The following is a 113,976-nucleotide window of genomic DNA, read 5'->3' as shown; positions in this document are numbered from 1 at the left end:
CGGGTCGCGTTGCGGGTCGTAACCTGGGTTCTGCGTCATGTGGCCGGCTCCTGATGTCGACTTAGGTGGGGCGGACGGGCGCGGGGGTCGCGGACCGGGTGCTGCAGGTTTCTGTGGCGCGGCACCGGCTGCAGTCGGTGATCGTCCCACATCGGGGTCGACCGAACCACTGGCCCGGAACTGGCCGGTGTGCAAAGTAGGGGACGGCTCGAAGCGAACCACGATCTCTCCGTACGTCTGCCAGCCCTGATCGCGTATGTAGTCGCCCAGGTGGCGGGAGAATGCCTTCATGGTCAGGTCCTGGTCCGCGGCCAGTTCCTCGTGATCGGAGCTGTTGATGGTGATCACATAGCTGTTGGGGGCGAGATAATGACCACCGTCGAGTGGTCGGACTCTGTCCGACGCCTCCTGCTGAAGTGCCGCCTCGACCTCTTGGGGAACGACACCGCCGCCGAACACTCGGGCGAAGACGTCGCCCACTGCGCCCTGGAGCTTTCGCTCGAAACGCTGGACAATGCCCATGGTGACCTCACTTCCCGGTCGTGCTTCGTTGGATTGCGCCTCAGACGCGTGTCGCCTACAGGTCGTCGTCTCAGCATGATATACGTTGCCGCTCGGAGCCTGTCGGTGCTGCAGTCGGCCGACGAACGGGCACGATTTTCATGCAGCGATATCTGCGTGTTAATGTTCACCGGTCGCCCGGGCGGGTGGCGGAATGGCAGACGCGCTGGCTTCAGGTGCCAGTGTCCTTCGGGACGTGGGGGTTCAAGTCCCCCTCCGCCCACAACACTGGCCGCAGCTGATTCACTCGCTGCGGCCAGTAGTCATTTTCGGGGTAGTGCGTCCAGGACGCGTCCGATCGGATCGAAATTTCCTCCGTGTAATTACCGGATCCTCTTCCAGTACCGCAGAACTCGCCGCGAACGCGGGCCGATGAGGGTATTTTTCGAGTTCGAACGATCATCGAGCGAGCCAGGGGGGCGCAATGCGGGGGTCAGGGAATTGTAAAAGCCCAGGTAGAGAGCCTGAATAGGCTTACCTTATTTGCAGGTTGGCCTAGGTGCTGACTTATCGTTTGTTGTTGGACCGACGTACCCAATTGTCGATCCGCCCGAAAGGCACCTTCGTTTCACCGTTTCGAGCGCACCCGCTCGACGTTATCCGAAGATCGCCTCCGGTGGTGCTGCTTCAACGGCGAACGGCACCGAATAGCCGTCCGCGACGGCCGGTTATCTGTGCCGCGCCGATCCGACGTACTTGAAGGCTGGACTTATCCGAAGGCTAGGTATGAAGCACACTCCGGGCCCCCAAGGCCTCTACGACCCCCGCAACGAACACGACTCCTGTGGTGTCGCGTTCGTGGTGGACATGCATGGTCGTCGTAGTCGAGACATCGTCGAGAAGGCCATCACCGCGCTGGTCAACCTCGAGCACCGGGGCGCCGCCGGCTCCGAACCCAACACCGGTGACGGCGCCGGAATCCTGATCCAGGTACCGGACGCGTTCTTCCGTGCCGTGGTCGATTTCGAGCTGCCCGCCGCTGGTTCGTACGCCACCGGAATCGCATTCCTGCCGCAGGGCAAGAAGGACGCCGCCCGCGCGAGCGACGACGTCGTCCGCATCGTCGAAGAAGAGGGCATGAAGGTCCTCGGATGGCGTGAAGTTCCCACCGACGACTCCTCCCTCGGGGCGCTCGCGCGTGACGCGATGCCGACGTTCCGTCAATTGTTCTTCGCCTCGCCGGCCGGCTCCGTTACCGATCTGGCTCTCGAGCGCGCCGCGTTCGTCATCCGTAAGCGCGTCGAGCACGAGCTCGGCGAAGAGGGTGCAGGCAAGGACGGGCCCGGCCGCGAGACCGTGTACTTCCCGTCGCTGTCCTCGCAGACCTTCGTCTACAAGGGCATGCTGACGACGCCTCAGCTCAAGGGCTTCTACCTCGACCTGCAGGACGAGCGCGTGGAAAGCGCTCTCGGCCTTGTGCATTCGCGCTTCTCCACCAACACGTTCCCGTCGTGGCCGCTGGCGCACCCGTTCCGCCGCGTCGCGCACAACGGTGAGATCAACACCGCCACCGGTAACGAGAACTGGATGCGCGCCCGCGAGGCACTGATCACCTCCGACGTGTTCGGTGGATCCGAGGCCCTCGAGAAGATCTTCCCGGTCGTTACCGAAGGCGCAAGCGACACTGCACGTTTCGACGAGGTGCTCGAGCTTCTGCACCTCGGCGGCCGCAGCCTTCCGCACGCCGTCCTCATGATGATCCCCGAAGCCTGGGAGCGTCACGAGTCGATGGACCCCGCTCGCCGGGCGTTCTACAAGTACCACTCCTCGCTGATGGAGCCGTGGGATGGACCGGCGTCGGTGTGCTTCACCGACGGCACCGTCATCGGCGCGGTCCTGGACCGAAACGGTCTGCGCCCCAGCCGACTCTGGGTCACCGACGACGGATTGGTCGTCATGGCCTCCGAGGTCGGCGTCCTGGACATCGATCCGGCGAAGGTGATCCGCAAGGTTCGTCTGCAGCCCGGCCGTATGTTCCTGGTGGACACCGCGCAGGGCCGCATCGTCTCCGACGACGAGATCAAGGACGAGCTCGCCGCCGAGCACCCGTACCAGCAGTGGCTCGACGAAGGTCTGACCTCGATCGACGACCTGCCGGACCGCCCGCACGTGCACATGCCGCACGACCGCGTTCTCATCCGTCAGCAGATCTTCGGCTACACCACCGAGGAGCTGAACGTTCTGGTCTCGCCGATGGCGAAGACCGGCGCCGAGGCCATCGGTTCGATGGGTACCGACACTCCGATCGCCGTGCTGTCGGTTCGTCCTCGGATGCTGTTCGACTACTTCTCGCAGCTGTTCGCCCAGGTCACCAACCCGCCGCTCGACGCGATCCGCGAGGAGATCGTCACCAGCCTCGGCGGAACGATCGGACCCGAGGGCGACCTGCTCAACCCCGGCCCCGACGCGTGCAAGCAGATCGTGCTCCCGCAGCCGATCCTGCACAACGACGACCTGGCCAAGCTCGTCCACATCAACGACGAGGGCACGCAGGAAGGCCTGCGCTCGGTCGTCGTGCGCGGCCTCTACCCCGTCGCCGAAGGTGGCGAAGGTCTGCAGAAGTCGTTGGAGGCCATCCGCGCTCAGGTGTCCGCCGCCATCTCCGGTGGCGCACGGATCATCGTGCTGTCGGACCGTGAGTCGAGCGAGAAGCTGGCCCCGATCCCGTCGCTGCTGCTGACCTCGGCGGTGCACCACCACCTCGTTCGCGAGAAGACGCGTACCAAGGTCGGCCTGATCGTGGAGTCCGGTGACGCCCGCGAGGTGCACCACATGGCTCTGCTCATCGGCTTCGGTGCCGCTGCGGTCAACCCGTACATGGCGTTCGAGTCCATCGAGGACATGATCGAGCGCGGCGCACTGACGGGCATCGAGTTCGACAAGGCCGTCTCCAATTACATCAAGGCCGCAGGCAAGGGCGTGCTGAAGGTGATGTCCAAGATGGGCATCTCCACCCTCGCCTCGTACACCGGCGCACAGCTGTTCCAGGTCATCGGCCTGTCGCAGGGCCTCGTCGACGAGTACTTCACCGGTTTGAACAGTCACCTCGGCGGTATCGAGCTCGAGCAGATCGCACAGGATGTGGCCACCCGCCACGGCATGGCGTACCTCGAGAACCGTCAGGAACGTGCACATCGTGAACTCGAGGTCGGCGGTGAGTACCAGTGGCGTCGTGAAGGGGAGTACCACCTCTTCAACCCCGACACCGTGTTCAAGCTGCAGCACTCGACTCGCACCGGTCAGTACGACATCTTCAAGGAATACACGAAGATGGTCGACGATCAGTCCGAGCGCCTCGCGTCGCTTCGCGGTCTGTTCCGCTTCAAGACCGAAGAGCGCCAGCCGATCTCGATCGACGAGGTGGAGCCCGCATCGGAGATCGTCAAGCGATTCTCGACGGGTGCGATGAGCTACGGATCCATCTCCGCCGAGGCTCACGAGACTCTCGCGATCGCCATGAACCGCCTCGGCGGACGCTCCAACTCCGGTGAGGGCGGCGAGAGCGTCGACCGCTTCGAGCCCGACGAGAACGGCGACTGGCGTCGAAGCGCGATCAAGCAGGTGGCGTCGGGACGTTTCGGCGTCACCTCGCACTACCTGACCAACTGCACCGACATCCAGATCAAGATGGCGCAGGGCGCCAAGCCCGGTGAGGGCGGCCAGCTTCCGGCGCACAAGGTGTACCCGTGGGTCGCCGAGGTTCGCCACTCGACGCCCGGTGTCGGCCTCATCTCGCCGCCGCCGCACCACGACATCTACTCGATCGAAGATCTCGCTCAGCTGATCCACGACCTGAAGAACGCCAACCCGCAGGCACGCATCCACGTGAAGCTGGTCTCCGAGGTCGGGGTCGGCACGGTCGCGGCCGGTGTCTCGAAGGCACACGCCGACGTGGTGCTCATCTCCGGCCACGACGGCGGTACCGGCGCAACGCCACTGACGTCGGTCAAGCACGCAGGTGGACCGTGGGAGCTCGGCCTCGCCGAGACCCAGCAGACGTTGCTGCTCAACGGTCTCCGTGACCGCATCGTCGTGCAGGTCGACGGCCAGCTCAAGACCGGCCGCGACGTCATGGTCGCCGCACTGCTCGGCGGCGAGGAGTTCGGATTCGCGACCGCGCCTCTCGTCGTGTCGGGCTGCATCATGATGCGCGTCTGCCACCTCGACACCTGCCCCGTCGGTGTCGCGACGCAGAACCCGGTGCTGCGCAAGCGTTTCGCAGGCAAGCCCGAGTTCGTCGAGAACTTCTTCATGTTCATCGCAGAAGAGGTTCGCGAGCTTCTGGCCGAGCTCGGCTTCCGCACGCTCAACGAAGCCGTCGGCCAGGTCGCTCTGTTGGACACCACCGCTGCGAAGGAAGCGTGGAAGGCGTCCAAGCTGGATCTGTCGCCCATCCTCGACGAGGTCGAGTCGGCGTTCATGAACCAGGACCTCTACAACACGGGCGTCCAGGATCACGGACTCGACAAGGCGCTGGACCAGCAGCTCATCGTGCAGAGCCGCGATGCTCTGGACAGGGGCGAGAAGGTCACGTTCGAGTCCAAGATCACCAACGTCAACCGCACCGTCGGCACCATGCTCGGACACGAGTTGACCAAGGCGTACGGCGGAGTCGGCTTGCCGGACAACACCATCGACATCACGTTCACCGGTTCGGCCGGTAACAGCTTCGGCGCGTTCGTGCCGTCGGGCATGACCCTGCGCCTCAACGGCGACGCCAACGACTTCGTCGGTAAGGGCCTGTCCGGCGGACGCATCATCGTGCGGCCGTCGCTGAATGCTCCTGCAGGATTCGTCGCCGAGGACAACATCATCGGTGGCAACGTCTTCCTGTTCGGCGCGACGCAGGGTGAGGCTCTCATCCGCGGTGTAGTCGGCGAGCGTTTCGCGGTCCGTAACTCCGGTGCCGTTGCCGTCGTCGAAGGCGTCGGTGACCACGGCTGCGAGTACATGACCGGTGGAAAGGTCGTCATCCTCGGCGAGACCGGCCGCAACTTCGGTGCCGGTATGTCCGGCGGCGTGGCGTTCGTCTTCGATCCGAACAAGACGTTCGAGGCGAACCTCAACACCGAGCTGGTCGACATCGAGAGCATCGAGGGCGACGAGTTCACCTGGCTCAAGGAAATCGTCACTCGTCACCACGAGGAAACGGGATCCGATGTCGCGGAGCGCATCCTGGCGGACTGGTCACAGCAGGTGAACCACTTCGTGAAGGTCATGCCTCGCGATTACAAGAAGGTACTGCTTGCCATCTCCGAGGCCGAGAAGAACGGCGCGGACGTGGACGAGGCGATCATGGAGGCAGCTCGTGGGTGACCCACAGGGATTTCTGAAGAACACCGTCCGCGAACTGCCGAAGCGTCGGCCGGTCGACCTGCGACTGATGGACTGGAAAGAGGTCTACGAAGACTTCCCGAAGGACACTCTGCAGACCCAGGCCAGCCGGTGCATGGACTGCGGAATTCCGTTCTGCCACAACGGCTGCCCGCTCGGGAACCTGATTCCCGAGTGGAACGACCTGGTCTTCAAGGACCGCTGGCGTGAGGGAATCGACCGTCTGCACGCCACCAACAACTTCCCGGAGTTCACCGGGCGGCTGTGCCCGGCGCCGTGCGAGGCGTCGTGCGTTCTGGGCATCAACCAGGATCCGGTGACGATCAAGCAGGTCGAGGTCGAGATCATCGACAAGGCCTTCGAGGAAGGCTGGGTCACCCCGGTCTACCCGACGCACCTGACCGGCAAGACGGTCGCCGTCGTCGGCTCCGGTCCTGCGGGTCTCGCTGCAGCGCAGCAGCTGACGCGTGCCGGCCACACCGTGACGGTGTTCGAGCGTGCCGACCGCATCGGCGGACTGCTGCGCTACGGCATCCCCGAGTTCAAGATGGAGAAGCGCCACATCGACCGCCGTCTGGCGCAGATGGAGGCCGAGGGCACGGTGTTCCGCACCGGCGTCAACGTCGGCGTCGACATCACGGCCGACGAACTGCGCGCGGAATTCGACGCTGTCGTTCTCTCCGGTGGCGCCACCGCGTGGCGCGACCTGCCGATCGAAGGCCGCGAGAACGAGGGCATCTACCAGGCCATGGAGTTCCTGCCCCACGCCAACCGCGTGCAGCAGGGCGACTTCGCCGAGCCTCCGGTCAGCGCCGAGGGCAAGAAGGTCGTCATCATCGGCGGCGGCGACACCGGTGCGGACTGCCTCGGTACCTCGCACCGTCAGGGCGCGGCAAGCGTTCACCAGTTCGAGATCATGGCGCGTCCGCCGGAAGAGCGTGCAACGTCCACTCCGTGGCCGCTGTACCCGCTGATGTTCCGCGTGGCGTCGGCGCACGAAGAGGGCGGCGAGCGCGTGTTCTCCGTCAACACCGAGCGTTTCCTCGGCAAGGACGGCAAGGTCACCGGACTCGAAGCTCACGAGGTCGAGTTCAAGGCAGGCAAGTTCGAGAAGGTCGAGGGCAGCGAGTTCACCCTCGAGGCCGATCTCGTCCTCCTCGCCATGGGCTTCGTCGGGCCGGAGAAGCCAGGCCTGCTCACCGATCTCGGTGTGGACCTGAACGAGCGCGGCAACGTCAAGCGCTCGAACGAGTGGGTCACCAACGTTCCCGGCGTCTTCGTCGCCGGTGACATGGGCCGCGGCCAGTCGCTCATCGTGTGGGCCATCGCCGAGGGTCGCTCCTGCGCAGCCGCTGTCGACACCTTCCTGCAGGGTGCCACCGCACTGCCCGCGCCGATCGTCCCGACCCAGGCGCCGCAGAGGTAGTTTCTTCTCGCTTCGGCATGAATGCGCCACCGCAACCGTCAGACGGCTGCGGTGGCGCATTCATGCGTTTGGGGGCCGGTCGAAAAGCACGTTTCACGCGCTGAAACCTCGTTTTCGTTCCCGTATGTGAACCTTCATGAATTTAGGTAACCTGCGTTTACCGATTGGGCATCGATTCGACATCAGGCACTGGAATTCTCACAGTGAGTAGTCGAATGTCCGCTGACGCAGTGAGGCCGCACCATGCGCGTGAAGAAGCTTGTCGCCACCATCGGATCCGTGTTGACGATCGCTGCCGGGTCGGCGGCGATGTCCACCGTCACTGCCAGCACGGCGTCGGCGGATCCGGCATCGTGCCCCAGCATGTACGTAGTCGCGATTCCGGGCACGTGGGAGACCAGTTCGGGCGCTGCGCCGCGGCCGGGGATGCTCACTGCCGTCACCGACCGCATCGCGAGCAGCGATATCCGAACCGACTACGTGTCCTACCCGGCGACGGCGTTTCCGTGGGAAGGCGGCATCTACGGCGAGTCGCGTGCAATCGCCACCGCCAACGCGGGCGGCATGCTGAAGTCCGTGGCCGACCGTTGTGGCGCAACGAAATTCGGCATCATCGGATACAGCCAGGGCGCGGATGCCGCAGGCGACCTCGCGGCGTCGATCGGTACCGGCCTCGGCGTGGTTCCGGCGGACAAGGTCGTCGCGGTGGGGCTGATCTCCGATCCCAAGCGGTCCGACGCCGATGCGCTGGTCGGGCCCGAGGTCGTCGGCACCGGTGTCGGTGGGCCTCGGGTGGGCGGGTTCGGATACGTCAGCCCGGTCGTCCGAACGTTCTGTGCGGTCGGTGACCTGTACTGCTCGACACCGAAGGACGACTACGTGGCGCGGCTCGCGGGTTTCCTTGCGGTGTCGTCGGATCCGAGCCCGGACGTCGCAGCGAAGGCACAGCAGGATGCACAGATCCTGCTCGGTGACATCGCGTCGGCCGGCGGGCTCCCGGTTCTGCAGGGGCAATTGTCGGACCAGGCGAACGAGCAGCGGCGCCGTGAGATCGAGGCGTTCTACCGCTCCGGAATTCACCAGGAATACGCGTCGTACGCGGTGGATTCGAGCGGTGTGAGCGTGACGACGTGGCTGGCGAACTACCTCGTGGGTGCGTCGGGCACGTGATCGGCCGCATACTCCAGTAGCGGCCTGGCCTGGGTGTGCAGCTCGTCCACCGAGCCGGTCCAGCCGAGTACCCGGACCGCTGCTTCCGCGACGACGCGGGCGTAGTCCTCTCCTGACGCGTCGCGGCCACTCTCGGCGTCGGCGCGACCGTTGACGACGGTCTCGACGAGCCGGAACGGCAACTCCTCGGTGCCGGGCAGTGCAGCCGTCGTTCGGTGGAGAACCTCGGCTGCTATCGAGGCGTAGCGGTCCATCAGTGCGTGCCGGTGTGCACGGAAGGTATCGAAGCGAGGTTCGCGGATCTCCGGGAGTAGATACAGCGCACCGAGGTTCCACCGGGATCGGCAGAGCTGGTCGGCGTCGAACAGTGCGAGCGCGTACATCTTGACCGCAGCGGCCGCGTCGGAATCGGCGATGCGCTGTGCGACGGCCAGTGGACCGTCGACGGTTCCGCTCAGCAACAGACTCAGCAACTCGTCCTTGTTGGCGAAGTGGTGGTACAGCGACGCCTGACGCATGCCCACGGCGTCGGCGATCATGCGCGTGGACGTGTTGGTGAAGCCGCGGGTGGTGAACAGCTCCGCCGCGGCGTCGAGGATTTCTTCGAGAGCCGTGTCTCCTGGCCGCTTCTTGGTACTGAGCCTCGGTCGGCCTGCGGTGGTCATGGGTCCATCCTGGCATCGACGACGCGGCAGTGAAGTTTCTGTCATTCGATAGAAACCTGCGAAACGTAGTTGTTTCATCGCTGTCACTCGTGGGGCACCTCGGGCCGGAAAACTATCGACTGACAGAAAAGCCCGCACCGGCAGCGCAGACGGGCGGTCAGGCACCTTCCCGCAGTCACTCTTTCTCTCGAGGAGACATCCATGAGCTCGACTACTCTGCCCGCACCCGAAGGGTCCTCGCCACCGCGCAGTGACCACTCCGATCTCGCGGAGCTCGGATACGAACAGCAACTGCACCGTTCGCTCGGTAAATTCGCCTCGTTCGCGGCGGGGTTCTCGTTCGTCTCGATTCTCACCACGATCTTCCAGCTGTTCGCACTCGGCTTCAGTTTCGGCGGCCCCGCGTTCTTCTTCACCTGGCCGCTGGTGTTCCTCGGCCAGTTCATGGTTGCGCTGAACTTCGCGGAACTCGCTGCCCGGTATCCCATTTCAGGCGCCATCTACCAGTGGGCGCGCAGGATGGGCGGTGAGATCGTCGGCTGGTTCGCCGGCTGGTTCATGATCATCGCGCAGATCGTCACGGCGTCGGCCGCGGCGATCGCGCTGCAGGTGGTTCTGCCGAGCATATGGAGCGGGTTCCAGATCGTCGGCGACGATCCGGCACTGACGTCCCCCAGCGGTGCCACCAACGCAGTGGTCCTCGGGTCCGTGTTGCTCGTCCTGACGACGACCATCAACTCGATCGGCGTGAACTGGATGTCACGCATCAACTCGATCGGTGTGACGTGCGAGATCGTCGGAGTCATCGCCCTGGTACTCGTGTTCTTCACCCACGCACAGCGCGGACCCCAGGTCGTCCTCGACACCGGTGCCGCGGGAGCCGAACCCGGTTACATCTGGGCGTGGATCGTCTCGGGACTCATGGCCGCCTACGTGATGGTCGGATTCGGTTCTGCCGGTGAGCTTGCCGAGGAAACCCACAACCCGCGTCGGGTCGCGCCGCGTACGATCAGGCTTGCGTTGTCCGCGTCGGCCCTCGGCGGTGGGCTGATGATCGTCGGCGCACTGATGGCGGCACCGTCGCTCACCGACGGCAATCTCGCGACGCTCGGCCTGCCTTACGTCATCGACTCCATCCTGACGTCGCCGTGGGGCACGGTCCTCCTGATCGACGTCGCCATCGCGGTGTTCATCTGCACGTTGGCCATCCAGACCGCTGCCTCGCGACTGATGTTCTCCATGGCCCGTGACGGACGACTGCCCGCGTCGGACATCCTGTCCAAGGTGAACTCCAAGACCGGAACGCCCATTGCCCCTTCGGTTCTCATCGGACTGGCCTGTGTCGCGGTCCTCGCGGTCAACGTCGGCAACGCCGCCCTGTTCACGACCCTCACCAGTGTCTGCATCGTCCTGATCTACCTCGCCTACATGATGGTCACCGTCCCACTGCTGGTCCAGCGACTGAAAGGCTGGCCCCGCGGCGGAGTGCAGGTGGATGCCGAAGGAAAGAAACTCTTCACCCTCGGCTGGCTCGGTATCCCTGTGAACATCGCAGCAGTTCTGTACGGCGGGCTGATGGTGGTCAACCTGTCCTGGCCGCGTGCCGAAATCTTCAATCCCACCGGGGAATACCCGATTCTGCAGTGGGCCGCCCCGCTGACCGTCCTGGCCGTCGTGGTGGTGGGCATCGCCTGCTTCCCCCGCGCCAAAGCACACCCACGACCCGTCACGATCGGAGCGTAGAACACATGAGCACAGCAACCACCCACGCCGCCAAGGAACATGCTCGCTCGCAGGCCGCTGAGGTCGACGCCCCCACCGGCCCCGACGGTGTGACGCTCACCTGGGCCGAGACGATTCCCGGCGGCCGGTATTCCACCAAGGTCCTGGCCCGCGGTACACGGCTGCGTTTGCGCGACGTCGACGGCGCCGCCTGCGCCCACCTGCTGCTCTACCGCGCCGATGCCCCGTGGGAGAGACTCAATGCGGCCGACACGGTGAAGGTCCCGTGGCAGGCGTACGTCACGACGGGACATCCGCTGCTGTCGGACCAGGGCAGAGTCCTCGCCACCGTCGTCGCGGACAGTTCGGGTCGTCACGACGCGCTGTGCGGAACCACCTCGGCAGCAACGAATGCGGCGAAGTACGGGACCGGGGCGCTGCATTCCTCGTCGCCGGCGGGCCGCGAGATGTTCACCGTCGGCGCTGCCAAGAACGGTCTGGAGCCGCGCGATCTGCCCCCGTCGATCTCGTTCTTCCACGGGGTACGCGTCGAGGCCGACGGCGCACTCACCAGCACCGGCTCGGCCGGCCCCGGCACCGAAGTCGATCTACTGATGCACCTGCCGGTCGTCGTGCTGCTCGCGAACACCGCGCACCCACTCGACCCCGCGGACACGTTCGGTACGACGGCGCTCGACGTCACCGCCTGGGATGCGTCGGAGGAGTTGCTCGCACTGGCGAACACCGAACCGGAGTACGAACGCGCGGTATGGAACACCGACAGCGCCTGGAACGCGCTGAACCCGAAAGGTGCATGATGACAACGACACTCGGATCAGTGGTACTGGACCAGGTCGCCGACGCCCGGGGCCCCTGGTCGGCCGTCGTGAAGGCAGGCGATGTCCTGACGATGATCGACCTGCACGGCAACCAGGCCGTGGACACGTTGCTCTATGCCGCCGACGATCACGCCGTCCGGTACTCCGCCGCGGCGACGGTCACCTCCCAGCGCAACCTGTTCCTCACCACCGGAACCGTGCTGCGCAGCGATGATTCGACACCGCTGATGACGATCGTCGCCGACGAGGTCGGTAACCACGACACCGTCGGCGGCGCCTGCTCGCAGGAGTCGAACACCCTGCGGTACGGCCACCACACTCGGCACCAGCACGCGTGCGTGGAGAATTTCCTGATCGAGGGCGCCAAGTGGGGACTCGGCAAGCGAGACATGGTGTCCAACATCAACTTCTTCATGAACGTTCCCGTCGACGCGGACGGCACGCTCGGCATCGTCGACGGTTTGTCCGCGCCCGGAAAGTCACTGTCCTTGCGCGCCGAGGTGGACACCCTGGTTCTGGTCTCGAACTGCCCGCAGATCAACAATCCGTGCAACGGGTTCGACCCGACGTCGGTTCGTCTGGTGGTGACCAGGCCATGAGCACCACCAAGATGACCGTCGTGCGGCCGGGCATGCTGACGACGGTGCAGGACTGGCCGGGACGCGTCGGCTACTGGAAGGTGGGGGTTCCTCCGTCCGGACCGATGGACGATCTGTCGTTCCGACTGGGCAATGTGGCCCTGGGCAATCCCGAGGGCGCCCCGGGTCTCGAGTCCGCGATGGCCGGCCCGGCGCTGACGTTCGACGCCGATACCTACGTGTGCGTCACCGGCGCGGACGCTCGTGTGCGGATCGACGGGACCGATGTGCCTCAGTGGCGGCCCGTCCTGGTCTCGGCCGGTGCGGTGCTGGACGTCGGACCCACCACCGGCGCAGGCCTGCGTGTGTACGTGACGGTGCAGGGAAGGATCGAGGTGGACGACTACCTCGGCAGCGCAGCCACATTCACGCTCGGCAAATTCGGGGGCCACCGCGGCGGCACCCTTGCCGAAGGAGACGTCCTCGAGGTCGCCGGGGGCGCCGGTCGAGACGGCATTCGATCCATTCCGATGGAACATCGGCCCGTCCTGACGACGACGTGGGACATCGCGGTGACCGAGGGGCCGCACGGCGCGCCCGAGTTCTTCACCCGCGCGGACATGGACACTCTGTACGCGACGCGGTACGAAGTCCACTTCAACTCCGACCGCACCGGTGTGCGCCTCATCGGTCCCAAACCGGAATGGGCGCGCGAGGACGGCGGTGAGGCCGGACTCCACCCGTCGAACATCCATGACAACGCGTACTCGGTAGGCGCGCTCGATTTCACCGGTGACACCCCGATCCTCCTGGGGCCCGACGGCCCGAGCCTCGGCGGCTTCGTCTGCCCGGTCACCGTGGTGGCTGCCGAGCGCTGGAAGCTCGGGCAGTTGAAGCCGGGGGACACCATCAGGTTCGTACCGGTGAAGGCAGCGCATGCCGCCGCGCTCGGCGCACTGGGACTCGAACGCAGGGCATCGCTTCCGGTTGTCTTCTCCGCCGGCGGAGACGGGGACGACGGCGTCATCGCGCGCCGCGACGGTGAGACCGCGGTGACGTATCGGCGCTCCGGCGACGACAACGTGCTCGTCGAGTACGGCGACATGAAGCTGGACCTGGCACTGCGCGCACGGGCACATGCGCTGCACCAGCGCATCGAGGCGATCGCCCCGAAGGGACTGCTGGACCTGACACCCGGAATCCGGTCTCTGCAGGTCAAGGTCGACCCGGACGTACTGCCGATCACGACGCTGATGGGGGTGCTCGACGAGGTCGAATCCGACCTCCCCGCCGCATCGGAGCTCGTCGTTCCGTCCCGGACGGTCCGCATGCCCTTGTCCTGGGACGACCCGTCGACCCGCGAAGCCATCGCCCGCTACATGCACGGCGTCCGGTCCGATGCACCGTGGTGCCCGTGGAACATCGAATTCATCCGGCGCATGAACGGATTGGATTCCGTCGCAGACGTGTTCGACACCGTCTTCGCAGCCGACTACATGGTCCTCGGCCTCGGTGACGTCTACCTCGGCGCACCCGTCGCCACCCCACTCGACCCGCGGCACAGGCTGGTCACCACCAAATACAATCCCGCACGTACCTGGACCCCGGAGAACGCTGTCGGAATCGGCGGGGCATACCTCTGCATCTACGGAATGGAAGGCCCCGGTGGTTACCAGTTCGTCGGCCGCACAACTCAGGTCTGGAACCACCGCTATTCTGCCGAAACAAAGTCCGCAGGCTCCGGTCCTGCCTCCCCAGGACAGTTCCAACCCGAAAGCCCCTGGCTGCTGAGGTTTTTCGACCGGATTTCGTGGTATCCGGTCGAGCCCGAGGAACTGATGGATCTGCGCGCGGACACGGCGGCCGGGAGGGGCAACGGCGGAGTGGAGATCACCGACGGTGAATTCTCGCTGGCGGAGCACGACGAGTTCCTCGCCGCCGAACACGAGTCGATCGAGCAGTTCCGCACGATTCAGGCGGCAGCGTTCGATGCCGAGCGTGCTGCATGGTCGGCAGCGGGCGAGTTCAGCAAGAAGGAGGGGTCCGATGCAGCTGCATGACAGGATTCGGCAGGCGTACGCGCGAATTGCCGAGGTCGATCGTCCCGAGGTGTGGATCACGCTGCGCAGTGAGGCCGACGTGCTTGCCGATGCGGACCTCGTCGACGCGTCGTTGCCCCTCGCGGGGATGCTCGTCGCGGTGAAGGACAACGTCGACGTAGCCGGGCTGCCGACGACGGCTGCGTGCCCCGAGTTCTCGTACGTGCCCGAGGTGTCCGCGACGGCGGTGGCCCGGCTCGTCGAGCAGGGTGCACTGATTCTCGGCAAGACCAACCTCGACCAGTTCGCCACCGGTCTCGTCGGGACGAGAAGCCCGTACGGGGCAGTGCGATGTGCGTGGGATCCCGAGCGAGTGTCGGGCGGTTCCAGTTCCGGATCGGCCGTGGCGGTCGCGCTGGGAATCGCGGATATCGGAATCGGCACGGACACTGCAGGTTCGGGACGCGTGCCGGCGTCGTTCCACGGTCTCGTCGGGATCAAGACGACTCTCGGGGTCGTTCCGACGACCGGTGTGGTCCCGGCGTGCGTCGACTACGACTGCGTGACGGTGATGGCCGCCGACCTCGACACGGCGACCCTCGCCACCCGCGTCATGGCCGGGTTCGACGAGGCCGATCCACGCAGCCGGTCGTGGCCGGTGGACGTGAGGCTCGCTGCGTCGCCGACGCCGAGGGTGGCGGTGCCCCGAGCCGAGGACCTCGCCGCACTGAGTCCCGAGTACCGCGATGCGTTCGACAGAACGGTGGCCGGCCTGCGGGTACGGGGGATCGAGTACGACACGGTGGACATCTCGCCACTTCTGGACATCGCGACGTTGCTGTACGACGGAGCGGTTGTCGCGCAAAGGTATTCGGCGGTGGGAGGGTTCCTGGCCTCGAGTCCTGCGTCAGCGGACCCTACGGTGGCGCGCATCGTCTCCGGGGCCGCCGAGCCGTCGGCGCACCGGTACGTCGACGATCTGTCGACGATTGCCGCAGGCAAGCGCATTGCCGTGGCCCTGCTGGACGGGTACGACGCGCTAGTGCTTCCGACGACGACCGAGCACCCGACGATCGCTGCGGTACAGGCGGATCCGCTTGCCGTCAATCGGCGAATGGGGACGTTCACCAACTTCTGCAACCTACTGGACATGGCGGCCGTCGCGGTTCCGGGAGAGCCGACCGGTGCCGGTGACCCGTTCGGGGTCATGGTCGTCGTACCGGGTTTCCACGATCAGGTCGCCGTGGACATCGCTGCTGCGCTCACCTCGGCCCCGGCACCTGTCCTCGTCGCCGAGGGCATCGATGTTCTCGTCGTGGGAGCGCATCTGAAGGGCTTTCCGGTGCACCACCAGCTGACCGATCGAGGTGCGCGCTTCCTCGGCGACGTCCTGACGTCCGACGCGTATCGCCTGGTCGATCTGGGGACGACGCCGCCGAAACCCGGTCTGGTGCGGCACGCCTCCGGCACCGGGGCTGCGATTGCCGGGGAGTTGTATCGGATGTCCGCGGCGGGTGTGGGCACGTTCCTGGCCGGTCTTCCGGTGCCGATGGGTCTGACGTCGGTGGAACTGTCCGACGGCCGGTGGGTCACGGGTTTCTGCTGCTCGTACGAGGCGGCCGACGCGGCTGTGGACATCACGAAGTTCGGTGGCTGGCGCGCGTACCGCGAGCGCACCCCCGCACCGGTATGAATCAGGTACGACGCAGGAGGCCGTAGACCACGACGGCGGAGACGGCCATGAGCCCTGCGCTCCACACGGCAGCCAGGTTCAAGCCGTCGACGAAGCTCTGTGCGGCGAGTTCGCGCAGCATGTCGTTCAGCGGGGGTGGCAGTAGCTCGGCCACTGCCATTCCGCCGCCGACGGTTTCGGTGGCGGGTCCGGCGATGTCCGCGGGGGTGTTCGGCGGTACCTGGGCGGAGACGCCGTTGCGGTAGACGGTGGATCCGATGGTGCCGAGGATGGCGATGCCGACGGCACCGCCGAGCTCGGCGCCGGTCTCGGAGAGTGCCGATGCGGCACCGGCCTTTTCGGGTGCGGCGGCGGTCAGGACGATGTCGGAGTTGAGGGTGGACGCGGCACCGACGCCGAGGGTGATCAGGGACATTCCGGTGATCAGAAGCGGGATGCCGGAGTTCGAGCCGACGAAGTGCAGCGCCAGCGAACCCACGGCGATGAGCACCAGTCCGCCGGCGATGATGGTGCCCGTCGGGACGATCTTGCTCAGAGTCGGGGAGAAGACGGCACCGACTGCCGCTGCCGCAGCGGGGATCAGCAACCACAGTCCGGCAGCCAACGGGCCGAGGCCGACGAGGAGTTGGAGGTACTGCGAGGCGAACAGGCTGAAGCCGGTCAGTGCGAAGATCACCAGGAACTGGACCAGGACGGCTGCGCTGAATGCGCGTTCGCCGAAGAGTGTCACGTCGATCAGCGGGTCCTTGGCCTTGCGTTGCCGGAGGACGAACAGGAATCCGAGTACCAGCCCGCCTGCCGCGGTGGAGACGGTGGCGACGTCGAAACCTTCCTGTGCACCGTGTTTGATCGCGTAGACGATGCCGAGCATCGCGACGATGGACAGGGCGACGCTGATGGGGTCGAACTTGCCGGGCTCGGGGTCCTTGAACTCGGGAACCAGCAGGGGCGCCGCGACCAGGATCACGATCATCACCGGAATGTTGACGAGGAAGACCGATCCCCACCAGAAATGCTCCAGTAGGAAACCGCCGATGACGGGTCCGATCGCGCCGCCGCCGGCGAAACCTGCCGTCCACAACCCGATTGCTTCCTTGCGTTGCGCGGGGTCGCGAAACATGTTGCGAATCAGAGACAGTGTGCTCGGCGCGATGGTGGCACCGCCGACACCGAGAAGAGCGCGGGCGATCAGGAGCATCTCCGGCGAGGTGGAGAACGCGGCCAGTACCGAGGCGGCACCGAACACGAGGGCGCCGACCATCAGCAGTCGCCGTCGGCCGATCCGGTCACCTACCGACCCCATCGTGATCAGAAGTCCGGCGAGGAAGAACCCGTAGAGGTCCAGAATCCAGAGGGTCTGGTTGCTGCTCGGCTCGAGGTCGGCGGTCACCGCGGGCAACGCGAGGTAGAGCACCGAGATGTCCATCGAGACGAGCAGAATGGGTACGACGAGGACAGCGAGCCCCAGCCAGTCCTTCCGCGTCGCCTTCTCGTGCACGTCGCTCACGATTCCCCTTTGATCTGTTTCAGCCGATGCGGATGCGCTCATGACGGTACCGTCGGACTCGGTGGTTGCCGTACACCCCACCACTGGCGAAAGGGAGAATTGTGCTCAGTGATCTGAAGGTCGTCGCAACGATCACCGCGAAACCCGAATCGGTGGACGTCGTTCGCGCAGGCTTGGCCGAACTCGCGGCGGAGTCACTGCACGAGGACGGCAACGTGTCCTACGAACTGTTCGAATCCGCCGCCGAACGGGGAACGTTCGTGACCATCGAGGTATGGCGGTCCGAGGACGATCTGGACGCGCACATGAAGACCCCGCACCTACAGAAGGCGCTGAGCGAATTCGGCGAGCACTTGGCAGCCCCGCCTGCCATTCACCCGCTACGCGTGGTTCGGTAGCTCCGCGGCTCTTCCCTCGGTTCGCGAGGACGTCCGGTACACGACTCCGGAGACGACGAGCAGCGCGGCGGTCAGCACCAACGCCAGCCAACCGGTCGACGTCATCGACGAGTAACCGATCTCGCGAGCACCCGCCGCGGTGTACGCCATCGGCATGAAGGCCGACAGGTGTCCCCAGATGGCCGCGCTACTGGCCGAGGCAGCGCCGCAGACGACGACCTGGACCACGAGAAGCACCACGTTCACCGCCTGTCCGACGGTCGATCCCAGTACCCGTTGGATGGCACCCGCGGCCGCGAGGTAGGCGCCTGCCGAGACGACGAGGAACGCTCCTGCTCCGATCAGGGCACCGATCGAGGCGTCGGGTGCGGTGAAGGCGAACGCGAGAGCTGCGCACGCTCCGACGGCTGCCACTGCGACGGCGGCGGCAACCCACCGCAGACGGGAGTCACGGCTCAGGACTCGTACGAGGCTGACGGCGCCGACCGCGCCGACGGCGACGAGTGCTGCGATGAGGTACGGGGCGACCGAGGTCGTGGAACCGGATGTGCCGGAGGCTGCTGCCACGTCGGTCGAATCGTCGGAGGCGGCAGCGTTCCCGCTGTTCAGTTGCTTGGCCGTTGGGAGGCCGGCTGTTGCTTCCTGGACGTTGGTCTGGATGCCGCTGACGATGCCGGAGACCGGTTCCACCGCGGTCACGAGTTGGTCGGTGCCGGCCCGCAGCTGGCCACCGCCGTCGTCGAGCTGTCCCAGCCCGTCCCGGAGCTGAACGGTGGCGTCGCCGATTTGGCTTGTGGCCGACAGGAATTGGCTCGACGGGTCGTTGAGTTCCCCGGAGAGCTGGCGGGCTCCCGCCTTGAGTGTCTGCAACTGATCCAGAGTGTCGGGGCCGAAGCCCTGGGTGTTCAGAGTGTCGATGACCCCGCGAATCTGGCCGGAGATACCGTCGGATCCGGGGTGGGGGAACGCGTCGACCTGCTGCGCCGCGGCTTCGAGCGATGCGGTGAACTGAGCCTGCTGGGCACCGAATCCGGCGAGGGTGTCCACGACCTCGTCGACGCCTCCGCTGATCTGCGACGCGCCGTCACCGAGTTGGCCGATGCCTGCGCGGTACTCCACGAACCCGTCGGCGAGTTGGACGGTGCCGTCGTGTGCCTGGGTGATGCCGTCGGTGAGCTGCACGACTCCGTCGTTGAGCTGGTTGCCGCCGTCGGTGAGTTGGCTGACGCCTGCAGACAGGAAGCTCACGGGCAGTCCGGCTTCCTGCAGGTTCTTCCGCGAGGTGGCCAGCGGATCACCGGTGGGGGTTTCGGTCGGAGCCTCGGCCGTGGACGCGACCGTGGTCGGCTGGGTGTCCGCAGTCAGGTCGACGCCGGCGCCGAGCGCGAACGAACCAGCAGCCACCAGCGGAAAAGCGATGGCGAGAAGTGCGACGGACGGCCGACGAGTGAGACTGAATTTACCCATAGTGATCCTGAGGCTAACTGCCTCTCGCGAGCCGGTTGACCAGCCGACGAGCGGAAACGGCGTCGAAACCGTCTCTGAACTGCCTGTTTAAGAGGTCTATGAGGATTCCAGCTCGCTACCGGTTGCGTGGAAGCAGGTCCCAGACGTGATGGGTTTCGTTGACCGACGACACGGATCTGGTGCCGTTGCGCGAGAACAGCACTCGGGTGATGGAGCAGTAGTCGATGGGGAAACCGAGAGCTTTCGGAGTGCCGAGGATGTCCTGGAGGAAGATGTTGATGACCCCGCCGTGCGCGAACAGGGCGACGGTGTCGGTGTGTTCGATTCCGTCGACCGCGGCCGCGATACCGCCGAGGACTCGGGCGCGGAAGGCGGCCTCGTCGACCTGCTCGGGCAGATGGCCAGCCTTGATGCGGTCGAACGCGTCGCGGAGTTCGGTGCGTGCATCTTCGATGGGGATGTAGCCGCCGAAGTCGCGGTCGTATTCGGTGATTCTGTCGTCGGTGCCCAGGTCGAGTCCCAGTTGGGCCGCCACCGGGGTGCCGGTCTGCACTGCCCGGAGCTGAGTGCTCGCGATCGTCCGGGTGATGGGGAAGCGGGACAGTGCGTCGGGGAGGCGACCGGCCTGCTCGTGTCCGAGTTCGGCGAGGGGCGGATCGGCGGATTCGTCGGATCGCAGGGGGAGCGCATGTCGAATCAGGATCAGCTGCACACGATCACCTAACCACGAGCGATCTGCCGCTGCGGATCACCATCGTCCGGAAAGCGTGCACCTGCCCGGCTGCCGTCCTGCCGGACCACACCATGCCGATTCTTCGTCGAGCCGCGGGATCGGAGATCTTCACCTCGACGACCTCGGGACCCAGGCCACGGGATCGAGGCAGGATCGAGATGCCCAGGCCCGCGCCGACCAGGCCCCGCACGGTGTGAATGTCTCGGCCTTCGAATTCGATGTCCGGTGCTATCCCGGCGTCGGCCCACAGGTCTTCGCAGATCGACCGCATCCCGTAACCGTGACCCATCGCGATGTAGCTGTCGCCTGCGGTGTCCCGGACGTGGACCGAACGCGCACGCGCCAGACGGTGGTCGGCGGGTACGACGAGGACGAGCCGCTCGTCGTAGAGCTGGAACGAGTTGGCCTCGGTGTGTTCGGCGCTGAGCGAGACGAAGGCGAGATCGGCCAGCCCGTCGTCGAGACGGTCCAGGCACCGTGCCCGCGCGCCTTGATCCAGGTCGAAAGTCACCGCCGGGTGGTCCCCGCGAAATTGCCGGATCAACGCCGGAACGATGTCCTCACCGAGGGTGTTCTGGAAGCTGATGGCGATGCGGCCCCGAGCGTTCGCATCGTGTTCCCCCGCGGCGTCGAGGCCGGCTTCGAGGTCGACGGCGACGCGTTGCAGGTACGGGACGAGTATTCGGCCCGCGGTGGTGAGCGCGATACCGCGTCCGCTCCGTTCGACGAGCTGTACCCCGAGGATGCTCGACGCCCGGGCGATCTGCCGGCTGACAGTCGGTTGGGGGACGCCGAGAAGCTCGGATGCTTCGGTCATGTGCTCGGTCTCCGCGACCGCGAGGATCGCCGGTATCAGAGGAAGTAGGTGACGGGCCTCGTCGCGCATGAGCAAATCATAACGCTGATGCATGAATTCGAACCCGATCATGCATTGGACCGTGATAGTTTCCCGGCCTAACGTTGTCGTCATGACTGCGACGACCGACGTGACACTGGAGTGGGAAGGCCACCCTCGTGGATCGCGCGAGTACAAGCGCCTGGTGGCGGCCCTGTTGTTCGCGGGTATCGCCACGTTCGCTCAGCTCTACTCGGTCCAGGGGATCCTGCCTCTGATCGCCTCCGGCCTCGAGATCACACCGTCCCAGTCCTCCCTGGCTGTGGGATTGGCCACCGTCGGTGTCGCGGTGTCGGTGCTGCCGTGGTCCGTCGTGGCCGACCGCATCGGTCGCGTCAAGGCCATGAGCATCTCGATCGTCGTCGCCACGATCCTCGGCCTGGTGGTGCCGTTGTCGTCGTCGCTGCCGGTGCTGCTGTCCATACGATTCTTCGAAGGTGCAGCGCTCGGTGGACTCCCGGCCATCGCGATCGCCTACTTGAGCGAGGAAGTCCATCGCAACCACACGGCACTCGCCGCCGCCACCTACGTCTCGGGCACGACACTCGGGGGTCTGCTCGGCCGCATCGTCGCCGGACCGGTCGCGGAGGTGACCAACTGGCGCATCGGCACCCTCACGGTGTCGATCCTCGCCGCCGTCGCCGCGACGTTGTTCCTGATCCTCGCACCGGCGCCCCGACGCTTTCGAGCCGGTGACTCGGCCGGTCCGTCGCTCGGCACCCGCCTGCGGGCCAACCTGAAAGAACCGGGAATGCTGGTGCTGTACGCGCAGGCGTTTCTGTTGATGGGCGGATTCGTCGCGATCTACAACTTCCTCGGATTCCGCCTGGAAGGATCCGGTTTCGGTCTGCCGCAGTCGCTGATCAGCCTGATCTTTCTCGCCTACCTCAGCGGCACGGTGTCCTCACGTGTCGCCGGTCAGCTTGCCGTTCGCCACGGTCGAGCCGGGGTTCTGGCCGGGTCCACGCTGCTGATGATCGCGGGCGTCGGCCTGACGATCAGCAGCAACCTGATCGTCATCCTCGTCGGCCTGGTGATCCTGACCGTCGGGTTCTTCGCGGCCCACGCCATCGCGTCGGGCTGGACCGGTCAACGCGCGACCGTCGGGCGTGCGCAGGCGACGTCGTTGTACAACCTCTTCTACTACGGCGGCTCGTCCGTCGTCGGTTGGCTCGGCGGCGTGGTGTACCAGCAGTTCGGGTGGACCGCGATGGCACTGTTCGTCATGGGCCTCGCGGTACTGGCCCTGATTGCGGCAGCCTCGCATCATGCGTTGACGAACAGGACCGCGATCCAGAAGAAGACGGCGATCACGACGAACAGAAGCACCACGCTGACGTAACCGAGGATCAGCCCGGCGAGCGCGATTCCGGCGCCGTCCTCGCCCGTCCGCTTGATCTGACTCCGAGCGATGTGGCCGAGAACGATGGCGACGAAGCCGACGAGCCCGGTGAACAACCCCACCACGCCGCAGATCAGTGCCGCGACAGCGGTGGAGTTGGTCCGGGGCGGGCCGGGGACAGGCCTTGCGTAGTGCCCGTACGGGGTGCCCTGCGGATAGGTCATGCCCGAGTGTTGCACTCTCGGACAAATCGGGCAATCGGCACCGGAAGCTAGGAACCGATCTTGCCCCAGCCGACGTAGGCGTCGACCTCGAGCAGCCCGGTGACGCGCTCCTTGTCCCGCACGGGGTACGGCTCACCGGTGTAATGCGTGGAGATCCGGTCGATGTCGACCTGACCCGGATCGTCCTGCAGCGTGATGGTGCCGTGAATGGTGACGTGGGTGTACCAACTCGCCTCGTCGAGCACCGAGATCGACACCTTCGGGTTCGCCCGAATGTGCTCGAGACGCTTGCGATCGGCCTGGAAGTTCAGAACGATCTTGTCGTCCTCCCAGAGGTACCACGTCGGCGCCGTGATGGGCGTTCCGTCGGCACGAACAACCGCCATGACAGCGGGATTGGGCTTCTTCAGAAGTTCGATGGCATCTGCAGGCAACGGTGGCTTCGGCATGACGCCCAGCCTAACCGCCGACGAGTCCGAGGTTGTGGACGAAAATCATCGGATTGTCGTCCACAACCTCGACCAGATCAGATCAAGTCAGAACCGGTTACAGCTTGGGGAGTTTGACGACCTGCCCGGCGTAGGAGAGGCCTGCACCGAATGCGAGCAGCAGCGCGGTGTCGCCTTCCTTGGCCTTGCCGGTGCGGAGTAGTTCCTCCATGGCCAGTGGGATCGACGCGGCCGACGTGTTGCCGGTCTCGGCGATGTCGTTGGCGACCGGGGTCTCCTCGTTCAGGTTCAGGCTCTTGGCGAGGAGTTCGGTGATGCGGCTGTTGGCCTGGTGCGGGACGAAGGCATGCAGTTCGTCGGCTTTGATGCCGGCGACGTCGAGGACCTTCTGTGCTGCCTTGCCCATCTCGAACGCGGCCCAACGGAACACGGAGATGCCGTTCATCTTGATCCACGGACGTTCGGCGTCCTCGCCGGTGATGTAGTCGTACCAGTCGATGGTCTGGACGATGGCGTCGGACTGCGATCCGTCCGATCCCCAGACGACGGGGCCGATCTCGGTCTCGTCGCTCTGTCCGACGACTACTGCGCCTGCGCCGTCGGCGAAGATGAAGCGAGTGGTGCGGTCGTACGGGTCGGTGGTCAGGCTGAGCTGCTCGGCACCGATGACGAGGACGTACTGTGCCGTTCCGGCCTTCACCAGGTCCGATGCGACAGCGAGCGCGTAGCAGAAGCCGGCGCAGCCTGCGCAGATGTCGAACGCGGCGGGGCCCTTGGTGCCGAGGCCGTGTGCGACCTTCGCGGCAGCCTGGGGCGTCAACTCGAGGTGCGTCGACGTCGCGACGATGACGGTGTCGATCTGCTCGGCGGCGATGCCGCTGGCTTCGAGCGCCTTCTTGCCTGCGGAGATCGACATCTGGACGACGTTCTCTTCGGGTTCTGCGAACCGGCGGTTCTTGATGCCCGATCGAGTCTGGATCCACTCGTCGCTCGAGTCGATGAACTCGCAGATCTCGTCGTTGGTCACCACCCGCTCGGGTCGGTGGACTCCCAAGCCGAGGAGCTTGGTCTGCCGGCCTTGCGTTGTGCTGATCGCACCCATCTTCAGTTCCTCTCGGTGGCTACCGTGCCATCGCCGGGCTTCGGCTCGGGTCTTGGGCAACGGGCTCGACAGAACACGTTACGTGTCGATGCTCCTGTGATGTGACACCAACCTCACGATGAGAGCGGAGACGTCCGCGGGTTGATCGATCATCGCGTGATGATGGGCGTGGTCCACCACGGCGAACTCGGCTCCCAGGTATCCGGCGAGCCGCGCCTGCTTGCGCAGCCACCAGCGACCCCACGGCGTTTGCCTGCCGGTGTGCGCGGCCGCGACGATCGCCGCGGTCTCGAATCGTGTTCGACGCCGGATTTCGTTCAACTCCGCGGCCATGTCCGGGTAGACGAAGTCCTCGATCAGGGCGGCTTTCAGATACGACCGTCTCCGGTAGATCCGCCGGGTCCAGTCCAGCGTCTCGAGCGGAATGCCGTCGGGTGGGATGGAGTGGTTCAGAATCCTGCGGACCGTCGGTCCCAGAAGGAACTGAAGACCGCTGCCCGACGCCACCGCCGCGAGCAGGTGGGCCCCGGCAACTCGCCACGGTTTCGGAAGAACGACCCACGGGTCGCGTTCGGCACTGGAGTCGAGCAGCAGCACACCGGCGGTCCGCTGCGGATACAGCCTCGCGAAGGCCTCGGCGTAGAAACCGGCGATCGAGTGCCCGACGATCACCGCCGGGCTCGTCAGCTCCAAGGAGTCGAGGACGGCGAGAATGCGGGCGGCCTCGTCGGCAACCGTCGGGACCCGGTCGTCGGGAAGCGGTTCGCTCAGCCCGAAGCCCGGCCGATCGAACACCACGACGGTGTGGAACGGGGACAGAATTCGGACGCAGTCGTCCCAGTCGAACCAATTGCTCGCGAGGCCGCCGCACAGCACCACCGTCGGCGCGGCACCGAATCCGTCCTCACCCTGCGCATGAGACAGGACGACGTGAGTTGTCAGGTCGTCGACGGTCACGAACTGCCCGGGCGCAAATTGTTTCACGTTGAACAATTACTGCCGGGGTTTGGCGAGCGGGAACGCGAGGGTCTCGCGGATGGAGCCACCGGTGATGAGCATGACGACACGGTCGACGCCCATGCCGAGTCCACCGGTGGGCGGCATGCCGTACTCGAGGGCCTGCAGAAAGTCCTCGTCGAGACTCATCGCCTCCTCGTCGCCGCCTGCTGCAAGCAACGACTGCTCGGTCAGACGCTGACGTTGATCGACCGGGTCGGTCAGTTCGCTGTACGCCGTACCCAACTCCACGCCCCAGGCGACGAGGTCCCACTTCTCCGCGACGCCCGGTATGGACCGGTGCGGCCGAGTCAGCGGCGACATCGATGTCGGGAAGTCCTTGTAGAACGTCGGGAACTCGGTGTAGTCCTCGACCAGGTGCTCGTACATTCCCTGCGCGACGGCCCCTGCGTCCCATTCCTTCTCGTAGGGAATGTCGTTCTCGTCGCAGAGTCGCTGCAGTTCCGCGAGCGGTGTACTGGGCGCGACGTCGACGCCGAGTTTCTCCGCGACGGCTCCGTGCAGTGTCTTGACGGGCCACTCCCCGGAGATGTCGATCTCGATCATCTCGCCGTTCGGTCCGTCGGGACGCAGGATGATCTCGCGCCCGTGTGCCGCGACGGCTGCTTTCTGAATCAGCTCGCGGCACAGCACCATTGCGCGCTCGTAGTCGCTGTGTGCCTCGTACGCCTCGAGGATCGTGAACTCCGGATTGTGCTTGAAGTCCGCGCCTTCGTTGCGGAAGACCCGACCGATTTCGAACACCTTGTCCATGCCGCCGACGCACAGACGCTTCAGGTACAGCTCCGGAGCGATACGGAGATAGAGGTCGAGGTTGTACGCGTTGATGTGAGTGATGAACGGCGCTGCGTTGGCACCTCCGTGCACCTGCTGCAGGATCGGAGTCTCGACTTCCATGTAGCCGCGGTCGGACAGTGAATCCCGCAGAGACTTCACGACGTTGCTGCGCGCGATCATCAGGTCACGGGCACTGCGGTTGATCGCGAGGTCGACGTAGCGCTGACGCACGCGGGACTCCGGGTCCTGCAGTCCTTTCCACTTGTCCGGCAGCGGGTGCAGGCACTTGGCGTTCATCCGCCACTCCGCGGCCAGCAGCGAGAGCTCACCCTTCTTGCTGCGGCCGATGGTGCCACTGACCTCGATGAGGTCGCCGAGGTCGAAGTCGGAGTCGAAACTGTCCAACCTGTCGCCGACGCGTTCCCGGTCGAACAGCACCTGGATGTCGTCCGTCCAGTCCCGCACGACCGCGAACGCGACGCCGCCGTAGTCGCGGTTGCGCAGGATACGGCCGGCGATGCGGACCGTCGTTCCCTGCGGGGCGGCCAGTGCTTCGGCGACGGAATGCGTCGGGGGATAGGCGACGGGATAACCCTCGGTGCCCTCGTCGTTCAACCGCTGGAGCTTCGCGAGCCGCACCCGCACCTGGTCGGGACGCTTGGGGCCCCGCTGGGGCTCGTCGTCCTCGTCGATCTGATCGGGGCCGCTGCCGTCGGCGTGGATGTCGGCGGTGTCCGCCAGGGCCGCCGGGACCGCCGTGTGAGAACCGGTGTGCTTGTGGGCGCGCCGGAAGCTCGGAAGCGTCAGGAACCCTTCGGCGATGGCCGACGCGATGCCGACCTTGGGAAGCTCACGGTTGTCCGCGAAGCACAGGTACCGGGGCTCCCAGTCCGGCAGGTACTTCAGGTTGGAGCGATACAGAGCCTCCAGCTGCCACCACCGGGAGAAGAACACCAGCACCGACCGCCAGATCCGCAGGACAGGGCCTGCGCCGATGCGGCTGCCCTCCTCGAAGACCGCACGGAACACCGCGAAGTTCAACGAGATCCTACTGATTCCGAATTGATCTCCGCCGGTTGCCAATTCGGTGACCAGAAGCTCGATCACACCGTTCGGTGCCTGCGGGTCGCGGCGCATCAGATCGAGCGACACTCCGGTGCGGCCCCACGGAGCGAGCGAGAGCACCGCGACGGTCTTCTCGCCCTCGCGGGCCTGAACCAGTAGGCAGTCACCGTCGAGAGGATCGCCGAGGCGGCCCAACGCCATCGAGAACCCACGCTCGGTCTCGGTGTCACGCCACTCGTCGGCGCACCGGATGATGTCGGCCATCTCTTGAGCCGGAATGTCGCGGTGGCGTCGTATCTGCACTGTGACGCCTGCCTTGCGGGCGCGGTTGACCGCCTGCCTGACCGGCCTCATCTCCCGGCCGGCGAGGTTGAACTTCTTGGTGTCGAGGATGGCCTCGTCGCCGAGTTCGAGAACGTTCAACCCCGCCCGCTTGAACGCCGTGGCGCCCGTCTCGCTCGCGCCCATGACCGCGGGCGTCCACCCGTACTTCTCCGCCAGGTCCAGCCAGGCATCGATTGCGTGCGGCCATGCCTCCGGGTTGCCGATGGGATCGCCGCTGGCGAGACACACCCCGATTTCGACACGGTAGGTGACGGCGGCTTTGCCACTCGGTGCGAACACGACGGCCTTGTCGCGGCGGGTCGCGAAGTATCCGAGCGAGTCGTCGGCGCCCCACTTGTCCAGCAGGCCGCGAAGCGCGGACTCGTCGCTACCGGTCAGTGCGTTGGACGAGCGCTGCGACCGGAACAACGTGACGACGGCCGCCAACAGTGCGAGCGCCCCGAACAAGCCCAAGAGCGTGTTGACGAAAACGTGTGTGCGGCCGTCGAACTGCTCGTTGTCGACGGTTGCGAGGGCGGTGACTCGGTTGAACGCCCACAGGAACGTCTGGTTCTCCGGGAGTGTGCCGGGGAACAGAGCGACCAGCGCCCAGCCGACCAGCGTTCCGACGACCGCGCCGAGGATCAGTACACCCAGAGCCTTCCACGCCGCACCGCGTCGAACACGGGTGTAGAACTCCTTGCGAGCGGCGATGAGCACACCGACGATCACGATGTGCACGCCCAGCGCGATCCACGCACTGATGTTGTTGCCGTCGATCACATCCGCCAGGTTGCTGACCGCGACGAGCACGAGATACAGCGTCAGGAACCACCAGGCGATGCGTTTGCGGCTCGCGAGGGCGGCTGCGGTGAGCCCGAGCACCAGAGCCCACGCGAGCGAAGTGTCCGGTGCGTCGATGTAGTAGTTGTCGATGTACTCGCGTGGCACACGGATGACGGCGCGCAGCGCCGGAGACAGGCTCCAGAGAAACACCAGTACCGCGAACACCCCGAGGACGAGCCCGGAGATGTGCGGCACCTCGCGCAGACGCCCGTGCTCCGGCGGCGTGAATGCCCGCGGAGTGCGGTGTTCTGGATTCTTCGTCGACTCCGATGTCACCGGTGTGCTCGTCACGATCCGCTCCTGCCCTCGGCGCTTGCCGTTCCCTTCGTCGGCTGCTTCGAAAACAGCCGAGGTAACGGTAGCGCCGAGGACCGACTTCGAGTGATCATTCGGCGCCTCGCGGCGCGGTAATCACCCGCCGCGGATCAGGCGGGATGGACCGGTGTGTGCTGCTTCAGCATTCCCAATGCAGTTTTCAGGCCGCGGCGCCGGCCCGTCGCCGGATCCACACCGAACACTTCCTTGATTCCACCGCGAATGCGGAACTTCAGCTCGGACGACGTTTCCGGCGCATTGTCCGAGGTCGCGGAGAGCAGTCGATTCGGCAAGGACAGTTTCAGAATGGTGCGCAGCGTCTGTCCGTACTGGTGCGCAAGCGAACCCGTCGTGTACGGAAGGTCGTACTTGTCGCACAACTGCCGAATTCTGGGAGCGATCTCCGCGTAGCGATTGCTCGGTAGGTCCGGAAACAGGTGATGCTCGATCTGATAGCAGAGGTTGCCGCTCATGAACGCCAACGTGTTGCCTGCCTCGAAATTGGCGCTCCCCAGCATCTGTCGCAGATACCATTCCGGCTGCGTCTCGGTCTCGTATTCCTCCAGCGTGAACTTCTCCGCGCCATCGGGAAAGTGACCGCAGAAAATGACCGCGTACGACCAGTAATTCCGAATGAGATTGGCGACGACATTCGCCGTGAGCGTCGACTTCCACGCAGGGCCGGTCAGCAACGGGAAAAGAACGTAATCCTTGCCCACCTGCTTTCCGATCTTGCGGACGACGTCGACCGCCATCTCCTTCTTGTCCTCCCACTTCACCTCGCCGGTCTTAAGCTTGTCGGTCTCCAGGTGATGCAGCGCCACGCCCCACTCGAAGAACGTCGCCAGCAACGCATTCACCAGCGGCTGCGCGACATACTTCGGATGCCACTCCTGATCGCGCGTGATGCGCAGAATGCCGTAACCGACATCGTTGTCCAAACCGACGATGTTGGTGTACTTGTGATGCGTGAAGTTGTGCGAATGCTTCCACCCCGACGACGGGCACGTGTTGTCCCACTCCCAGTTACTGGAATGGATCTCAGGATCGTTCATCCAATCCCACTGACCGTGAATGACGTTGTGCCCCAACTCCATGTTCTCGATGATCTTCCCCGCACCGAGCAACGCAGTACCGAGCAACCACGCAGGCCTCTTCTTGCTCGCGAACAACACCGCCCGGCCCGCAACCATCAACGACCGCTGAAACGTGATGGTTCGCTGGACATACCTGGCATCCCGCTCACCACGAGAATCCTCGACATCACGCCGGATCGCATCCAACTCCGCACCGAGCGCCTCGATATCCGCCTCGGTCAAATGGGCATATTCCTGAATATCCGATATCGCCATGATTCCCCTCCACATGCGAACCCGAGTGTCCCCGGTCACCACCTCGACCCTACGTACCCCCGGCCCCGCCGTCGACCGGTGTCCGCTACCCCCCCAGTTTCCGCCTGTTTCCGGCGGAGTTTGCCGCGGCGTTCCGGAGCGAACGTGGGGTTCGGTCAGTCTGACGGACTGGAGGGCACTTTCGCTCGGTTGGGTGCGGCCTCGTGCCTGTGTTCGTGCGCGTTCGTTTCGGAGCGAACGTGGGGTTGGTCAATCGGTGCTTCGGACACTTATCCACAGCGTCGGGCAGTTATCCACAGGCAGCCGGGATTACGGTGCAGAATGTCCGACCCTTCGTATTCGATGGCCAGCATGAAACGGGGCGAGTGGGCGGACGATCGGGAACTACTGATGCGTCATGCACGGAATGGTGTGATTCGTACGGCAGATTTGAGGAGGCTCGGAGTGGGGGCGCAAACGGTAGTAGACAGAACCGCCGGTGGGCCGTGGCAACGAATCTTGCCCGGACTGGTCCTTCTACACAATGGTCAGCCGACCAGGCAGCAAAGAAACACCGCGGCGGTCATGTACGGCGGACGAGGCTCCATGCTGTCCGGTCGTGCAGGCCTGGCGTTGCACGGGTTCGGGTCTTCGACGCAACCGACGGATTGCGTTCTTCTGATACCGAACGCTCGAAGCCGTCAAGCTACAGGGTTCGTCAGTGTCGAGCGTACGACGCGTCTGCCGCTCGCGATGAAGAAAGCAGGATTGCCCGTCGCGCCGGTCGATCGGTGTTTGCTCGATGCAGTCCGCCGGATGTCCGATCGCAAGCAATGCACAGCCCTCGTCGCCGAGGTCGTGCAGCGCGGCGCGGTTGACGTCGGCGCTTTGATGAACGAACTCGACGACGGGTCATCACGAGGAACTTCCATGCCGAGAAGGGTGCTGTACGAACTCGGCGACGGCGCGCATTCGGTGGCGGAAGTCGACGCTCAGGCACTCTGCAGAAGTAGTGGCCTGCCTCCGGTGGTGTCCAACCAGGTGCTCTTGACTGCCCACGGTGATTTCATTGCAATCGTCGACAACTGGTGGGACGAGGTAGGAATGGCACAGGAAATCGAATCCTTCAAACACCACTCTTCTCCTGAGGCGTTCGAGAAGACGCTGGAACGACGCGCATACATCGAAAGCCATGATGTCGTCCTCGTCGCGCATACTCCCAAAGCGATTCATTCTCAACCCAATACAGTAATCGACGACCTGCGACACGCTTACGACAGAGCCCGGAACCGCCCGCGGCCGAGGGTAGTTGCAATCCCACGATCGGAGTGGCGTCAGGACGCGTCGTAGATCCAGATCATTTGACGGCCGGTCTGATGCGACGTCGTGATCGGGTGATCGATCACGCGGTCGAGGCGGTATCCGAGGCGCTCGGGTACCGCCCGACTGCGGTCGTTCGCAGCATCGCAATGGATTTCGACGCGCACGATGCCGTCGAGCTCCGCGGCGAGGGCCGTCAGAGCTCGCGCGACACGAGTGACGATTCCTCGTCCTTCCGCATCTTCGGTGACCCAATAACCGATCGTCGCGTGATCCGGTCCCGCTAATCGAATCCCCGCTTTGCCGAGGAATTCATCGCCGGAACCGCCGGCGATCATGTAGTCGAACATCGAACCCGAATCCCATTGTGCAAGAGAGTCGGCAATTCGACTTTCCTGGGTTGCGACGGGTGTGGCGTCCTCGACGGCCCACTCCATCCACGGCGCAAGCCGCGGGATGTTCGACGCTATCGCCTCGGCCACCGGTGCAGCGTCGGCAAGCGTTTCCCGACGAAGTACGAAGTCGTCGAACTCGATCAGTTCTGGGGGGATCGGCCGCATTCGTGCAGTTTGCATCAGTTGCTGATTCAGTGCGAGTCATTTTTCGTCAACCCCTGAGCGAAAGTGCCGTTCGGTCAGTCAGACTGACCGAACGGCACTTTCGCTCCAGAAAGGGGGCAGAAAGGGGGCAGAAAGGGGGCAGAAAGGGGGAAGAAGGGGGCCGCTGAATTCTAGGACGCTTGCCAGGATCGCCAGGTGAGCTTGCTGATGACGATGACGGGGCCGTCGGGGGGTGTGGGGGTGTAGTGCTCGTATTTCTTCACCAGGGCGGCGATGGCGGTGCGGCCGCGATCGGTGTCGGCGTCGATGACTTCGGCCGAACCGCCGGCGCGGATCCACCAGAGGTCTTTCCAGTTCTCGGAGTAGTTGTCGACGATGAGGCTGACGGCCGGGTCGGCGCGGATGTTCTCGAGTCGTTTGAGTTTCTGGGTGCTTTTGGGTTTCCAGTCGATGGCGGTGACGAGGGTGTCGTCCACGCGGGCGAAGACGATCGGCACGAGGTGCGGGGTGCCGTCGGCGTTGACGCTGGAGAGGATGGCGCGTCGGGCTTCGCTGAAGCGTCCTATTTCGTCGTCGATCTTCACGGTGCGTCGTGTCCTCGTGTCAGGCCGACGCGCTGTGTGCGTCGTTCGGCAGCAGGATCGTTTCGAGCTGTGGTGCGGTCATGGGCTTGCCCAGTAGATGACCTTGCCCGAATGTGACGCCCATGTCGACGCAGCTGGCGAGTTGGTCTTTGGTCTCGATGCCTTCGACGACGGTGTCGCGTCCGAGATCGTGTGTGACGTCGACGACGGCCTTGCAGAGCGAGGTCATGGCTCGTCTGCGCTGTAGGTCGCGACTGTCGAGGTGTTGGGTGAGTGATTTGTCGATTTTGAGGATGTCGACGGGCAGGGTGGCGAGGCGTTCGAGGGAGGAGAAGCCGGAGCCGAAATCGTCAATGGCGATGAGGGATCCGTGGCGTCGGACATCCATCAGTTGGTAGTGCACTGCGTCGATGTCGTGCAGCGATTTCGACTCGGCGAGTTCGAGGACCAGCCGGCCCGGTTCGATTCCGAGGGAGTCGATGATGCTGTTGACGTCGGTGGCGAGTGTGCCTGCGGCGAAGTGGAGTGGGCTGACGTTGACGCCGACCTGAATGTTCAGGTCTTTGCACTGCCAGGCGGCGAGGGTGCGGCAGACCTGCGAGAGGATCCAGTTGCTGAGCGGAATGATCAGGTCTGCGTCTTCGGCGAGACCGATGAAGCTGTCCGGCATCAGCAGGCCCAGTTCAGGGTGGTTCCACCGGATCAGTGCTTCGGCGCCGATGACTGCGCCGGACGCGAGTTCGACGATGGGTTGGTAGACCATCTGCAGCTCGTGTTCGGCCATCGCGACTCCGCGGAGGCGTTCGACGAGTTCGAGGCGTGTGCGGTTGCTGTCGCGCAGATCCGCCGAGAACACCTGGTGGCTGCTGCGGCCGAGGTTCTTGGCTGCGTGCATGGCGGTGGTGGCGTCGTGGATGAGCTGGACCGGGTCGTCGGAATCCGGTCCCGAGGTGGCGACGCCGACGCTCGCGGTCACCGTCAGCTGACGGTCGTCGACGGTGAAGGACGGTTCGAGGACACTGGAGAAGCCGGCGGCGAGGGCTCGAGCAGCGATCGACTGGCAGCCTCGGGCGATGACGACGAACTCGTCGCCGGTGAGCCTGCCGAGGGTGTCGTTGGGCCGGGTGGAGGCGGCGATTCTTTCCGCGACCTGCTGGAGAAGTTCGTCGCCGTGTACGGGGCCGAGTGCGTCGTTGAATTCACGGAAGCCGTCGATGTCGACGAGCAGGATGCTCACTTCGTTCTCGTCGGAGCGCACCGCGAGTTCGGTGGCGAGGAGCGCTTCGATCTCGTCGCGGTTCGGCAGACCGGTCAGGGGATCCTGGCGGACGGGCGCCTCCGCGGCCTGCGCGGTGATGTCGGTGTGGGTGAGGTAGATGCCGCCGTCGGCGAGGCGGGTGGCTCGGATTCGGTAGACCACGGACCCGAATCTGTGGTTGGAGGAGAAGACCTGCCCGGATCCGGAGATCAGGGCGCGCAGGCCGTCGACCAGTGAGATTGCGGTGTCGTTCCCTCGGGCGATTGCCGGTGCCCACAGGTCGAAGTAATTGGTTCCGGGGAGGCACCCGTCGGTCTGTGGTCGATCCGCCCAGAACGTGGACCACACGCTGTTGACCAGGACGACCACCCCGTCGACGTCCAGGACGACGACGCCGGACGGAACGGCGTCGAGCATGGTGCGCGCGAGGTCGTCGGTCCATTCGACGCGGGTGTCTCCGAGCCGCTCGCTGGTGATGTCCGTTGCCCAGATCGCGTGCCCGGAACTGCCCTTGACGGTGCGGTAGGACAGCCATTTCTGCAGGGTGTACGAGAAGTCCTCGTACACTCCTGGGCCGTTGCAGGAGGAGACGAACGCGGTCCAGGCGGGATCGGTGAACCAGGCGTCGATGCATCGTCCGACAAGGGTGTCGATCGGCGCCGTGAGCAGCGCCGCGGCAGCGGGATTTGCGTAGGTGACGACGAAATCTCGATCGACCAGCACGAGGGGGTCGGACAGCAGGTCCAGCTCGGCCTGAGGAACGGCAAATGGATTCTCGACGGCAGGGCGGGGCATGGGTGTCTCTCGGTTCATACTTCCCCCCCGTGGCCGGTCGGCCGCGTTCACCATAACCCGAAGTTTGCTTATGCGCTACAAACAGGTCGTATTCCCCTTTTTGAGGCGACTACGAGTGTGAATTACCCGGTTAGTGGGGGCGCGCGGGTCTCGTCGAATTCCGGACCTGCACCGACCATGGGCTCTCGGGGATGCGGTCGAGGGAGCCGAGCACCCAGCGCGCTGCGTCGCAGCCCTGATCGAACAGTGATTGCGCGACGGTGGTCAGACCGGCGGCTCGGGCCGCATCGGAATCGTCCCAGCCGGTGATCGCAACGCCGTCGCAGCCGTCGAGCGGGCCGACGACATCGAGTGCCCCGAGCGCGAGGTCGTCACTGCAACACAGAAGTGCGTCGGCGTCGACGAGTCGCCGTGCCGCGTCGGCGCCTTCGGGGGACGCGTTCGATCCGGCGAAGGCGACGGGAGTGGACTCCCACTTGAAACCCGCGTCGACGACGGCTCGGCGGAAGCCGGCGAGGCGTGCGGCGGTGACCGGGAAGGTGGCGTCGGCCGGGTCGGGGCCGTGCACGATTTCGACGACGCGGTCGCGATTGCGCGGAAAGCTGATCACTGCAGGCTTTGTCGACTGTCGCAGTCCTACTTGCCCGACTGCGAGTGCTGCTGCCGAATCGTCGATCCCGATCATTGCTGCGCCCGGGACGACGGGTCCGCCCTGGATGCAGACCGGCTTGCCGGTGCCGATCACGACGTCCAGCATCGGGTCGTCGGACACCGTGGTCCACAACACGTACCCGTCGACCTGAGCGCCGCGTATGCGCTCCAGATCGGCCTTCGCCGGCGAATTCGGCTGAGACCGGCCTCCATTGGGCAGCAGGACGAGTCCGGAGTCGGTGTCGAGGCAGGCCTCGGCGATTCCGGTCAGGAACGCGCGGGCCTGGGGGTTCTCGAACGAATACGTCAGTTTCTCGCTGAGGACGACGCCCACGTTGTTGGTCTTGCCGCTGCGCAGCGATCGTGCGCCCGTGTGCGGGCCGGTGTATCCGAGGCGCTCCGCTGCAGCGAGGACTCGCGTCCTGGTGGCGTCGGAGACGCGTGTCGGTTGGTTGTAGGTGTAGGAGACGCTCATCGTGGACACGCCCGCGGCGGCGGCGACGTCGGCCATGGTCGGGCGGGGGTGCATGCGTTCACACTAGCGTTCCTCGTCGACATGTGTAACGATACACAACATGGGTGACGGTAGATCTCTCGCCAAGCTTCTCGTTCTTGCGGCCGCGGCCTTCGTCTACGTGACCGCCGAGGCGCTGCCCGTCGGGCTGCTGCCGGAGATCTCGTCGGACATGGGGGTCAGTGAATCGAGCGTCGGCCTGCTGTTGACGTTCTATGCCTACGGAGTCGCGGTGATGACGATGCCGCTCATGACGTTCGTGCGCAGGTGGCCGCGTCGAACAGTGGTCGTGGTGACCGTGGGCGCACTCGCGGTGTCGCAATTGCTGTCCGCGGTAGCCATCGGATATCCGATGCTGGTCGTCGCTCGAATGATCTGTGCTGCAACGCACGGCGTGTTCTGGGCAGTGGTCGCACCGGTCGCAGCATCGCTCGTCGCCCCGGAACGCAAAGGCAAGGCCATCGCGACGGTCTACGCCGGAACGTCGTTGGCGCTGGTGGCAGGCAATCCGGTGACCGCTGCCCTCGGCCAGTGGCTCGGCTGGCGCACAGCGGCCGTGTGCATCGGTGCCGTCGCGGGGATCATCGCGGTGACGCTGTTCGCGGTGCTGCCGACGATGAAGGTCGCCGACGCCGGCCCGGGCCCCGGATCACGGGCACGCGTCCTCGACCGATCGCTGGTGATGATCTGTGTTGCAACGTTTCTCGCAGTGCTCGGCCACTTCGTCGCGTACACGTACTTCTCGTTGATCGTGGACCGCGGCCTCGGGTCCGTCGGAACGACCCTGACCGCGATGCTGCTGCTGTACGGGCTGTGCGGAGTCGTCGGTATCTGGATCGTCGGCAGGACCTTCGATCGCTGGCCGAGGCGATCCACCATCGGTGCACTGTCCGTCGTTGTCGCCGCACTCACCCTGCTGTGGACGACCGTGCTCTCCGCCCCGGGTTCCCTTGCAGCACTGAGCGTCCTGGGCATCGGACTGTGGGGTCTGGCCTTCACCACCGTCCCGGTATGCCTGCAGTCGACCGTCCTGAACACCGCGCGCTCCGACCCCGACCGCGCCTCGGCCGTCTACGTCGTCGCATTCCAGCTCGCCATCGCCTCGGGCGCCCTCGTGGGCGGAATCGTCGTCGACAGGGCATCCATCGCCGACGTCATCGCCCTCGCCGGCCTACTCGTCATTGGAGCCCTCGTCACCGTCACCGCCGGGCGCAACACCTTCCCGGGCGCGCGTCCCACCGAACCGAACGTGACGTTCAGTCACTACAAGTGACCGAACGCCACGTTCGGTTCACGAACAGGGGCCACGTTCGGTCCATGAACAGGGGCGAGAGCTGAACGACCGGGTCGAGGGGAAACGTCAAGAGGGGTTAAAGTAAGCCCAGGATTACCGGTGTGGTGGTCTGTGTGATGGGCGAGGGAATCCGGTGTGAATCCGGGACTGACGCGCAACGGTGACCACGAGTGTGGGAGTCCGATCGCTTGCCTGTTGCAGCGTATGTCCCGCGGCTCCGCGAACAGGGCCCCTAGTAGGAAGTTTGCGCCACCTCATGGCTATTCGTGTTCCCTTCGGTGTTGCTGTGCTGTCAGCAGCTCTTGTTCTGTCTGCTTGTTCTTCCGGTTCCGAGTCGGAGGCGGTGCAGGAATCGTCCGGCAATTTTCCGTTGACTATCGAGAACTGTGGTCAGGAGGTGGTGATCGATGCGCCTCCGCAGCGAGCGGTGTCGCTGAATCAGGGGTCGACGGAGATTCTGTTGAGTCTCGGTTTGGCGGATCGGATGGTCGGGTCGGCGACGTGGACGGATCCGGTGCGGGAGAACCTGGCGGCGGACAACGAGCGTGTTCCGCGTTTGGCGGACAACAAGCCGTCGTTGGAGGTGGTGCTCGACGCCGAGCCGGATTTCGTGTCGGCGTCGTTCGGCGGGACCCTCGGGCCTGGCGGGGTGGCGGAGCGTGGTCAGCTCGAGCAGCTCGGTGTGCCCAACTACCTGTCGCCGACGGACTGCAACGGCAAGACCGACGAGAGCGTCAATTCGGACGGTGCTCGTACTCAGCCGTTGGAGATCGAGTCCGTCTACCAGGAGGTTCGTGATCTTGCGGCCATCTTCGACGTGTCCGAGCGCGGTGAGGAGTTCGTCGCCGAACTGCAGGAGCGGTTCGACAAGGCGTCGGGCACGGTGAATGCGTCGGGCACCTCGTTGGTCTACTGGTTCGCCGATACTGCGACGCCGTACATGGCGGGGTGCTGCGGGTCGTCGGGCATCATCACCAATTCGGTGGGCGCGGAGAACATCTACTCGGACACCACCGACGAGTGGCCGCAGGTCAGCTGGGAGTCGGTGGCGGACCGCAACCCGACGGCGTTCGTGCTGGCCGATCTGAGCCGCCGGTCGCTGGCCGGTGACGCGTTGGATTCCAAGATCGAGTTCCTGGAGAGCAATCCGGTGACTCAGCGCCTTCCTGCGGTGACCGACAAGCGCTACATCGTCGTGAACGGGGCGGATCTGAATCCGTCGATCAGGACCGTCGACGGCGTCGAGAAGGTCGCTGCTGCACTGCAGGGCTGGGGCCTGGCGAATTGACCGTGCCCCAGGCGGAGCCATCGGTGCGGAAGGCGGAGCCGTCGGTACGGAGCTTTCTGCTTCCGCTGCTGCTGATCGGCTCCGTCGTTCTGGTGCTGTCGATCGCAGTTGCGATCACGATCGGGCCGGCGGATCTGTCGGTGGCCGATGTCTACCGAATCACGTTCGAGCACATGGGGTTCGGAAGCTCCGGCGTGAGCCGGATCAAGGATGGGATCGTGTGGGAGCTTCGGCTTCCGCGAACGCTGCTGGCAGCGGTGTGCGGCGCCGGTCTGGCTCTGTGCGGCGCGATCATGCAGTCCCTGCTGCGTAACCCGTTGGCCGATCCGTTCGTGCTCGGCATCTCGTCCGGTGCGTCGACGGGCGCGGTGCTGGTCGCGGTCCTCGGGATCGGCAGCGGTATGTATTCGCTGTCGACGGGCGCGTTCGTCGGAGCGGTGTTCTCGTTTCTGCTGGTGATGTTGCTCGCCGCCGGTGCCGGGGGAGGCACCGATCGGGTAGTGCTCGCCGGAGTGGCTGGGACGCAGTTGTTCTCGGCGTTGACGTCGTTCATCGTCATCTCGTCGGCCGACGCAGAACAGACACGAGGGGTTCTGTTCTGGCTGCTCGGATCTCTCGGTGGCGCCGACTGGGGCGATGTGATGATGTGCGGAATCGTCTGTGCCGTCGGCATCGTCGTGTGCCTGCTGTATTCGTCGGCGCTCGACGCGTTCACCTTCGGTAACGACGCCGCGGCATCGCTGGGAGTGTCCGTCAAGTGGATTCGGATCGTGCTGTTGGTCATCACCGCGTTGATCACCGCGACGTTGGTCAGTGCTGCCGGAGCGATCGGATTCGTCGGGTTGGTTCTGCCGCACGCGGCGCGGTTCCTGGTCGGCGCCCGGCATCGTCGCCTGTTGCCGACGACGGTGCTCGTCGGCGCGATCTTCATGGTGTGGGTCGACGCGATCGCCCGCACGGTGTTCCAGCCACAGGAAATTCCGGTGGGCGTGGTGACCGCGCTGATCGGCGTGCCTGCGTTCGCGGTGATTCTCTTCAGGATGCGGAGGACGAGATGACGATCGAGGCCGCATCCGTGCGGTGGTCTCGCGGCCACAACCAGATCCTCGACGGAGTGGATTTCGATCCGCATCCGGGGGAGACCGTCGGGCTGATCGGACCGAACGGGTCCGGTAAGTCGTCGCTGTTGCGGATTCTGGCGGGAATCGTCTCGCCCGATTCCGGTGACGTCACGCTCGACGGCGCGCCGATGGCGTCGATGCGGCGCAAGCAGATCGCTCGACGCGTGGCGATGGTGGATCAGCATTCGGACACCGAGGTGGACATCGCGGTGCGCGACGTGGTTCGACTCGGTCGGATCCCGCACCACGGTTTGCTGGGCGGAGATTCGGCAGCCGACGACGTCGCCGTGGACAAGGCCCTGACGGACACGGGAATGACGTCGAAGGCGAATCGGCTGTGGCACACCCTGTCCGGCGGTGAGCGTCAGCGCACGCAGATCGCCCGTGCGTTGGCGCAGGAACCGACGGAACTGCTCCTCGACGAGCCCACCAACCACCTCGACATCCAGCACCAACTCGACATCCTGGCGTTGATTTCGGGCCTGCCGTTGACCAGTTTCATCGCATTGCACGATTTGAATCTGGCGTCGATGTTCTGCGATCGCATCGTGGTGTTGCAAGCGGGAAAAGTCGTGGCCGTGGGCAGGCCGTCGGACGTCATCACCCAGGATTTGGTGCAGGAGGTCTACCACGTGCGAGCGTCGGTGGAATTGGACGAGACGGGCACGTATCCGCAGGTCACCTACAAACCGTTGGTCTCGAGAGCTGTTCGCTGATCCCCGCCGTCAGGCGCCGTCGCCGCGAGCTTTACGACGCTGTTCCTCGGCGCGGGCACGGCACTGACGCAGAAATTCCTCGTCGGCCTCGGCCGTGGTTCCGGTTGCCCGGCCGGGCCGCGTGTCGTATTCCGGATACGCCGAGTTGCTGCGGCGGGCTGAACTTCCGCCGCCCGCTCCGCCCCAGATTCCGCCGTCGACGGGCCGTCCCACGAGGAGCCACACGATCGATCCGGCGAGCGGGATGAAGATGACCAACAGCAGCCACATCATCTTGGGAAGGTGCCGTACACCGCCTTCGTCGGCGGTGATGACGTCGATCAGGCAGAACACCCACAGGATCATGATGATCAGGCCGAGGTACGGCATCGAACTTCCCTCCAAGTAGAGACCGGTCGGTCTTTCGCGAAGGGAACTTTACTATCGGCTCAGATTTCTGCACAGCGGGAAGTGGTCGGTACTCCTGCGAACCGATCCTTGATCCAGTCGAGCCCGACGCCGAAGTCCGTCGCCGCGGGTGCGAGGTGGTTGACCCCGAGGCCTCCTGGGACGGGCGGGAGCTCGTTGACGTACAGCGATGCGTCGGCGCCGCGAGAGCACCATTCGGCGACGAGTCGGCGTGCTTGGTCCGTCGGGATGAAGTCGTCGGCCTGCGCGGTGTTGACCAGAACCGGAGCGCTCGGGGTTCCGTTTCCGATGCGCTGGTCGTCGAAGACCCGCTGCACGACGGGGTTGCCGCCGATCGAGTCCGCCAGTGTCTTTCCGTCCTTGGTCCATTGCGCCGTGGAGGTGCCACCGAACTCGCGCCGAGCTTCGATGAGGCATTGCGTCGACACGCGCCTCAGTACTTCCTTGCCTCGATCGTTCGACGCCTCGTCGACGACGGACTGCAGTTCCGGATAGCGGGCGACGAAACCGTTGATCGCAAAGCCGATTGCCGCAGTCAGTCCCGTCCCGTCGATGTGCCGCAGTACGGCGTCGAGGTCGGCGGGAGGCGCACTCGCGTAGGTGCCGGCCACGTTCAGTTCCGGCGCGTAGTCACCTACCAGTTCGGCCGCCGATGCCGCGGCACCGCCGCCCTGGGAGTGCCCCCAGAATGCGACGGGTCCCGCATGGTCATCGTCGCCCAGTGTCGTGGCGGCGCGGGCGGCGTCGATCATGGCGTGCCCTTCCTCGACGCGGTTGACGTAGGTGTGGATGCCCGGTGTGCCGAGGCCGATGTAGTCGGTGACGAACACGCGGATGCCCTGCGTCAAGAATGCGACGGCGAAGGCGCCTTCGTAGTTGATGGAGGTGCTCCCGGTCTTCGGGTCGTATTGGCCGCCGGTCGGGAATTGCCGCGACGGCGCACACTGGTCACCTTGGCCCTGCGTGCCCGGCCCGATGACGACGGTCGGCGTCGGGCCGGCCGGGTAGGGGGCCGACGGTTCGAGGTACGTGCCCGTCACCGCGACGGGCGTGCCGTCGGCGAGGGTGGAGGTGTACTTCACGCGCTGGGCGGGCGCACCTGTCTGCCCGACGAACGGGATCGGCTCGGTAGCGACAACGGTCCCCGGTTCCGAGGGGATCTCCGCCGGTTCGGCGTAGAAGTCCGGTGCAGCCTGGGCCGGTACAGCACCGGCTGCCAGTACAAGTCCCGCTGCCACTATCAACCGCGCTGCCAGTGCAAGCCGAATACGCATGTCCACCCCTACTTTTCGATCACTCGTGCCAGAAATTCGATCAGCATCGCGGCGCTCACGTCGCGGGGCAACTGTTCGACGCCTGCAAGTACCGACGCCATGTCCAGGTCCCCGCTCCCGGTCACGCCTGCCGCTTGGAGTGCGCCGTACACCTCGTCGGACGACAGTGCCGATGCCTGTTCGGAGGTGAGCACGCCGTCGCGGAACAGTCGGGCGAGCTCGGCCAGTGCGGGCGGCGGCTCCGCTGCGGCCTGACCACGCACGTCGTCGGCGGCAGCTACGAGAGCTGCGACCAACTCGCCCTGCACGGACACTGTCGCGGGTGTGACGGTCAGATGAGTGGTGCGCGGCAGCACCGTTCCGTCGGATTGCGTCAACGACGGCTGTGCCTGCAGCGAGAAACCACGCTTGCCGACGGCGCCGAGCCACACATGCGGATCGACGGCAGCCTGCGGCCCGTCTGCGGAATCCTTGGCCACTGCGAACAGCGGCCCGACGGGGTCGCCGACGACGCGTAGGCCGTCGATGGCGCGGATCGCGGCGACGAGTGCCGTTGTGGAATCGTGCATTCGGTCGGTGAGGTCGGCGAATCCGTCGACGCCGAGTGCGGTGACTATCGCCCATGCCGCCGTCATCGCCCCGACCGATCTGGAACCGAGCAACGTCGGGTTGACGACGGGATATCCTGGCCAGTCCGTGAGTCCGAAGTACTGGTGGCGGTGGCGATCTCGGCCGCGCACCAGCAACAGCGATGCGCCTTTGGGGGAGTAGCCGTACTTGTGCAGGTCCGCCGAGATGCTCGTGACGCCGGGCACTCCGAAGTCCCAGGCAGGCACGTCGCCCCACCAGGGCAGTGCCAGACCGCCGATACAGGCGTCGACGTGAACGGCCACCCCGCGCGTTGCCGCGACGGCAGCGATGTCCGCGACGGGGTCCATCGTCGCGAACGGGTAACTGGGAGCCGATGCGACGACGAGAATCGTGTCGTCGCGGATGGCGTCGGCGATGCGTCCTGGATCCGGCACGCCCGAGACCGGATCGACCGGTACGACAATGGATTCCACACCGAGTAGGTGCGCGGCCTTGCGGAAGGCGGCATGTGCCGTCGTCGGGTGGACGATGGAGCCGCCGTGCTTACCTGCCGCATCACGTGCTCCGAGGACCGCCAGGATGCAGCTTTCGGTGCCGCCGGTCGTGACGTTGCCGACGACGTCCTCGCCTCCGTGGAAGATCGAACGCCCGAAATCGACGAGTTCCCGCTCGATCGTGGCAACCGAGGGAAACACCGTCGGATCGAGGCCGTTGACGGATTGGACCTCACGCATGGCCGCAGCGGCGAGCTCGTCGAGTTCGGCGACACCACTGTCGTAGACGTAGGACAGGACACGGCCGCCGTGGGTAGGTGCGTCGGCGGTGCGCAGCTCCCGCAGGCGCGCCAGCACGGCCTTCATGTTCGACGCTCTCATGTGGTCCTTTCGTCGATTCGGCCACGACGCCGGCTCGGCTCGGATATTCGAAACTGCTTCAGCAGAACGACACTCAGTATCACCAACGTGGCAGGAACCATCGAGCATCCCACGACGATGCCGGGAACCACCGAATCCGGTTGGGACACGATGTCGTCCGTCGTGCTGGACCGGAACCCGACCGAGGCGAGGATCAGCAGGAACACCGCAGGACCGACGGCTCCCGCCCCTGTCTCGCAGGCAGTCCACACGCCGCTGAGTGCGCCTGCTCGTGATCGGCCGAAGCGGGCGGCGTCGTCCTCGATGGTGTCCGGCAGCAGGGAAAGTGGAAAGGCCTGCATCCCTGCGTATCCGATGCCGCAGGCGGCTGCCGACGCGAACACCCACGGGCCGGGCGTCCACAACGCGATGACGAACGACACGCTGCCGAGCGCGAAGAGGATCGACGCCGCAACGAATCCGACCGTCCTGCTGTACTTCAGACCGAAGCGATACCACACCGGCATCACCAGAAGAGCGGGTCCGACGACGGCAGCGAACAGCAGCGTCAGCGCGGCTTCGTCGCCCAGGACGTAGGTGGCGAGATACTGCACACCTGCGAGCAGGATTGCGACCGCAAGTGCCTGAACGACGAAGGTGATCAGCAAGATCCGAAACGACCGTGTGGAACGCACTGCGCCGAGGCCTTCGCGGTACTGCGCCCACACCGTCCCGTCCGACGGATCGGCCCGACTCACCGATTTCCCTCTCGTGCCCCACACCGTCAGCAGCATGCCGACGCCCATGACCGTCGCCGCCGCGATCGCCATGACGAGGTATCCGGTGGGGCCACCGCCCGCAGCATCGCGAACCGCGGGTCCTCCTCCGCCGACCAGAAGGATCGCGGCGGCGAGCACCGCGATGCGCACGGTGACGAGGCGGGTCCGATCTTTCGCGTCGGTGTACAGCTCGGTGGGCAGCGCAATGTACGGCACTTGGAAGAAGCTGTATGCCGTTGCGGCGAGCAGGAAGAACACGAACACCCACAGCGCAGCAGGGCCGATCGGAGGCGCGAACGTCAGCACGAACAGCACGGGCATGGCCAGCGCGCCGACAACCATTTCCGGCGTTCGAGATCCGGTGCGCGCCGAGCGTGTATCGCTGAGCGCTCCGACGAGTGGGCCGAGCAGCACATCCCAGATCTTCGGAATCAGGATGACGAGCGACGCGAGCCCGGCAGCCACGCCGAGGGTGTCCGTCAGGTAGTACGCCAACACGAGGCCCGGAAGAGCAGCGAACCCACCGGTGCCGATACTGCCTGCGCCGTACCCTGCAACAACACCCGCAGCAGCGCTGCCTGCAGGTACCGCACGATCGGTCACCCGGTCAGACTAGAGGTAGATCCGATGAATGCGAACGGTTTCGATCACCCTGACGTCAGGAGTGGAGCCGGCGGAATGACCCAGGTGTTCAGGAGTGGAGCGGGGGGTTCGGTTGGCGGTGATGGGGGTAGTGAAGTGGCGAGAAACGAATCGAGACGGAGGTCCACGTGGGGTTGAGTGAGCTCGAGGCGATGGTGAGACGCACCGTCACTGCAGGCCAGCCGTTCGAGTACGGCGCCGACGAGGCGGAGCTTGCCTATCTGAGTTCATTGGCGGCCGACGACGGCGTGGAGCTGATCTGCGAGATCGGCTTTAACGCAGGCTTTTCGACGTGGGCCTTTCTGTCCGCGTCGCCGACGGTCACGGTCGTGTCGTTCGATCTGGCCGAATACGAGTACAGCGATGCCGCCAAAGCTCACATCGACGAACTGTTCCCGGGCCGACACACCTTGATCCGGGGAGATTCGCACTCCACCGTCACCGAGTACGCCCGCACGAATCCCGACGTGCGCTTCGACGTCGTGTTCGTCGACGGTGACCATTCGCTGGACGGCGCGCGTGCGGACCTGGCGGACGCGCGCGCGTTCAGCACCACGGACACCGTCGTCGTCATGGACGACATCACCCCGTGGCTCTGGTTCGGTGAAGGCCCGACCGCTGCATGGCAGGATGCCGTCGACTCCGGCTTGATCGACCACCGGAGCTACTACCAGGACGGCAGGATCGTGGACGCCGTCGTACCCCCGGCCGACCGAGCCTGGGCCGTCGGCCGCTACGTGACCACCGGAACCTCGGCTGAAAGTACCGCTCCCATCTAGTTTCCGCGTTCCTGAAGCCGTGCCACACACCGCTCCACCGCGTCGAGTCCTCGGTCCAGGTCCGCTTCGCTGATCGTCAGTGCCGGCCGGAACCGAACCGAGCTTCCGCCACATCCGAGAGCAAGGACGTGCTCGGTCTCGCGGAGGTCGTCGATCAGACGATCCCGGGTGGTGGCGTCGGGGAGGGTGAAGGCGCACATCAGACCGCGGCCGCGTACCTCGGTCACCACGGCGTGCCGCGACGCGATGTCCCGCATCCGTCCCAGCACGCGTTCACCGAGCGCACCGGCGCGCTCGATCAGGTTCTCGGATTCGATCACTTCGAGAATGCGACGAGCCCGCACCATGTCGGTGAGATTGCCACCCCACGTGGAGTTGATGCGCGACGAGACCTCGAAGACGTTGTTCGGGACATCGTCGACGCGGCCGCCTGCCATGACTCCGCACACCTGGACCTTCTTCCCGAAGGCCACCACGTCGGGTACGACGCCGAGCTGCTGGAAAGCCCAGGCGGTTCCCGTCATTCCAGCGCCCGTTTGCACTTCGTCGACGACGAACAGCGCGTCGTGTTCGTGGCACAGCTGCCGCAGCTTCTGCAGGAACCGTGGCCGGAAGTGGTTGTCGCCGCCCTCGCCTTGAATGGGTTCGACGATGGCACAGGCAATATCGTGCGGGTTGGCTTCGAACGCGAGGCGTGCCGCGGCCAGGGCGTCGTCCTCCAGTGCGTCCATGTCCGCGCCGGTCCGAATGTACGGCGACGGGATGCGGGGCCAGTCGAACTTGGGGAAGCGGGACACCTTGTTGGGGTCGGTGTTCGTCAGCGACATCGTGTAGCCGGATCGTCCGTGGAATGCGTGCTCGAGGTGCAGTACCTGCGTACCCAGGCCGGCGTCCAACCCGTGCGCTTCGTTCCAGCGGCTCTTCCAGTCGAACGCGACCTTCAGCGCGTTCTCGACGGCGAGTGCACCACCTTCGACGAAGAACAGGTGAGGTAGCCGCGGATCGCCGAGCACCCGTGCGAACGTGTCGACAAACCGAGCCATCGGGATCGAGTAGATGTCGGAGTTGCTCGGCTTGTTCATCGCGGCCTCGAGCAAATCGGCTCGGAACTGCGCATCGCCTGTCAGCCTGGCGTGATTCATGCCGAGAGCATTGGATGCGAAGAAGGTGAACAGATCCAGGTACTCGGTGCCGTCCCGCGCGTCGACGAGGGTGGATCCGCGGGAAGCCGTCAGGTCCAGCACCATCGCGAAGCCGTCGGCGAGCATGTGGCGGCCGATCGTGTCGTGAACGTCCGATGCGTCGAAGGAACCGGAGGCATGTGGGGTGTGCAATACCTGCGTCATGATCGCCAACGTACCCGACAATATTCCGTAAAGAAACGGCTACGACCGTAAATTTTACGGCGTTGTGACCCGTCGGCTAGATTGAATGTTGCTGCCACGGCGACGAAAGGTGATTTTCGCGATGACTTCCCCGGTCAAGCACGACGAGCTGAGCGTCCGTACCCGCGCAATCCTGGGACGCCTGGGGGTGACCGCCGACCTCGACGTGCCCAGGTCGGAACTGCCGGTCGTCGCACGTTCACCGATCACCGGGGGCAATCTCGCGTCCCTCGCCGCGGCCACCGCTGCGGATGTCGACGCCGTCGTCACCGTGGCGAAATCTTCGTTCGCCGAGTGGTCCGCCGTTCCCGCTCCGGTTCGAGGTGGACTGATCCGCGAACTCGGCGAATTACTGCGTGAGTACAAGGCCGATCTGGGCGAGTTGGTCTCCATCGAAGCGGGCAAGATTCTGTCCGAGGGCCTGGGCGAGGTCCAGGAGATGATCGACATCTGCGACTTCGGCGTCGGGCTGTCCCGTCAGCTCTACGGCAACACCATCGCAACCGAGCGCCCGGGCCATCGCATGATGGAGCAGTGGCATCCGCTCGGCGTCGTCGGAGTCGTCACTGCCTTCAACTTTCCTGTCGCAGTCTGGTCGTGGAACACCGTCCTCGCCTTGGTCGCCGGCGACACCGTCGTGTGGAAGCCGTCGGAGAAGACGCCCCTGACCGCGCTCGCTGTTCAAGCGCTGTTCGAGCGTGCCGCCGCCAACGCGGACGTCGATCCCCTCGTTGCGCAGTTGGTCATCGGCGACCGAGTGGCCGGTGAGGCGCTCGTCGACGATTCCCGCGTGGCTCTCCTGTCCGCGACCGGGTCCACGCGCATGGGCCGAGCCGTGGCGCCCCGCGTCGCGGAGAGGTTCGGACGCGTACTGCTCGAACTCGGTGGCAACAACGCCGCCATCGTGACCCCGTCCGCCGATCTGGACCTGACGACCCGCGGGATCGTGTTCTCCGCGGCGGGTACTGCAGGGCAACGGTGTACGTCTCTGCGACGACTGATCGTGCATTCCTCCATCGCCGACGAGCTGGTCGGGCGGATTGCGAAGGCGTACGAATCGCTGGCCATCGGGTCGCCCCTGGACGCCGACACGCTCGTCGGGCCGCTGATCGACGCGCCGGCCTTCGCCGGCTTCCAGAAAGCGCTCGACGCTGCCGTCGGCGCTGGCGGTGTCGTGAAGGCAGGCGGTTCGCGCGTCGACATCTTCGGCGAGTACGCCTACTACGTCCAGCCGACGGTGGTGACGATGCCTGCGCAGACGGACATCGTGCGTCACGAGACGTTCGCGCCGATTCTGTACGTTCTCACCTACGAGACGCTCGACGAGGCCATCGCGCTGCACAACGATGTGCCACAGGGTCTTTCGTCGTCGATCTTCACGACGGATCTGCGTGAGGCCGAGCGGTTCCTGTCCGCCGCCGGATCCGACTGCGGCATCGCCAACGTCAACATCGGACCGTCGGGAGCGGAGATCGGCGGCGCGTTCGGCGGCGAGAAGGAAACCGGTGGCGGACGCGAATCCGGTTCGGACGCCTGGAAGTCCTACATGCGACGGGCAACCAACACTGTGAACTACTCCAACGAGCTGCCTCTCGCGCAGGGAGTCGAGTTCACCTGAGCAGGCCGTTCACCAAATCGTCGACGATGTCGTCGGTCGAGGTCTCCGGGTCGATCGGGTAGGTCAGTCGGTCGAACAGGAGACCGTCTATCGCGTAGTGGAACAACGCGATCTCCTTGGCGCCGCCGGGAAGTCCCGCGGCAAGGTTGAATTCGACGTCGCCGCGGAAGTTCGACCGTTGCCACGTGCCGAGAACGGCGCCGATCTCCGGCCGTCTCGACGCCTCGAGTCGCAGTTCGAACAACGCCAGCGTCACTTCTCGGTTGGTCAGGAGCCGCGCGACGATGTCGCGGGTGTACTCAGCGAACAGTTCCGCGCTCGGAGCTTTGGCGGCGAGCGGGGCATGCACGTCGGGATCCGGGGCGAGCCGTTCGCCGATGCGCTCGATCAATCCGGCGATGACATCTTCGCGCGTCTTGAAATAGTTCGACGTGGTGCCTTTCGGTACTCCTGCCTGCACATCGATGGCACGGTGGGTGAGTCCGCGTGCGCCTTCGGCGGCCAGGATCGAAATGCCGGCGTCGGCGAGATCGGATCTGCGTTGCGAATTGCGTGCCATGGAAAAAGACTAGCGCAACCACGACAGGTGTCGTACTCTCTGATTCGAACCACTACATCCGTCGTGATTGGAGATTCTCATGCGTGAACTGGTCTATTACGTAGCCGCCAGCCTCGACGGCTTCATCGCCGCCCCGGACGACACGTTCGATGCTTTCCCCCAGACGGGCGATCACATCGACATGATCCTGCGCGAGTACACCGACACGATCCCGACGCTCGGCCTTCGCGCCACCGGACTGACGCCGCCTCTGACGAGGTTCGACACGGTGATGATGGGATGGGGAACCTATGCGGCCGAGGGTGCACACCGGCGCGGCGGACCGTACGAGCATCTGAAGCAGTACGTGTTCTCTCGCAACCACACCGCCGACGATGCGGTGCCGGAGGTGACCGTGACGGACGAGGATCCGGTTGCCCTTGCGCGGGAGCTGAAGCAGCAGAGCGGATCGGACATCTGGTTGGCCGGTGGAGGGGTCTTCGCGTCCGCACTCGTCGACGAGATCGACCGGATCATCCTCAAGATCAACCCGATTCTGCTGGGATCGGGCAAGCGGCTCTTCGCCGACCGCGACTATTCGGTTGCGGACTTGAATCTCGTCGCCAGCACGCCGTATCGATCCGGGGTGGTCATCAACGAGTACACGCTCGACCGATCCTCGTAGGTCACACCAGGATGCTGTGCGCGCGCAGCCGTTCGACGATGTCCGGCGGTGGCCAGGCGGGAACGCGATAGCGAGCCGGGTCCAGGCCTGCCATCGGTTGGACACCACTGATGGACGCCACGTCGGCGAACTGGACGAAGAACGGCTCGACGCCCTCGCGGCAGAACGCCACGAGGTCGGTCTCCGGCAACGTGCAGTCCACCTCGTCGGCCCAGATGGTGACCGTACGGGGACCGAACGGAGTCGACTTGACGGTGACCGTGCCGATCTCGGAGTGCACACGATCCAGCTCGTACTGACGCTGTAGCCAGTCCGACTGTGCTGCATATTCTTTCGAGATGTGCACGCAACGGGCCCGTGCGCTGCCGGGATTGTCCGGCGCCGTGACGTCGAGCGTCACCACAGCACCCGAGTCGTCGACGGTGTACGCCTGCGGAGACAGGAACCGCGACGTGTGCAGATACTGCTCCTCGGCCAGACGGAAATGCTTGGCCAGCAGGTCATCGTCGTCGCTGGGCACGACGTAGAGCGTGTCCACCGTGGGGACGAACGCCACTGGTGCACAACCGAACCGCGACCTGTGCGACTCGAGCCACCCCGAATCCAACAGCCACGACGTGTAGTACTGCCCGCCGCGGTCGACCAACCGTTGAGTGGCGCGGCCCTTCGTGGGGTCGGCATACCGGGTGACGGTGGCCAGATTCGACCGGGCCGCAGCGAACACCGTCGACGGATCCACACCCCATGTCTCGATCGACTCCCACGACACGATCGAGCTGTGGAAGGGCATGTCCACCGCCACGAGCTCGTCGACCAACGGGAACACGCGCCGCGACAACAGCAAACCCGACGGTGCGCCCAACGTGTACGTCGACGGTTTCAACACCGGACGCAGCCTCGGCAGCGCCTCGTGCCAGTCACCGGGCCAGAAGTTCGAAGACATCTTCGTCGATACGAAATGCGCGACATGCGACTCCAGCGCCAGATCCGACGCTCCCGCCGTGTCGTGGAACAGGTGATCGAGCGGAAGGACCGACGACTCGTCGTACCTCACCGCGAACGCCGACGAATCCAGCCGAGCCCCAGCTCCACCCTCGACCGTGACACGTTCGATCACCAGACGCGCCAAACGCTGCCTCGGATCCTCGATCTCCCCCATCCCCGGAATGGTAACGCGGCATCGTCGTATTGGGGACACCCATCTGTCTGCGGGGGGATTCGCACGGGGATCGATGGTCGTGGCGCGACACTCCCAGCGCTCAGGCACGGGTTGCTGCGGGCATGGGTGTGAGCGGCACAGGTGGTGGTTGTGCCGCTCACGGGTGAGTGTTCGATTCGATGGTCCCGGGGGTCCGGGGCTATCCGGTCCGGGTCTCGGGGTCGGGATCGTCTGATGGGTAGAGGTATTCCTGTGGGTGGTGGTAGTGGTTGACGAGCCCTGTGCGTCGGGGGTCGACGGATTCTGGTGGATGCCAGGCGGTGCGGCCGGGTTGGGGATGATCGGGTCCGGTGGTGGTGGTCGCCCATTGATTCGGTCCGTCGCCGACGAGGGGGTGGTGGCAGTCGCACCCGAAGGTCAGGTCGTCGATGTCGGTGTTGCCGCCATCGGCCCATTCGTCGATGTGGTGGACCTGGCTCCAGGTGGCGGGGCGCGTGCAATTGGGGAAACTGCAGCCGCGGTCGCGTGCGATGAGGACGATCCGTTGATCGGCCGAGGCGAGCCGTTTCCCGCGCCCGAGGTAGAGGGCGCGTCCGTCGTCGTCGAAGACCGCGAGGTAATGGTGGGCGTGGGCGGCCATGCGGATGGCATCGCGAATCGAGACCAGCGATCCGGTGCCGGTGACGGCATGCCCGGACGCGGTGGCCAGATCGGAGGCGGACATCGAAATCACCGTGGTGACCGGAAGTCCGCGATGAGTTCCGAGGGTGCCGGCTGCGAGGGTCTGACGGAACACCGCTTTGACGGCATCGTGGTTGCGTTGGCCCTGGGTGCGCAGGTCCCGGCCGGCGCGTGCCTCCAACTCCGCGCGAGCAGCAGTCTCCTCGGGATCGAACAGCGTCAGCGGACCCGGCGACCCCGTAGAAGCAGTACCCGACCCAGCAGAAGCCGTACCCGACCTGGCAGCAGCAGTACCCGCCCCAGGATCACCTGATCCCGCCGTACCGAAACTCGTGGCGTCGCAATCCTGCTCGTCCGCGCCGTCACCGTCCGGGTTCGGTTCGTTCTGCCCATCACCGTCGGCGCTGTCGGCGCTGTCGGTGCTGTCGGGGGTGGTGCCGGGGTAGGCGGTGCTCAGGTCGGTGTCGTGGACGGGTTTGGGTTCGTCGGGGTTCAGCACTCCCTTGCGGGCGAGTTTGGCGAGAACCGGCTCCAGATAGGCACGGAACTCAGCGTCGATGACACCGGCCATCTTCGAGGTCCCGTCGACCTCCTGCGGCCCAAGCCGAACAAAGCATTTCCTCGCGATGTCCTTCTTGTCCCGCAGTTCCCCATCCGGATCCAACAACGCCGTCAACCGGTGCGCCGCGACCGTCAACTGCTCCGGCGAGACCTGTTTCGCCAAGTCCACCAACAAGATCTCCGACTGCACCAACGACTCGTGATCGATCCCGGCGGGCAGGGTGTCGAAGAACTTCTCGATCACCCGCACATGCGCAGCATCGAGATGACCCTCGCACTGCGCTCGCGCAGTCACCGGCAACAACGCATCGAGCTGCTCCCCGGTCAACGACCGCCGCCGCGCCAATTTCCCCGCGATCTTGATGCGTCTACCCGCGACTGCGGAATCGATCCGCAACAAACACGCCAACCGCGACGGATTCGACCGCTCCGGCAGCACCGCCAACCCGTCACCGTCCACCAACTCCGTCAACCATGTGTGCGACGTCCCGTACATCGCCCGCGACACCGACTCCATCCGCACCAACACCGCACGCCGATCCGCATCACCGACAACCCGACCATCCAACGACGCCTCCGCAACCGCACCCCACGCGGACTCCATCTCCTCCACCGCAGCACGCAACGCAGGGTCCTCGATCGGCAACACACCACGCGCAGTGTCGACCCGAAGGTCCCCGGCTACATCGTCGACGCTCTCCCCCAAAAGCATGACTCCACCATAACCCGAAAACCACAAATTGTTGAACATATGTTCGAACTACATCGTCGACCTACCCGCTCCGTGGAACTGGTGACCGCCCGACGGGTGCTCCACGATGCGAGCGGACGGCAACAACGCCGCGTTCGACGCCAGGTGCTCGAACGGGACCACCTCGTCGTCGCGGCAATGATGAAGCGCCAGAGAGGTAGTGGGCTCGGGTCCGTCGAACGCGTATTCGGGAACGTCCCACCCGCCGACCCCCCAATCCGGCATGGCCAGAAGGGTGGCCGGCTCACGGAAGCCCCACTCCCGCTTCGCGAGGACGCGTAGTAATACGGACGCACCGAACGAGTGCGCCACGAGGATGTCGGACGGGTCCAGCGATTCCAATCGAGCTCGCAGTGGACGCGCCCATGCTTCGAAAGACATGTCCTCGTCGGAGAACTCGGGCATGTCCACGTCGACACCCGACGCCCCCGCAAGGGCGTCGGCCATCGATCTGTCCTCCAGGAAACCACCGGCGCCGTGTACGAACAACAGTGTCGTCATGCGCTCGATTCTGCCCCGAAACCGGGCGTGCCGTCAGCTCCCCACGTAGGCAGCCAGGTGCTGCCCGGTGAGCGTCGAACCGTCGGCGACGAGATCAGCAGGCGTTCCCTCGAACACGACGCGGCCGCCGTCGTGGCCTGCACCGGGGCCGAGGTCGATGATCCAGTCGGCGTGGGCCATCACGGCCTGGTGATGTTCGATGACGATGACGGATTTACCGGACTCGACCAGGCGATCGAGCAGTCCGAGCAATTGCTCGACGTCGGCGAGGTGTAGTCCCGTGGTCGGCTCGTCGAGGACGTAGATTCCGCCCTTGTCGGCCATGTGGACGGCCAGCTTGAGGCGTTGGCGTTCACCGCCGGACAGGGTCGTCAGGGGCTGGCCGAGCTTGATGTAGCCCAGGCCGACGTCGGCGAGCCGGACCAGAATCTTGTGAGCAGCAAGCAGTTTCACCTCGTTGCCGAAGAAGTCCTCGGCCTGCGCCACGGACATGGCGAGCACTTCGCTGATGTTCTTACCGCCGAGGTGATATTCGAGCACCGACGCCTGGAACCGCTTTCCTTCGCACTCCTCGCACATCGTGGCGACGCCCGCCATCATCGCGAGATCCGAGTAGATGACGCCGTTACCGTTGCAGACCTGGCACGCACCCTCCGAATTGGCCGAGAACAGAGCAGGTTTGACGCCGTTCTCCTTCGCGAACGCTTTGCGGATCGGCTCGAGCAGGCCGGTGTACGTCGCAGGATTGCTACGACGGGACCCGCGGATGGCACCTTGGTCGACCGCGACGACGTCGTCGAGTTCGCCGAGCGAGCCGTGTATCAGTGAACTCTTGCCGGAGCCGGCTACGCCGGTCACGACGACGAGGATGCCCAGGGGCACGTCGACGTCGACGCTCTGCAAGTTGTGCGAGTCCGCACCGCGGATCTCGATGACCTCGGAGTACTCGCGTACCGAATCTTTCACCGCCGCACGGTCGTCGAAGTGGTGGCCGGTGACGGTGTCGCTCGTGCGGAGGTCGTCGACGGACCCCTCGAAGCAGATCTGACCGCCGTTGGTCCCGGCGCCGGGGCCGATGTCGACGATGTGGTCCGCGATGACGATGGTTTCCGGCTTGTGCTCGACGACCAGAACCGTGTTCCCCTTGTCTCGCAACTGCAGAAGGAGCTGGTTCATGTTCTCGATGTCGTGGGGGTGTAGGCCTGTCGTCGGTTCGTCGAACACGTAGGTGACGTCGGTGAGCGACGATCCGAGATGGCGAATCATCTTGGTGCGCTGGGCCTCGCCGCCGGACAGGGTTCCGGCGGGCCGTTCCAGGGACAGGTAGCCCAGCCCGATCTGCACGAACGACTCCAACGTTTCCCGCAGAGATTCGAGCAGCGGCGCCACCGACGGCTCCTTCAGACCGCTGACCCAGGCGGCGAGGTCGCTGATCTGCATGGAACAGGCGTCGGCGATGGAGATTCCCTTGATCTTCGAGGACCGAGCGCCCTCGTTCAGGCGGGTACCGTCGCATTCGGGACAAGTCTGGAACGTCACGGCGCGTTCGACGAAGGCACGAATGTGCGGCTGCATCGCGTCGACGTCCTTGGACAGCATGGATTTCTGCATTTGCGGGACCAGCCCGAGGTAGGTGATGTTGATGCCCTCGACCTTGATCTTCGTCGGCTCGCGGTACAGAAGGTCGTTCAGTTCCTTCTTGTTGTACTTGGCAATCGGCTTGTCCGGGTCGAAGTATCCACTGCCGCGAAAGATCCGGCCGTACCAGCCGTCCATGCTGTAGCCGGGGATGGTGATGGCGGACTCGTTGAGAGACTTGCTGTCGTCGTACAGAGCGGTCAGGTCGATGTCGCTGACCGATCCGCGCCCCTCGCAGCGCAGGCACATGCCGCCGGTGATCGAGAAGGTCCGCTTCTCGGTGGTCTGACGCCCGCCCTTCTCGACCTTCACCGCGCCCGCCCCGGACGCCGATGCGACGTTGAACGAAAATGCCTGAGCCGAACCGATGTAGGGCTTTCCGACGCGGCTGAACAGGATTCGCAGCATCGCATTCGCATCGGTGGCGGTGCCGACGGTCGAGTGCGGATTGGCACCCATTCGCTGCTGGTCGACGATGATGGCGGTGGTCAACCCGTCGAGCACGTCGACGTCCGGCCGCGCGAGCGACGGCATGAACCCCTGCACGAACGCGCTGTACGTCTCGTTGATCATCCGCTGGGATTCCGCGGCGATCGTGGAGAACACCAACGACGACTTGCCGGACCCCGAAACGCCGGTGAACACCGTCAACCGGCGCTTGGGGATCTCGACGCTGATGTCACGGAGGTTGTTCACCCTCGCGCCCTGCACACGGATCAGATCGTGGCTGTCGGCCTTGTGGACCTCGGTCGTCGAACTGGCGCGTCGGGCCATCAGGACATCTCCGTTTCTCGGGGGGACTGGCATCCAATCATGCGAATTCAAGCATGTTCGTCAGCTGCGGGCCTGTTGGATACGCAGCAGATTCCCTGCAGGGTCGCGGACGGCGCAATCGCGAAGACCGTACGGCTGATCGATGGGCTCCTGCACGATGTCGGCGCCCCCGGCCTGCAACGCGTCGAACGTGGCATCCAGGTCGGGCGTCGCCAACTGCAGGCCCGCGTATGTGCCCTTCGCCATCATCTCCAGGATGGTTTTCTTCTCGTCGTCGGTGATACCGGGATCGACCGCAGGTGGCGTCAGGACAATCGCCGTGTCCGGCTGTCCGACAGGCCCGACGGTGAGCCAGCGCATGCCGTCGTACCCGACATCCAGGCGCACCTCGAAACCGAGGAGATCGCGATAGAACCCCAGCGCCGCATCGGCATCGTCATGGGGAAGGAACGAGGAATGAATGGTGATGTTCATGTGGAAAGACGCTAGTAGGCCTCGGCGTCGGACACTTCTCGATTCCTGATCGGTCCGGACCTTTCCCGGACAGTTCCCTTGGAAGACCGAAAGCGCCGTTCGGTCAGTCAGACTGACCGAACGGCGCTTTCGCTCCGAATGGGAAAGGGAGTACGACTACCCAGCCGGTACGACGGTGGTGGTGGGGACGGCTGTGGTGGTCGGGGCTGCTGAGGTGGCAGCGGGTGGGGTGGTGACGACCGAGCCGTCGACGACTGCGCCTGCGGCGTCGGGAGCGGGTACGAGAGGTACTGCGGTCAGGTTCGGATCGACGGGAGCGGCCGGGTCGACGATCGGGGCGGGAACGCCAACCTCCGGGACCACAGGTGCGACGTAGGGGGCGACGACGGGAGCAGCTGTGGAGGTGCTCGTCGGCGCGGTCGTGGTGGGGGTCGCGGTGGCGGACAGAACGGTCAGGCGGGCCTGCTCCTGAACTTCCTTGGACTTGATGGGCTTGCCGGCCTGGGCGTCCTTGGCGAGCTGGGTCAGCCATGCGGCTGCGTATTCGGCCGAGGTCAGCGGCTTGCCGTTGGCGTTGTCGGCGTCACGCCAGTAGTCGAAGTGGTGTCCCGAGCCCGGTCCGAGGGTCTGACCGTACGGATCGTTCATCGCGACGGGGATGGTGTCGGTGTTGGATCCGATGAAGCCGATGATTTCCTTGGCGATCTTCGACGGCAGGTAGGCGAGGTTGACTGCGCTCTCGGCGGGCAGCGGTTCGCCGTTCTCGTCCGTTTCGGGCTTCGCGGCGACCTTGGTGGTCGGGTCGGCCGGCTTGTAGCCGGGCTCGGAGACCTTGATGAGCACGTCGAGGAATGTCTCGTCGCCGGCGAGCCAGTTGTCCTGGCTGGTGATGTCGGCGAAGGCGGCGACGGCGATCTTGCCGAGGACCATGGCGAGGTCGGCGCCGGTGGCGGGGGTCAGGGTGTTGTCGCGCTGGATGGCATCGACGTCGAGTTGGCGTCCGACGTTGGCGGCCAGGTGCAGCAGCGAGGTGTTCTTGGGCATCGCGCACGTCAGGTCGCCCTGCGAGCAGAACGAGGCGACGCGGCCCTCGAGTACACCGAAGCTGCCCTGCGTGGACGGTAGAGCGCCGGCGCCGGCGGGGCCGGAGCCGTTCTGGTACTTGGTGTCGAAGCCGTCGGGGTTGGTGCCCGACGCGGAACCGGGGAATGCGGTCTCGCCGTCCTTGCGGCCTGCATCGGCGAGAATGACGACACCGACCACGTTGCCCGGGTCGACAATGCCGAACTTGCCGTTGGTGTCGGCCTGCTGGTTGCCGATCTCCATCGCTGCGCGACGCGTGACGTCGGCGCCTTCGCTGTAGCCGACGATGGCGAAGCGGGTCTTGGGGCACGACGCGGCGATGGCGTTCATGACCGTCTTGGTGTTCGCGACGCCGGTCTCGACCGAGGATTCGTAGGTGGCCATGTTGGCCGGGTACTCGATGTAGACGGCTGCGTAGGAGCCGTCCTTCACCTGGCCGTTGGGAGCGCCGACCATCTGGTCGATCCAGTCGCTCTCGAAGTCACCGGCGAGCGCTGCGGGCAGTCGCGTTCCGGTGGGGGTTTCGAGCATCTTGGTCTTGCCGGCCTCGGGCGAGTCGCCTCGGCCACCGACGGCGATGCTGACCATGTCGTAGCAGGTGGCGGTCGATGCGAGCTCGACATCGGCGTCCGACGACGTCAGCTTGTCGGTGGTGAGGACGGCGGCACCGACGGCCAGGGCGCCCAGAGATACGAACGCAACGGCGCTGGTGACGAGCCGTCGACGATTCGCAGGTCTGCGATTCGAAACGCGTAGAGACATGGCTTCCCAATCAGTTGTTCCCCGAACCGATTACACCGCCGCTGCACTACGCGGTGGCTACACGGAAGTCGCCGCGGAGGTACCCCGCGTTACACCGTGACCGGATCGAGACCTCCCGATACCCTAGGGGGGTATGGTAGAACGGGTGAGACGAAAGAGGTGCTTCGCGTGAACACGACGATCAAACTGGCAGGCTTCGTACTCGGAATCACACTGGTGTTCTTTGCCGCATTCCTGATCGGCGGAGCGGTCGGCCCTGTCGGTGAGGCACCTACGAGTCACGAACACGCGCAGGTGGACCATGAGTGAGACGGAGTTGATTCTGGGCGGCATGACGTGCGCGTCGTGCGCCAACAGAATCGAGCGAAAACTCAACAAGCTCGACGGCGTGACCGCGACGGTGAACTACGCGACCGAGAAAGCGCGTGTTCGGTCCGACGGCGTGCCCGTCGAGGATCTGATCGGCGCTGTCGAGGCCGCGGGGTACACCGCGACACTCCCCGCTGCCGACCCGGACTCCACGCCCGAGACGGATCCGCTGAAGCAGCGTCTGATCGTCTCGGCGGTTCTGTCGGTGCCGGTGATCGCGATGGCGATGATTCCGGCTCTGCAGTTCACCAACTGGCAATGGTTGTCGCTGACGCTGGCGGCACCGGTCGTCGTGTGGGGTGCCTATCCCTTCCACAAGTCCGCGTGGACGAACCTGCGGCACGGCACATCGACCATGGACACCCTCGTGTCCATGGGAACGCTGGCTGCGCTGGGATGGTCGCTGTACGCACTGTTCTTCGGCGCCGCGGGCGTTCCCGGCATGAAGCACCCGTTCGAGCTCACCATCGACCGGATGGACGGCTCGGCCAACATCTATCTCGAGGTCGCAGCAGGCGTCACCACGTTCATTCTGGCCGGCCGGTACTTCGAGTCTCGGTCCAAGCGCCGGGCAGGTGCAGCGTTGCGCGCCCTGCTCGATCTCGGTGCCAAGGACGTGACGGTGCTGCGCGACGGCGTCGAGAAGCAGTTTCCCATCGACGATCTCGCGGTGGGCGACACGTTCGTGGTCCGGCCGGGCGAGAAGATCGCGACGGACGGAACCGTCGAATCCGGATCCTCCGCCGTCGACGCATCGATGGTGACCGGTGAGTCGGTTCCGGTGGAGGTGTCGCCGGGCGACACGGTCGTCGGTGCGACGGTGAACGTCGGCGGCCGGTTGGTCGTGACGGCCACCCGCGTCGGCTCGGACACCCAGCTGGCCCAGATGGCCAAGCTCGTCGAAGACGCGCAGACCGGGAAAGCGCAGGCGCAGAAGCTCGCCGACCGGATCTCGGGAATCTTCGTTCCGATCGTCATCGCGATCGCCGCCGGCACACTCGGATTCTGGCTCGGCACCGGCGGATCCGTCGCCGCGGCCTTCACGGCTACCGTCGCCGTTCTGATCATCGCGTGCCCGTGCGCGCTCGGCCTCGCGACGCCGACGGCACTGATGGTCGGGACCGGCCGCGCCGCACAGCTGGGCATCTTGATCAAGGGACCGGAAATCCTGGAGTCCACCAAACGCATCGACACCGTCGTACTCGACAAGACCGGCACCGTCACCACCGGCCAGATGTCCTTGCTCTCGGTGACTCCCGAGAACGACGAGCTGCTTCTCGTGGCCGGGGCTCTGGAGGCAGGCTCGGAGCATCCCATCGGCAAAGCCATCGCCGACGCCGCCCGCCGCAGCGGCTCGGTGCCGGACGTCGAGAACTTCGCGGCCGTGCCCGGCCTCGGCGTGACGGGAATCGTCGACGGTCGGGCCGTGGTTCTGGGGCGTGCCTCGTTGCTGGCGGAGTGGTCCATGACCCTTCCCGCGGAACTTGCCGCGGCCTTCGCCGACGCCGAACGCGACGGCCGCACCGCTGTCGCGGTCGGGTGGGACGGACAGGCGCGCGGAGTGCTCGTCGTCGCCGACTCGGTGAAGCCCACGTCGAAGCAGGCGGTCGCGGAACTGCGTGAACTCGGACTGACCCCGGTGATGCTGACCGGTGACAACGAGGCGGCCGCGAGGAAGATCGCGGCCGACGTCGGGATCGAGGAAGTCTTCGCCGGAGTGCTCCCGCAGGGAAAGGTCGACGTCGTCGCGCAGCTGCAGTCCGAGGGCCGGGTCGTGGCGATGGTCGGTGACGGCATCAACGACGCCGCCGCGTTGGCCACCGCCGACCTGGGGCTGTCCTTGGGTACCGGCACCGACGTCGCCATCGAGGCAAGCGACCTGACGCTGGTGCGCGGGGACCTCCGAGCCGTCGGCGACGCCATCAGGTTGTCGCGAAAGACTCTCGCGACGATCAAGGGCAACCTGTTCTGGGCGTTCGCGTACAACGTCGCGGCCATTCCGCTGGCGGCTGCGGGCCTGCTCAACCCCATGCTTGCGGGTGCGGCAATGGCCTTCTCTTCGGTGTTCGTGGTGACCAACAGTCTGCGATTGCGGCGCTTCGCTCCCGCATGAGTCAAGATGGGGGCATGGCTGATGCAGTGGACGTACCGATCAGAGACGAGTCGATTCGGCTCGGGCAATTCCTGAAGCTCGCGAACCTGATCGAATCCGGCGCCGAAGCGAAGAGCTTCATCGCCGACGGGGTGGTCAGCGTCAACGGTGAGGTGGATCTTCGTCGCGGCCGGCAGCTGCATCAGGGCGACATCGTCTCGATCGAGGGAGGCCCGTCTGCTCGGGTCGTCAACGGTGGTGGCTGGTGAGCGTAGGCCGACGGGGTCTGCCCCGTGACCAGGTACCCAGCGCGTTCGATCAGGACGCGAAATCGTACGACCGGCTCGTCGGAGCCAACCCCGGTTACCACGCGCATCTCGCGAAGTCGGCCGAGCGGCTGCGGCTTCCCGGGCTCGGCGCCGGTCTGCGTCTGCTCGACATAGGCTGCGGCACTGGTGCTTCCACAGCTGCGCTGCTGAAGGCCGCGCCTCATGCGGAGATCATCGCGGCCGATGCGTCGTCGGAGATGCTCGAGGTGGCGCGGAGCAAGCAGTGGCCATCGAACGTCACATTTGTTCACTCGCGGGTCGAGGACCTTGCCTCCCACGGCGTCGAAGGGCCCTTCGACGGGATTCTGGCGGCGTATCTGGTTCGGAACGTGGGTGATCCGGACGCCGTTCTCGGGTCGTTGCTGTCCCTGCTGAAGCCAGGATCGTCCATTGCGTTCCACGAGTACTCGGTCAAGGAGTCGCTGCGCGCGAAGATCGTCTGGACGCTGGTCTGCTGGGCCATCATCATCCCGCTCGGGTACGCCGCGACCCGCGACTTCACGCTCTACCGCCACCTGTGGCGCAGTGTCACCAGTTTCGACGGTGTCTCGGAATTCGCTCGACGCATGCAGCACGCAGGGTTCACCTCGCTCGACACCGAAACGATGACGGGGTGGCAGAACGGCATCGTGCACACCTTCCTGGGGGCGCGGCCACGTGATTGACAAGAAGAGCGTTCTGCATCCAGCGGCGCCGGGGTACGCGTCGGCGTCGTCGTTGGCGTCGGTTCCGCGCGTCGCGGTGGTCGGCGGCGGTATCGCCGGACTGTCGGCGGCAGCTGCTCTGGCGGAACGTGGTGTGTCCGTGGAGGTCTTCGAGAAGGAGAACTTCCTCGGCGGCCGCGTCGGCGGATGGTCCACCACGTTGGACGACGGTTCGACGGCCACCATGAGCAGAGGCTTCCACGCGTTCTTCCGGCAGTACTACAACCTCCGCAATGTGTTGAAGCGCACCGATCCGGGTCTGCAGCGCCTGCATGCCGTCGAGGACTACCCGCTGATCGACGCGGACGGCCGAATCGACGGATTCAAAGGCCTGCCGTCGACGCCGGGGCTGAACGCCGTCGCCTTCGTCGGGAAGAGTCCGACGTTCCGGTGGCGGGACCTCAAGGCGCTGAACGGTATTGCCGCGCTGCCGCTCATGACCGTGAGCGTTCCCGGGACGTACGAGCAGCTCGACGAGGTCCCGGCAGCAGAATTCCTGCGACGCATCAACTTCCCCGAGGCTGCACGGCACCTGGCCTTCGGAGTGTTCTCGCGGAGCTTCTTCGCCGATCCCGAGGAGATGTCGGCCGCCGAGCTGGCGATGATGTTCCACCTGTACTTCCTCGGCTCGTCCGAGGGGCTCGTGTTCGACGTGCCTACCGGCCCGTACCCGCAGACTCTGTGGGAACCGTTGGGCGAGTACCTGCGTGGGCTCGGAGTCGGTTTCCGGATGGGCACGTCGGTGTCGTCGATCGAACGCGGATTCTCCGTCGACGGCGAGAAGTTCGACGGTGTCGTCCTGGCTGCCGACATCAAGGGGCTGCAGAGTCTCGTCGGCTCACTCGGCACCGACGAATGGCGCGAGGATGTCGCAGCGTTGCAGAACACTCCGCCCTTCCTCGTACACCGAGTCTGGCTCGACAAGCCGGTCGACGCAGACCGTCCACCGTTCATCGGCACCGGTGGAATGCCGCCCATCGACAACATCAGCGTCCTCGAACGATTCGAGGACGAAGCAGCGGAGTGGGCCTCCCGCACCGGCGGATCCGTCGTCGAGTTGCACGCCTACGCAGCAACCGAATCCGAGGACGTCACGCGCGAACAGTTGATGGCGCGGATGCACGAGATCTATCCGGAAACCCGGGATGCCACCGTGATCGCGGCTCGGTCGGAATGGCGCAACGACTGTCCGTTGTTCGGCCTGGGTGATTTCGCCCGGAGGCCGACGGTGCGTACGCCCGAACCTGGACTCGTGCTGGCCGGCGACGGAATCCGCATCGACCTGCCGGTCGCCCTCATGGAACGCGCCGCAACCACCGGTCTGCACGCCGCCAACACCCTGCTGCAGAGCTGGGGCCTCGCCGGGCACGACATCTGGACCGTCCCGACCCGCGGGCGATACCGAGTTTTCGACAAAATCGCGCGCGTCGTCTGAGCGACGCTCAACGGCGAAGCGCCGCGACGTAGCGATCGGTGATCCGCTGCTGCGCCCAACGACCCACCGGACCGGCCAGCTGCGCGTACCAGGTCCCGGGCCGGGAGAAGGCTGTGATCACGACGTAGACATCGCCGGCGTCGAACTCGACCAGGAAAGACTCTTCGCCGCATTCGGGGTGGCCGCCCAAGGTTCCGTAGGCGAAGCCGATGCGGTCGGGCTCGTCCACAACGTAGACGACCTCACACCTGAACCCCGTGACCATCGACACCGTCGACCCGACTTCCACCCGACCACGAGACGGCCGCACCCGAGGCAACGATTGCCGGTGCATCTCCCAGGTCATCAGCGTGTCAGCTGCAGCGTCGAAGGCGGTGCGTCCCGAGCCGATCAGTTCACGTCGACGGACGTGGTGATAGCCGTCGGGCAAGATCCCGGAACGCGTGGCGCCGACCTCGTCGTAGTTCAGTCTTTCGTCAGAGCCCCTTCGACCGGAGCATGTAGCGACGCTCTGCGTAATCGAGGTCGTCTTTCCACAGCCTGGCGGCTGTCCAGCCCATCGGCGGACGCAACAACGGCGCCACGCGTCGGGCAATCCGGAAGCCCTTGCGGTCGGAACTGGCGACGGTGGCTTCGATGACGGCGGTGCGGGGCTTGCCGTCGGGGCCGGGGCCAATCGGGGTCGCGTGGGTTTCGACGACGCTGCCGGCGCCCTCGCCGTCGACGATGCGCATGACGATGGTGCGTGGGCCCGGGCAGACGAATTCGGCTGTCACCGGGACGCCGACGCCGCGGCTGACGCGGAAGGTGACGTCGACGAGGAAGCGGTCGTCCTCATCGGGGACGTCGATGTCGGTGGGGGCGTCGAGTACGCGGAGGCGGGCGAACGAGTACGGGTGGAACCACGCACCGTGCCACGGGTCGAGTCGGTTGGCGACGACGTCGTCGGGCTCGCAGATGCCGGTCAGGGTGATCACGGCGTCGACGCTCGTGGCGGCGGGCGGCCGGACGGGTACGAGGGGCGCATCCGTGGGTTCTTCACCGCCGAGGTCGTCGAGGCGAACCCAGACGAGGATGCCGTCGTCGAAGGCAGGGAAGGGGCGCCAGCCGGGGCGTCCCTTCGGTCCGAGTGGCATGCCGTGCCAGAGGCAGATGAGGGTGTCGCACTCGATCTTCGCCTTGTCGAGCGGCGCACCGAGGTGCGGGCAGGATCCGGGTGCGATGTGAATGCCGCGGTTCTCGTCGCGCCAGGCCACCAGCTCCATTCCGCCGACTGTCCTGCCGAAAGGTTCCTTGGTCCCGACATCGCGGCTCGCGGCGAAGACGAACCAGTTACCCGACGGCCGGGTCTTGGCTCGCTTCAACGCCGATTCGATGACTTGGGGATTGGCACCCTTCCACGTGGGCTCTTGTTTTGCCCATGATTCGGAGGGAAGCGGCTGCAGCGGGAGGCTCTTGGGCCAGCGAGCGCGGACGACCATGACTCCAGTATGCCCGTGTGTAGTTGCGTGTACCTGGAGACGGCGTCCCGCGGGCGCCGTTGACAGTGTCCTGTCATGGCCGTAGGTTGACAGGACACTGTCGATCACGGAGGTAGTCATGCCGAAGAACATCGTTCTCTACGCGACCGACACGATGGCGGACTGGGAGTATTCGTATCTCGTCGCCGGCATTGCCATGGCCAACGAGCAGGGCGACGAGCGCTACCGCCTGCGGGTCCTGTCCGACGGTGGCCGACAGGTCACCAGCCTCGGCGGAATCAGGATCCTGCCTGACGGTGACCTCGCGGATCTCGACACGGCGGATGTCGCGGCGTTGATTCTTCCCGGCGGTGCCACGTGGGGTGAAGGACACGACAAGGTTCTGGGCCTGGCCGTGGACTTGCTGGACCGCGGCGTCACCGTCGGCGGCATCTGCGGTGCGACGCTGGGGCTCGCACGGTTCGGCGTGTTGAACTCCCGGCCGCACACGAGCAATGCTCCGGAATTCCTCACGGCAGCACAGCAGTACACCGGCACCGATCGGTACCGCGACGAGCGCACCGTCGCCGACGGCACTCTGATCACTGCTCCGGGAACGGCGCCGCTCGAGTTCGCCAAGGCTGTGTTCGAAGCGTTGGAACTGTTCCCGCAGAGCATCATCGACGCCTGGTACGGGCTCTACACGACCGGCGAGAAGAGGTACTACGAGCAGTTGGCCGGGGCATGACCAGAACTCCCGCCGGTGATGCGTTGACGTCCATCGTGCTTCCCGCCTTCGAGCTGAACGGTGAATTCCTCGCTGCTGCACAGGACATCGCAGCACCCGCAGGTCTGACGCCTGCCTGGTGGCAGGTATTGGGCGCGACCCTCGACGAACCTCTCGCCGTAGCCGAGATCGCCCGTCGCGTCGGCCTGGGGTTGGCACGCCAGAGTGTGCAACGCACCGCGGACATCCTCGTCGACAAGGGATGGGCGGAATACGTCGACAATCCCCGGCATCGACGGGCGAAGCTGCTGCAGCCGACCGAGCGCGGGCGCGAGACGGTGGCCACGTTGCGAGACGATCAGCATGCCTGGGCGGACGCCGTCGGCGAGGAGGTCGGCGCCGACGAGATCGCACGCGTCGCCGACGGCATCGCCAGGATCATCGCTGCCTCGCGGCGCTACCGGGGAGTGAGCGACTCGTAGTACCCCTTCTGGGCGGGGTAGTACTCCTCGAATGTCGGTAGCTCGGCGCCTGTCCGTGATGCGATCAGCAGGTCGAGGTAGTACTCCCAGCCGGGCCCGATCTCACCGACTCCGTCGGTGCTCTCGCGATGGTGAATCAGGGTGACGGTGGTGATCGGACCATCCCCGGTCAGCACGAGTTCGAGCGTCCATCCGTCGGTGGTGGAGACCGCAAGTCGCCGCGGTGGCTCGCAGGCGTCGATGTTCATCTCCATCCACGGCTCGCCGTCTTCGAACACCATCTGGACGCGGATTCGATTGTCCGCGAGCCGCTCCCACGGTCCGAACCACAGGGCCGTCCGATCGGAAACGGTGGCGCTGCTCCACACGTCGTCGAGACTGGACGTGATCTCGCGGATGATCTCCACGTCGACGCCCGATGCGGTGGCGCGGAGGAGGCCGGTGGGGGTGGGATTCATGGCGCCCATTATCACGCAACTCCGAACCATCGGAGCGTTGCTGTCGTCGCGGCAGCAGCCACGACGATCGTCACGAACGATGCTGTGCGCCAAGCAAGGACCGCGGCGACAAGCACTCCGGCCGGGCAGGCGAACCCGGCGAACCCGTAGTCCACGATCAGTGCGGACGTCGCGATCAACGCCACGAAGATGACGGCCACCGCGATGGACACCAGTCGCTCGACGCGGGGCGAGATCGTCGTTCGGCTGCGGAGGTACGGTCCGACGAGCCGAAACGCCAGGGTTCCCGCCGCGAGCCCGACCATGGGAAGCACGTAATTCATGCCGTTGCCTTCGTTGCGACGAACGCGGGCACCACCGCTGCCAGCGCGAGCAACACCGGCAGGCCCGGCGGCAGAATCAACGCCGCGGCTACGGCGATCACCGCGCCGAGCAGAGCGGTGTTCCTCGTGAGTGGATCGCGGAGTGCTGGAGCAACGAGCGCGATGAGCACCGCCGGAAACGCTGCGTCCAGTCCGAGAGCAGCGGTGTCGGTGATCCTGCCACCGAGAAATGCCCCACCCAGCACGCCGATATTCCACGCGACGAACAGGCCGACGCCGCACAACCAGAACGTGGATCGTCGACGCTGGGGGTCGGGCTCGGCGGCCGCGAACGCCACGCTTTCGTCGGTCACGAGGTGCGCCCCCAGGATCTTGCGAGGCCAGGACACTTCGCCCAACGAATCTCCGACGGAGTACCCGAGCGGGATCAGCCGCGCGTTCACCAGTAGTGCGCCGGCCATCGCGGCGAGCGGATTTCCCCCTGCTGCGAGCACTCCGACGACGATGAACTGGGCCGCACCGGCGAAGACCAGTACCGACATCGCCAGGGGAACCCACATCGGAAGGCCTGCGCCGACGGCGATGGCTCCGAACGACGCACCGACGAGGCCGTCGGCGAGGCAGACGAGACCGATGTCGCGGCGGGTTCGCCAGATCGAACGCATGGACAGAATAATGAACCCTAGGTGTGGTGTTCGTCAAGATGGACGCTTGTACCGATAGAGTGAACAACTGTGTCCGCCCCGATCGCCGCTATCGCCGCGTCACTGCACCGCGAACGAACGAGGATGGGACTGTCGCTGGCCGAGCTCGCCCGACGCGCAGGAGTAGCCAAGTCGACCTTGTCCCAGCTCGAATCAGGAACAGGCAACCCCAGCGTGGAAACGCTGTGGGCGCTGAGCGTGGCACTGAACGTCCCGTTCGCTCGGCTGGTCGAGCCGGTGAAGCCACGCGTGCAGCTGATCCGAGCAGGTGACGGGCCGAAGTTCTCCTCCGACACAGCCGACTACGTAGCGACGCTGCTCGCCTCCTGCCCACCGAACGCACGCCGCGACATCTATTTCGTCAGCGCACAGATCGGCGAGCCTCGAAGGTCCGACCCACATTCACCCGGCGTCGTCGAGCACGTGATCCTGTCCGCCGGCCGAGCACTCGTGGGGCCCACCGACGAGCCCGTCGAGCTCCACCCGGGCGACTACATCAGCTACCCCGGCGACGCGCCCCACATCTTCGAAGCCATGAACGCCGACACCACAGCAGTTCTGGTGTCCGAGCACGTGTGAACAAAGAGCCGGCCGTCACAGCGTCTGCGACGGCCGACTCATGGGGGCGCGGGATCAGACGACGGCCGTCTCCGATTCGTCGTGCTTCTGCATCGTGCTGTCCACCAGACGCCTACGTACGACGAACAGCAGGGCGACGGACATCGCCATGAAGCCGCCGACGACCCACAGTCCCGCCTTCGAACTTCCGGTCGTGTCGAGGAGCCAACCGGTCATGTACGGGGCGGCCAGCCCTGCGGAAGCGCCGATGGTGTTCACCAGAGCGATGCCCGCGGCAGCTCCGGCGCCGGTCAGGAAGGTGGTCGGCAGGTACCAGAAGATCGGGAGGGCAGAGAAGATACCGACAGCGGTGATCGTGATGACGACCATCGTCAGGAACGGCGAATTCATGTACATGGCTACCGGAACGCTGACTGTCGCAAGCGCGGTCGGTGCGATGAGGTGCCACATACGTTCGCGCAGACGGTCGGAGCGACGAGTCCACAGAATCATCGATACCGAGGCAATCAGGAACGGCACGGCGACGATCAAGCCGTTCTCGGCGATGGAGAACGTCGTGTCGAACTGCTGCGCGAATCCAGCCACGATCGTGGGCAGGAAGAAGCTGATGGCGAACAGACCGTAGCCGATGCCGAAGTACGTCAGTCCGAGAAGCCAGACTGTCGAGTTGCGCAGAGATTCGCGTACCGAGACGTGGCCGGTGGTTGCGGTCTGCGACTGTTCCGTCTCGATACGGCGGTCCAGCCAGTTGCGCTCGTCCGCGGTCAACCATTTGGCGTCCCGCGGGCGATCGGTGAGGTAGAACCACGCGGCGATGCCGAGCAGCACCGTCGGGATTCCCTCGACGAGGAACATCACCCGCCAACCCTCCAGTCCGAACAGACCGTGCCAGTACTGGATGATCGCGCCGGAAATCGGAGCGCCGAGCGCGCTCGACAGCGGCAGGGCGACCATGAACACACCGACCAGTCGAACTCGAACTGCACGCGGGAACCAGAACGTCAGGTAGAGCATGATGCCGGGGAAGAAGCCGGCCTCGGCGATACCGAGGGCGACGCGAGCGATGTTGAGCCAGGTCGCATTGGGAACGAACGCCATGAGGGCCGCGATCAGACCCCACGAGACGAGGATGCGAGCGATCCAACGCCTGGCGCCGAACTTGTGCAGTGCCAAGTTGCTCGGAACCTCGAGGAGTATGTAGCCGACGAAGAAAAGACCGCTGGCCAAGCCGTACATCGTCTCGGTAAGGCCGAGGTCCTCGCTCATCGTCAGCTTCGCGAACGAGATGTTCGTACGGTCGATGTAGTTGAGGAAGTACGCGAGTCCGAGGAACGGGATCAGCCGCAGCGCAACCTTGCGCATGACGCGGTTGGCCATCTGATTCTCCGGCACCGACTCGTCGGGTAGGTGGGTGCGTGACGCCATTGCATCGCTCCAGTCTCGTTCTACGAAGCCCGTCGAATTGTGGCGGGCTCACACACCTTGCTCCCATAGTGACCTGTGTCACGACCGTTGCGTGACGAAGCTCGAGGGATCAGTTTCCTCTATTTGTCGAACCCTGGCACTCGGGGTTCGACGAAGTCGTGAGGGCTACGCTTTGCCCATGTCGCGAGACGCCGTTCAAGCAGTCGTCGACCGGTTCGCCGACGAGCTCGGCAGGTCGGTCGTGGTGAACGACCCGGAAGTCCGGATGCTGTTCGCGAGCCGCCACTTCGGCGACGAGGACCCGGTCCGAATCCGCGCGATGCTCAATCGGGACGCCGGGAGCGAGGCCATCGGGTTTCTACTGTCCAGCGGGATTGCCCAGTGGACTCGGCCAGGCCACGTCCCAGGGTCGGAGGCGCTCGGTCTGCACGCCCGTGTGGGAGTTCCGATTCGCTGGCGGGGTGAGATGCTCGGAATGATTCTGGTGATGGACGCCGGCAGCACCATCACCGACGAGGACCTCGGGCGCATTGCTGAGGTGGCTGCTGAAATCGCACCGCTGATGGTCGGTGATCGCACGCCCGAGGACTCGGCGCGCTCGGAAGCTCTCGTTGCTGATCTGCTCGGAACGGACGAGGCAGCCAGGGATGCGGCACTCGCCGAATCGACCGTCGCGGCCGGGTCTGTGCGGGTCGTCGCAATTTCGCTACGCAACGTCAAAGATGCCGAGCTGACGGCGATCGCCCTTCGTCACGCCCTGGTAGCCGCGCGTTCTCGAAGCCGTGGTGACGCGCTGCACAGCGTTGTCGGTGAGGTCGGTTACTTGGTGTACCTCTCGACGGCCGCGCGAGATCTGGAGACCGTTCTCGCCGAGACCAGGACGATGGCGCGCGACGCCGGGGACGTGGCGGGCAAGGGGGCGACAGTCCACGCTGGGGTCGGGGCTCCCGCTTCAGGACTGTCCGAAGCCTGGATTTCGGCGCGTCAGGCCGGACTGGCGGCGACGGTCGCGCGCCGCATCGGTGACGATCACGTCGTTGCATGGGAACGTGCAGGGGTCCTGGGAGTGCTCGCGAGGATTCCGTTCCCCGAACTCGACATCACAGCTGTACCGGACGAGCTGCGCCGTCTCGCAGAAGTCGATCGCTCGGGCCGGCTGATCGAGACGCTGCGCGCGTTTCTCGATCATGCGGGGTCCGGTCCGGGTGCGGCGGAGGCGCTGTTCATCCACCGCACGACGTTGTACTACCGTCTCGACCGGATCCGCGAGGCAGTCGGTGTCGACTTGGACGACGGAACGGTCAGGTTGCACCTACACCTCGGGTTGCGGGTGGCGGACTTGATGCGAGCCGAGGGAATCGACCCGTTCCCGGCGCTCACCGCGCGCTGAGTGCTCCTTCTGACAAGTGGCGGTGTGCCGGTACACCTTGCGGATAGAGAACCACCTTGCACGCGTTGCCAGTGAGCAATTCGATTGCGGTGTCCACCTCTTCGAGTTCCAGGCGGTGCGAGATCAGCGAGTCCAGATCGACTCCGCCAGAGGCGACCAAAGCGGTCAGCTCGGTCCAGGAATCCCAGATACGGCGCCCGAAACTGCCTTTGAGAGTGAGGCCGCGGCTGATGAGATGGCGAGTGGCGCTGACCTCCAGCGCCCGGTTCGTCAACCCGATGCTCATCACGGTGCCTTCTCGACGAGTCACCTCCAGTGCGGTCTCCAAGGCAGGCATTGCTCCTGAGCACTCGAGGACGAGGTCGACGCCCCCTGCCGCCCCGGTCAGATCCCGCACCCGATCGACGAGACCTTCGCCCGAGTTCACGAGTGTTGCGCCCAAGGACTCGGCCATCGCACCGCGGTGAGGATTGGGCTCGACCACCAACACCTCGGCGCCCTTCGCTCGCGCGATCTGAAGTGCGGCGAGCCCGATCGGCCCGGCTCCGCTGACCAGTACGTGCGCGCCGTCGAGGCTCATCCCACTGCGTTGGACGGCATGCATGGCACTGCCCGCGGGCTCGAGAAGTGCCGCCGCTTCGAGGCTCAGCTCGTCCGGTAGACGAAAGCAGGTCGACGCGGGCAGCACGACCTGTTCAGCGAACGCACCGTCGATCGTCAGACCCAGAAGGTCCATGCGGAGGCAGTTGTGCGCGTTTCCGCGAACACACTGGAAGCACTCCAAACACGCGACGTGAGTTTCGACGGCCACTCGGTCGCCGACCCTGAAACGTTGGACATCGGGAGCAACCTCGACGACGGTGCCTGCGCATTCGTGACCGGTGACGACGGGTAGACGAAGACCGAGATCTCTGACGGCTGGACCGTAGTCGAATGTTTCTCGGTCGGTACCGCATACCGATACCGCCCCCACCTCGATCCGTACCTGCCCTCGGCCGAGTTCGGGCTCGGGGTGGTCGGTCACCAGGTCGAAGCCTGGTGCAGGTTCGGTCTTGAGCACTGCGCGCACGTCATACCCCTCGTCGTGAATCGGTGTGGGCTCAGTGTGGGCGTGACGCCGATCACGGGGCATCGAGCGCGGAGTGAGGAATCGGGGCGCCGTTTCCTCCCGCTGTAGAAACGGCGAAATTCGACAACGGGAGGAATTCGGTGCTCGGCCTCTCGTCCGGCGGCGGTGCACCTGGCTCCGATTCGCGACGAACATGACAGGCATCGAGGACGTGACCTGCCTCACGCTCCGTACGCACCGCAACGAGAGGTTCCACCGTGACTGCACCGCACATCATCGGTTGGGCGCATACGCGCTTCGGAAAGAGTGAAAGTCCGGACGTCGAATCGCTGATCGCCGAGGTGTCCCTAGCCGCCATCCAGGACGCCGGTCTCGACGACGCGGATGTGGACATCGTCACGGTCGGAGTCTTCAACAACGGCTTCTCGCGTCAGGGATTCGAAGGAGCACTGGTCGGGGCAGGCCAACCCCGTCTCGCTCTCGTGCCGTCCACACATGTCGAAAATGCTTGTGCAACGGGGTCTTCGGCGCTGTACACGGCACTCGACAGCCTCCAGGCCGGTCGCGGACGGGTGGCACTCGTCGTCGGCGCGGAGAAGATGACCGCCACCGCGAACGACGCCGTCAACGACATCCTGCTGTCCGGTTCGCACCGGGCCACCGAGGAGCAAGCGGGCAGCTTCGCCGGAGTGTTCGCGGGCCTGGCCGACCAGTACGCCGACCGCTACGACGATCCGCGTGATGCAATGGCGCGGATCGCGGCCAAGAACCACCGCAACGGCGTCGACAACCCGTATGCGCACCTGCGACGCGACCTGGGATACGAGTTCTGCTCCACCGAGTCGACCAAGAACCCAGCCGTGGTCGGACGACTACGACGCACCGACTGCTCGCTCGTCAGCGACGGCGCAGCGGCAATGATCGTGGCACTGCCAGAGGTGGCTTCCGCTGCCCGGCGGTCGGTGCGCATCATCGGCCGTGCGCATGCCAACGATCATCTGGCCATTGCCCGGCGAGCGGATGCGCTGGCATTCGACGGCGCGGCGCGGGCGTTTCGCGGTGCACTGCTCGACGCGGGTGTCACTCTCGACGACCTGGATCTGTTGGAGACGCACGACTGCTTCACCATCGCCGAGCTTCTCCAATACGAGGCGTTCGGGTTAGCTGCACCGGGCAAGGGCGCCGAGGTGTTGGCCGAGGGCCGTACCGAACGCGACGGGATACTGCCGGTCAATCGATCCGGCGGGCTGAAGGCGAAAGGCCACCCGCTCGGCGCCACCGGCGTGTCGCAGCACGTCATGGCAGCGATGCAATTGGTCGGAGAAGCAGGCGACATGCAGTTGCCGTCACCGCAGCGCGCAGCGGTCTTCAACATGGGCGGCGCAGCCGTCGCCAACTACGCAACAGTATTGGAGACGGTCGGATGAGATCCCTACGTAGAGCAGCGAACCTGGCCGAAGTCCTCCGTCAGACCGCGCGACGGTTGCCGGACGGCATCGCCCTTGTCCACGGAGACGTCCGCTGGACGTGGCACGACCTGGACCGGCGTGTCGACTCATTGGCCGCTGAACTGGAGCGCCGAGGCGTCGGCAAGGGCGACGTCGTCATGCTCGACAGCCCGAACCATCCCGAGTTCGTCCAAGCGATGTATGCGACGTGGCGAATCGGAGCTGTTCTCGCGCCGGTCAATTCGCGCCTACACGACGACGATGTCGCGGTCATCGCCGGGGTCTGTCGTCCCAGTGCAATCGTCGCCCACAGCTCGACAGCATCACATGTCGACGCCGTGCGTGCGTGTGGTGGGCTGAGCGCGGGTGTGTTGTGGATCGAGGGTAGCGACGCCGATGCGGTTGCAGCCGTCGACGAATCGACGCCAGCCGCGCCAGTGGCAACCTACGAGGGCGAACCGGCTTGGTACTTCTTCACTTCGGGTACCAGCGGGACACCGAAGGCCGCGATCCTCACGCATGATCAGCTGGGCTTCGTCGTCAACAATCATCTGGCCGACTTGATGCCCACCACAGATCGTCACTGCGTCTCCCTGGTCGTGGCACCGCTCTCCCACGGTGCGGGTGTACACATGCTGCCGCAGGTGGCCCGCGGTGCGGCGACGGTGCTACCTCCGTCGGGGAGTCTCGTGCCCGCGGAGGTGTGGGGCCTCGTCGAGTCCGAACGAGTGACCAACATGTTCACCGTGCCGACGATCCTGAAGGTGCTCGTCGATCATCCGTCGGTGCACCAGCACGATCACTCGTCGTTGCGACACGTCATCTACGCGGGCGCGCCGATGTACGCACCCGATCAGAAGAAAGCTCGGGAGACCCTGGGAGAGGTTCTCGTGCAGTACTACGGGCTCGCCGAGGTGACGGGGAACATCACCGTACTGCCCAGTGCCGAACACGGTCGCCCAGTGCCGGAGGGGCTTTCGGCAGGAACGTGCGGCTATCCACGGACGGGGATGCTGGTGAGTGTGCAGGACGACACGGGCTCAGAACTTGGGCCAGGAGAAATCGGCGAGCTGTGCGTCGCCGGGCCCGCAGTGTTCGCCGGCTACCTCGACAACGACAAGGCGAACGCAGAGGCGTTCCGCGACGGATGGTTCCGCACAGGCGATCTGGGTGTCGTCGACGAAGACGGTTTCGTGTACGTCACCGGCCGATCCTCCGACATGTACATCTCGGGCGGTTCCAACATCCATCCGCGGGATATCGAGGAGAAGATCCTGACGCACGACGCGGTCGACGAAGTTGCAGTCCTCGGTGTGCCGGACCCCAAATGGGGTGAAGTCGGCGTCGCGATCTGTGTGCTGCGAGAGGGTGCAGATCTCACCGCCGAGCAGCTCTCCGACTGGCTCGGCGAGCGTATGGCCCGGTACAAACTCCCACGCCACATCTTGTTCCGTGATTCTCTCCCGAAGTCGGGTTACGGCAAGATCGTCAAGCGCACCATTCGAGACGAGCTCGCCGCGCAGGGGTGGGGGCCGTACGCGCAGACGTTGGTGAGCGCGTCGTGACCACCTCGACTGTCCTTGTACCCCTGGTCCACCCAGGTCCCGTTGCCGACCACCGGCTCGAATCCGTGTCCAGCGCAGTACTCGTGAAGCGGGCATCGCTTCCGCCGGGAAGCAGGCTCGTCGACGCCATCGACGGCGAACTGGCCGAGCTCGGTGTCGATTCTGCGCAGGTGGAGATACTCGGTGGACCGCTCGCACGGGTGTCCTACTGCGTCCCTGCTCTGTGTACCGACGGCTCTCGCGCGGCGTGGTACAGCGACACGATCGAGGCGACTGCGCCTGCCACCATCGTCGCAGGAAGCGCAACCGTCGGTCGCCGCGAGGGCGAGCGTTTCATGCACTGCCACGCCGCCTGGTACGACGCTCACGGTTCGCTGCGAGGTGGCCACTTGTGGCCGGACACGGTTGTAGGTGCGACTCCTGTCGAGGTGGTGATACGCGGATTCGCCTCCTGCGAGCTACGCAGCAAGCAAGACGACGAAACACTCATGCCGGTGTTCACGCCGTCAGCTGGTGACGGTTCGAGTACCGGGTCGGCGCGAGCGGTGATGACCCGCGTCCGCCCGGGAGTCGAGATTCACGATGCTGTACGAGAAGTGATGTCTCGAAACGGGTTCCGCCGTGCATCGGTCCGCGGCAGCCTCGGAAGTCTGGTCGGTGCGACCCTGCGGCGCGATGACGACATCGCCGTGGCGCCCGGCCCGGCCACCGAGGTGACGATGTCGGGTCATGTCGTCTGTGAGGGTGGCCGGCTCGTGGAGGTTCACCTCCCCACCTTCGTCGTCGACCGCTACGGGAAGGTTCACATGGGCGAGCTTGTCGAGGACGGAAATCTTGTCGCCGTGACGTTCGAGCTGTTGTTGGAAGAGCTCTTGTGAGCGGGCGGTTGGAAGGCAAGATCGCGCTGGTGTTCGGCGCAGGATCCAGTGGTGCCGCGGTCAGCAACGGTCGCGCCGCCGCGCTGACCTACGCGCGCGAAGGGGCCCTGGTGGCGGCGATCGATCGCAATGGCGACGAGGCCGAGCTGACAGCCGAGGAGATCGTCGGCGAGGGCGGAATCGCGGTCGCCTTGGTCGCTGACGTCACCGACGAAGAGCAGGTCCAAGAGGCAGTCGCGCTGGCCACCGACAGATTCGGGCCGCCGGATGTGCTGCACAACAACGTCGGAGCGGCCGCCGTCGGCGATATCACCGAGATGGACCGAGGCAGCTGGGACACGGCGATGGCGGTGAACGCGACGGGTGTTTTCCTCACCTGCAAACACACGCTTCCCGCGATGCTCGCGCGCAGGAGCGGATCTGTCGTGAACGTCTCGTCCACCGCGGGCATGCGGTACACCGGTTTCGACTACCCGAGCTACAGTGCGTCGAAGGGCGCGGTGAACCAGTTGACGGTTGCGCTGGCGCTGCAGTACGCGGCGCAAGGCATCCGGGTCAACGCGGTAGTGCCGGGACTGATCGACACCCCGCTCGTGTCGAGTCAGTTGGTCACCGATCCCGAGGTGTTGGCGGCGCGCCACGCGAGTAGTCCCACCGGACGCATGGGAACTCCGTGGGACGTCGCGAACGCTGCGGCGTTCCTCGCATCGGACGATGCGGCGTACATCAACGGGGTGTGCTTGCCCGTCGACGGTGGATTGGCGATGAGGGTTCTGTGACCATGCTCGTGCAGTCGATGATCGACACGTTGCCCGCGGACATCGTCGTCGACGACCCGGACATCGTCGCGGCGTACGCCCGTGATCAATCCAAGTTCACCGACGGCGGAATGCCCTTCGCCGTTCTGGTTCCGCGTACCACCGCCGAAGTCTCGGTGTGCATGGCCGCCGCGCATCGACACCGTGTCGCAGTGGTCCCACGTGGAGCAGGAAGCGGCCTGAGCGGGGCAGCGAACGCCACTGCGGGATCGGTAGTGCTGAGTCTGCATCGGATGAACACCATCCGTGAGATCGACGTAGCCAATCGACTGGCAGTGATCGAACCGGGAGTGATCACAGCAGACCTCCGTGCACGTGTCTCCGAAGCCGGATTGTTCTATCCCCCCGACCCCGGCAGCGTGGAGTTCAGCACGGTGGGGGGAAACGTCGCTACGAACGCCGGCGGAATGTGCTGCGTCAAATACGGAGTGACGGGTGACTTCGTACTGGGTCTCGAGGTGGTGCTGGCGGACGGCCGTGTGTTGCGCACAGGAAGAAGGACCGTGAAAGGTGTTGCCGGGTACGACCTCACGCATCTCCTGGTCGGGTCGGAAGGCACCCTCGGTGTCATCACCGAGATCACCGTCGAACTACTTGCTGCACCTCGCCCGGCGCAGACTCTGGTGGCATCGTTCCCGACGCTGGACGGCGCAGGTCGTGCGGTCGCGGAGATCACGTCGTCGGATCGCACGCCGTCGATGCTCGAAATCCTGGATCGCACCACTGTTCTCGCGGTGGACCGAATGTCGAAGATGGGTATCGAGCCGGGAACGGCTGCATTGTTGCTTGTCCAAAGCGACGACGTCGACGCCGAGGTTGTGCTCGCCTCGATCGAGACGATGTGCTCGCAGCACGGTGCGGTGGACGTGGTGGTCAGTGCGGACCAGGGGGAGGCCGCTTTGTTGTTGGAGGCGCGCAGGTTGGCGCTTCCAGCGCTCGAGCTCCTCGGCGACTGGCTCCTCGACGATGTGGCAGTTCCGCGTTCACGTGTCACCGATCTGATTGCCTCCATCGAGACGATCGCAGAGGAGGCCGGTCTGACGATCGGTGTTTTCGGCCACGCAGGTGACGGCAACCTGCATCCGACGATCATCTACGACGATGCCGACGCCGACAGCCGCGCGGCGGCGATGTCGGCGTTCGACGCGATCACGCGACGCGCGCTCGAGCTGGGTGGCACTATCACCGGTGAACACGGTGTCGGGAGGCTCAAGACCGGGTGGCTGACAATCGAGCACGACGAGACGTCGATGGCAGTGCAGCGGTCGGTGAAGGACGCCCTGGATCCTTCCGGAATTCTCAATCCCGGAGCGGTATTGCGATAGCTCTTCATCTGGCACAGTGGAGATCATGCAGCGGTGCACGGGCGAGAGTCGGTCCGCTGGGCCGATCTCAGGGGTAACCCCTGGGCGAGACAGAAGAACTGGTCACTGCGTCCGACGCCGGTCCGCACGCTCCGCGTGCTCGGCGGCGCCGAGTACACAAGATTCAGGTCGCCCGGCGCCGCTGCATGTACACCGGGTGCCTCGATGAGCCGTCAATTCAGCCCGCAGATGGCGGCGTGGCTCGCGTCGCTCGCTGCGGATGCTCTGTGGACGCGTAGTGGTCTGGAAGAGGCGTTCCTGCCGATTCTGGGTGAGAAGGCGCCGCGTCTGGCGGATCGTCTGATCGACCTGTCGCCGGTCGCGCCGTACGATCCGGAATCGCTCCGCGGACTCATCACCGGACTCCCACTGCTACCCGAGCCTGCCACCGTCGAACCATCGCGTCGCACAGATGGTTTCAAGCCGTGGTTGTTCGAAGTCCCCCGGTACGCGAGTACCGGAGACCTGGCAGAATCGCTCGATCTGACGATCAGCGAAATCGAGTGGTTCACCGACGCACAGTCCCGGCTCCGGACGGCCGCGACGCCGCTTCGGCATTACCGCGTCACGCCCGTACCCAAGCGAGTCGGATTCCGAATTCTCGAAATACCCAAACCGCGGTTGCGTGAAATCCAGCGAAAGATACTGCGACGCATACTCGACAACGTTCCAGCTCACAGTGCAGCGCACGGATTCGTCACAGGTCGAAGCCCACGCACGTTCGGAATTCCACATGCGGGACACACCGTCGTGGTCTCGGTGGATCTGAAGGACTACTTTCCCTCGATCGGAATCGAGCGTGTCGTCGCGGTGTTCGATGCGCTCGGCTATCCGAAATCCGTGGCATGGAGCCTCGCCTACCTCTGTACGACGGCAACGCCCGCGGAACAGCTCGGCGGATTCCCCTACGCCACTGCATCGTTGCTGCGCACACGCCACCTGCCGCAAGGCGCGCCGACGTCCCCTGCGCTTGCCAACCTGGTCTCGCGGCGGCTCGACATTCGGCTGACCGCGCTGGCGAAGTCCCTGGGCGCGAGGTACACCCGGTACGCCGACGACCTGGCATTCTCCGGTGACATCGACGCGGACAAGATCATCTGGAGCGCGAGCAAGATCATCGCCGACGAAGGATTCGCGGTCCATCCGTACAAGACCCGCGTGCGTCGTGCACACAAGCGCCAGCAGCTCACCGGCCTGGTGGTGAACGACTGGCCGTCGGTGCCGCGGAAAGAGTACGACGCACTGCGCGCAATCCTGCACAACTGCGCCGTCACGGGGCCGGATCCGCAGAACCTGTCCGCGATCCCCGATTTCCGTGCGCACCTCTACGGGCGGATCGCACGAATCGGCGCGACGAGCGCAGTGAGGCGTCGGAAACTGCTCGAGTTGGCGGAACGAATCGACTGGGAGTGACCGCTGCGCTCTCGTCCCGTCAACCGCCGGTGCGTCGAGGCGTCTCCGGCGACACGGGCAGGCATGCGAACACCAGGCAACCAGGTGGGGCGTCGGACAGTGGCGGCGCTACCGGCCCGGTCGGAACGGCGGCGTCAGGGCCGAGCCCGAGAGTGCCGAGGAGAATGTCGGGGTCGAAGAAGCTGCTGACGTCGATGTCGCGGTTGAACGTCGGCTCGTAGGGGATCGACGGAAGGTCCTCGTCGGGCAGCGCTTCCCCGAGTGCACGAAAGAAGTTGGTGTAGAGCTCGCTGTTGGTGCTGGCGCTCAGAATGGTCGACAGGTCCGGAGAGACGTCACCGAGGACCCCGTTCCAGGTCACCTGGATGCCCAGGCTCGGAATGATGAAATTGTTCTGCTGCAGGAAGCCCACCATGGCATAGGCGTCGTCGGGCATGCCTGCGAGCATCGGTGTGTTCAGCGTCTGTTGCGACGGGAAACTCGGACCGATGCACGGAGTGTTGTTCAGCCAGAACAAGTATCCGTAACACTGGTTGGCTTCTGACGGAGTCCGCAACTGCCGGATGTACTCACTGCCGATGATGCGCCGTCCGTTCCACGCGCCGTCGTTCGCCATGAGCATGCCCAGCCGTGCGAAATCGTTGGGCGGCAGGAACATCAGTGCAAAACCGTACGTGTGGCCCGTGCGATCGCGAGCCCAGTAGTAATCCTGCGGAGCAATGCCGATGGGATCGAACAGCTCTCGCTGCGCGAACGCCTGAAGATCCTCACCGACGGCATTCTCGACCACGTAGGCGAGCAGGTCAGGGCCTAGCTGTGAGTACTGGAACCGGCCCGGCTGCGAGATCGGCAGTGTCAGCGCCTGCGCTGGTGCGTCGACGCCGAATCCGAGGCCAGGAACGATGCCCTCGGCGACTATCCCTTGATCCATACCCGAACTCTGGGTGAGCAGCGCACGTACGGTGATCGCGCGGTGTGCGTCGTCGCCCTCGCCGGCGGGGAGGTACCGACCGATGGGTGAGTCCACGTCCAGCCGCCTCTGAGTGACAGCGACGCCGGCGAGCATCGAGACGATGCTCTTGGTCGAGCTCCACAGATGCCAGGGGGTGTTGCCGGTGACGTCGTTGAGCGGACCCGATCCGACGAGGCAGTTGTTTCTGAAGATCTGGATGTTCGTTCGCAACCTCGACGACGCGAAGTCGACCGCCCGCTGCACCGCGGCCGCATCCATGCCGACCTCCGCTGCCGAGGCACGCTCGAAACCATCGGCCGCGGCCTCGGGCGCAGAGCACGACCGTTTATCCGGCGGCGCTGCCTGACCCGGAACGGTCGTGCCGATTGCAAGCAGTGCCGTCGACACCGTCGTGACCAGTAGAAGTCGGAAGGCACGTCGCACCGAAACCCCCTGTGAGCCGAATCACTGTCGATCAGGTCTAGCACACAGCGCACGCGCGTACGGGCAGGATCGGCTTACGACGCCTCGGCCAGTTCGATCACGCCGACGCACTGGCATCCGCCGGTGATCTCCTCGCAGTCCAGCACCAGGAAATGACGGACGTACTCCATGTCCACGCAGTCCGGCTCCGTGCACTCGGCGTCGCCGACTGCGTGGATGACGAGCGTTCCTTCACAACGATCTTCGACGGTTCGCATCGACACTCCCTTCTCTTGCACGTCTTGGCCTGTAGCTCCATTGGTATCACCGGAGTCCGACAAGTTCGGGAGAAGGAAGGCGTGTTCGACGCCCGGAGCGATCAGTAACGCGCCCCCGCCGGGTCCGGGAGGTCGTCGAGAGTCTGCAGCTGAGAGGGGGTCAGGCGTACCGACGCGGCGCCTGCGTTCTCGTCCAGGCGTGACGAGCGCCGCGTACCGGGAATGGGGACGACGTGCTCACCCTGCGCCAGTACCCACGCCAGAGCAACCTGCGCAGGGGTGGCTCCCACCTCGTGACCGACGGCTGCGACGGCGTCGACGATGACGAGGTTCGCATCCAGGTTCTCCTGCTTGAACCTGGGTAGTTGTGCACGGAAGTCGTCTGCGGCAGGGGCCGTTCCACGGAAATTTCCGGTGAGAAAACCGCGACCGAGGGGTGAGAACGGGACGAAGGCGGCGCCGTTTCGTTCGGTCCACGCCAGCGACGTCGCGAGATGATCCCGCGTCCACAACGACAGTTCCGACTGCACCGCTGAAATGGGATGTACCGACTGCGCCCGATCCAGCTGTTCGACGGTGAACTCCGAAACGCCCAGTGCGCGAACCTTGCCGGCCTGCACCATTTCCGACATCGCGCCGATGCTGTCCTCGACGGGCACCGCCGGATCGGGGCGATGCAGGTAATAGAGGTCCACGTGGTCAACCCCGAGTCGCCTGAGTGAGTCGTCGACGGCCGAACGGAGGTGGTCCGGGTGACCGTTGGGGCCCGAAATGACCGGTTCCCCAGCGTCGCCGACGTGTGATTCGAGCCCGCCTTTGGTTGCCAGGGTCACCTCGTCGCGACGGGAGCCGATGGCTGCACCCACTACTTCCTCGTTGGTGAACGGTCCGTAGACGTCGGCGGTGTCGATGAAGTTCACCCCGAGATCGAGTGCGTGGCCGATGACGCGGTCGGGACTCTCGGAGTGCTCGTCCGCTTTGTATGCCCAGGTCATACCCATGCAGCCGAGGCCGATTGCGCCGACGCTCGGGCCGTTCTTCCACAGTGTTCGGGTGGGGACCATGACTACAGACCCTACGCCCGATATTCGGTGTCGCCCGTGCTGCGGCTGCCGATACCATCGCCGCATGGCTACTCCTCACGGCAAAGTGTTCTTCGGAAACGGCATCGTCGATGCCCGCGACGCGAAGCTGGGGGTCGCCACTTCCGCAGTCCTGTACGGGCTCAGCGTGTACACGGTGTTCCCGGTGTACGTATCGGCGCAGACGCGCACGGCGTTCAGGCTGCAGGACCACTTTCAGCGACTTCTGGAGTCCTGCAGAATAATCGGGATCGACACGTTTGCGCAGCAGTGGACGTACGAGCGGTTCACCCAGGTCGTGCGTGAGGTCGTTCAGGCCAACGACCCTCAGCGCGAGGTGTACGTCAGAGCGACCGTCCACGTGGACGAGTCCATTCCGGGGACACGAGTCCGTGGTTTGAGCACCACGGTGTCCATCTTCCTGTACGACGCGGTGCCCATCGTCCCGCAAGACGGAATGCGCCTCAAAACCAGTGTGTGGCGCCGAATCCCGGACAACGCCATCCCATCGAGAGCCAAGGTCAACGGCGCGTACGTCAACTCCGTGCTCGCCAAGCAGGACGCCATCGACAGCGGGTTCGACGACTGCATCTTCCTCGATATCAACGGCCACGTCTGCGAGCTCAGTGCCGCGAACATCTTCCTGGTCAGAAACGGTGTCCTGATTACTCCCGACGTCACGAGCGACATCCTCGACGGCATCAACCGCCGGACCATCCTCACGCTGGCCCGCGAGGAAGGACTCGAAGTGCGGGAACGCGTCGTCGACCTCACCGAGCTGTACATCGCCGACGAGGTGTTCGTGTGCGGCACGTCGGCAGGGGTGGCGCCTGTTTTCCAGATCGACGGCCGAGCCGTCGGATCCGCTCCCGTGCTCGGCCCGGTCTCGTCGACACTGCGCACGCGCCATCAGGACGCGTTGACCGGAGACCAGGCGCACGGCTGGGTCACCGTTCTCTGACGTTCACGCCGGGCAGGTGGCGGCGAGCCCGGCCACGAGACCGTTCAGGGCGGGTTGCTCCAACGGATCCGTCGCCGGGTCGATGGCCGACGCCGTCCATCCGAGAGTGACCTGCCTGCTGCCGTCGGGACTCGAGAACGACAGTGTGCGGTACCCGAAACCGTTACCGCGCTGACCGAACACCACCTCGGCCGCCCCCGGATTGCACGCGTCACCGCCGACGAGCAACCCCAGGCCGTACCCCGACGGGGTCACCTGCTGCATCTGGTCGACGAGCGTTCGCGGTAGCAGGGTCTCGTCGAAGAGAGCGCGAAAGAACGTGTTGACGTCGCCGACGGTGGAGACGACAGCTGCGCTTGCCGACCAGATCGACGGATCGACATCGCTGATGTCGACGAGGGTGTCACCCTCGAGGATGTACCCGTGCAGTCCGTCCTCCGGAATGGCGGCGACGCTCGGATAAGACGTCGACGTCATCTGTAGGGGTTCGAACACCCGCTCGTGCAGCGAATCTGCGATGCTCCTGCCGTCGAGCTGAGCAACGACCTTGCCGAGTACGACGTAGTTGGTGTTGGAGTAGGAGAATTGGGCACCGGGAGCCGCGGGCCACGGCTGTGCCAGCGCGAGCGCGATCAGTTCGTCGTCGGAATAGGTATCGTCGGCGGCCGCGACGAGCCCCGCCACGTCGGACGGCACGAGAGTCTCGAGATAGTTCGGCAGACCGCTGGTGTGATCGAGCAGCTGACGGACGGTCACCGGCTTGGGCAGAAGACCGGGAAGCACGTCGTCGACGGTTGTCTCCAGGGTCAATTTCCCCTCGTCGACCAACTGCAGAACAACGGCCGCCACCATGGATTTGGTGATACTGGCGATTCTCAGAGGATCCGCGGCGGACGCGGCCTCGTCGGACCCGCGTTCGACGACGCCTGCCGCGCCTTCCCATTCACTGTCGCCGTCCCGAAGGGCGATGACCGCGGCCGGCGCTCCAGCGCTCACCAACTGGTCGACGACGGCCTGGGCGTCGGCAGTGCGAATGGTTCCTGGATCGGTGGGTGCAGGCGAGCTCTGCTCAGCAGAACACGAGACAAGCACAAGGGCAGCTGCAAGGGGGAGTACTGCCGAGCGAAGGTTCACACTTCGGACATTACCGGCGGACTTCGTCAGACACGGAAAAATGCGAGCGCAGAGGTCACCAGGTCGGAGTTTCCGGTGGCAGGAGAGCCGTCGGGCATGGTCAGGGTGTCTTCCAGGCCGATGCGAGTGGCCAATCCCTGTGCGACGGCCGATCGTAGTGTGGCCCAACATGTGTCGTCCTGGCCGTGCAGCAGCAGCGGGACTCCGCTCGTGTCGGTGAGTGTGATCAGTTCGTCGGCGACGTCCGGGCTATCTCCCGGCTGGACTTCCAGTAAGGCCCGTATGCAGTCTCCGGTGAGGCCGGAGGCCAGCCATGCGCGTGCGGATGCGGCGGTCCACAGACCCGCCTCGACGCCGACGCCTCGGCGCATCAGCAGTCTTGCCAGATCCGCTGCGCCCTCCTCGTGCCAGTTGACCGACGCGAAATCGGGCAGGGTGGTCCAGGATTCGACTGCGGCCAGCCGGGATACGGCGTCGGGTGTGCTCCACGCTCCGGTAGTCACGCCGACCGGAACTCCGGCTGCGCGGGCAGCGCGAACTGCGGCGGCCACGTGTTCTGCGGCAAGCGAATCGGTGCCGTCCGGAGTCTTCGGATGTACGTGAATTGCCTCGGCGCCTGCGTTCACTGCGGCGATGGATTCTGCCCTGATCTGGTCCGGGGTGATCGGAATTGCGCTGTGCTCGGCCGGTGTTCGAGGGCCGTTGATGCACGCCTTCAGTCTCATCGGCCCAGACGCGCTCATTGGCCCAGACGCGCTCATCGGCCCAGACGCGCTCATCGGCTGGCCGCGTCGAGCAGGACCGTCGCGGCTCGCTTTGCCGCGACGGCGGACTCGGGAGATTCCGAGATGGCTGCGGTGGTCTGCGCGCCCTCGGCAAGTAATGCGATCTGAAGGCCGAGATCCTGCGGGCATCCTGCCTCGACGGCCAGATCGGTCACGTACTCGACGAATTCGCGTTTGTGCCGGTGTGCGGCGTCGGCGACGGCCGGCATGGTTGCACCGAGCTCGCCGAACGAGTTGATGAAAGCGCAGCCGCGGAAGTTGTCTTCACGAAACCAGGCGTCCAGGAAGTCGAAGATGGAAAGGACCTTGTCTCGCGGCGAATCGTGCTTGGAGGCCTCCATCAGGATGCGCTCGTTCCACACCGCGGTCCGGCCGGCGAGTACCGCGGCGACGATGTCCGACTTGGACGGGAACAGCGAGTACATGCGTTTGAGCGAGATCCCGGCGGCGGTCCGCAGTTCGTCCATGCCCACTGCTTGAACGCCACGTGTGTAGAAGAGCTCGTCAGCGGCTACCAAGACGGCCGATCGTGCGTCGCTCGTTTCCACTGCCACCACCTCCTTGCGCAGAGAACCATCGTTCTCTACCGTAGTCCATGACGGGAGAACGACCGTTCTCCCACCGGAAGATCCCGAGGGAAAGGCAACAACATGGCTTTCGTCAATGTGGGCACGGAAAACAGCACACCTGTGGACGTCTACTACGAGGATCACGGCAGCGGGCAGGCAGTGGTGCTCATTCACGGCTACCCGCTCGACGGCAACTCCTGGGAGCGCCAGAGCCGGGAGCTTCTGAAAGCCGGCTACCGGGTCATCACGTACGACCGTCGCGGATTCGGCAAGTCCAGCAAGCCCGTGACCGGCTACGACTACGACATCTTCGCCGCCGACCTGAACGCGGTCCTCACCGAACTCGACCTGACCGACGTCATCCTCGTCGGCTTCTCGATGGGCACCGGGGAACTGGCACGCTACGCCGCCAAGTACGGCACGGACCGCGTCGCGAAGTTCGCGTTCCTCGCATCGCTCGAGCCGTTCCTGCTGCAGACCGACGACAACCCGGCAGGCGTCCCGCAGTCCGTGTTCGACGGAATCGACGCAGCCGCTCGCGAAGACCGCTTCGCGTGGTTCGACAACTTCTACAAGGACTTCTACAACCTCGACGAGAACCTGGGCAGCCGCATCAGCGAAGCAACCGTGCGCGCCAACTTCGCCACCGCGGCAGGAAGCGCACCGGTAGCCGCCTACGCCGTGGTCCCGACGTGGCTCGAGGACTTCCGCGCAGACGTGCAGAAGGTGCGCGAATCCGGCAAGCCCACTCTGATCCTGCACGGCACCAAGGACAACATCCTTCCCATCGACTCGACGGGACGCGAATTCACCAAGGCATTCCCCGAAGCTCGGTACGTCGAGGTCGACGGTGCCCCGCACGGACTTCTGTGGACCCACTACCAGGAAGTCAACGAGGCTCTGCTGAACTTCGTCAAGTAACCAATATGAGTGGAAATGTAGGCCAGAGCCTACATTTCCACTCACGAAGCGGGGTAGCATCCGGCCGTGCCGGAAGACACTGCACAGCCGGTCGTGACGTCGGAGTCCGTGCGACTCGGCGTCCTTCTGGCGGCAGTCGGCGGGTTCGTCGACGTCTACACCTTCATGACGCGCGACGGCGTGTTCGCGAACGCTCAGACCGCCAACGTGGTCCTCTTCGGTATCGATGCCGCAGGGGGCCATTGGCGGTCCGCGGCGGGATACCTCCCGCCCTTGGTGGCATTCGTTTTCGGTGTCTTCGTCGCCGAGTCCCTGTCCAGCCCCGGCTTGACGCGGGTCGTTCGTCGGCCGATCCGTGCCGTCCTCGTGATCGAGATCCTGGTGCTGTTCGTCGTGGGCTTCGTCCCGGAGTCGGCACCGAATGCCGTTGTCACGGTGTCCATTTCCTTCGTTGCCGCTCTGCAGGTGACGACATTCAGGGTGCTCGTCGACCAGGCCTTCAGCACGACGATGACCACCGGCAACCTTCGTAGCTTCTCTCAGGCGATCTACCACCGACTGTCCGACGGTGACACCGCCGCCGGACTGCGTGCCGTCAACTTCGGATCGGTCATCGCGGGGTTCCTCGCCGGTGCCGTGCTCGGCGCCTTCGCGGTACGAGTCCTCGGCGTGGGCGCGGCCTGGGTCGCGTCGGGAATGCTCGTCGTCGCGCTCGCCCTGTTCCTGTTCGACGAATGGCGTGGGGTTCCGCGGGTGCGCCGCTGATTGACGCCGTCCACACGTCGGTCTACTCTACTGAACATGTTCACTGAACGTGTTCAGTCACGGAATCATCAGAAGGAAGCGACACGTCAGAGGGTTCTGACCGCGGCGGACGCGCTGTTTCGGGAGATCGGTTTCGACGCAACCACCATCCGGTCCATCGCCGCATCCGCGCAGGTCAGTGTCGGCACCGTGATGGCCGTTGGCGACAAGAACGCCATTCTGGTCGCTGTCTACGACGAATGGATTGCCGACGTCCACCGACAACGCAGCGTCGCCGGACGGGCCGATGTCTCTGCTCAGGACAATGCTCCCGCCGAGGTGCTGGGGCTGTTCCTGCCGTTCCTGGAACACTTCGCGCGCGACACCGCCCTCTCTCGGGTGTACGCGTCGATCATCGTCGGAGGGCGCGTCGACTCAGAAATCTTCAGATCGTTGGGCCTCGCTCTGACCGACGAAATCGAGCAGACGCTTCGGCGTGCGGGTCACGATTCCACCCGTGCAGTCCAGGGCGCCCAGGTCATCTATTTCGCGTACCTCGGAATGCTTATGTCCGTCGGAGTAGGCGACGACCTGAATCGACTCAAAGGAGTCATTGACTTCGTGACCAACCAATCCGATGGGGGAGAAAGATGATCGACTACTGGTGGCTCACAGCGCTTCTCGCGATGGTACTGCTGATCGACGCGCTGATGTCCATACGGCCGCCGATGTTCATCGTGAAATGCCTCGACGGGGTCGGGTTTCCGCGTGACTGGTGGTGGACGCTGATAGTAATCAAGCTCGCCGCAGCCGCCGGCCTCGCCGTCGGACTCGCACACCCCGGTGTCGCGTCGGCCGCGAACGCCGGAGTGATCGTCTATTTCCTCTGTGCAGCCTACGCACACTACCGCGCACGGTTCATGAAACAAGAGTTCTGGATCAATTGCCTTGGCATGCTGGGGTTCTCGATCGTCGTTCTGGTTCTGTCCAACGTATGACCGATCCGAAGCGGAATCCACCCACCTGTTGTGCGTTCCGAGGGCTGACGGACGCACAACAGGAGGGTGAATGTTCGGCAAATTACACGACGACCACGCCGTCGGAGTCGCTGTAGACGATCTCGCCCGGATTGAACGTGACACCGCCGATTTCGACCGGAACGTTCTTCTCCCCGGAGCCCGTCTGGGTGCTCTTGCGGGGATTGGTGCCGAGTGCCTTCACGCCGATGTCGAGAGTCCGCAGAATCGCCGAGTCCCGGATGGCACCGTTGACGATGACCCCGGCCCAGCCGTTGGAGACTCCCTTGCCTGCGATGATGTCGCCGACGAGCGCGGTGTGAACGCTCGCATCGCCATCCACCACCAGGACTCCACCGTTACCCGGCTCACCGAGAGTCTGCTTGACGAGCAGGTTGTCCTGGAAGCACTTGATCGTCGTGATCGGTCCGGCGAACTCGGTGTTCTTGCCGAACTGAATGAATTGTGCATCGCAGCTGCGGATTTCAGGCCCGATCTCGTCGGCCAGGTCAGCAGTTGCCTTGAATTCGACGGAAGTCATACCGGACAGCATAAGTGCGTCGTTCCTGCAGGCTCCACTCCTGCCCATCGAAGTCGTTTCTGCGGGCTCCACTCCTGCCCATCGGAGTCGTTCCTGCGGGCTCCACTCCTGCTTAGTCCAGCCTTCCGTGACGCCTCTCGTAGTCGTCCCGGGTGCGATCCAACTTCGCCTGGGTGCTGGCACCCAGCAGCTGCGGATCCAGGTCGTGCACCAGGAGGCGGTGGCGTCTGTATACGTTCATGAGCGCGATCGCGAAGTAGACCAGCGGAATGAACAGCAGCGCCATCATCGCCAACCCGATCCACAACGGTCCGGGAACCAACAGGAACAGGCACAGGAATGGGATCACCGGCAGCGTGAAGCGGATCAGGTAGCGAGCCTGGGCACCGTGACCGACCAGATCCTCGCGAACCCAATCCTGCATCGACGGCGGCAGCACTCGGCCGAACTGGTAGCCCAGGTACTGCCAGAAGTTCGGTTTCACGTCACGGACCTTACGCTCCGATTTCCTTCAGAACGACCGCACCGATCGACAGCGCGACGACGTCCTCCACCAGCGCGGCGGCGACAGGCGGAACCCGCTTCGACGCCCATGCGCGGTATGCGTGGCCGGCGTAGGAACCGGCGACGGCCGACACGCCCCCGACTACGGCCGCCGGGATCGGATGGTCGCCCGAGCGTCGGGCGATCGCGTAGGCCGCCCCGGCGCCGGCCACGATACGGCCACCCAGGGGCGCCGGATCGAGACGTGACGGCGTCGACGGCAACTTGTCCCCGACGAGTTCTCCCGCCGTGGCCACGGCTGATCCACCGATCGCCCAACGCTCGTACTTCGACCCTCGGAACCAGGTCAGCAGCCCGACGCTGATTCCCACGGAACTGCGAAACCCACTTGCCTTACCGACAGCGGCGGACAGAACGGCCGAGCGAATCGTCAGGTTCATGTCCACGAGTATCCACCCAGGGTTGTCGCTCCGGCGTGTTAGCGTGTGCCGACTTCGGGGGGAGTGAACATGGGGCTGAAGAAGCAGCTGCTGCGCACGGCGCTGGTTCTGGCGTTGCTGTATGCCGCTGTCGCGCTGCTGCCCAGATTGGGGCCGCAGGCACCGGGCAGGTTCGAAGGCGTCGCGGCACCGCCTACCTCCCGTCCTTCGTCGACGGCGGCACCGGCACCGGCACCTACCGCGACCCTGCCACCGGGCTTCCCGTCGATGGAATTCGCGCCGCCGGAAATCGAGGTGCCCGAGGGTGACCCGATCCCCATCGACACCAAATACGGACTCAGCTACACAGTGCCGGGGGATTGGAGGAATGCCTCAGGTGGAGTAGCGGGCTGGGAGGGAACACGAGGGTCGGTTACATACGGCGCGATCGCAATGTACGGGTACGACTACTGTCCGGAACATCGAGACGGGGCGCGGAAAGCTGTTTCAGGAATGACGGGCCGCAACGGTGTCGACGTTCCCACAGCAGCCTTCGAGGCAAGCCGCCAGGCCGAGATCATCTTTCGGGATGCTCCCGATGACGCCGTGACACTCGACTACTCGGAGCCGATCCAATTCGACATTGGTGGAGCTCCCGCCGTCAGATACTCGGTGAAAGCATCGAATCTCGCCCAGGATTTCGATTGCGATCCAACGGAAGCAACATTCGACGTGGTTGCGACGGAGGGTTATTCGAATGCGACCGTCGCTGTATTCATGATTCAAACCGACCAGCAGATCGACGAGTCCTTGCCGCCGGATGTCGTAGACCGGATTGTGTCGACGCTCCGCCGAACCGAATAAGACAGGTGCCTGGACATGAGTGAAACATTTTTCGCGGACCCAAGGCAGGTCGCCGGGCTCGGCCGGCTTACGGCCGAGATCGGACAGCAGACGCTGACGTCCTATCGGTATTTCAATGACCACGGACAATTGACAGGGGTCGACAACGGGGAATTGTTCGGTTCGTTGGCCGTCACGTTCGATGCTCTCCGCGATGTGTGGCGTGATCGGCATGTCCATTTGGCAACGAACTGCGCCGGATTGGGTGACGAACTCAATACCGCGGCCTGGCTTTACGCGGATCAGGAAAAGAAGAACTACGAGGCGCTCAACGCACACACGGACCTGGTACCGGTGCCGTACCCGGACCCGGGTGACGCAGATCGACCGGCGCGGGGGAATGCCGAACCTTACAGCGACTGTGCACATTACGGGTCTCCGGAGGGTATGGATTACCCGGCTCCCGCACACTTCCCCGACGACGTAGCCGACGTCGTCGCCGATGCAGCAGGGTGGCTGGGGGACCTCGATTACGCGATCGAGGAGCTTATCGGGCACAGTCCGCTTCGCGAACTCATCGATCCGATAGGCGGAAACTGGAACGATCTGAGACGTCTCGGTGCGGCATACCGGATTGCAGGGGAGGCTATGTCCGCCGGCGGTGATTCTCTCGCCGAAGGGACTTCGCGCGTCGACGAGTTCTGGGACGGGTTGGCTGCCGTCGCGTACAAAGACTACGCCGCACGGCAGATCGCAGCGATGCGCTGGGAGGGTTCGTGCGGTCGCGTCATCGAAGCTGTCGCGGACAGAGCCGCCGACGAAATTCGCAAGTCGGTGTTCACACTCGTGACTACGATGAGAGAACGTCTCGAAGCGCAAGTCGATGTGTCCAGCCCCGCCAAGGTTGCCGAGTTCTTGTCGAAAAAGGTATCGCCGCTGGGGAGCCTTTACCAGATATACAAGATCGCCGACATCTTGTACTCGGGATACACCCTCGCCAAGAAGCTGCTCGATGACATTCGGATGGTCACCGACGCGTTCAACGAATTCCTTTCGCTCGTTGCCAGTCCCAGCGGCTACTTGAACGAGCAGTTCCAGCAGAAACTCGAACCGATCACCAAGGGAATCCACAACGCTCGACTGGTGAAGGACGTGTACGACACCGCGTCCGCCGAGCCCGTCTACAACGTTCCGAAGGATTCTTTCTCGGTCGGAACAGGTAGACAACCATGGGAAGACGCATGAACGCACCGGACGACCCGATCCTGCGCCGCGCGGTACAGAAGATGACCGATGCCTTCGACCGTATGGCACAGACGCGGGCCGTGGTCGAACGGACCCCGCTCTCGTCCATCGACGAACCGCGAAACGTCGACAGTGCTCTGATGTTCGCCATCGCGTCGCTGGCGAGTGCGTCACCCGAACTGAGGGCGTACGCCGGGCGCGTAGCGGCTGGAGAGTGCTCATGGGACGAGATCGAAACCCTGTCCAGGCCTGTACCGCCCGAAATCGGCGAGCTGAAACGAGACCCAGCGCTGATTTGGTTCCCGGCCAAGCAGACTCCACCACCGGACGACGAAGAGCCCTACAGGATTCCGTGGCAATGACCGGCGATCTACCCCCCGATTGTGCGTTCCCGAGGCTCGAGAACGCACAACTGGGGGGTAAATTGCCTACTTGCCCGCAGCATTCGCGACGATGGCGTCGCGAATGTACTGCGCAAGCCCGGGCGTGATGTCGTCGTAGTGCTTGGTGAAGCGCTCGTCGGCGATGTACATCTCGCCGATACAGACCTGCATGTCGTATCCGCAGTCGTAGAAATTCTCGATGCCGGCGCGGTGACGTTCGGCCAAAGCCGCCGCCTGTGGTGAGTCGGTAGCCACTCCCGAGGCCAACGCCGTAGCGAAATCTGCTTCCAGCGCATCGGTTTCGGACTTGATGCGCTTCCAGTCGTCCTTCGTGAACGACGCCGTACGCGCCTGGGACTGCTTCCACTCGTCGGTCTGGCCCCAACGCTGTTCTGCCTCATCGGCGTACTGTTCGCCGGTCCAGTTCTCCCCGAACACTTCGCGTTGCTCTTCGGGACTCAACTGAATTCCCATCTTCTTTGCCTCCATCATCTTGTCCACGGCCGCAGCCATCTGATGCAAGCGATCGATCCGTGCGTCGAGTAGCTCCCGCTGACGCTGCAGATGCGCCATCGCGTCGACCGACGGGTCGTCCAGCAGGGCGGCGATGTCGTCCAGCGCGAAACCGAGTTCGCGGTAGGTCAACACCTGATGCAACCGTTCGACGTCTACTGCCGAATAACTGCGGTAGCCCTTCGCCGTGCGTCCGGACGGCACCACCAGCGAAATCTCGTCGTAGTGGTGCAACGTCCGCACGCTGATTCCGACGAGGCGGGCCACTTCGCCCACCAACATCGTTTCCGAATCGCTCACAGAGGACACTGTGCAGCCTCCCGTGGCGTGAGGGTCAAGAGTTACCGGACCACTCTCTCGCATCCTCCGGTGGGAACGCCGGCCAGACGCTGAGAAAGCCACTCGAACGCGCCCGGCCTACCGCCGCCCTCGGCCACCGTGTGGTCTCCGGGGATCTCTTCCAGATGGACCGACGCACCGGCCGCACACCACTGATCCTGGACGGCCTCGGCGCCTTCCTTCGGGATCAGGAAGTCCTGCAGGCCCTGGTAGATGTAGATCGGTGCCTCGGGCGCGATCTGACCCATCCGGTTCTCCTCGACCACCGCGCGGGTGATCGGATGGTTGAACACGTCGGGCACGTTGGACAGGTTCTGCTGGTCGAACAGTGCGAGTCCGCTGTAGGACAAGACGTCCACACACTGATCCTTCTGCACCAGAGCGAGCCGCTTACCGTTGTCGTTGGCCAGCGACCGCATCTCCGGGTACTCGCGGCTCAGACCGATTGTCGCGGCGGTGAACAGCCCGGAGCCGATACCGCCGTTCAGCGAACGCTGCAGGATCTTGTAGTCGGTAGGAGGCCCGCCGAAGGCCACTCCGACGATGTTCAACTCGGGCGCATACGACGGCGCCAACTGCGCCGCCCATCCCGACGCGATCGCACCGCCCGAGTATCCGGTGATCGCGACGGGGGCGTCCGGTGCGATGCCGACTGCCCGGGACGCTCGCAGCCCGTCGAGCACGGTGTGACCGGAGACCAGACCGGCGGAGTACGCCTGGCGGGGACCTTGATAGTCGGTGACGACGACGGAATACCCGCGAGCCAGCAACTCCTGCATCCGGTCGAGTTCCTTGTTGGTGCCGCGCGGCAGCGTCGACGACGGCGCACACGCGTTGCCCAAGGAATCCGTTGCCTCGTTGTAGGCGACGACGGGCCTGGGGCCTCCGCCGGTCCACGGCGCGTCGGGAACCAGGATCGTCGTCGCGGCCGCAATGGGATTGTTCTTCGAGTCCGTCGAACGGAACAGCAACTGCGTCGAGGTAGCGCCGGGTTGTACCGCAACACTTCTCGTGTTCAGAACGGTCCCGGGTTCACTGCTCTCGAAACCCGCCGGAGGGGTGAACCAGGGGTCACCCAAGGGAGTGGGTAGGTAGGCGTCGGGATTGGCGGGAGGGGCGACGAGGTCACCCACTGGATCTGCCTGCGCCGACGGTGCCATCGCGAGCGCTACAGCTGCTGCGCAGGCGACGACGAGTCCCCTGCGTGTGGTCGTTCTCATGAGATTGCCCCACCCTGCTTCGTCTCCAGTGCGCCCCGACGCCTAGGAAAGACCACCGCCCATGGTGCCACACGTCGACGGGTGCCGACCAGGGCAGCGGAATCGGCACTGTGATCCCAGCCACCGACGATGTAGGTTATGTGTAACTCCAAGAACTACTCACCAGTAGGGGTACCGAAATGCCAGCTCCGAGCGCTGCGACCTTCTCGCGGCTCGCCGACTTGATCGCCATTCCCGACGCCGACGCACGGCCGACGAAATCCATCACGGAGGTGTTCACCGGCAAGGAGCTCGCGACCATTCCCGTCGGGACCGCCGAGGACGTCGTCGGTGCCATCGCTCGTGCTCGGGTCGCGCAGAAGGCATGGGCCAAGCGCCCGGTGTCCGAGCGCGCCGAGATCTTCCACCGGTACCGCGACCTGGTGCTCGCTCATCGCGAGGAACTGATGGACATGGCGCAGGCGGAGACCGGCAAGTCCCGCGCCGCCGCGCAGGAAGAAGTGCTCGACATCGCGATGACGTCGCGTCACTACGCCCGCACCGCAGCCAAGCTGCTGTCACCCAAGCGGGTGGCCGGCATGCTCCCCGTGCTGACGAAGACGACGGTGCGGTACCAGCCCAAGGGCGTCGTCGGGGTCATCTCGCCGTGGAACTACCCGATGACTCTCGCGGTGTCCGACGCCATCGCCGCGCTGCTCGCCGGCAACGGAGTGGTGCTCAAGCCGGATTCGCAGACTCCGTACTGTGCGCTGGCCGTCGTAGAACTCCTCTACAAAGCAGGTCTGCCGCGTGATCTGTTCGCCGTGGTGCCCGGCCCCGGCTCGGTCGTCGGCACCGCCATCGTCGAGAACACCGAATACCTCATGTTCACCGGTTCCACCGCAACGGGCCAGCTCCTCGCCGAGCAGGCCGGGCGTCGGCTCATCGGTTTCTCGGCCGAGCTCGGCGGCAAGAACGCGATGATCGTCGCGCGCGGGGCGAACCTCAGGGAAGTGTCCGACGCCGCCGTGCGCGCGTGCTTCTCCAACTCGGGCCAGCTGTGCATTTCCATCGAGCGCATCTACGTCGAACAGTCCATCGCCGACGAGTTCACCGCGAAATTCGGTCAGCGGGTGCGGGACATGACCCTCGGTGCGGACTACGAGTTCGGCATCGAAATGGGCAGCCTCATCTCCGAGGACCAAGTCAAGACCGTCTCCGCGCACGTAGACGACGCAAAGGTCAAGGGCGCCAAGGTCATCGCGGGAGGAAACGCACGCCCCGACATCGGCCCGCTCTTCTACGAGCCGACCGTCCTGACGAACGTGCCCGCCGACGCGGAGTGTGCCGCGAGCGAGACCTTCGGGCCGCTCGTGTCGATCTACCCGGTGGCCGACGTCGACGAAGCCATCGCGAGGGCCAACGACACCGAATACGGACTCAACGCCAGCGTCTGGGCGAAGACGAAGGCTCAGGGCGAAGCCATTGCAGCTCAGCTGCATTCGGGAACGGTCAACGTCGACGAAGGGTACGCACCCGCTTGGGGCACCACCGGCGCACCGATGGGCGGAATGGGCGTTTCGGGAATGGGCCGACGCCACGGACCCGACGGCCTGCTCAAGTACACCGAATCGCAGACCATCGCCACGACGCGTCTGCTGAACCTCGGCGGCCCCCGCGGATTGCCTCCGAAGTTGTGGGCGAAGATCATGCCTCCCTTCGTGAAGGCACTGAAGTACCTTCCGGGGCGGTAGCCCGGCCCTCTTCGCGCACCGAACGTATCGTTCGGTCACTCCAAGTGACCGAACGTCACGTTCGGTCCGGAAAGGCGGGGAGTGCTCCGACACCGAAAGAGCCCGCACACCGGGGGGTGTGCGGGCTCTTTCGTGTTGCCGAACTAGTTGACGCTGTGGCCGTTCAGTCCGGAGTTGACGTAGTGCTGATGAGGATCAGGTACGTGTGCGTCGCCGAGTACTCGGGCGATTTGATCTTCGCTGAGTCCGAGGCGACGGAGTCGCTCGCAGACGGCGTCGAAGTCGAGCATTTTCGCGTCGAGTTCCTGCTGCAGTGCGACGACTTCGGCGCGGATGGCCTCGGCTTCGTCGAGTGCTTCGAGGGTGTCCTTGGGTTCGGGGAGCAGGAGGTTCAGCAGTCGATCACGTGCATCGGTGCTGAGGCCCTCGAACGGTGCCGAGCCTGCTGGTGCTTCGTGGCGCCCGGTTCCGTCGAGCTCTGCTGCGACGTACTCGCGGGTGTCACCGAAGGACGGGACCTCGATGGTCTCTTCGCCTTCGACAGGTGCCTGGGCGAAGTCGATCGTCTTACGCAGCGGGCGGTTCGGGATCATGATGACCGCGAGCAGCGTGACGATGGCGACGAATCCGGCGATCATGAAGATCCGTCCGGTGGCATCGCCGTAGGCGGTGCGGACGACGGCGAGGATCGGTGCGGGCAGCGAGCTCAGGTCGAGTGATCCTCCGCCTGCGCTTCCGGAGCTGTCCACGCCCAGCTGGGCGAGGCCGGCTGCGGACTTCTCGGCGACGCGGGTCGCGAGGAGCGATCCGAGAACCGAGACGCCGATCGCGCCACCGAAGGTGCGGAAGAACGCGACGGTCGACGACGCTGCGCCGATGTTGTGGACGCTGACCGTGTTCTGGACTGCCAGAACGAGGTTCTGCATCAACATGCCGGTTCCGAGTCCGACGATGGTGATGAAGACGCCGACGGTCCACAGGCTGGTTGCGTGGTCGATGGTTCCAAGAAGCAGGAATCCGATGACCAGCAGTACCGATCCGGTGACGATGAACGGCTTCCACTTTCCGAACTTGGTGATGAGCTGGCCGGATCCGACGGAGGCGACGAGCATTCCGAACACCAGTGGGATGGAAAGCAGTCCGGCTTCGGTGGGGGTGTAGCCGCGTGCGGTCTGGAAGTACTGGCCGAGGAAGGTGGTGGCGCCGAACAGGCCGACACCGACTGCGATGGAGGCGATGATGGCGAGGCCGGTGGTGCGCTCGGTGACGATCTTCAGCGGGATGATCGGCGACTTGGCCTTGGCTTCGACGATGACGGTCAGGACGAGCAGCAGAACTCCGCCGCCGACGAGGTAGGCGGTCTCACGGGAGATCCATGCGTAGTAGTCCGCCTTGCCTGCGAACGAAACCCAGACCAGCAGGACCGAGACGCCCGCGGTGAGCAGGAGCGCGCCGAGCCAGTCGATGGAGACGTTCTCCTTGCGTTCGGTCTTGATGTGGAGCGTCTTCTGGAGCAGTCCGAGGGCGATGACGGCCAGCGGAACGCAGACGAAGAAGCACCAGCGCCAGCCGAGGGGGCTGTCGACGATCACGCCGCCGAGGATCGGTCCGCCGGACATGGACACAGCCATGACAGCGCCGGTGTAACCGGAGTAACGGCCGCGGTCACGCGGGGAGACGATGGTGCCGATGATGGCGATGACGAGTGCCGTCAGACCACCCATGCCGATGCCCTGGATGACACGGGCGACGAGCAGCAGTGGCACGTTGTGTGCAAAGCCTGCGATGAGCGAACCAGCGACGAAGATGACGATCGCGCTCTGGACCAGGACCTTCTTGTTGAACAGGTCGGCGAGCTTGCCCCAGATGGGCGTCGATGCTGCGTTGGCGAGCAGAGCGGTGGTGATGACCCAGGAGTACGCGGTCTGCGAACCCTGTAGGTCACCGATGATGGTGGGCAGTGCCGTCGAGACGATGGTGGTGCTCAGCAGTGCGGTGAACAGCGCGGCGAGCAGTCCGGTGAGGGCCTCGAGGATCTGCCGGTGGGACATGGCGTCGGGATCGGCCTGTTGAATATTGGGCGGAGCTTCGGTGGTTGACATTGTTCTATCTCGCAATCAGTTTCAAGTGCGCTGTGTCCTGCGCGTCTTCGTTGAATGTGTTGTTGAGTTTCTGAATCGAATCGAGGGCGGCCAGCGCCTCCGTTTCGCTCCAGTCGCTCAACATCTCGCGCAGTCGATTCGCGCGACGGTCCCAGATGACCTTGAGCTTCTCGCCGCCGTCGGACGAGACACGCACGCGTGATGCGCGTTTGTCGTCGGGATCGGGCGTTCGGTCGATGTATCCGAGATCCACCAGGTCTGCGATCTGCCGGCTGAGGGCGGACTGGCTGACGCAGAGCCTGTTGGCGAGGTCGGTCTGTCTGCATTCACCCTCCGTCGCGAGGATGGCCAGAACTCCGGTCAGTGCCTGCGGCAGGGGTGACTCCTCATCTCCGGTGGTCACGGCCCGCTTCAGCGCACGACCGAAGAGAAATACCTCTTCGACCAACGCTTCCGCGGTGGTAGTTCTTACTGCCATGAGGGCTCCAACGGTTCGAGTCAATTACTTGCTGTCCGCAACCATATAGATAAATAGATGAGGTAAACAACTATTTTACCTATCTCGTGGGTCACACCGACGGCGAGAACGGACAATCCGATCGACACCGCGTGCGACGGTAGGGACTATCCCGAAGTTGGCGTGAACATTCCGCGCTCGATGGTCATGATGACGCCGTCGCCCACTGCGGGGCGCGGACCGCGCACCGAGCAGCGGAAATCGACCCCGTGCGAGTCGACGACGACGTCGCTTGCCTCTCGGCCGAAGAGAGACGACGTGATCACGCCTGCGCCACAGTCGTGAGGTGAACCTGGACCGAGGACGATGTCCGACGGCATGACGGTCAACGTTCCACGGCCCTGCCTAGCGCTTTCGACGACGTCGAGCACTACTTCCAACGGGTGATCGTCGGCGTGGAATCTGCCGCCGTCGACGACGCCGGTGATGATGTTGGCGTCGGACAGGAACCGTGCGACGAACGCCGAGGAAGGCTGCTGCACCAGTTCCTCCGGGGTGCCGATCTGCGCGATCGAACCACCGTCGAGCACCGCGACACGGTCGGCCAGCGCCAAGGCTTCGTTCCGGTCGTGCGTGACATGGATGACGGTCAGTCCGGCGGCGCGCGTCAGCGAGCGAAGTTCCAGTCTGAGTCGGTCGCGCAGAGGCTCGTCGAGCGCGGAGAGCGCCTCGTCCAGCAACAGTGCCCGCGGCGTCCTCGCCAGAGCCCGCGCCAAGGCAACTCGCTGCCGTTGACCTCCGGACAACGTCGAAGGATCTCTCGATTCGAGACCGGGTAGGCCGACGAGTTCGAGGACTTCGCTCACACGCCGCTTGCGATCCGAGCGCGACATCCCGGCGAGCTCCAACGGATAGGAGACGTTCTTCCCGACGGTGCGGTGCGGCCACAGAGCGTGCTGCTGGAACACCATGCCCAGTCCGCGATGCTCGGGTGCGATCGGGCGCCGCCCACCTGCGACGACGTCGCCGCCGATGGTGATGGTGCCCGACGTCGGCGTCAGAAATCCCGCAACCGTGCGCAGCAGGGTCGTCTTACCGGAGCCGGACGGACCGACCAAGGCGAGGAATTCGCCGTCGGCGATGCGGAGGTCGATGCCGCGCAGACCGACGGCGCCACCGGGATATTCGAGGTCGACGGCATCGAGGGAGATGGCGGACATCAGGCATTCTTCTTTCGGTCGGAGACACCCGCGACGAGGCCGAGTCCGGCGATCCCGACCAGGGCGACGAGAAGGGACAGGGCCGATGCCGCGTTGTAATCGCCCGCCTGCTGCAGGTTGAAGATCGACACTCCGAGGGTCTGCGTGCCGGGGGCGACCAGGAGAACCGACATGGTGAGCTCGCGCACCGCCGTCAAGCCCACCAGAACGGCACCGGAGGTGGCAGCGGGAATCGTCATCTTCCACGAGACGTCGTACAAGGCTCGTGCGGGTGAGGCGCCGGAGGAGCGGGCGACCTCTTCGAGTTGGAGCGGCGTCGAGAGCAGCGGCGCTCGGACGGCCTGCACGACGATCGCGAGGAACGCCATGACGTAAGCGCACAGGATCACCCAGCGGGTGTCGAACAGGCCGGTCCAACGTCCGACGATCAGCCATCCGACTGCGATGACCAGGCCCGGTATGGCTTGCGGGAGCATCGCGACGAGGTCGAGGCCGGTATTGTCCCGTGAGCGGGTGCGCGTCGTGACGACACCCAGAGTCAGGCCGACCACTCCGCAGATCACCGCGGCGCCGATCGCCAGCATCAGCGAATTCTGGATACCGACAACCGTTCCAGGTGCAGTGACGGCTGCGACGATGGAATCGAGAGTGAGGTTGGCCCACGTCAGGGGAACACCGGGCGCGGGCAGCAATGCCTGGGTGGCGAGCGCGAAGATCGGCAGGGCCGTGATGCTCAGTGCGAGAAGCCAGGTGGCGACGCCCACCGCCGACCGGGTCCGCCCCAACGCGAGCCGAGTCGGGGGAGTGACCGGTCCGTCGAGAGCTGCACTGCCGCGGCTGAGTCCTCGGTCCACCGCTACCGCGACCACCGCCAGCAGCAACAGGACGATGCCGATGGCCGAGACCACCTCCAACGGCTGTGCGACGGTTCCCGATTGGATGAACCGGTACACCATCGTCGACAACGTCACGTACCGGTCCGGCAGTCCTACGAGGGCGGGAATCCCGAAATCCGCCAGATTCGACACCGCAACCAACGTGAACGACGCGACCGCGGCCGGCCGAAGCAACGGCAATGTCACGTACGTCAATGCACGCAGCGGGCGTGCCCCGGACATCCGCGCAGCCTCTTCGAGGTCACCGGGAATGCGGCGCAGTGCTGCTGCGACGATCAAGTACGCAATGGGATAGGAGTGGATGGTCAGGAGGAAGACCACGCCGTCTCCGCCGTAGACGTTCCACAGTGGTCCGCCGAACCGTTCGGCCCAGAACTTGTTGATCATCCCGCTCGGCCCGAGCAGGCCGGTCCACGCGATCGCCCCGACGAACGGCGGAATCAGCAACGGCGACAGCAGGACGAGCCGCAGCACCGAGCGACCGGGAAGATCCGTCCGGTCGAGCAGCAGGGCCATCGCGACGGCGATCGCCACGGCGAACAATGCCGACAGTCCCGCCGACACGACGCTGTTCACGGCGGCGTCGACGATCCCGCCGTCGATCAGTTCACGAACATGGTTGCCGCCCAGCCCGATCGATACCACGGCAGCAATGGGCGCCAGGATCGACACCGACACCACGACCCACAGGAGCAGTCTGAGGGACACCAGACCACTCACATAGGGGTTACCCGACAAGTTCGTTGAACCTCTCGACCGCCTCGGGCTGAGATGCCGTGATCTCGGCGAGATCGGGGTTCAGCAGGTTCAGATCGTCGAGAGCCGGTGCGCCGTCGGGGGTTCCGACGTCACCGCGCACGGGAAGGTACTGTTGCTCGACCGCGAGTTCCTGGCCTTGCTTGCTGACGAGGAAGTCGACGTACTTCTTCGCCGCGTCCTGATTCTTCGAATCGGCGAAGATGCCCGCAGGCTGGGAGATGTACGGAACACCGTCCGTCGGGTACTCGAGCGCGATGGGTGAACCCTTCTCCGCCAGTTCGCGAACCAGATAGTCGACGACGATCCCGATCGGCTGAGTGCCGGCCGCAACGGACTGTCCGACGGGACCGTTGCTCTCGGCGACGATCGGTTCGTTCGCGGCCAGGCCTTCGAGCCACGGCTGACCGAGCGACTCCTCGTTCAACCACACCGCCGTGTTGAATGCCGCCGCACCGGAGACATCCGGATTGGGAAGAGTGATCTGCCCCTTGTACTTCGGGTCGGCGAGTTGCTGCCACGACGTCGGTGGCTCCGACACGGCACCCGTGTTGTAGGCGATCACCGTAGGGATGATGCGGGTTCCGACGTAATATCCGTCCGGATCGACGATTTCCTGGTTCAACGCGGACACGTCCGCGGGGGTGTACTGGAGCAGCAGGTTCTCGTCCTTGTACCCCTCGAACGTCGGTGCGTCCGCAGCCAGGAGCACATCCGCGCCGATCGAACCCGTCTCACGCTCGGAAGCGATGCGCGCATTGAGATCTCCGGTGCCGGCGCGGTAGACCTGCACCTCGATGTCCGGATTCGCAGCAGTGAACTCCGCGTTGAGTGCGTCGATCTTCGCCTGCGGTTCGGAGGTGTACACCGTGAGGGTCCCGCCGCTGGACTCCGTGCTGTCGACAGTCGGGTCGGCAGGCTCGGAGCACGCGGACAGCGCAGCTATCGAGGCAATCGAAACGAGGACGCCCACGACCGGGCGGCGAAAAGGTATCACGTGACAAGCTCCTGACGAACGACGAAGCTGACATCGTGACCGTCCCGAACGACGCGAGTCGGTCGCCGCGGGAAACGCGAAGTGGACGGGGCGTGAAGGACTACGCCGTCGTTGCCAGAGCCGCAGCCAAACCGAACGCGACAGCAAGCACGCAGACGTGGAGAGCAGCACGCACGGTCGACTCGTCGGCTTTCGTGCGATGCGCGGCCACCGACACCAGCCAGGTCGCGCGCAACCGTCGGGCAAGCACCACGAGGACGACGAGAAGAACGGTCTTGCCGAGGACGATACGGCCGTATCCGGTGTCGAACAGGGCAGGCAGACCACCGAGTTTCACAGCAGCGTTGACGGTTCCGCTCACGGCGAGAGTCCACACCGACCACCACGCCAGGCGCGAATACACGGGCAACACTGCGGCCCAGGCGCCCCGGGCACGCAAGGTCAGGGCCATCGCGGCCAGAACGCCGATCCACACCGACGCCGCCACGGTGTGCACGGACACGAACAACGCGCCGAGGACCTGCTGCGACATGTGCCCGGTGACGGGACGCGCCACGAGCGCGACGACGATGAGGACGACGACGGGTACCGGGGACAGATCGCGCCGACGCCGCTGCATCGGCGCCGAAGGTGGCGCCGTCCGATACGCGAACAGCGAATACGCCACTGCCGCGGCGGTACAGAGGATCGTCACCACACCCAACTGCCCGACGGTGATGTCGGTCAGGAACGTCGCGAAGTTCGACACCGACAATCTTGCGATACCGCCCCCGAACGACTCGGTTGCTGCCGTCGCCAGCAGTGCCGTTTCCACCGCGGTCCACGTCCCGCCGACGACGACGGCGGTACGCCACACCGAAGGCTTCGATCGATCCGGAAACAGGTCCGTGCGCAGCAGCGCGAGTCCGAGCATCGTCGCGCCGAGGCAGTCCGCGACGACACGGAGCACCGACGACGGGTCGGGGCCGTCGGGGTGGGCGAGCAACCATGCCAGCCCCACCCCGACGATGCCCGCCGCCCCCGCGGCGAGCACCCACCACCGGCGGAACGCGTTCAGCTACTTGTCCTTCGGCTTGCGCAACGCGTAGGCGAGTCCGCCTGCGAAGACGAGGACACCCGCGACGAGGAAGATCCAGACGGGAATTCCCCCGCCGCTGCCGTCGTCGGACTCACCCTCCGTGGCGGCGGATGCGGCGGCGCCCGGCGTGCCGGATCCTTCCGCGGTCAACGTGAATCCCAGTGTCCCACTGATGGGGTGACCGTCGGCCGACGTCACGCGATAGGCGATCGTGTACTCGCCGACCGGTCCGAGTTCGCCGACGTCGACGACGATGCTCTGTCCCTCGATGCGCGGGTCGCCATTGGACCACAGGTTGCCGTCGGGTCCGACGACGTTCAAGGTCGCGAACTGCGACTGCGGAACCTCGTTGAACGAGATCGACACCTGCGCCGGGCCGGACGCGATCTCGGATCCGTCGGCCGGGTTCGATCCGGTGACCACCGAGTGGGCGGATGCTGTGGGTGCGCCGATCAGCAGTGCCGAGATCGCGAGCACCGCGACGATCAGTTTCCTCATGACCGGCGTCCTCGCACAGTCGCGCCGATGCCGAGTGCGGCACCGAGAGCCCCGAGTACCAAGGCTCCGCCGGCGAGCCATCGGGCGGTCGTGTCGGAATCGGAACTCTGTGCTGTCTCCGTCGAATCCGACGCCGCGGCGGAATCGACGGAGTGACCGCCGTGTCCGTCGGAACCGGCGGCTGCGAGTGTCAGCGACGGGGCCGGGTACTCGGGCTCGCTACCGTCGGCGGCCGGTTCCTCGGTCCACTCGACGACCTCGCCGTCGTTGTAGGTCTGAACGGCCGGGAAGCTGACAGTGTCTTCCTCGGGCAGAGGACCCGCGGACAGCAGGAACTGCTGGAATTGGCCGGGAAGCACCTCGGCGCCCGGGCCCGCAGTCCACGTGACCGCGGTGGCGAGGCCCTCGGCGTTCTTGTCCACGACCGAGGTCCACCCCGGAATCGGCTGAGTACGTGCGGAGTTGAGGCCCGGTAGTTCGACCCGGACCGACGACGTCGCGGCGGTGTCGGATTCGGTGGGGACGCGGAAGGTCAGGACGGCGTAGCCGCCCTGCGCAGCGTCGGGCGCGGCGACCGTCACGTGTGCGGAGGCTGCACCCGCTCCGACGACGAGGGCGAGTGACACGGTGCCTGCGATGATCGAGGCACGACGAACGAAGCTGTTCATGGCATGGGTACTTTCTCGAAAGACGATGTGGCAGAGATGATCGGAGAGTCACGCCGGCGTCGGCGGGCCACGTCTCGAGATGGATGTCGTGAACTCGAATGGTGCACGGGGTACTGGGCTCGAGATCTCGACGGCCAGCCCGGGTGGAACGGCGAGGCGTTGCGGCGGGTCCAGTACCGATCGGACGACGGCGGTGATGGGCCCGTACAGCCGCTCGGCCGCGCACACCAACTCCGCAGCCAGCGCCGATGCGGCAACGTGGAATGCAGCCATGGCCGGGCTCGGCAGAATGGTATGGCCGTGCATCATCGCGTGCGGGTCGCCGACGACCAGGGCGACGTGCGACGCGAACTGGCCGAGCACCATCCCCGCGAGAAGCAGGGGCACGGTCGCGCGGCCGGACCGCGGCACAGCGGACACGGCGCCGATCCCGAGGCCCACGATCAGTACCAGCACAGCCGCGGAGCCCGACGGATACCCGCCGTCGGCCCACCCGTGCGCTGCCACGGACAGCGACACCGTCGTCGCGCCGACAGCTCCGCCGCGAAGCGAAGCAGCGGGCGACCTCATGGAACCGGAGGTACTACCGAACGCCGAGACGAGCCAGAAGGTCGGCTTCGATGCCGTCCAGCTCGGCCGAGATGGCGTTGTGCGCAGCCTTGCGACGTGCGGGAGGCATCTGTTCCGACGTCCGCACCGCGGTACCCAGATCCGTGAGGCGCTGGGAGATCGCGTCGGAGAACTTGCGGGTCTCGGCGTCGGAGCTGTTGGCCGTGACCTGGGCAAGCGACTTCTCCGAACCGGCGATACGTGCGCTCAGCTTCGCGCCGTAGCCGCTGTACTCGCTCAGCTCGGCGGGGTTGACGCCCAGCTTGCCTGCCTTGCGCTCGTCCAGACGGTTCCGAAGGACCGCAGCGCCGCGGTAGACGATGGGCGTCAGAACGGGGATCAACACCCGTGCAATCGAGATGTACTTGCGCACCTGAGCCGCGTTGAACGACCCCTGCAGCGCTGCCTTCTGCTGCGCCTGAAGTGTCCTGATCTGCGCCTTCTCGACGTTCTTCTGCGACTTGGCCTCGACCGCGCTCAGCTTGTTCTGTGCCTTCGCGATGGACTTCAGTTGCTTGCGCTCGTTCTTCGCTCCGAGCTTGGCCTCGAGTGTTGCCTTGTGCTTGAGCGCCTTGGCCTCGGCCTTACGAGTGGCACGACCCTTGCGCTTGCGGAACAACCCCATCGACAAGGCCCCTAACGTCAGCTTCGGTACGGTTCGGGCGCGGTATTCGCGCTGGCTGACACACAGCCTATCGCTGACGCAGCGGTGGGTCGCATGGGGCGTGTCGGTGGGGGGACATAGGCTCATCAACTGTGAACAGCCAGCCTGTCGCGGCGACACGGTCAGCCGGAATGCGGTCGTCGGTACTCATCGACGCCGGGTCCCTGACGCGGTGCCGTCACCGGCTGTACCTGGACACGGCCTACTCCGCGCTGCAGCGCTACGAACCGGAGAATCCCGGCGTCCGGCAACGGCGTGAGGCCGCGGCGGCCCACCGGGAGGCCACCCGTGCCGCCTTCGCAGCCACCGAATCCGGGTGGACGGAGATCGACGCCCCCGACGCCAGGTCGGCGTCGGAGATGACGATGGCGGCGTGCAGGCGCAAGGCCCGCTGGATCTGGAACGCCGTGCTTCCCCTCGATCACGAGCACGGTCGACGCGGCCGCAGCGAGATGCTGATGCTCGATCCGTCCGGTGCCGGATACATCCCGGTCATCGTCGTCAACCACAAGGTCACCGACCCCGGCCGGGGAGCGACCACCACTCCGTTCGACCGATGGACACCGAGCGTCGACGAGACCCGCAAGGTTCGCAGTCAGCTGCGGGACCAACTGCGCCTCGCGCATCTCTACCGAATGCTCGAACGTGAAGGCCTCGCCTCTCCCACTGCAATCGGCGGTGCAATCGGATATCGCGCCGAGTGCATCCTCGTTCACGACCTCGAGACCGTGTTCGCAGAATACGATTCACGATTCGCGGACCGTCTCGCCGTCGCGCGGGGTGAGAGCTTCACCGTGCCCTCCCAGGTGAGCGAGTGTCGGTCGTGCTCATGGTGGTCGGACTGCAAACCGCAGCTCACCGCCAACCGCGACGTGTCGCTGGTGGCGTCGGGGATGCGTGCGGAGGTGTTGCGCGAGCACGGCGTCTTCACCATCGACGACCTCGCCGACTGGACCGGACCGGAACCGGAGGACTGGCCGTTCGGCAGCTTCGACGACGCCGTTGCCGCAGCGACGGCGTGGCGCGCGGATGTTCCGCTTCTGCGCCGGACCGAGAGAACGACGGTCTACCGCGCTGACGTCGAGGTCGACGTGGACATGGAGAGCTACCAGGAGCACGGCGCCTACCTGTGGGGCACGCTGCTCACCGAGCAGGGAGGGCAGCCCCCGGTCTACCGAGGATTCGTCACGTGGGATCCGCTGCCGACCGTCGACGAGGGGCGATCGTTCGCGGAATTCTGGGGCTGGCTGATGGGCAAGCGCCGTGACGCCGCCGAACGCGGTAAAACCTTTGCTGCGTACTGCTATTCGCGCCAGGCCGAGGACAAGTGGCTTCTTGATTCTGCCCGACGCTTCGGCGCCGTTCCCGGCGTTCCCACCGAGGCCGAGATCCGCGAATTCATCGACAGCGAACAATGGGTGGACATCTACCAGGCAGTCAGCGACCAATTCATCTGCCCCGGCGGCAAAGGGCTGAAGAAAATCGCCCCCGTCGCCGGCTTCACCTGGCGTGACGACGAAGCCGGCGGCGAGGCGTCCATGGGCTGGTACCGCGACGCCGTCGGCTACGACGGAGAACCCGACCTCAGTCAGCGCGAACGGTTACTCGTCTACAACGAAGACGACGTCCAAGCCACGAAAGTCCTGCGCGAGTGGATGACCGACCGCGCGGACCTCGAAATCCCCACCCTCGAATCCTTGCGCAACGGAGCCTGAAATCGCGGCTGCCGAAACCCGGATGCGCTTACCGCGGCGCCATGCGGATTGCGCCGTCCATGCGGATGGTTTCGCCGTTGAGGTAGTCGTGCTCGGCGAGCATCTGCACGAGCTGTGCGTACTCCGCCGGCTGTGCGAGGCGCGAGGGGAACGGGACGCTGGCTTCGAGGCCCTTGCGGTATTCCTCGGTGACGCCGGCGAGCATCGGGGTGTCGACGATTCCGGGGGCGATGGTGTTGACGCGGATGCCGACCTGGGCGAGGTCGCGGGCCGCGGTGATGGTCATCGCGTGCACGCCGCCCTTCGATGCCGTGTACGCGATCTGGCCGATCTGGCCTTCGAAGGCGGCGACGGAGGCGGTGTTGACGATGATGCCGCGCTGCCCTGCGTCGTCGACCGTCGGGAGTGACTGAATTCGGTTGGCGGCAAGGCGCATCACGTTGAACGTGCCCAGCAGGTTGATGGTGATGACGGTGCGGAAGAGCTCGAGCTCGTGCGGGCCCTTCTTCGACAGGATGCGTCCCGCCCAGCCGACACCGGCGCAGTTGACGACGATGCGCAGGGGCACCCCGGACGCGGTGATGGTGTCGAGGGCTGCCTCGACGTCGGCTTCGCTGGTGACGTCGGCGGCGATGAGCGTGACACCGTCGGGCACGCTGTCGCCCGCCCGCTCGATCGACTGCGCCAGGTCGAGGCCGAACACCGTCACCCCGGCGTCGGCGAGGCGCTTGGCCGTTGCCGCACCGAGGCCGGACGCCCCGCCTGTGACCAACGCTGCTGTTCCCGAAATCTCCACGTGCACATCTCCTCGACTAGAGCGGTGGACGATCGGCGCAAACGATCAGCGCTGACCGTGATTGTCTCGTTCTGCACCATAACCGGACAGCAGTGAGCCGCAGCCGGCGGAGTGACAGAAGTGCAGTGGATCACACTCGGTGTCAGTGGCTGATTTCGCGAGCCCGACCGTCGTGCTCGTACTCGATTCGGTAGGTCCGTTCGGAATCGACCAGCATCGTGGCGAGGGCGGGCCGCCCTGCCGGGAGCAGTCGCACAGTGGCCGATCCGCTCGCCATCCCGTCGATGTGCTCCGCTGCGGAGTCGACGACGAGGTCGCGCACCGCGGGGTCGAGTTCGACGTCGGCGCGGTCGTCGAGGAGTACGACGCTGACGCCGCGGTCGCGTGCCGTCCGCACCGACGTACGTAGTCGATCGGTGACAAGAGCGCGCGCTCGCAACGAATCCCGCAACTCGGCTTCGAGCAGGGTGTACGACGCGATCTCCTCGGGAGCCAGGTCGGGGCCGTGGACGGTCCGTTCGAGGAGTGGGCGAGCGAGTTCGTCGAGCCGACGCAGTTGCGAGTCACGCTCTTCGAGCACGGCTGCGGCGGCCGCCTCGGATGCGACTCGCGACGTCGACTGGTCACGCAGCGCGAAAACGGAGCGAGCGAGGGGCCGGAGCGTGAACGCGAAGAACGTCGACATCAGCAGTGGGGCAGCGTTGATGACGCCGAAGGCGATGCCGTAGGCGGCGCCCTGCCCGGTCTGGACGGACCAGAAGATCGTCACGGCAACCGTCGTCCCCAGTCCGGCCCACGCTGCCGACGTTCGTCCTCGCACGCACAGGGCCGTGAACAGTGCGACGCTCGTGCCCAGCGGCCAGGTCTGCAGTGGGCTGCTGACCGGAACGGGAATCACGCTGTAGGTCAACGCGCAGCTGACGGGGCCGAGGGCAGCGATGAATACGGTGTACCGCCACGGCAGTGGATCTCCTGGTGCGGTGATCATCGTGACTGCACCGATCGAGCACAACCCAGCGGAGACGAAGATCGGCCACGGGGAGCTCACTCCCTCCAACGTTGCTGCGGCGCAGAGAAAACACGTGAAGATGTAGAGGGCGACCAGTCCCGTCGCGAATCGCGACCGCAGTCCGATGAGGTCGCGAATATCCTGACCCGAGCCGTCCTGACACGCGTCGTGCGTGCTCCGGGTGCCGATCACGACGGTGCCGACCAGTGCAGTGCCACCGTCGTTCCACCGTCGTTCTTGTCCGACTCGACGCGCGCCGAGCCACCGGGCAGGCTGCGCATGCGTCCGACGATGCTCACCGCGATCCCCATGCGATGCGGCGCGACCGAGGTGGGGTCGAACCCGGACCCGTCGTCGGACAGCACGATGGAGATGTCGTCCCTCGTCAGCGACAACGTTGCGACCCGCGTCGCGTCGGAACCTGCGTGCGTGACGCTGTTGCGAACTGCCTCGGCCAAGGCGGCACTGGCCGTGCGGATGACCTCGGCGGGATACAGAGCGTCGGTGCGTGATTCGACGGCGATTTCGATCTCCTCGTCGACATTCGTTGCGGCCGAACGTAACCGGGCGAGCGCCTCGTCGACATCGAACGTCGTGGCGGACGAGTGGTTTCGCAGCGAGTCCAGCTGAGCGAGAGTGTGCTCGGTCTGTCGGATCACGCCCTCGGTGCGTCCGAGGCGAGCCACCGCGAGAAGGGAGGACAACACGCCGTCGTGGATGAGGGCGTCGAAACGCTCACGCTCGACGGCGCGGGCGCTGACGGCAGCCTCCGTCGCCGCCTGTCGGTGGGTGGTTTCGCGCGTGCTGTCGAGAATGCGTGCGGTGCGGATGACGCCCAAGGTGGCGGCCACGAAGATGGAGCAGAACATCAGCGCGAACGTGATGTCAGCCAGCAACGGGCCGTCCAGCAGTGGACCACGGAGAATGTTGATGCTGAGCTGAACCGAGACGACAGTGACGGTCAGCTGTGCGAAAGCCAACCATGACGGCAGCGACGCGGCCGCGGCCAGTCCCGCCAGGCCGGGGAACGACGCCAGGGGCATTCCGTTGGTGTCGACGACGGAGCTGTCCCACGCGAGCCACCAGCTCAGCGCGGCGGCCAGGAAGGTGAAGGTCGCTACGGCACCGGTGACGCGGATCCACCTGGTGTCCGTGGCCAGGGAAGCCACTCCCATGGACAGACCTGTTCCGAACACGGCGACCATCGCTGCGGGCGTCCACCAGGATTCCGTCACGTAGGCGGTGCGGAGGAAATCCGGCAGCAGAATCGCGAAATAGATGAGGTAACCGGCGGCGACGAAGCGCGCTACCGTCCGGAGAAGCCGATCCGACGACGTGTTGTCGTCGTGGGTGGTGCGGCGCGTCCTGCTGGGATCGTGGTCGATGGTTGTCATGTGCCCCTGGTTCTGATCGGGGCAGATGATACGTCGATTCTTACTTGTCGTTCAATACCTCGACCGGCGTCGGGCGACGGCGCCGGACGGTTGCGATTGCTCCCCACACCGCTGCCGACAGGACGAGAACGACGCCGCCGGCGATCACGGGCGCGGACGTTCCGGGCATGACGCCCTCGAAGAACAGCGAGACGCCGAACACGAAGAAGAGGATTGCGGCACCGAACTGGATGATGCGTTCGGGAAGATGCTTGCCCAGGACCGCGCCCACGACGATGGCGAGGGCATCGGCTGCGACCATGCCGACGGTAGAGCCGATCCAGACGCCGGCCCAGTTGTTGTCCGCGGCGAGGGTGACGGTGGCGAGCATGGTCTTGTCGCCGAGCTCGGCCAGGAAGAATGCCGACGCGATTGCGATGAACGCCGAGCGGGTGACCTTGGAGGCTTTGTCGCCTTCGTCGTCGGAAAGCTTGTCTCCCTTGAGGGTCCACAGTCCGAAGACGACGAAAGCGACTCCGGCGACGATCGAGATCAGGTGGGTGGGAATCGAGAGTCCGAGGAAGTGCCCGACGGCGACCGACACGAGGTGGGTGACGGTGGTGGCGATCGTGATGCCGCCGATGACGACGTACCACTTGTAGCGCAGGGCGAACGTCATGGCCATGAGCTGCGATTTGTCGCCGAGTTCGGCGACGAAGATGACTGCGAAACTCAACAGCAGCGCGGACAGCATGTGGAGGCACTCCTTCGGTCGTCTGAATGACCGAAGGTCTCGCCCACCGGCGCCGAGCACGCAGCCTGTGCGTGAGCGGTATCGGTTCACGGTGCCGGGCCCGATTGCGGACCAGTATGTCGACACGGTGATTGGGGGCTACTCCCCTTCGCTGCACTCCACAGTAGGAGGAGGTAGTCGAAAAGTCCAATGCCGCAGCAAGTTTGGGAACCCGAAAACTCTTGTACGGGCCACGTTCAGGACGCGAGGAGCATGGCCAAAACTGCAGTGTCGGGATCGCTGATCGGGTCGAGGCCGATGCGGCTCACCATCGAGGTCACGGTGCCGTCGGATTCCGCTTCCACCCAGGCAGCGCGATGATCGAGACCGAGATGCGGCAGGCCGGGAAGGAGGACACACCCGGACGCCGCGCCGGCGCATTCGGGGAGTGACGGGGTGGTCTCCGACGGCGGATGCAGCATCAGAATCGCCGCCGGCTGGTGGTGCGCGAACCGCTCGGGTGTGACAGCAGTCTCACCCACGATGGGCCCCTCGGCGAGGACCAGCCCTATCGTTCCCGGGGCCGGATCGTCGGGAAGCTCCTCGCGAGCCCCGAAGACCGTCGACGTTGTGAGCAGGCCCGGCATCGATGCGACCTGGACGGCCAGCACGAGAAACTGCGCCCATTCCTTCGTCGTGTCCGGCCACCGCCCGGAGATCACGAACCCGCGCAGAAGCCCAGCGGCATGGAAAGGGGAAACGCCGATCAGATCGCGATCGCTCATGTGCACTCCTCGTTCGCCCAGAAATATCCGGTACGCCACGCTGGGTACACCCCAATATGAACCAGAAACGTGCTGGCACACAAGACGTGTCGAGTGCTAACGAAGGGAAACACGAAAAGGGCCATCACGACGATGCGTGATGGCCCTCTGCGGTGCAGAAGAATTACGGGAAGATCAGACCCGGGGTCTTCGACGTGGCTGCCTCGAAGCGGGCCTGAACGTCGGCCCAGTTCACGACGTTCCAGAACGCCTTGACGTAGTCGGCCTTGACGTTCTTGTACTGCAGGTAGAAGGCGTGCTCCCACATGTCGACCTGGAGCAGCGGGATGATGCCCAGCGGCACGTTGGCCTGCTGATCGTAGAGCTGGAACGTCAGCAGCTTCTTGCCGAGCGAGTCGTAGCCGAGAACGGCCCAGCCGGAGCCCTGCAGACCGTTGGCCGCCGCGGTGAACTGTGCGCGGAACTTGTCGAACGAACCGAACTGATCGTCGATGGCTGCGCCGAGTTCACCCTCGGGCTTGTCGCCACCGTTGGGGGAGAGGTTCTTCCACCAGATGGAGTGGTTGACGTGGCCGCCGAGGTGGAACGCGAGGTTCTTCTCGAGCAGGAAGATCGAGCCGTGATCCTCGGCTTCGCGGGCTGCAGCGAGCTTCTCGAGCGCAGTGTTGGCGCCGGCGACGTACGTTGCGTGGTGCTTGGAGTGGTGCAGTTCGTTGATCTCGCCCGAGATGTGTGGCTCGAGGGCGGAGTAATCGAAATCAAGGTCGGGCAAGGTGTACTCGGACACGTGGTTCCCTTCTTTGTCGACGCCGGCTTCATCGATCGAAGCGCGGCGCGTAGTGCTGCGGATCTTCTCTCGGGTTCAACCCAATCTCATTACTACCCCCAGTGCAACTGTTGTACTCGAGACTCATTTCTCGGAATAAAACCGCGCTGCCGCGGCAGCCTCGGGAGGTCACGGCGAGGTCACGGCTCGGCGTCACGATTGGTCCGGCAGGTGAACAGGAATCTAGACTGGCCGCCGTGAGCCCCCATCGCAGGTCGACCGATGCGGTCGACGCCCGACAGGCGGTCACGGACGTCCATGCGCCGAGGGTCCAACTCGACGGCGCGAACCTGCTGCGGTTGATCGCGGTACTCGCCGTTCTCTACTCGCACATCTCGTTCTACCTGATCGACGACCGCGGCGAAGGCTGGTGGATGATCGACGTCGTCTACCGGGTGTTCGTCCAGGAAGCCGGCCTCAACAACCATCTCTCGTTCGTCGGCGTCGCGATCTTCATGCTCCTGACCGGCCTGCTGGTGACCCGCTCGGCGATGCGGCAGTCGCGACGGGATTTCGCGGTCAGCAGGCTTTCCCGCCTGGTCCCGGCGCTGTGGGTGTCCGTCGCGCTGGCCATTCTGCTGGTGCGTCTGGGTATCAACGGCATGTTCAGCGGTCAGAACGGGATCAGCAACTCCGAAGCCGCGCTCAGCTTCGTGCTCGGCGGGTTCTTCCTGAAGCCCGAAGTCGCCGTACTGGGCGTCACCTGGACGCTGACGGTCCAGCTGATGTTCTACCTGTACTGCATCGCGGCCCGCGACATCCTACGGAAGTGGCCCGTCGTCGTTCCCCTCTTCGGGGCCTTCCTCTGCGCGGCCGTGCTGATCTACAACCTCTACATCCCGCAGCCGTGGTCGGTGCCGATGCTGTCGAAGATCGCCGCGACGCTCCCGACGCTGTTCCTCGGGCAGATCATCTACCTCGGCTGGGCCCGGATCATCAGCTGGAGATGGGTCGTCGTCTCGGTCGTCGCGCAGGCCGAGGTGGTGCGACTGGCAACCGACGTCCACGCTTACTGGGCGGGCGACCAGTACATGTGGACCATCGTCGTCGTCACCGGTCTGGTCCTGCTCCTCGCGCGGTACGACGGCAGGATCGCTCATTGGGCGATCGTTCGCTGGACGGGCACCCGCAGCTACGCGATCTACCTGGTCCACACGCTGATTCTCTACCGGGTGTACGAGAACGTGGTTCCGTACACCGGACCGACGGGCGCGGTCGTCGCGTTTCTCGTCGCCACGGCCGCCGTGTCGGAAATCGTCTACCGATGGGTCGAGACTCCCGCTGCACGCTGGCTGGGCGC

General features: G+C 65.1%; 106 protein-coding genes and 1 tRNA gene (1 of these 107 cut by a window edge). 45 read left to right on the top strand and 62 right to left on the bottom strand.

The genetic code is table 11. The annotated features are described in order from the left end of the window. On the bottom strand, window positions 1-522 hold the beginning of the coding sequence (locus tag BH95_RS18720) for a DUF3662 and FHA domain-containing protein (RefSeq protein WP_037183491.1). It extends 918 nt beyond the left edge of the window; 522 of the gene's 1,440 nt are visible here — the first part of the coding sequence; the start codon lies at window positions 520-522; its stop codon lies beyond the left edge, outside the window. Between the two features lie 179 nt (window positions 523-701). Here BH95_RS18720 and BH95_RS18715 point away from each other — a divergent pair. The 4 genes from BH95_RS18715 to BH95_RS18700 all read left to right on the top strand — a co-directional run bounded on the left by BH95_RS18715 (window position 702) and on the right by BH95_RS18700 (window position 8,491). Further along, a tRNA-Leu gene (locus tag BH95_RS18715) sits at window positions 702-784 on the top strand. 503 nt (window positions 785-1,287) lie between these two features. Then, entirely contained in the window at window positions 1,288-5,877 is a 4,590-nt protein-coding gene (gene gltB / locus BH95_RS18710; protein WP_037183488.1) for a glutamate synthase large subunit, read from the top strand. Further along, a complete protein-coding gene (locus BH95_RS18705; protein WP_019665027.1) occupies window positions 5,870-7,321 on the top strand; it encodes a glutamate synthase subunit beta in 1,452 nt (483 codons plus the stop codon). The genes gltB and BH95_RS18705 overlap by 8 nt, the downstream gene beginning before the upstream one ends. Before the next feature lie 243 nt (window positions 7,322-7,564). Beyond that, a complete protein-coding gene (locus BH95_RS18700; RefSeq protein ID WP_020112266.1) occupies window positions 7,565-8,491 on the top strand; it encodes a cutinase family protein in 927 nt (308 codons plus the stop codon). Here BH95_RS18700 and BH95_RS18695 read toward each other — a convergent pair. After that, window positions 8,464-9,156 carry a TetR/AcrR family transcriptional regulator gene (locus BH95_RS18695; RefSeq protein ID WP_037160620.1) on the bottom strand — a complete coding sequence of 231 codons (693 nt, stop codon included), beginning with the start codon at window positions 9,154-9,156 and terminating at the stop codon, window positions 8,464-8,466. The genes BH95_RS18700 and BH95_RS18695 overlap by 28 nt on opposite strands. Before the next feature lie 201 nt (window positions 9,157-9,357). Here BH95_RS18695 and BH95_RS18690 point away from each other — a divergent pair, with 201 nt between their 5' ends. The 5 genes from BH95_RS18690 to atzF are packed head-to-tail and all read left to right on the top strand — an operon-like array spanning window position 9,358 to window position 16,027. Beyond that, window positions 9,358-10,899, top strand: a complete 1,542-nt coding sequence (locus tag BH95_RS18690) for an amino acid permease (RefSeq protein ID WP_020112267.1) — start codon at window positions 9,358-9,360, stop codon at window positions 10,897-10,899. A gap of 5 nt (window positions 10,900-10,904) precedes the next feature. Next, window positions 10,905-11,696 (top strand): urea amidolyase associated protein UAAP1, encoded by a 792-nt coding sequence (locus BH95_RS18685; RefSeq protein ID WP_019665023.1) that lies wholly within the window; start codon window positions 10,905-10,907, stop codon window positions 11,694-11,696. Further along, a complete protein-coding gene (locus BH95_RS18680) occupies window positions 11,696-12,316 on the top strand; it encodes an urea amidolyase associated protein UAAP2 (protein ID WP_027498899.1) in 621 nt (206 codons plus the stop codon). Before BH95_RS18685 ends, BH95_RS18680 begins: the two co-directional genes overlap by 1 nt. Beyond that, on the top strand, window positions 12,313-14,355 hold the full coding sequence (locus tag BH95_RS18675; protein ID WP_037183485.1) for a 5-oxoprolinase/urea amidolyase family protein: 2,043 nt from the start codon (window positions 12,313-12,315) through the stop codon (window positions 14,353-14,355). Before BH95_RS18680 ends, BH95_RS18675 begins: the two co-directional genes overlap by 4 nt. Beyond that, complete coding sequence (gene atzF, locus BH95_RS18670; RefSeq protein ID WP_037183483.1) at window positions 14,342-16,027, top strand: allophanate hydrolase; 1,686 nt, start codon at window positions 14,342-14,344, stop codon at window positions 16,025-16,027. The genes BH95_RS18675 and atzF overlap by 14 nt, the downstream gene beginning before the upstream one ends. A 1-nt stretch (window position 16,028) precedes the next feature. Here the strand turns inward: atzF and BH95_RS18665 are convergent, their stop codons facing one another. Beyond that, window positions 16,029-17,534, bottom strand: a complete 1,506-nt coding sequence (locus BH95_RS18665) for an MFS transporter (RefSeq protein WP_019665019.1) — start codon at window positions 17,532-17,534, stop codon at window positions 16,029-16,031. Between the two features lie 101 nt (window positions 17,535-17,635). Between BH95_RS18665 and BH95_RS18660 the strand changes: the two genes are divergently transcribed. Beyond that, window positions 17,636-17,932 carry a putative quinol monooxygenase gene (locus BH95_RS18660; protein WP_019665018.1) on the top strand — a complete coding sequence of 99 codons (297 nt, stop codon included), beginning with the start codon at window positions 17,636-17,638 and terminating at the stop codon, window positions 17,930-17,932. Here the strand turns inward: BH95_RS18660 and BH95_RS18655 are convergent. The 3 genes from BH95_RS18655 to BH95_RS18645 form a co-directional block, all read right to left on the bottom strand. Further along, window positions 17,915-19,399, bottom strand: a complete 1,485-nt coding sequence (locus tag BH95_RS18655; RefSeq protein ID WP_037140830.1) for a phage infection protein — start codon at window positions 19,397-19,399, stop codon at window positions 17,915-17,917. The genes BH95_RS18660 and BH95_RS18655 overlap by 18 nt on opposite strands. 115 nt (window positions 19,400-19,514) lie before the next feature. Further along, window positions 19,515-20,111, bottom strand: coding sequence for a histidine phosphatase family protein (locus BH95_RS18650; RefSeq protein WP_037140827.1), 597 nt, complete (start codon window positions 20,109-20,111; stop codon window positions 19,515-19,517). A gap of 4 nt (window positions 20,112-20,115) precedes the next feature. Next, complete coding sequence (locus tag BH95_RS18645; protein WP_230595594.1) at window positions 20,116-21,018, bottom strand: LysR family transcriptional regulator; 903 nt, start codon at window positions 21,016-21,018, stop codon at window positions 20,116-20,118. 82 nt (window positions 21,019-21,100) lie between these two features. On the opposite strand from BH95_RS18645, the gene BH95_RS18640 reads away from it, so the two are divergent. Beyond that, window positions 21,101-22,369: an MFS transporter gene (locus BH95_RS18640; RefSeq protein ID WP_037183479.1), complete on the top strand. Its 1,269-nt coding sequence runs from the start codon at window positions 21,101-21,103 to the stop codon at window positions 22,367-22,369. On the opposite strand, the gene BH95_RS18635 is transcribed toward BH95_RS18640, so the two are convergent. The 6 genes from BH95_RS18635 to BH95_RS18610 form a co-directional block, all read right to left on the bottom strand. Next, window positions 22,294-22,593 carry a DUF4190 domain-containing protein gene (locus BH95_RS18635; protein WP_037160606.1) on the bottom strand — a complete coding sequence of 100 codons (300 nt, stop codon included), beginning with the start codon at window positions 22,591-22,593 and terminating at the stop codon, window positions 22,294-22,296. The two genes, BH95_RS18640 and BH95_RS18635, sit on opposite strands and share 76 nt — an antisense overlap. A 47-nt stretch (window positions 22,594-22,640) precedes the next feature. Further along, entirely contained in the window at window positions 22,641-23,042 is a 402-nt protein-coding gene (locus BH95_RS18630; protein ID WP_019665012.1) for a PPOX class F420-dependent oxidoreductase, read from the bottom strand. A 97-nt stretch (window positions 23,043-23,139) separates the two neighbouring features. After that, window positions 23,140-24,144 (bottom strand): beta-ketoacyl-ACP synthase III, encoded by a 1,005-nt coding sequence (locus tag BH95_RS18625; RefSeq protein ID WP_026347775.1) that lies wholly within the window; start codon window positions 24,142-24,144, stop codon window positions 23,140-23,142. A gap of 78 nt (window positions 24,145-24,222) precedes the next feature. Continuing rightward, a complete protein-coding gene (locus tag BH95_RS18620) occupies window positions 24,223-25,137 on the bottom strand; it encodes an alpha/beta fold hydrolase (protein ID WP_037183477.1) in 915 nt (304 codons plus the stop codon). Further along, the gene (gene lysX, locus BH95_RS18615; protein WP_371828333.1) at window positions 25,138-28,377 is read right to left on the bottom strand and encodes a bifunctional lysylphosphatidylglycerol synthetase/lysine--tRNA ligase LysX; all 3,240 of its coding nucleotides are present in this window, start codon (window positions 28,375-28,377) and stop codon (window positions 25,138-25,140) included. It lies immediately after the preceding gene. A gap of 221 nt (window positions 28,378-28,598) precedes the next feature. Beyond that, entirely contained in the window at window positions 28,599-29,840 is a 1,242-nt protein-coding gene (locus BH95_RS18610) for a fatty acid desaturase family protein (RefSeq protein WP_037141007.1), read from the bottom strand. A 564-nt stretch (window positions 29,841-30,404) separates the two neighbouring features. On the opposite strand from BH95_RS18610, the gene BH95_RS18605 reads away from it, so the two are divergent. Continuing rightward, on the top strand, window positions 30,405-31,169 hold the full coding sequence (locus BH95_RS18605; RefSeq protein WP_230594122.1) for a hypothetical protein: 765 nt from the start codon (window positions 30,405-30,407) through the stop codon (window positions 31,167-31,169). Here the strand turns inward: BH95_RS18605 and BH95_RS18600 are convergent. The 4 genes from BH95_RS18600 to BH95_RS18585 form a co-directional block, all read right to left on the bottom strand. After that, entirely contained in the window at window positions 31,154-31,699 is a 546-nt protein-coding gene (locus BH95_RS18600) for a GNAT family N-acetyltransferase (protein ID WP_230594121.1), read from the bottom strand. The two genes, BH95_RS18605 and BH95_RS18600, sit on opposite strands and share 16 nt — an antisense overlap. Window positions 31,700-31,869: 170 nt before the next feature. After that, the gene (locus tag BH95_RS18595; protein ID WP_019665002.1) at window positions 31,870-32,283 is read right to left on the bottom strand and encodes a TIGR03668 family PPOX class F420-dependent oxidoreductase; all 414 of its coding nucleotides are present in this window, start codon (window positions 32,281-32,283) and stop codon (window positions 31,870-31,872) included. A gap of 19 nt (window positions 32,284-32,302) precedes the next feature. Further along, entirely contained in the window at window positions 32,303-34,354 is a 2,052-nt protein-coding gene (locus BH95_RS18590) for a putative bifunctional diguanylate cyclase/phosphodiesterase (RefSeq protein WP_037160599.1), read from the bottom strand. Window positions 34,355-34,466: 112 nt separating this feature from the next. Next, complete coding sequence (locus BH95_RS18585; protein WP_037183474.1) at window positions 34,467-35,516, bottom strand: LacI family DNA-binding transcriptional regulator; 1,050 nt, start codon at window positions 35,514-35,516, stop codon at window positions 34,467-34,469. Between the two features lie 46 nt (window positions 35,517-35,562). On the opposite strand from BH95_RS18585, the gene BH95_RS18580 reads away from it, so the two are divergent. The 4 genes from BH95_RS18580 to BH95_RS18565 all read left to right on the top strand — a co-directional run bounded on the left by BH95_RS18580 (window position 35,563) and on the right by BH95_RS18565 (window position 39,920). Next, window positions 35,563-36,774 (top strand): MFS transporter, encoded by a 1,212-nt coding sequence (locus BH95_RS18580; protein ID WP_037183470.1) that lies wholly within the window; start codon window positions 35,563-35,565, stop codon window positions 36,772-36,774. A 277-nt stretch (window positions 36,775-37,051) separates the two neighbouring features. After that, the gene (locus BH95_RS18575; protein ID WP_037183468.1) at window positions 37,052-38,083 is read left to right on the top strand and encodes an ABC transporter substrate-binding protein; all 1,032 of its coding nucleotides are present in this window, start codon (window positions 37,052-37,054) and stop codon (window positions 38,081-38,083) included. A gap of 23 nt (window positions 38,084-38,106) precedes the next feature. Then, window positions 38,107-39,141: a FecCD family ABC transporter permease gene (locus BH95_RS18570; RefSeq protein ID WP_037140800.1), complete on the top strand. Its 1,035-nt coding sequence runs from the start codon at window positions 38,107-38,109 to the stop codon at window positions 39,139-39,141. Further along, entirely contained in the window at window positions 39,138-39,920 is a 783-nt protein-coding gene (locus BH95_RS18565) for an ABC transporter ATP-binding protein (RefSeq protein ID WP_020112286.1), read from the top strand. Before BH95_RS18570 ends, BH95_RS18565 begins: the two co-directional genes overlap by 4 nt. A 9-nt stretch (window positions 39,921-39,929) precedes the next feature. Here the strand turns inward: BH95_RS18565 and BH95_RS18560 are convergent, their stop codons facing one another. From BH95_RS18560 to BH95_RS18545, 4 genes are read right to left on the bottom strand one after another with little or no spacing between them, the layout of a single operon-like run. Further along, window positions 39,930-40,289: a PLD nuclease N-terminal domain-containing protein gene (locus BH95_RS18560; RefSeq protein ID WP_019664995.1), complete on the bottom strand. Its 360-nt coding sequence runs from the start codon at window positions 40,287-40,289 to the stop codon at window positions 39,930-39,932. A 59-nt stretch (window positions 40,290-40,348) separates the two neighbouring features. Continuing rightward, complete coding sequence (locus BH95_RS18555) at window positions 40,349-41,602, bottom strand: lipase family protein (protein WP_037185222.1); 1,254 nt, start codon at window positions 41,600-41,602, stop codon at window positions 40,349-40,351. A gap of 8 nt (window positions 41,603-41,610) precedes the next feature. Continuing rightward, complete coding sequence (locus BH95_RS18550; RefSeq protein ID WP_037183466.1) at window positions 41,611-43,068, bottom strand: pyridoxal phosphate-dependent decarboxylase family protein; 1,458 nt, start codon at window positions 43,066-43,068, stop codon at window positions 41,611-41,613. Then, a complete protein-coding gene (locus BH95_RS18545; RefSeq protein WP_037183465.1) occupies window positions 43,065-44,429 on the bottom strand; it encodes an MFS transporter in 1,365 nt (454 codons plus the stop codon). The genes BH95_RS18550 and BH95_RS18545 overlap by 4 nt, the downstream gene beginning before the upstream one ends. A 167-nt stretch (window positions 44,430-44,596) precedes the next feature. Here BH95_RS18545 and BH95_RS18540 point away from each other — a divergent pair, with 167 nt between their 5' ends. Continuing rightward, entirely contained in the window at window positions 44,597-45,247 is a 651-nt protein-coding gene (locus BH95_RS18540) for a class I SAM-dependent methyltransferase (RefSeq protein ID WP_019664991.1), read from the top strand. Here BH95_RS18540 and lat read toward each other — a convergent pair. After that, window positions 45,244-46,593: an L-lysine 6-transaminase gene (gene lat / locus BH95_RS18535; protein WP_052060196.1), complete on the bottom strand. Its 1,350-nt coding sequence runs from the start codon at window positions 46,591-46,593 to the stop codon at window positions 45,244-45,246. The two genes, BH95_RS18540 and lat, sit on opposite strands and share 4 nt — an antisense overlap. Window positions 46,594-46,714: 121 nt before the next feature. On the opposite strand from lat, the gene amaB reads away from it, so the two are divergent. After that, window positions 46,715-48,250, top strand: a complete 1,536-nt coding sequence (gene amaB / locus BH95_RS18530) for an L-piperidine-6-carboxylate dehydrogenase (protein WP_020112292.1) — start codon at window positions 46,715-46,717, stop codon at window positions 48,248-48,250. Here amaB and BH95_RS18525 read toward each other — a convergent pair. After that, entirely contained in the window at window positions 48,243-48,809 is a 567-nt protein-coding gene (locus BH95_RS18525) for a TetR/AcrR family transcriptional regulator (RefSeq protein ID WP_019664988.1), read from the bottom strand. The two genes, amaB and BH95_RS18525, sit on opposite strands and share 8 nt — an antisense overlap. Window positions 48,810-48,888: 79 nt before the next feature. On the opposite strand from BH95_RS18525, the gene BH95_RS18520 reads away from it, so the two are divergent. Next, a complete protein-coding gene (locus BH95_RS18520; protein ID WP_037185217.1) occupies window positions 48,889-49,473 on the top strand; it encodes a dihydrofolate reductase family protein in 585 nt (194 codons plus the stop codon). Window position 49,474: 1 nt separating this feature from the next. Here the strand turns inward: BH95_RS18520 and BH95_RS18515 are convergent, their stop codons facing one another. The 6 genes from BH95_RS18515 to BH95_RS18490 all read right to left on the bottom strand — a co-directional run bounded on the left by BH95_RS18515 (window position 49,475) and on the right by BH95_RS18490 (window position 57,857). Then, on the bottom strand, window positions 49,475-50,632 hold the full coding sequence (locus BH95_RS18515; protein ID WP_037183462.1) for a hypothetical protein: 1,158 nt from the start codon (window positions 50,630-50,632) through the stop codon (window positions 49,475-49,477). A gap of 199 nt (window positions 50,633-50,831) precedes the next feature. Further along, window positions 50,832-52,586: an HNH endonuclease signature motif containing protein gene (locus BH95_RS18510; RefSeq protein ID WP_157773095.1), complete on the bottom strand. Its 1,755-nt coding sequence runs from the start codon at window positions 52,584-52,586 to the stop codon at window positions 50,832-50,834. A 48-nt stretch (window positions 52,587-52,634) separates the two neighbouring features. Then, a complete protein-coding gene (locus BH95_RS18505) occupies window positions 52,635-53,126 on the bottom strand; it encodes an alpha/beta fold hydrolase (RefSeq protein WP_037183460.1) in 492 nt (163 codons plus the stop codon). A 33-nt stretch (window positions 53,127-53,159) separates the two neighbouring features. After that, the gene (locus tag BH95_RS18500) at window positions 53,160-55,538 is read right to left on the bottom strand and encodes an ATP-binding cassette domain-containing protein (RefSeq protein ID WP_037183457.1); all 2,379 of its coding nucleotides are present in this window, start codon (window positions 55,536-55,538) and stop codon (window positions 53,160-53,162) included. Between the two features lie 60 nt (window positions 55,539-55,598). Further along, window positions 55,599-56,012, bottom strand: a complete 414-nt coding sequence (locus BH95_RS18495; protein ID WP_019667013.1) for a VOC family protein — start codon at window positions 56,010-56,012, stop codon at window positions 55,599-55,601. 156 nt (window positions 56,013-56,168) lie between these two features. After that, the gene (locus tag BH95_RS18490; protein ID WP_033189396.1) at window positions 56,169-57,857 is read right to left on the bottom strand and encodes a cutinase family protein; all 1,689 of its coding nucleotides are present in this window, start codon (window positions 57,855-57,857) and stop codon (window positions 56,169-56,171) included. Between the two features lie 168 nt (window positions 57,858-58,025). Between BH95_RS18490 and BH95_RS29100 the strand changes: the two genes are divergently transcribed. The 5 genes from BH95_RS29100 to BH95_RS18470 are packed head-to-tail and all read left to right on the top strand — an operon-like array spanning window position 58,026 to window position 62,786. Then, window positions 58,026-58,166, top strand: coding sequence for a hypothetical protein (locus tag BH95_RS29100; RefSeq protein ID WP_167336905.1), 141 nt, complete (start codon window positions 58,026-58,028; stop codon window positions 58,164-58,166). Continuing rightward, window positions 58,159-60,339, top strand: coding sequence for a heavy metal translocating P-type ATPase (locus tag BH95_RS18485; RefSeq protein WP_037183454.1), 2,181 nt, complete (start codon window positions 58,159-58,161; stop codon window positions 60,337-60,339). The genes BH95_RS29100 and BH95_RS18485 overlap by 8 nt, the downstream gene beginning before the upstream one ends. Before the next feature lie 14 nt (window positions 60,340-60,353). Further along, complete coding sequence (locus BH95_RS18480; protein WP_019667017.1) at window positions 60,354-60,587, top strand: RNA-binding S4 domain-containing protein; 234 nt, start codon at window positions 60,354-60,356, stop codon at window positions 60,585-60,587. Beyond that, on the top strand, window positions 60,584-61,312 hold the full coding sequence (locus BH95_RS18475) for a class I SAM-dependent methyltransferase (RefSeq protein WP_019667018.1): 729 nt from the start codon (window positions 60,584-60,586) through the stop codon (window positions 61,310-61,312). Before BH95_RS18480 ends, BH95_RS18475 begins: the two co-directional genes overlap by 4 nt. Then, the gene (locus BH95_RS18470; protein WP_037183451.1) at window positions 61,305-62,786 is read left to right on the top strand and encodes an FAD-dependent oxidoreductase; all 1,482 of its coding nucleotides are present in this window, start codon (window positions 61,305-61,307) and stop codon (window positions 62,784-62,786) included. The genes BH95_RS18475 and BH95_RS18470 overlap by 8 nt, the downstream gene beginning before the upstream one ends. A gap of 7 nt (window positions 62,787-62,793) precedes the next feature. Here BH95_RS18470 and BH95_RS18465 read toward each other — a convergent pair whose 3' ends face one another. Both BH95_RS18465 and BH95_RS18460 read right to left on the bottom strand, forming a co-directional pair. Continuing rightward, window positions 62,794-63,255, bottom strand: a complete 462-nt coding sequence (locus BH95_RS18465; protein WP_080733885.1) for a DUF1990 family protein — start codon at window positions 63,253-63,255, stop codon at window positions 62,794-62,796. A gap of 7 nt (window positions 63,256-63,262) precedes the next feature. Further along, window positions 63,263-64,267 (bottom strand): DUF5914 domain-containing protein, encoded by a 1,005-nt coding sequence (locus tag BH95_RS18460; RefSeq protein WP_019667021.1) that lies wholly within the window; start codon window positions 64,265-64,267, stop codon window positions 63,263-63,265. 118 nt (window positions 64,268-64,385) lie between these two features. Between BH95_RS18460 and BH95_RS18455 the strand changes: the two genes are divergently transcribed. Together BH95_RS18455 and BH95_RS18450 are read left to right on the top strand one after the other, a co-directional pair. Continuing rightward, on the top strand, window positions 64,386-64,994 hold the full coding sequence (locus BH95_RS18455) for a DJ-1/PfpI family protein (RefSeq protein WP_037183448.1): 609 nt from the start codon (window positions 64,386-64,388) through the stop codon (window positions 64,992-64,994). Then, complete coding sequence (locus BH95_RS18450) at window positions 64,991-65,455, top strand: MarR family winged helix-turn-helix transcriptional regulator (RefSeq protein WP_033189393.1); 465 nt, start codon at window positions 64,991-64,993, stop codon at window positions 65,453-65,455. The genes BH95_RS18455 and BH95_RS18450 overlap by 4 nt, the downstream gene beginning before the upstream one ends. Here the strand turns inward: BH95_RS18450 and BH95_RS18445 are convergent. The 3 genes from BH95_RS18445 to BH95_RS18435 are packed head-to-tail and all read right to left on the bottom strand — an operon-like array spanning window position 65,431 to window position 66,901. Beyond that, complete coding sequence (locus BH95_RS18445) at window positions 65,431-65,913, bottom strand: SRPBCC domain-containing protein (protein WP_347876817.1); 483 nt, start codon at window positions 65,911-65,913, stop codon at window positions 65,431-65,433. The two genes, BH95_RS18450 and BH95_RS18445, sit on opposite strands and share 25 nt — an antisense overlap. An 11-nt stretch (window positions 65,914-65,924) precedes the next feature. Then, window positions 65,925-66,236, bottom strand: a complete 312-nt coding sequence (locus BH95_RS18440; RefSeq protein ID WP_019667025.1) for an AzlD domain-containing protein — start codon at window positions 66,234-66,236, stop codon at window positions 65,925-65,927. Next, window positions 66,233-66,901: an AzlC family ABC transporter permease gene (locus BH95_RS18435; protein ID WP_019667026.1), complete on the bottom strand. Its 669-nt coding sequence runs from the start codon at window positions 66,899-66,901 to the stop codon at window positions 66,233-66,235. The genes BH95_RS18440 and BH95_RS18435 overlap by 4 nt, the downstream gene beginning before the upstream one ends. A 69-nt stretch (window positions 66,902-66,970) precedes the next feature. Between BH95_RS18435 and BH95_RS18430 the strand changes: the two genes are divergently transcribed. Then, complete coding sequence (locus tag BH95_RS18430) at window positions 66,971-67,519, top strand: helix-turn-helix domain-containing protein (protein WP_019667027.1); 549 nt, start codon at window positions 66,971-66,973, stop codon at window positions 67,517-67,519. Between the two features lie 54 nt (window positions 67,520-67,573). Here the strand turns inward: BH95_RS18430 and BH95_RS18425 are convergent, their stop codons facing one another. Continuing rightward, on the bottom strand, window positions 67,574-68,944 hold the full coding sequence (locus BH95_RS18425) for an MFS transporter (protein ID WP_019667028.1): 1,371 nt from the start codon (window positions 68,942-68,944) through the stop codon (window positions 67,574-67,576). A 178-nt stretch (window positions 68,945-69,122) separates the two neighbouring features. Here BH95_RS18425 and BH95_RS18420 point away from each other — a divergent pair, with 178 nt between their 5' ends. After that, entirely contained in the window at window positions 69,123-70,334 is a 1,212-nt protein-coding gene (locus BH95_RS18420; protein WP_037183441.1) for a PucR family transcriptional regulator, read from the top strand. Here the strand turns inward: BH95_RS18420 and BH95_RS18415 are convergent. Next, the gene (locus BH95_RS18415; protein ID WP_033189390.1) at window positions 70,321-71,403 is read right to left on the bottom strand and encodes a zinc-dependent alcohol dehydrogenase; all 1,083 of its coding nucleotides are present in this window, start codon (window positions 71,401-71,403) and stop codon (window positions 70,321-70,323) included. The two genes, BH95_RS18420 and BH95_RS18415, sit on opposite strands and share 14 nt — an antisense overlap. A 257-nt stretch (window positions 71,404-71,660) precedes the next feature. On the opposite strand from BH95_RS18415, the gene BH95_RS18405 reads away from it, so the two are divergent. The 6 genes from BH95_RS18405 to BH95_RS18380 all read left to right on the top strand — a co-directional run bounded on the left by BH95_RS18405 (window position 71,661) and on the right by BH95_RS18380 (window position 78,889). Then, window positions 71,661-72,830 carry a thiolase domain-containing protein gene (locus tag BH95_RS18405; protein WP_037160563.1) on the top strand — a complete coding sequence of 390 codons (1,170 nt, stop codon included), beginning with the start codon at window positions 71,661-71,663 and terminating at the stop codon, window positions 72,828-72,830. Further along, on the top strand, window positions 72,827-74,416 hold the full coding sequence (locus tag BH95_RS18400; protein WP_080738032.1) for an acyl-CoA synthetase: 1,590 nt from the start codon (window positions 72,827-72,829) through the stop codon (window positions 74,414-74,416). The genes BH95_RS18405 and BH95_RS18400 overlap by 4 nt, the downstream gene beginning before the upstream one ends. Next, window positions 74,413-75,294: a PCC domain-containing protein gene (locus tag BH95_RS18395; protein ID WP_037160714.1), complete on the top strand. Its 882-nt coding sequence runs from the start codon at window positions 74,413-74,415 to the stop codon at window positions 75,292-75,294. The genes BH95_RS18400 and BH95_RS18395 overlap by 4 nt, the downstream gene beginning before the upstream one ends. Next, the gene (locus tag BH95_RS18390; protein WP_037183438.1) at window positions 75,291-76,073 is read left to right on the top strand and encodes an SDR family NAD(P)-dependent oxidoreductase; all 783 of its coding nucleotides are present in this window, start codon (window positions 75,291-75,293) and stop codon (window positions 76,071-76,073) included. The genes BH95_RS18395 and BH95_RS18390 overlap by 4 nt, the downstream gene beginning before the upstream one ends. A gap of 2 nt (window positions 76,074-76,075) precedes the next feature. Next, window positions 76,076-77,437: an FAD-binding oxidoreductase gene (locus BH95_RS18385; RefSeq protein ID WP_212669384.1), complete on the top strand. Its 1,362-nt coding sequence runs from the start codon at window positions 76,076-76,078 to the stop codon at window positions 77,435-77,437. Window positions 77,438-77,665: 228 nt separating this feature from the next. Next, window positions 77,666-78,889 carry a reverse transcriptase family protein gene (locus BH95_RS18380; RefSeq protein ID WP_037160561.1) on the top strand — a complete coding sequence of 408 codons (1,224 nt, stop codon included), beginning with the start codon at window positions 77,666-77,668 and terminating at the stop codon, window positions 78,887-78,889. Between the two features lie 19 nt (window positions 78,890-78,908). Here the strand turns inward: BH95_RS18380 and BH95_RS18375 are convergent, their stop codons facing one another. From BH95_RS18375 to BH95_RS18365, 3 genes are all read right to left on the bottom strand, one after another. Further along, window positions 78,909-80,285: a serine hydrolase domain-containing protein gene (locus tag BH95_RS18375; RefSeq protein ID WP_037160559.1), complete on the bottom strand. Its 1,377-nt coding sequence runs from the start codon at window positions 80,283-80,285 to the stop codon at window positions 78,909-78,911. A 74-nt stretch (window positions 80,286-80,359) separates the two neighbouring features. Next, a complete protein-coding gene (locus tag BH95_RS18370; RefSeq protein ID WP_051104983.1) occupies window positions 80,360-80,542 on the bottom strand; it encodes a hypothetical protein in 183 nt (60 codons plus the stop codon). Window positions 80,543-80,643: 101 nt separating this feature from the next. Beyond that, window positions 80,644-81,606 carry an aldo/keto reductase gene (locus BH95_RS18365; protein WP_037183435.1) on the bottom strand — a complete coding sequence of 321 codons (963 nt, stop codon included), beginning with the start codon at window positions 81,604-81,606 and terminating at the stop codon, window positions 80,644-80,646. A gap of 64 nt (window positions 81,607-81,670) precedes the next feature. On the opposite strand from BH95_RS18365, the gene BH95_RS18360 reads away from it, so the two are divergent. Further along, the gene (locus BH95_RS18360; protein WP_208601180.1) at window positions 81,671-82,585 is read left to right on the top strand and encodes an aminotransferase class IV; all 915 of its coding nucleotides are present in this window, start codon (window positions 81,671-81,673) and stop codon (window positions 82,583-82,585) included. Between the two features lie 3 nt (window positions 82,586-82,588). On the opposite strand, the gene BH95_RS18355 is transcribed toward BH95_RS18360, so the two are convergent. From BH95_RS18355 to BH95_RS18345, 3 genes are read right to left on the bottom strand one after another with little or no spacing between them, the layout of a single operon-like run. After that, a complete protein-coding gene (locus BH95_RS18355) occupies window positions 82,589-83,719 on the bottom strand; it encodes a serine hydrolase domain-containing protein (RefSeq protein ID WP_244165033.1) in 1,131 nt (376 codons plus the stop codon). Window positions 83,720-83,745: 26 nt separating this feature from the next. Next, window positions 83,746-84,444, bottom strand: a complete 699-nt coding sequence (locus BH95_RS18350; protein ID WP_037183427.1) for a 3-keto-5-aminohexanoate cleavage protein — start codon at window positions 84,442-84,444, stop codon at window positions 83,746-83,748. A gap of 50 nt (window positions 84,445-84,494) precedes the next feature. Further along, window positions 84,495-85,061 carry a TetR/AcrR family transcriptional regulator gene (locus BH95_RS18345; RefSeq protein ID WP_037140746.1) on the bottom strand — a complete coding sequence of 189 codons (567 nt, stop codon included), beginning with the start codon at window positions 85,059-85,061 and terminating at the stop codon, window positions 84,495-84,497. Between the two features lie 93 nt (window positions 85,062-85,154). Between BH95_RS18345 and BH95_RS18340 the strand changes: the two genes are divergently transcribed. The 4 genes from BH95_RS18340 to BH95_RS18325 all read left to right on the top strand — a co-directional run bounded on the left by BH95_RS18340 (window position 85,155) and on the right by BH95_RS18325 (window position 87,736). Continuing rightward, entirely contained in the window at window positions 85,155-85,994 is an 840-nt protein-coding gene (locus BH95_RS18340; protein WP_052060079.1) for an alpha/beta fold hydrolase, read from the top strand. A gap of 66 nt (window positions 85,995-86,060) precedes the next feature. Continuing rightward, window positions 86,061-86,759 carry a YoaK family protein gene (locus tag BH95_RS18335; protein WP_037183422.1) on the top strand — a complete coding sequence of 233 codons (699 nt, stop codon included), beginning with the start codon at window positions 86,061-86,063 and terminating at the stop codon, window positions 86,757-86,759. 36 nt (window positions 86,760-86,795) lie between these two features. Then, window positions 86,796-87,392 (top strand): TetR/AcrR family transcriptional regulator, encoded by a 597-nt coding sequence (locus BH95_RS18330; RefSeq protein ID WP_020112317.1) that lies wholly within the window; start codon window positions 86,796-86,798, stop codon window positions 87,390-87,392. After that, window positions 87,389-87,736, top strand: a complete 348-nt coding sequence (locus BH95_RS18325; protein WP_037183419.1) for a DoxX family protein — start codon at window positions 87,389-87,391, stop codon at window positions 87,734-87,736. Before BH95_RS18330 ends, BH95_RS18325 begins: the two co-directional genes overlap by 4 nt. An 82-nt stretch (window positions 87,737-87,818) precedes the next feature. Here BH95_RS18325 and rraA read toward each other — a convergent pair whose 3' ends face one another. The 3 genes from rraA to BH95_RS18310 form a co-directional block, all read right to left on the bottom strand. After that, window positions 87,819-88,307, bottom strand: coding sequence for a ribonuclease E activity regulator RraA (gene rraA / locus BH95_RS18320; protein WP_019667048.1), 489 nt, complete (start codon window positions 88,305-88,307; stop codon window positions 87,819-87,821). A 100-nt stretch (window positions 88,308-88,407) separates the two neighbouring features. Then, window positions 88,408-88,779 (bottom strand): DUF5313 family protein, encoded by a 372-nt coding sequence (locus tag BH95_RS18315; RefSeq protein WP_033189378.1) that lies wholly within the window; start codon window positions 88,777-88,779, stop codon window positions 88,408-88,410. A 10-nt stretch (window positions 88,780-88,789) separates the two neighbouring features. After that, window positions 88,790-89,239 (bottom strand): hypothetical protein, encoded by a 450-nt coding sequence (locus tag BH95_RS18310; RefSeq protein ID WP_231383869.1) that lies wholly within the window; start codon window positions 89,237-89,239, stop codon window positions 88,790-88,792. Window positions 89,240-89,308: 69 nt separating this feature from the next. Here BH95_RS18310 and BH95_RS29595 point away from each other — a divergent pair, with 69 nt between their 5' ends. The 3 genes from BH95_RS29595 to BH95_RS18295 are packed head-to-tail and all read left to right on the top strand — an operon-like array spanning window position 89,309 to window position 91,668. Then, a complete protein-coding gene (locus BH95_RS29595; RefSeq protein WP_230594116.1) occupies window positions 89,309-90,082 on the top strand; it encodes a hypothetical protein in 774 nt (257 codons plus the stop codon). A 15-nt stretch (window positions 90,083-90,097) separates the two neighbouring features. Continuing rightward, on the top strand, window positions 90,098-91,306 hold the full coding sequence (locus BH95_RS18300; protein ID WP_037183416.1) for a hypothetical protein: 1,209 nt from the start codon (window positions 90,098-90,100) through the stop codon (window positions 91,304-91,306). Next, the gene (locus tag BH95_RS18295; RefSeq protein ID WP_019667054.1) at window positions 91,303-91,668 is read left to right on the top strand and encodes a hypothetical protein; all 366 of its coding nucleotides are present in this window, start codon (window positions 91,303-91,305) and stop codon (window positions 91,666-91,668) included. Before BH95_RS18300 ends, BH95_RS18295 begins: the two co-directional genes overlap by 4 nt. A gap of 66 nt (window positions 91,669-91,734) precedes the next feature. On the opposite strand, the gene BH95_RS18290 is transcribed toward BH95_RS18295, so the two are convergent. After that, window positions 91,735-92,484 carry a MerR family transcriptional regulator gene (locus tag BH95_RS18290; protein ID WP_019667055.1) on the bottom strand — a complete coding sequence of 250 codons (750 nt, stop codon included), beginning with the start codon at window positions 92,482-92,484 and terminating at the stop codon, window positions 91,735-91,737. Window positions 92,485-92,543: 59 nt separating this feature from the next. Next, a complete protein-coding gene (locus BH95_RS18285) occupies window positions 92,544-93,761 on the bottom strand; it encodes a lipase family protein (protein ID WP_037183413.1) in 1,218 nt (405 codons plus the stop codon). A 179-nt stretch (window positions 93,762-93,940) separates the two neighbouring features. On the opposite strand from BH95_RS18285, the gene BH95_RS18280 reads away from it, so the two are divergent. After that, the gene (locus BH95_RS18280; RefSeq protein ID WP_037183410.1) at window positions 93,941-95,494 is read left to right on the top strand and encodes a succinic semialdehyde dehydrogenase; all 1,554 of its coding nucleotides are present in this window, start codon (window positions 93,941-93,943) and stop codon (window positions 95,492-95,494) included. Between the two features lie 143 nt (window positions 95,495-95,637). Here the strand turns inward: BH95_RS18280 and BH95_RS18275 are convergent, their stop codons facing one another. The 10 genes from BH95_RS18275 to BH95_RS18230 all read right to left on the bottom strand — a co-directional run bounded on the left by BH95_RS18275 (window position 95,638) and on the right by BH95_RS18230 (window position 105,400). Next, window positions 95,638-97,596 carry an MDR family MFS transporter gene (locus BH95_RS18275; protein WP_019667058.1) on the bottom strand — a complete coding sequence of 653 codons (1,959 nt, stop codon included), beginning with the start codon at window positions 97,594-97,596 and terminating at the stop codon, window positions 95,638-95,640. 4 nt (window positions 97,597-97,600) lie between these two features. Then, window positions 97,601-98,074: a MarR family winged helix-turn-helix transcriptional regulator gene (locus BH95_RS18270; protein ID WP_019667059.1), complete on the bottom strand. Its 474-nt coding sequence runs from the start codon at window positions 98,072-98,074 to the stop codon at window positions 97,601-97,603. A gap of 146 nt (window positions 98,075-98,220) precedes the next feature. Next, window positions 98,221-99,273, bottom strand: a complete 1,053-nt coding sequence (locus BH95_RS18265; RefSeq protein WP_037183407.1) for an ABC transporter ATP-binding protein — start codon at window positions 99,271-99,273, stop codon at window positions 98,221-98,223. Then, entirely contained in the window at window positions 99,273-100,889 is a 1,617-nt protein-coding gene (locus BH95_RS18260; RefSeq protein ID WP_037183405.1) for an ABC transporter permease, read from the bottom strand. The genes BH95_RS18265 and BH95_RS18260 overlap by 1 nt, the downstream gene beginning before the upstream one ends. A gap of 7 nt (window positions 100,890-100,896) precedes the next feature. Continuing rightward, complete coding sequence (locus BH95_RS18255) at window positions 100,897-101,922, bottom strand: ABC transporter substrate-binding protein (protein ID WP_244165031.1); 1,026 nt, start codon at window positions 101,920-101,922, stop codon at window positions 100,897-100,899. A gap of 100 nt (window positions 101,923-102,022) precedes the next feature. Next, on the bottom strand, window positions 102,023-102,955 hold the full coding sequence (locus tag BH95_RS18250; protein WP_037183400.1) for a CopD family protein: 933 nt from the start codon (window positions 102,953-102,955) through the stop codon (window positions 102,023-102,025). A gap of 24 nt (window positions 102,956-102,979) precedes the next feature. Further along, window positions 102,980-103,498: a copper resistance CopC family protein gene (locus BH95_RS18245; RefSeq protein WP_037183398.1), complete on the bottom strand. Its 519-nt coding sequence runs from the start codon at window positions 103,496-103,498 to the stop codon at window positions 102,980-102,982. After that, window positions 103,495-104,166, bottom strand: a complete 672-nt coding sequence (locus BH95_RS18240) for a YcnI family copper-binding membrane protein (RefSeq protein WP_020112324.1) — start codon at window positions 104,164-104,166, stop codon at window positions 103,495-103,497. Before BH95_RS18240 ends, BH95_RS18245 begins: the two co-directional genes overlap by 4 nt. 48 nt (window positions 104,167-104,214) lie before the next feature. Beyond that, window positions 104,215-104,736: a hypothetical protein gene (locus tag BH95_RS18235; protein WP_037183396.1), complete on the bottom strand. Its 522-nt coding sequence runs from the start codon at window positions 104,734-104,736 to the stop codon at window positions 104,215-104,217. 13 nt (window positions 104,737-104,749) lie between these two features. Next, a complete protein-coding gene (locus BH95_RS18230; RefSeq protein ID WP_019667066.1) occupies window positions 104,750-105,400 on the bottom strand; it encodes a DUF6474 family protein in 651 nt (216 codons plus the stop codon). A 170-nt stretch (window positions 105,401-105,570) separates the two neighbouring features. On the opposite strand from BH95_RS18230, the gene BH95_RS18225 reads away from it, so the two are divergent. Further along, window positions 105,571-107,154: a TM0106 family RecB-like putative nuclease gene (locus BH95_RS18225; RefSeq protein ID WP_037185211.1), complete on the top strand. Its 1,584-nt coding sequence runs from the start codon at window positions 105,571-105,573 to the stop codon at window positions 107,152-107,154. Between the two features lie 28 nt (window positions 107,155-107,182). Here BH95_RS18225 and BH95_RS18220 read toward each other — a convergent pair whose 3' ends face one another. The 6 genes from BH95_RS18220 to BH95_RS18195 all read right to left on the bottom strand — a co-directional run bounded on the left by BH95_RS18220 (window position 107,183) and on the right by BH95_RS18195 (window position 112,637). Continuing rightward, complete coding sequence (locus BH95_RS18220; protein ID WP_019667068.1) at window positions 107,183-107,950, bottom strand: SDR family NAD(P)-dependent oxidoreductase; 768 nt, start codon at window positions 107,948-107,950, stop codon at window positions 107,183-107,185. A gap of 142 nt (window positions 107,951-108,092) precedes the next feature. Then, entirely contained in the window at window positions 108,093-109,151 is a 1,059-nt protein-coding gene (locus BH95_RS18215) for a hypothetical protein (RefSeq protein WP_037183394.1), read from the bottom strand. After that, the gene (locus BH95_RS18210; RefSeq protein ID WP_019667070.1) at window positions 109,148-110,353 is read right to left on the bottom strand and encodes a sensor histidine kinase; all 1,206 of its coding nucleotides are present in this window, start codon (window positions 110,351-110,353) and stop codon (window positions 109,148-109,150) included. Before BH95_RS18210 ends, BH95_RS18215 begins: the two co-directional genes overlap by 4 nt. 40 nt (window positions 110,354-110,393) lie before the next feature. Further along, complete coding sequence (locus BH95_RS18205; protein ID WP_037183392.1) at window positions 110,394-111,086, bottom strand: TMEM165/GDT1 family protein; 693 nt, start codon at window positions 111,084-111,086, stop codon at window positions 110,394-110,396. A gap of 236 nt (window positions 111,087-111,322) precedes the next feature. After that, a complete protein-coding gene (locus tag BH95_RS18200; RefSeq protein WP_019667072.1) occupies window positions 111,323-111,850 on the bottom strand; it encodes a hypothetical protein in 528 nt (175 codons plus the stop codon). 163 nt (window positions 111,851-112,013) lie between these two features. Further along, window positions 112,014-112,637 (bottom strand): superoxide dismutase, encoded by a 624-nt coding sequence (locus BH95_RS18195; protein ID WP_019667073.1) that lies wholly within the window; start codon window positions 112,635-112,637, stop codon window positions 112,014-112,016. 236 nt (window positions 112,638-112,873) lie between these two features. On the opposite strand from BH95_RS18195, the gene BH95_RS18190 reads away from it, so the two are divergent. After that, window positions 112,874-113,976, top strand: a 1,103-nt coding sequence (locus BH95_RS18190; protein WP_037185208.1) for an acyltransferase family protein, incomplete at its 3' end; no start/stop codon positions are given.

This window comes from Rhodococcoides fascians A44A, from assembly GCF_000760735.1.
Lineage (GTDB): Bacteria > Actinomycetota > Actinomycetes > Mycobacteriales > Mycobacteriaceae > Rhodococcoides > Rhodococcoides fascians_E.
The sequence above is the reverse complement of the archived record's forward strand: the minus strand, read 5'-3'. Positions and strand labels throughout refer to the sequence as shown.

What these genes read in the sequence shown, in the direction of transcription:
- gltB (WP_037183488.1), top strand. Translation starts at nt 1,288, where the DNA reads ATGAAGCACACTCCGGGCCCCCAAGGCCTCTACGACCCCCGCAACGAA.
- BH95_RS18700 (WP_020112266.1), top strand. Translation starts at nt 7,565, where the DNA reads ATGCGCGTGAAGAAGCTTGTCGCCACCATCGGATCCGTGTTGACGATC.
- BH95_RS18695 (WP_037160620.1), bottom strand. Translation starts at nt 9,156, where the DNA reads ATGACCACCGCAGGCCGACCGAGGCTCAGTACCAAGAAGCGGCCAGGA.
- BH95_RS18690 (WP_020112267.1), top strand. Translation starts at nt 9,358, where the DNA reads ATGAGCTCGACTACTCTGCCCGCACCCGAAGGGTCCTCGCCACCGCGC.
- BH95_RS18685 (WP_019665023.1), top strand. Translation starts at nt 10,905, where the DNA reads ATGAGCACAGCAACCACCCACGCCGCCAAGGAACATGCTCGCTCGCAG.
- BH95_RS18680 (WP_027498899.1), top strand. Translation starts at nt 11,696, where the DNA reads ATGACAACGACACTCGGATCAGTGGTACTGGACCAGGTCGCCGACGCC.
- BH95_RS18675 (WP_037183485.1), top strand. Translation starts at nt 12,313, where the DNA reads ATGAGCACCACCAAGATGACCGTCGTGCGGCCGGGCATGCTGACGACG.
- atzF (WP_037183483.1), top strand. Translation starts at nt 14,342, where the DNA reads ATGCAGCTGCATGACAGGATTCGGCAGGCGTACGCGCGAATTGCCGAG.
- BH95_RS18655 (WP_037140830.1), bottom strand. Translation starts at nt 19,399, where the DNA reads ATGGGTAAATTCAGTCTCACTCGTCGGCCGTCCGTCGCACTTCTCGCC.
- BH95_RS18645 (WP_230595594.1), bottom strand. Translation starts at nt 21,018, where the DNA reads ATGCGCGACGAGGCCCGTCACCTACTTCCTCTGATACCGGCGATCCTC.
- BH95_RS18640 (WP_037183479.1), top strand. Translation starts at nt 21,101, where the DNA reads ATGACTGCGACGACCGACGTGACACTGGAGTGGGAAGGCCACCCTCGT.
- BH95_RS18635 (WP_037160606.1), bottom strand. Translation starts at nt 22,593, where the DNA reads ATGACCTATCCGCAGGGCACCCCGTACGGGCACTACGCAAGGCCTGTC.
- BH95_RS18630 (WP_019665012.1), bottom strand. Translation starts at nt 23,042, where the DNA reads ATGCCGAAGCCACCGTTGCCTGCAGATGCCATCGAACTTCTGAAGAAG.
- BH95_RS18625 (WP_026347775.1), bottom strand. Translation starts at nt 24,144, where the DNA reads ATGGGTGCGATCAGCACAACGCAAGGCCGGCAGACCAAGCTCCTCGGC.
- BH95_RS18610 (WP_037141007.1), bottom strand. Translation starts at nt 29,840, where the DNA reads ATGGCGATATCGGATATTCAGGAATATGCCCATTTGACCGAGGCGGAT.
- BH95_RS18605 (WP_230594122.1), top strand. Translation starts at nt 30,405, where the DNA reads ATGTACGGCGGACGAGGCTCCATGCTGTCCGGTCGTGCAGGCCTGGCG.
- BH95_RS18600 (WP_230594121.1), bottom strand. Translation starts at nt 31,699, where the DNA reads ATGCGGCCGATCCCCCCAGAACTGATCGAGTTCGACGACTTCGTACTT.
- BH95_RS18590 (WP_037160599.1), bottom strand. Translation starts at nt 34,354, where the DNA reads ATGAACCGAGAGACACCCATGCCCCGCCCTGCCGTCGAGAATCCATTT.
- BH95_RS18585 (WP_037183474.1), bottom strand. Translation starts at nt 35,516, where the DNA reads ATGCACCCCCGCCCGACCATGGCCGACGTCGCCGCCGCCGCGGGCGTG.
- BH95_RS18580 (WP_037183470.1), top strand. Translation starts at nt 35,563, where the DNA reads ATGGGTGACGGTAGATCTCTCGCCAAGCTTCTCGTTCTTGCGGCCGCG.
- BH95_RS18575 (WP_037183468.1), top strand. Translation starts at nt 37,052, where the DNA reads ATGGCTATTCGTGTTCCCTTCGGTGTTGCTGTGCTGTCAGCAGCTCTT.
- BH95_RS18565 (WP_020112286.1), top strand. Translation starts at nt 39,138, where the DNA reads ATGACGATCGAGGCCGCATCCGTGCGGTGGTCTCGCGGCCACAACCAG.
- BH95_RS18560 (WP_019664995.1), bottom strand. Translation starts at nt 40,289, where the DNA reads ATGCCGTACCTCGGCCTGATCATCATGATCCTGTGGGTGTTCTGCCTG.
- BH95_RS18555 (WP_037185222.1), bottom strand. Translation starts at nt 41,602, where the DNA reads ATGCGTATTCGGCTTGCACTGGCAGCGCGGTTGATAGTGGCAGCGGGA.
- BH95_RS18550 (WP_037183466.1), bottom strand. Translation starts at nt 43,068, where the DNA reads ATGAGAGCGTCGAACATGAAGGCCGTGCTGGCGCGCCTGCGGGAGCTG.
- lat (WP_052060196.1), bottom strand. Translation starts at nt 46,593, where the DNA reads ATGACGCAGGTATTGCACACCCCACATGCCTCCGGTTCCTTCGACGCA.
- amaB (WP_020112292.1), top strand. Translation starts at nt 46,715, where the DNA reads ATGACTTCCCCGGTCAAGCACGACGAGCTGAGCGTCCGTACCCGCGCA.
- BH95_RS18525 (WP_019664988.1), bottom strand. Translation starts at nt 48,809, where the DNA reads ATGGCACGCAATTCGCAACGCAGATCCGATCTCGCCGACGCCGGCATT.
- BH95_RS18520 (WP_037185217.1), top strand. Translation starts at nt 48,889, where the DNA reads ATGCGTGAACTGGTCTATTACGTAGCCGCCAGCCTCGACGGCTTCATC.
- BH95_RS18515 (WP_037183462.1), bottom strand. Translation starts at nt 50,632, where the DNA reads ATGGGGGAGATCGAGGATCCGAGGCAGCGTTTGGCGCGTCTGGTGATC.
- BH95_RS18510 (WP_157773095.1), bottom strand. Translation starts at nt 52,586, where the DNA reads ATGCTTTTGGGGGAGAGCGTCGACGATGTAGCCGGGGACCTTCGGGTC.
- BH95_RS18505 (WP_037183460.1), bottom strand. Translation starts at nt 53,126, where the DNA reads ATGACGACACTGTTGTTCGTACACGGCGCCGGTGGTTTCCTGGAGGAC.
- BH95_RS18500 (WP_037183457.1), bottom strand. Translation starts at nt 55,538, where the DNA reads ATGGCCCGACGCGCCAGTTCGACGACCGAGGTCCACAAGGCCGACAGC.
- BH95_RS18495 (WP_019667013.1), bottom strand. Translation starts at nt 56,012, where the DNA reads ATGAACATCACCATTCATTCCTCGTTCCTTCCCCATGACGATGCCGAT.
- BH95_RS18490 (WP_033189396.1), bottom strand. Translation starts at nt 57,857, where the DNA reads ATGTCTCTACGCGTTTCGAATCGCAGACCTGCGAATCGTCGACGGCTC.
- BH95_RS18485 (WP_037183454.1), top strand. Translation starts at nt 58,159, where the DNA reads ATGAGTGAGACGGAGTTGATTCTGGGCGGCATGACGTGCGCGTCGTGC.
- BH95_RS18480 (WP_019667017.1), top strand. Translation starts at nt 60,354, where the DNA reads ATGGCTGATGCAGTGGACGTACCGATCAGAGACGAGTCGATTCGGCTC.
- BH95_RS18460 (WP_019667021.1), bottom strand. Translation starts at nt 64,267, where the DNA reads ATGGTCGTCCGCGCTCGCTGGCCCAAGAGCCTCCCGCTGCAGCCGCTT.
- BH95_RS18455 (WP_037183448.1), top strand. Translation starts at nt 64,386, where the DNA reads ATGCCGAAGAACATCGTTCTCTACGCGACCGACACGATGGCGGACTGG.
- BH95_RS18450 (WP_033189393.1), top strand. Translation starts at nt 64,991, where the DNA reads ATGACCAGAACTCCCGCCGGTGATGCGTTGACGTCCATCGTGCTTCCC.
- BH95_RS18445 (WP_347876817.1), bottom strand. Translation starts at nt 65,913, where the DNA reads ATGAATCCCACCCCCACCGGCCTCCTCCGCGCCACCGCATCGGGCGTC.
- BH95_RS18440 (WP_019667025.1), bottom strand. Translation starts at nt 66,236, where the DNA reads ATGAATTACGTGCTTCCCATGGTCGGGCTCGCGGCGGGAACCCTGGCG.
- BH95_RS18435 (WP_019667026.1), bottom strand. Translation starts at nt 66,901, where the DNA reads ATGCGTTCGATCTGGCGAACCCGCCGCGACATCGGTCTCGTCTGCCTC.
- BH95_RS18425 (WP_019667028.1), bottom strand. Translation starts at nt 68,944, where the DNA reads ATGGCGTCACGCACCCACCTACCCGACGAGTCGGTGCCGGAGAATCAG.
- BH95_RS18420 (WP_037183441.1), top strand. Translation starts at nt 69,123, where the DNA reads ATGTCGCGAGACGCCGTTCAAGCAGTCGTCGACCGGTTCGCCGACGAG.
- BH95_RS18400 (WP_080738032.1), top strand. Translation starts at nt 72,827, where the DNA reads ATGAGATCCCTACGTAGAGCAGCGAACCTGGCCGAAGTCCTCCGTCAG.
- BH95_RS18385 (WP_212669384.1), top strand. Translation starts at nt 76,076, where the DNA reads ATGCTCGTGCAGTCGATGATCGACACGTTGCCCGCGGACATCGTCGTC.
- BH95_RS18380 (WP_037160561.1), top strand. Translation starts at nt 77,666, where the DNA reads ATGGCGGCGTGGCTCGCGTCGCTCGCTGCGGATGCTCTGTGGACGCGT.
- BH95_RS18370 (WP_051104983.1), bottom strand. Translation starts at nt 80,542, where the DNA reads ATGCGAACCGTCGAAGATCGTTGTGAAGGAACGCTCGTCATCCACGCA.
- BH95_RS18365 (WP_037183435.1), bottom strand. Translation starts at nt 81,606, where the DNA reads ATGGTCCCCACCCGAACACTGTGGAAGAACGGCCCGAGCGTCGGCGCA.
- BH95_RS18360 (WP_208601180.1), top strand. Translation starts at nt 81,671, where the DNA reads ATGGCTACTCCTCACGGCAAAGTGTTCTTCGGAAACGGCATCGTCGAT.
- BH95_RS18350 (WP_037183427.1), bottom strand. Translation starts at nt 84,444, where the DNA reads ATGAGACTGAAGGCGTGCATCAACGGCCCTCGAACACCGGCCGAGCAC.
- BH95_RS18340 (WP_052060079.1), top strand. Translation starts at nt 85,155, where the DNA reads ATGGCTTTCGTCAATGTGGGCACGGAAAACAGCACACCTGTGGACGTC.
- BH95_RS18330 (WP_020112317.1), top strand. Translation starts at nt 86,796, where the DNA reads ATGTTCACTGAACGTGTTCAGTCACGGAATCATCAGAAGGAAGCGACA.
- BH95_RS18325 (WP_037183419.1), top strand. Translation starts at nt 87,389, where the DNA reads ATGATCGACTACTGGTGGCTCACAGCGCTTCTCGCGATGGTACTGCTG.
- rraA (WP_019667048.1), bottom strand. Translation starts at nt 88,307, where the DNA reads ATGCTGTCCGGTATGACTTCCGTCGAATTCAAGGCAACTGCTGACCTG.
- BH95_RS18310 (WP_231383869.1), bottom strand. Translation starts at nt 89,239, where the DNA reads ATGAACCTGACGATTCGCTCGGCCGTTCTGTCCGCCGCTGTCGGTAAG.
- BH95_RS29595 (WP_230594116.1), top strand. Translation starts at nt 89,309, where the DNA reads ATGGGGCTGAAGAAGCAGCTGCTGCGCACGGCGCTGGTTCTGGCGTTG.
- BH95_RS18300 (WP_037183416.1), top strand. Translation starts at nt 90,098, where the DNA reads ATGAGTGAAACATTTTTCGCGGACCCAAGGCAGGTCGCCGGGCTCGGC.
- BH95_RS18295 (WP_019667054.1), top strand. Translation starts at nt 91,303, where the DNA reads ATGAACGCACCGGACGACCCGATCCTGCGCCGCGCGGTACAGAAGATG.
- BH95_RS18290 (WP_019667055.1), bottom strand. Translation starts at nt 92,484, where the DNA reads ATGTTGGTGGGCGAAGTGGCCCGCCTCGTCGGAATCAGCGTGCGGACG.
- BH95_RS18285 (WP_037183413.1), bottom strand. Translation starts at nt 93,761, where the DNA reads ATGAGAACGACCACACGCAGGGGACTCGTCGTCGCCTGCGCAGCAGCT.
- BH95_RS18280 (WP_037183410.1), top strand. Translation starts at nt 93,941, where the DNA reads ATGCCAGCTCCGAGCGCTGCGACCTTCTCGCGGCTCGCCGACTTGATC.
- BH95_RS18275 (WP_019667058.1), bottom strand. Translation starts at nt 97,596, where the DNA reads ATGTCAACCACCGAAGCTCCGCCCAATATTCAACAGGCCGATCCCGAC.
- BH95_RS18270 (WP_019667059.1), bottom strand. Translation starts at nt 98,074, where the DNA reads ATGGCAGTAAGAACTACCACCGCGGAAGCGTTGGTCGAAGAGGTATTT.
- BH95_RS18265 (WP_037183407.1), bottom strand. Translation starts at nt 99,273, where the DNA reads ATGTCCGCCATCTCCCTCGATGCCGTCGACCTCGAATATCCCGGTGGC.
- BH95_RS18245 (WP_037183398.1), bottom strand. Translation starts at nt 103,498, where the DNA reads ATGAGGAAACTGATCGTCGCGGTGCTCGCGATCTCGGCACTGCTGATC.
- BH95_RS18240 (WP_020112324.1), bottom strand. Translation starts at nt 104,166, where the DNA reads ATGAACAGCTTCGTTCGTCGTGCCTCGATCATCGCAGGCACCGTGTCA.
- BH95_RS18235 (WP_037183396.1), bottom strand. Translation starts at nt 104,736, where the DNA reads ATGAGGTCGCCCGCTGCTTCGCTTCGCGGCGGAGCTGTCGGCGCGACG.
- BH95_RS18230 (WP_019667066.1), bottom strand. Translation starts at nt 105,400, where the DNA reads ATGGGGTTGTTCCGCAAGCGCAAGGGTCGTGCCACTCGTAAGGCCGAG.
- BH95_RS18225 (WP_037185211.1), top strand. Translation starts at nt 105,571, where the DNA reads ATGCGGTCGTCGGTACTCATCGACGCCGGGTCCCTGACGCGGTGCCGT.
- BH95_RS18210 (WP_019667070.1), bottom strand. Translation starts at nt 110,353, where the DNA reads ATGACAACCATCGACCACGATCCCAGCAGGACGCGCCGCACCACCCAC.
- BH95_RS18205 (WP_037183392.1), bottom strand. Translation starts at nt 111,086, where the DNA reads ATGCTGTCCGCGCTGCTGTTGAGTTTCGCAGTCATCTTCGTCGCCGAA.
- BH95_RS18200 (WP_019667072.1), bottom strand. Translation starts at nt 111,850, where the DNA reads ATGAGCGATCGCGATCTGATCGGCGTTTCCCCTTTCCATGCCGCTGGG.